We start from the raw sequence: 112,278 nt of genomic DNA, 5'->3' as shown, positions 1-112,278 counted from the left end.
TGCCTTTGTCGTTGGCACGGGAGGCGTTGACCAGGGTGGTGCAGGCTTCGCGGGCTCGGCGTGGCCAGTCGCCGCTGGCGGCATCGGCGACTGAGAGCAGGGGCTCCCACACGTCCGCCGGCCGGTCAGAGATGCCGTCAGGCATCTCCGGGAAGGTGCCGGTGACGCTGTCTTGTACGGTCTCGGCCCACTTGGCGAGGCGGTCGCGGAGTTGGTTGCCTTCCCCCACGTGGATGCGGGTGCGGAAGGCTTCGACCTTTTCGTTGCGGGCCCGGCGGCGCATGCGGATGATGACGGACCGGGTCATGATCGTGTCGGGGAGGTTGCCGAGTCCGGCGACTGCGACCGCGCAGTACGAGGGGAAGCCCTGTACCTGCTGGTTGGAGCCGTCGCCGACGCACCGGTAGACGGGGCGTCCGCGTGCGTGGCCGGCGTTGATGAATCCGCGGAGCTGTTCGTTCTCTCCTGCCTTGGGGCCGAAGATCGTGTCGATCTCGTCGAAGAGGATCGTGGGCCGGCCGCCGTCCAGTCCGGAGACGGACCGGAAGAGGGCGGAGGCGGAGGCGTCCGCCGCGGCCATGGAGCGCGGTACGAGGGTTTCGACCACGTCCAGTGCCCGGGACTTGCCCGACCCGGGTTCGGGGGAGAGGAAGGCGAGGCGGGGGGTGGAGTCGAAGCAGTCGAGCAGGTGGGCGTGCGCGTCCCACAGGGCCACGGCCACGTAGGCGGCTTCGTCGGGGAAGACGTTGAAGCGGCGGTGGAAGTCCTCCACCTCGTCCAGCAGTGCGGCCCCGTCGATGGTGTCGGTCATGCGGCGGCCCTCCCTTCCGGTGAGAGGTCAGAGAGAAGAGCAGTGCGGACGCCTTCGGCGACGACTTTCGGCGCGCTCCGGCCGGTCGGGGGATCGGCCGGTTCGGCGGGGCCGGACCGGGTGGGGGTGGTGGGGGTGCTTTTCAAGCGGAGGGCGGGGTGGCCGGTCATGCGGCTGTCCTTGGGCGGCAGGTGCGGATGGACCAGTCCAGTGCGCTGCGGATCGTGGTCCGGCACTCGGCTGCGGTGAGTCCGGCAGCCTCGCCCTCTCCTTGAAATGCGTCTTCGACCACGTGGCGGGGGATGTCGCCCCATGCGACGAAGCGGCCCATGGCGCGTGCGCTCTCCAGCAGCCGGACGTTGCGGGTGCCCTGCGGTGCCTGCCGAATGTTCCTGCGTCCCCAGGTGAGGGCCGCTTCGGCTGCCTTCCCCGTGCGTGCGGCCGTCTGCATGGGCGGGGGTGGGGACTTGGTGGACGGGTGCGGTGGGATGAGCAGGGCCAGCAGCCCCGGGGGAAGAGGGCTGAGCAGTGCGGGGCCCTCAACCTCGTATGTGCGGCCGTTGATGGTGCTGCCGGCTGCGACGACGTAGCCGCCCCATGCTCGGGTGTCGACCAGCGGGGCGAGGGTCCCGGCGGTGTTGTGGAGGCGTACGGCGGCGGGGGCGGTGAAGTACAGGTGGTGTCCGCCGCTCGCGGTCCGGATCGTGCGGGTGCGGGGTCGGGTCTGCCCGGTGCGCTCGCAGAGCGCCGCGAAGGTCGTCGCTCCGTCAGGCGCGTCCGTGTTGCTGTTGTGGTTGTCCTGGTTCTTGGGCTTGTCCAGGTCGATGACCAGTAGCCCGGAGGGGCCGGTGGCGATACCGACGTTGAACGGTGCGCGGGACCAGGCCGCGCGGATGCGGTCGGGGTCGGTCGTGGCGCGTGCTTCCCACTTGCGGTGACCGCTCTGGCACGGGCCTGTATGGGCGCATGCCTGCTCGCTGTGCAGGGCGGGCCGCTTCGTGCCGGGGCGCAGCGGGAAGACGTACCAGCCGCGTTCGGCGGCGCCGAGGGCGGCTCGGACCAGGTGCTCGCTCATGCTGCCGCCTCCCATGCCGTTAGGGCGGGTGAGGTGGCGCCCAGCAGCAGGCCGTAGGCGTGGTGGGCCTGGCGGGGCACCACGCCGTTGCCGAGGATGCGGAGTTGTTCCTTGCGGGGAATGTCGGGTACGGCGGTGACCCAGCCGGTCGGCAGACCCATCATCCATTCCACGAAGAGGGGTGAGAGGCGGCGGTTGCCGCGGGTGCCGGGTTCGGTCGGGCAGGGCGCGGTGCGCCCGGTGGTGCGTTCCCAGCGTCGGATGGCGGGTCCGTAGTCGGTGCCGTCGCTGGCGACCCAGCGTTCGTCGAGCCGTACGGCCTGGCCGGGGAGGTAGTAGCGGCCGGTGGTGTCGCGCTGGTTGGGCCCGCCGTGCGGTCCGTCCGACGCCTTCGGGGTGGGCAGCAGGTTCACTACGAACTCGTTGAGCGGGCGCGCGTTGCGGCCCAGTAGGTTCGAGGCGCCCGACTTCCAGTCCCGGGCCGCCGGGGTGGGCAGCAGGCTGGTTACGGCTCCGGTGAGGGTGGGGTTGCCGCGGGAGTAGGCGAGGCTGCCGCGTCCGCCGTCGGCGGCGATGGGGGTGGGGAACAGGCTCAGTGCTCCGGGGGCGGTGCGGGCAGCCGGGTCACGGCGGTGCGCAGGTTCAACCCGCCCTGTCGTTTCGGGCTGGTGCCGGGGCCGCCAGTGCCGTCCGAGGTGGTGGGGGTCGGCATCAGCGGGATGGGCGACTGCGAACCAGCGGTCCCGCGGGTGCGGGGCGCCGATTTCGGGGTCACCAGCGCGTAGACATGTCCACCGGACGTCATACCCGATCGCGGCCAGGTCTTGGGCGACGACGTCCAGCCCCCGCGAGCGGAGCGCCGCCACGTTTTCCAGGAAGACGTGGCGCGGTCGAAGGACGCCCACAGCCTGAGCGACGTTTTTCCAGACCCGAGACCACTGGCCATTGATTCCATCCCTTCGTCCGGCGTTGGAGATGTTGCGGCAGGGGAAACCGGCACCGACCACGTCCGGCGCGTACAAGTCGCGGACCTGGTCCCAGTCCACGGTGGTGATGTCTCCGAGGTTGGGCACCTCAGGGTGGCGGGCGGCGAACACGGCGGCGGCGTAGGGGTCGTTCTCGGCGAACGCGATCGGCACGGCGCCGATCCCCGTGCGCAGGGCCGTTTCGAGTCCGCCGTAGCCGGCGCACAGCGCCAGCACGGTCGGAGGCGAGCCCGGGGCTCGCCGGATGGTGGTGGGTTGGGTCATTCTGGATGTCTCCAGTTCCCTTGGTGGACGCTGGTTGGCAAGGGCGGCCCCGGTTCTTTGGCGAGATGCGGGGGCCGCCCTTGGCGTAGCTAGGTGCGCTTGGAGCCGAAGAGCTTGAGGCTGATTCCGCCGACCCCGATGGGTCCGGCGGCGCCGGCGATGCTCACGGCGGTGTGGGTGGCGAAGTCGATCAGGGCGAGGAACGCCGCGATCAGTCCGAAGATGCCGCCGACTGCGGCGCCAGCGATGACGATCGGGTACAGGTATGCGCTGAGCGGCCGGCTGGTGGGCGTGGTGGTCTGGACGACGATCACGACCGGTTGTCCGGTGGCTTCGGCGCGGCGGTAGAGGTCGGCGGGGATGTGCGGGGCGATGATCCCCGGCGGTTCGTGGCGGGGCATCGGGGGTCTCCTTTCGGGTAGCGCGACGGGCCCGCGCCGGTGGTGTGACGCGGGCCCGCGGGGTGGGCTGTGACGGTGGTGTGCGGGGGTGTGACGGGCCGCTGTGACAGCGGGTCACACCCGCTTCCGCCTAGGGGTTTGGGTGTGACGGTGCCGTCACGCGTGACGGGTGTCAGGCCGCGGTGAGGGCGGGGACGATCCGCCACCGGCCGGTGGTGTTCGTCGCCTCCAGCCGGCCGTCTTCGGCGGCTTCCTTGAGCCGCTTGGACACCCACGAGCGGGAGAGGCCGTGGCGGTCGCACCAGTCCATGAAGTCGACCGGGCCGACGATCATCTGCCCGGCGTCCTCGAAGTCCTCCAGCGCGCGGGCGAACAGCTCCCGCGCTTCCTCCGGGGTGGGCTTGTGCCCGCTCTCCTGTCCGAAGATCGGGGTGTCGTCGCCTTCCTCGGCTTCGGGGAGTTCCTGCTCCGGGTCGATGTCGGCGTCCTCGGGGTCGATGAGGGGCCCGGTGTGGTCCATGTCGTCCTCCTCGTCGCGGACCACTCGCAGTCCCGCCGGCTGAGTGCTGCCTGAGTTCGGGGTGCGGCCGGTGTAGGCGTTGCCGGCGACCGATGCGGCGGCGCCCGCGGTCATGGGGTCGGCGGTCGCGCCGTTGGCTTGTGCCCATGCGGCGAGGCGTTCCATGACCGGCACGGCGCGGATCGTGAAGCGCTGTGTGCGGCCGGGTGAGGGGTAGCGGGCTTCGTCGATGCCGGGGCTGACGACGTAGCAGTAGCCGGGGCGCCGGTTGCCCCACGCTCCGGGGTGCGCGCCGGCGTCGATGACCGACTCGGGGAGCGCGAACCCTTCATCTCGCGCGTCGCAGCCGAGCGCGATCACGGACGGGAGGGAGGCGCGGGTGGAGGTGGACATCTGGTCGTAGGAGGGGCGCTGAAGCGACACGATCAGCGAGATCCCCGCCGACCGGGCTTCCTGAGCGATCCCGGTGAACGCGTCATCACCCATGTTCCTGAGGGTGTTGGCGGCTTCCTCGAACCAGGCGACCAGGAACGGCATCCCCGCGCACCCGCACGCACGCCCCGGCTGGCAGGAGTGGTTCGGGTCGGTCTGCGTCTGGGCGGCGGCGGGGACCCACTGGCGGTAGCCGTGTGCGCCCAGCCAGCGTGTCCGGGCGGGGATCGCTGCCTCCACCGCGGCCACGAGGACTTCGGTCTGTGAGCCGCCTTCCGCGGCCCAGTCCAGACCGGCCCGGATCGGGGCGTAGTCCTGGAAGGCTTTGGGGTCGGAGAACCACACGATGACGTCCCGGCGGGAGAGGATCTCTGTCAGCAGGTTGAGTGCTGCGTCGCCTTTGCCGGAGCCGGACTGTCCGGCGATCAGGCCGTGGGTGGAGTTACGCCCCGCCTCCGGATCTCCCGGAAGCCACATCACCAGCAGGGAGCCGTCGTCGTAGCGTCCGAGGACCAGCGGGTCGGCGATCGAGCCACCGAGGTTGGAGGGGCCCTCCCACTCGATCACCTCGGACAGCATGTCTTCGGGCACGATGACCAGGTTGCCGCGGCGTTCGGAGTCGGGGTCGGGGCTGTAGCGCACCGCCGACTTCGGCAGGTCCAGCGCGGACGCGATCCGGGCCAGTGCCTTGGCCACGTCGTCGTTGGTCTGCTCGCCGCCGGCCAGCGCGAGCGGGGCGGTGACCCGGTTGGGCTCCACCTTCGCCGCACCGATCTGCGCCCGCGCCAACCCCACCTTCGCCAGCAGACCCCCGTCCGAACTGGCCGGTGTCCCTTCGGTGTTGGTGCGCAGCACGGCGCGGACGTTCCACGACAGGGCCAGCGCGGGGCCGCCCATGAGGAACAGGTCGTCGACCGGGCCCGCGGTCGGTCCGGCGAGGCAGGCGGCGGTCACCCACGCCGAACCGGCGGCCACCGTGATGGCTGAGTGGATGCGGCGCTGCGTGCTGGTGGACTTGCCGGCCAGCCAGGTGCCGCCGGCCAGTGCGACCGAGGTGAGGGTGAGGCCGACGCCGGCCGCGGCGCTGTCGGGCCAGCGCCAGTGTCCCAGCGTCCCGGCGACCCCGGTGGCGCCCCACACCAGCCACGGGGGCAGGTGCGGCTTGGCCCGGTGCAGCAGGTATGCGCGCACGGTGCCGTTCTCCGGGCCGCCGTGCGGGTCCACGACCATGCCCTGTGTGCCGTCGGGGTAGTAGGCGGCCATCTGATTCTGCGAACGGGCCATGACCCGACCTCCTTACTGCTGGTCCCAGTTCATGACCGGCGCTTGCGGGCGGCGGGCACGGTGACGCACCCGGTTGATCTCTTCCTCGAACTCCTGCTGGAACGTCGCGTAGCAGGCCGCGGCGTTCTTCGCCGCGGAGCGCAGGTCGTCGGCGGACTTGCGCAGCTTCCGGGCGACTTTGCGGGCCCGGATACGCGAGCCGAACGCGCGCCCCTCCGGGTCGGGCACCGCGGCCAGGACGCCTTCGAGGATCTCGGCACCCATGGCCACCTCGATGGACAGCGTCACGCCGGCGGCGCGCAGGGTGTTGCAGTAGTTCCGCACCAGCGCGGGCGCGTGGAACTCCGGAGGCGGGAGCAGCCCCTGGGAGCGGGAGCCGGCGCCCGCGCTGCCGCGGTTGTTGTTGCGGGTGTTGTTGACGGTGACGTTGATCGGAGGCACGAACGAGCCGCCGACCGCGCCGACGAAGCCGCCCACGGCGGCGCCAGCGTTGGCGAACTTGGCTCCCTTGTTCCGCGGGCTCGCGCCGTCGCGGCGAGGCGGGCCGGTGAACGGCCGGTTGGCCTGCTGCCTGGCGAAGTCGTCCACCCGGCGCGCGTTGGTGCTGCGGTTGCCAGCCATCAGGTTGTCTCCTTCACGTTCAGTGGGTGCGGCGGACGATCAGCCATGCGGTCTGAGCAGCGAGCAGGGTCAGCAGCCAGACCAGTTCCAGAGCGCCGGCCAGAGGGCCGAAGCCGGCCGCGAACGCGAGCCAGACCAGCGCGAGCGTGACCAGCAGGGCGACCCCGATACGCCAGAACAGGACGCTCCCGGCGGCGGGGCGGCGGCGCTGCATGACCAGCAGCCAGGCGAGTGGGCCGGCCGCGACCGGGGCGAGCAGCAGCCCGGACCACCAGGCGATGGCGTGCAGGAGACCGGCCGCGATCAGGGCGAGCACGGCGAGGCCGGTCGGGGCGAGCGCACGGCGGGAGCGCCAGATCAGGCCCCCGAGCGCGCTGGCGGCCTCGCGGGTGAGGGAGGGGTGTTCGGGGACGACGACCACGAACGGCTGCGCGCCGCGGCGGCCCTTCTGGCGGGGGATGCGGACGGTGTGGACGCCGGCGGCGCCGCGGGTACGGCTGGACACAGCGAAACTCCCGGAAGGGTTGAAGGAAGAGGTTCAGGCGGCGCGCTGTTCGTCGTCGGGGTAGGCGCAGGAAATGCACACTCCGAGCGAGGCGGGGATGACGTAGCCGGCGTCCGTGCCGCACTGCGGGCAGGTGCGCCGCGCGGTGTTCGCCTTGGCCAGCGCGGCGCGCTTGGCCGGCGTCATGGGCCGGACGGGCTTGGCCAGGTCGAGGCGGTAGAGGTAGGCGACCAGGGGGCCGCGCCGGTAGCGCGGGCGCAGCACCTGAGCGGCGACCGGCTGACCACCAGGGCGCAGCCCGCGAGCGCGGAGCTGGCGGTAGGTGGCGTAGCCGTCCGGGGCGGTCCGCCACGGGAACGTGGGTATCCCGTGACGGGCGCCGGTGGGGTCAAAGCACTTGCCCCACGCGGCCATCAGACCAGCGCCCCGTCAGACTTGATCACGCCGCGGCCGGCGTCGTCGCGGAGTTCCTGGTAGCGGGTGGAGACCCAGCCGACCGACCAGCCGCACAACTCAGCCGCGGCCCGCACCGGCAGACCCGCACCGAACGCAGCCTTCACCAACTGGCGGGCCCGCTCCTCGGAGTGCTTCTCCACCGCCGGACCCAGAGCCAGTAGGGCGGCGCGTTCACGCTCAGCCTGCGTCTCGCGCTCCGAGTGTTCACGGGCGAGGCGTTCGGCCTCCTCGCGCTCACGGCGTTCACGCTCAAGCCGCTGCTGTTCACGCGTCCGCTCGCCGCGTTCACGAGCCTCCCGTTCGGCCCTCTCGCGGGCCGCGGCCTGCTCGCGCTCCTCACGGCGGGCCCGCTCTTCCCGCTCGGCCTGTTCACGGACCAGCCGGGCCTCATGCTCACGCTGTTCACGGGCCAGCAGCGCTGCGTGCTCACGCTCCTCGCGAGCCTGACGGGCGGCGGCTTCCCGCCGCTCAACAACCGCCCGCTCGCGGGCTTCGCGCTGCGCCTGCTGCCGCGCTTCCAGCTCGTTCACGGCCGTCGTGATGGCGCGGCGGTAGGCGAGTCCGGTTTCCGCGGTGACGATCAGCAGCAGCGGCGCGACCGCATGCACAGCCACACCGACCAGGTCGTTGTGCAGGGCGGAATCGGCGACGTTCAGAGCCAGGGTCATGCAGCCGGTCATCCAGCGCAGCACCACCGGCCACCTGCCACCGTGCCCACCCAGACGGGCCAGCACCGCATCGAGCCGGACCACGATGACCACCGCGGCATCGACCACCAGCGGCAGGATCGGCGCCGTCCAGTCCCACTTGTCCGGGGTGTGGGCGGCGGCGAGCGGGGTGACGGTGAGGATCGAATACAGCATCGCCCCCGCCACGATCAGCCACGTCCCCACCGACAGAGCACGCTCCGCTGAACGGATCTGAACGCCGTTCACGCGCCCACCCCCGTCCGCGTGCGCACCCGCGTCGACGCGATCAGGACGACCGTGGCGGACGGGTCGCCGTGAACGGCGGTGTCCTCGGTCCACTCCCACACCGCGCCCTCAACGGGCTCGAACCCGAGCCGGCTGAGCGCCGCGGCGCGCTGCGTGAACGTCGGCACCCGACCCGTCCGCCCGAACCGGTGCTCCGGCCACGGGTCGGTGGTGTTCATCAGCGCCACGTACAGGCGCCACCGGCCCCGGGACATGGACAGCAGCGCGGTGAACGTCTGCTCCATCAGGCACCGACCCCGGCGACCGTGGCCGTGTGCCGGGTCAGCTCCACCCGCGCGGCCAGCGCCCGACGCCGGGCCCGGCGGATCCGCCGCTGGTCCAGCTCGGTCGGGGTCCGGTCGAGGGTGGTGATGTAGGCGTCGAGCAGGTCGACGTCCGCCTCAATGACGGGCATCTCCCGCTCGATCGCCGCCAACTCCGAAGCCGTCGGCTCCACAAAGTCGGCAAACGCGGTAACAGCATCCTGAACAGTCACGATGACGTTCATTGGGTCGTAGTCCTCTCCAGAAGGTGAACGGCCCGAACAGCGGCTCCCGGGGTGCCACCCGGGAGCCGCGCGCCGTTGAGCGATGAACAGCCGCGCAGAGCGCGCGGCACGGCCGAACTGAGCGGCCGGAGTGCCCCGGGCGAGATTCGATCTCGCACCCTTCACGGCTGGTTGCCGGGGCGGCGTACATGTCTCCTTCGGGGGTGCCGCGCCCGTATCAGGTAGCGCGGCATGACCCCGTTGTAGGCGTATGGAGACGTGACCTTGCGGTCTAAGCCCTCCCGAATGACCAGGGTCGGGGGCGCCCTCGGCCCGCTCTGTCCCGGGCCCCTTGACCTCGAACGAGCCCTGAATCAGGGCGCATTGAGGTCCGGCACCCGCCGCCCGGTCGAACTGACCGGCGGGCACGTCCCTAAGGTTCCCTAGGGTTCCCTGCGGTGTCAAGCGGTAAGGTAGGGAACCTCAGGGAAGTGACTACAGGGAAGCAGGCGAAATGGCAGGCCAGGCCGACAACCGGGCGCCGTACGCGAAGATTGCCGCCCACTACACGGAGCTGATTACGTCTGGTCAGCTAGAGCCGGGCGCTCTTCTGCCGAGCATCAAGAACCTCGCCGAAGAGTGGAAAGTCAGCACCGCGACTGCCGAGAAAGCCCTCCGCAAGCTGCGCAACGAGGGGCTTGTCCGAGGGATTCACGGGATCGGGACCGAGGTTCTGGACCAGCCGGCTCCGATGTCTTCGGGTTCTCAACGCCAGGACCGTGGCCGCCGCACCGGTTCCAGTTGGGGAGCCGGCGAAAGGTCCGACTCTCATTCGGCGGCCGTGGTACCGGCACCCGCCGAAGTCGCTCAAGCGTTGGACCTCCAGCCCGGGTCCGACGTGATTCGACGGAGCCGCGTGTACCGAGACCGACACGGCATCGTGGCGCACAGTACGTCGTGGATTCCGGCCCGCTACGGGAGGCTGATCCCCCAACTGGCGGACAGTGAGCGTCTGACCGGAGGAACCTCTCTCCAGCTCATCGCCCAAGTGACCGGCCACCCGATCAGTCACCGCATCGACACCGCATCCGCGAGCCTGCTCACGCCGGAGTACGCGCGGCTTCTCGAACTGGATCCCGAGAAGCCGCCGGCGGAACCCGTCGTCGTCATGACGGCAAAGTTCGTCGACAGTGAGGGCAACATCGTGGAGTTCGGCGTAGACCTCGGGGGTCCCGGCCGTACGTGGCGCACCGAATCGGAGGTCTCACCGTGAAGGTGGCAGACGACACGCTCACGAGCGTGCTCGAAAACCGCCTAGGGTCGCTACTCGCGACCCGCAGGGCTGGCAGAATCACGCGCGAAGCCGAAGCGGAGATGGCCTCCATCTCCATGACCACGACGAGACCGATGTCCTCACGTCCACCGTTCTGCGTCCTCATGGCCGGACTGCCCGGCTCCGGCAAGACCACCCTCTCCCGCGCACTGACCGCCCGCGGGTTCGTACGGCTGTGTCCGGACGAAGAGATGTACCGCCGCCACGGCGTGTACGGGGTCGATTTCCCCCGGGGTATCTTCCCGACCCTTGAACGGCCAGTGCTGGAAGACGTAGCGGTCGAACTCGCCGATGAGCTCAAGGCAGGGCACGACGTCGTCGTTGACCACGGCTTTTGGACCCCGGAGGACCGGGCCCACTGGAGAGGCATCGCCACCGACGCCGGCGCCACGCCGGTCGTTGTCTACCTCTCGGCCAGCCACGACGAACTGTGGGCGAGGATCACCAAGCGCAACGAGTTCCACGCGAACGATCCCAACTCGATCTACTTCTCTGAGAGCGACCTACAGCGGTACCGGACTCGATTCTTCCCGCCCGGGAAGGACGAACCCCACCTCTTGTACGAGGGTGATCCTGCGGTTGTGGTCGCGGCACTAGAGGACCCCCGGACCTGAACCTGACAGGTCAGACGCGCGAGCTGTTCGAAGCAGACGCTGAGCGGTGGCGGCAGAGTCGCAGCAGCGGAGAAGACGAGGAGTAGGCCGGTTACGGACGCGCCACGGCTTGAGTGATTACGAGTCGCGTTGTCCCGTCGGGCGGCTCTTGTCCTACCGCCCGACGGGGTCGCGGCCGTTAAAGATCAGAAGATCGTTGATGTTGTGTCGTCGGGGCTGGGATTCGCGAGATGGCCAACATTCTCCCCTTCGAACGTGAGAGATCTGTCTGCTGCATCCAAGAGATCTGCCCAGGTCAGAACCTCGATGCGGTTGATCGATCCGTTGTAGGTCCGGATGGTCTGGTCAATCATCTGTCGCGTTACGGCTTCGAACTTGCGCTTTTTATCCTCGGGAATATTTACGAACGCGGGATTACCGATCACGACCGTCGCCCGCGCACGGCAGAGGTCGTACTCGAACCCGTTCCTTTTATAGTAGCTCTCCATCGCGGATCCTACTTCGTCAAGATCGCGCAAGTAATTGAGCGCCTGGCCCACTGCCTGATGTACTTGTGTGCCAGGAATCAAGTGAGATCTGTAACGCTCGACGAGCGAAGGTATGTGGGACCCTTTGAGTTCGACGATGTGAATCGAGCCATCGGCGCAGAACAGGGGTACATCGTACTCATCCATTGGAATGAGGCCATTTCGCTCGGACACGCCGGTGTACTTGCCTCCAAAAATCCAATAGTTTCCGTGGATTTTCCGATGAAGGTCTCGTTCCGTCACTGACTTGTCCGCGATCATTTCTTTGAGCTCGGCAACGATCTCACGTCGCCGAGCGACAATTGCTGCTTCTGCGGCCGAAAGCCCCATAGAGCTTTTCGTGGCAGTGTCCAGCAGGCTTCTTAGATCATGCCAACCGGAAAGTGCGGACCCCATCGCGGATCCGCTAATTCCCAGGCTCTCAAGGTATTTTACTGCATTCACGGCGGTGAACTCTTGGCTTGCGTCAATCGTCACATGGGCTGGGCCGCCAAAGGTTTTGGTGAGGTTGCTCAGGAGCGCTTGGCCGCGGGAATCAACTGAGAGTGCGTAGCCTCCAATCGGAAACCATTTTTTGCTCTCTTCTGCCTCTCTTTGCAAGAGGAATACGGGTTTACCTGTGCGCTCAACAAAGGTGCGCGCTGCCCTGTGAGTTTTTGAGTCCTCGGTGCGGCGTTGGATCAACGCTACAACCGCATCGGAATTCAGTGCGCCTGTCGATTGTGAGGCGCGAACGCTGAAATTACTCACCCTGCTGATATAGGTGAAGTAGTAAATCTGCGGTGAGGTGTCGCCGACGAGGCTGCCAATCGTCCTCTCGGCCACGTCGTACTTGTGGGAGCTCGTCGACGTGTGCTGGGTGTCAATCAACTGCCAAAGCGCCGTCAGATTCTCGTCGTGAGACATAGCTGGATCTTAGGCAGTTGCTCACCCATCCGGAGCACATTTTCCGTACTGTCCTGGGGGTAAGCGCCACATGACCCCAGGACAGCAGGACAGACGTGCTACGAGACGGGAACGGGCTCAGACATGTGCTTGGTGTGCAGCCCCAGCGCCTCGGAGAACTCTTCCTTGTAACGAAGCCGGCTCTTGAGGAGCCGTCCGTGGAAGCCAGCCGTCGCTCGGAGGCTCAAAGGCGCGGCCTCGCTGGCATCGACGACCTCAAGCAGGTGTCGGTAGGGGTTTCGTACCGGCCATAGGCCCACGGGAGCCTCCCAGCGCTCTTCGGCGTTCCCCCAGGCCGCTGTTGGCCATCGCATTCCCTTGAGCAAGAAGGCCTGGCCTGCTTCGTCGTACATGCCTGGTCGGAGGAGGCGGTTTCCGAGCCATTCGGATACGCCCACGGTGACAGCGTTGCCGACCAGCTTCCACCGGACTCCTGGCTTGGCCTTCTTGAGAGCGGCTTCCGTCCAGCCTCGCGGAAACCCCTGGAGCGCTTCGGCGTCCTCGATACGGGGCGTGACGATCGCTTCACCGGACGGGGCTCCGGGGATCCATATGGCTGGCGAGGAGGGGATGCCGAGCCCGGAGCCTCCCTTGAGTGTGGGGAGGGCATCCTTAGCCCACCCAAGGCCCGTATTACCTTCCGTCCAGTAGAAGCCAAACGCGTCTTCCTTGTACTCGCTCTCAGGGAGCTCCCCAGCGTTGTCGGCGAAGAGTACTGCGCGGGGGTCGTCGGTTCGGGAGGCAACGAAGATCACTCTGTGTCGCCGCTGAGGTACTCCGGTGAAGCGAGAGTCCACCAGGCGGTAGGCCCATGTATAGCCGAGACGTTCAAACTCGCCGACCAGATACTCCATGGCCGTGCCGCGGTCCAGCGACAACATGTTGCGAACGTTCTCGATGACCACCCATCGAGGTGAGGCGTCGGCCAGCAGCTTGAAGAGATGCTTGACCATGCCTGACGCTTCCCCATGGATACCAGCCGTTCGGCCTGCTTGAGACAGGTCGGTGCACGGGAAGCCAGCGGTCACTACGTCGACTTCGGGCAAGTGGGACAGCGTCTGGATGTCATCGTGCAGGGGAGTGGCAGGAAAACGATGCTCAAGCACTGCCTGCGCTGGCTCCCACCATTCGCAGAGCAGCTTGGTCTGCATGCCAGCTGCCTGGAGTCCACACTCGACGCCACCGATGCCGGCGAAGAGCCCGGCAACAGTCAGCGGGTGAGGGGCAGCTTTGGGACTCGGCATGATGACGATGATCCCACGTCCTTTCTGGCTCGGCGCACAGTCTCTCGTGCGCCATGTAGATGCGGGGTGTCGTAGCGATTTCGTTCGTCCTGCGCTTGAGTTGCCCAGCGCGAGTGTCAGCAGAAGAAGTGAGTGTGAGAGCTGCTGTGCCTGCCCAGGCGTTCCGAGGCTCGCGTGGGCGGCACGGCGCACCCTTGAGGTATGGCGAGTGCTTCGGTAGCTGTGCATCCACAGCTGGGTACCGGCGGTCGACGGGTTACGGCGCGCAGTCAGATGCTGGTCTAGCCCACTCAAACCATGACGTCGTTGAGTTCCTCCGGCGCGCTGGACTGGAGGACTCCGAGGGTCTTCTCGACGATCCGCTTTGGGTAGCGTGGCGGCCGGGCGCATCGATGCGAGGCGGCCTGACCTGGCGATTCCCCCGGGTGTCCCCCGAGCGACGTGCTGCCGTCCGTCTGCCCAGGTCAGTTGGGTCGGGACCGGCCCGCTGTAAATCTGCCGGCTCAGCCTTCCCAGGTTCGAATCCTGGCGCCGCCACATCGGGGAAGACCCTCTCAGTATTACGGAAACGTAGTACTGAGAGGGTCTCTTCGTATGTCCGGTGAGGGCTCGCCGTTACTCTCCGTAGTGGGCGCCCCGGGGGCGGCGTGGTGACGAGCCTCACGGTGGCCCGCCGTCCGCGCCGCAGGCAGCCCCTCCCGGCCCGACCACCCCACTGACCCCGTACAACCCACCCTCACCCGGGGCACACTGACCCCATGTCCAGCCGTCGCAGAACCTGTCCCGAATGTCGTCGAGAGATCGCCGTGGTCGCCGGGCGGTTCGCTCGGCACGATCCGCCCGGGGCCCGGGAGTCCGGCGATCTGACGTCGTGTCCGGGGTCGCGCAGGCACGCGCAACTGGGGGCCGCCCAGCCCTCGTTGGACGGGTACGTCGTGCCGGACATCCCGGGGCAGATGCCGCTGTTCTAGCGGCAGCAGGCCCGCGGACACGCCCTAGTTGCCGGCGACCGACTTCACCGCCACGGACACCGGGGCCGAGCCCTCGACCAGTTCCAGCGTCAGCCCGGCCGTCGCCGGGGTCTCCAGCAACTCGGCGACCACGGCGGCCACATCGTCGCGGGTGACCATGCCGCGGCCCGTGTCCGCCTCCAGGCGCACGAGGCCGGTGCCCACGTCGTTCGTCAGCGAACCGGGGCGCAGGATCGTCCAGTCCAGGGCGTCCAGGCCGCGGACATGGTCGTCGGCCGCGCCCTTGGCCCGCAGATAGATGTCGAACACGTCATCGCCCTCATGCCCGGCGTCCGCGCCCATCGAGGACACGACGACATGCCGCCGCACGCCGGCCCGTACCGCCGCGTCCGCGAACAGCACCGCCGCGCCCTTGTCCACCGTGTCCTTGCGCTCCGAGCCGCTGCCCGGTCCCGCGCCCGCCGCGAACACCGCCGCGTCCGCGCCCTGGAGATGGGCCGCCACCTCCTCGACCGACGCCGACTCCAGGTCCAGCAGGACCGGTTCGGCACCGGCGTTCCGCAGATCGTCGCTCTGCTCGGCCTTGCGGACGATCCCCGCGACCTCGTTACCGCGCGCGGCGAGAAGTCGCTCCAGCCGCAACGCGATCTGACCATGACCACCAGCGATGACAATGCGCATGTCTTCGACCGTACGCCCGCGCGCACGCATCCGCCGCACGACCCGGCACCCTCGCGCGCAAGCCCCCTCGCGCTCCCTCGCGCCCTCTACGACACCTCGCCGCGCCCCTGCCGGGGCAGCCCCAACTCCACGGCGGCGGCGGAGTCGCAGAACTCCCGCACCGCGCTCGTCCGCGCCACCACGCGCCCCCGGTGCACCACGATCCGGCTGTACGCGAGCGACAGCGCGCCCGCCAGCCGGTCCCCGCGCACCGCCAGCAGTTCGGCCGGGAACCCCGCCTCCACCCGCACCTCCGGCAGCCCCAGCACGGCCCGCGCGGACGCGCTCACCGCGTCGTAGGCGTCCTCGGGGCGCAGGCCGTACCGGGAGGCGAGCAGGAAGGCCGCCTCCAGGGGGTCGCCGCGCCCCACCGGGTTGGACACGTCCCGCAGGGCGCCGCTCCCGGCGGCCACGCGTACGCCCGCGGCGCGCAGCAGTCGTACGGGCGCTGTCCCGCGCCGCTCCGCGCTCCCGCAGCCGCCCTGGGGCAGGCAGACGACCGTCACGCCCGCGGCGGCGAGCTGGTCGGCGGCGCGGGAGGCGGCGTCCGCGGGGAGCCGGTCGAGGCCGCCGCACGGGCCGAGGGCCACGCCGGGACGCAGGCCGCCCGCCATGGCCGCGATACGGGCGAGACGGGCCGGGTCGCTCGCGTCCGTGTGGAGGTCGACGGGGCAGCCGTGCTCCGAGGCGACCTCCAGGACGGCCTGCACGTAGCCGGTCGGGTCGGGGTCGAGATCCGGGCAGCCGCCGACCACGGAGGCGCCCATCTTCACCGCGTCCCGCAGCACCGCGAGTCCCTCCGCGCCGGCCACGCCGGTCAGCACCCGCGGCATCGCCACCGTCGTCAGCTCCGTGAGCCCGCGCAGCGAGCGCCGGGCCTGGAGCACGGCGGCCAGCGCGCCCAGGCCCTGGACGTCGCCCACGCGCACGTGCGCGCGCAACGCGGTCGCGCCGTGGCCGAGTTGGAGCAGTGCGGCCTCGGTGGCCCGGCGCTGGACGTCCTGGGGGTCGTACGAGACGGGGCCGTCGGTGTCGTCGGACAGGGCGGTGTCGCCGTGGGCGTGCGGCTCGACGGGGGCGGGCAGGAGCAGATAGCCGCCGAGGTCCACGCGTGTGCCGCATGCGCGCGTGCCGCTCGCCGCGAGGCTGCCCGCCGTACCGACCGCCTCGATGCGCCCGCCGCCCAGCCGTACGTCCACGGTCCTGCCGTCGGTCAGGCGCGCCCCGCACAGCAGCAGCGCCGCCTGGTCGGAACCGCCCGGGGACGACGAGGACGAGGACGACGACGAGGGGGGCTGCTGAGGCTGGCTGTCGGGCATCGCGCTCCAGGGGCTCGGGACTCGTGGCGCATGGCTCGCGACCGCGCACCAGGGCGCTGGATCACGCAGACGCAAGATCACGCAGAGTGAGTCGAGCCTAGGGTGGCCGCCCGCTCAGGACGGGGAGGAGCGCAATAGTCGTACCGGTGTGGTCCCTCGTGCCGAAGAGGCTCCTGAGGCGGCCGTGAAGGGCTCGGGAGAACGCCGGGAGTGCCCGTCGGCCGGGCCGGGAAACGGATTTGGGTGAACGGCTGCCGAGCGTGTAATGTCGTCATCGCTCGCCCCAATAGCTCAGTCGGTAGAGCGTCTCCATGGTAAGGAGAAGGTCTACGGTTCGATTCCGTATTGGGGCTCTGGTGTGAGAGGTTCCCGTCGCAAGGCGGGAACGGATCACATCAAAGCGGTGTAGCTCAGTCGGTAGAGCAAGCGGCTCATAATCGCTGTGTCACCGGTTCAAGTCCGGTCACCGCTACTGACAGTAGCCGATTGTGGGGTCGGTCCTTCGATCGGCTACTCTTTCTTGCGTTAAATCATCCCATCCGTTCGTCAAGGAGCACTCACGTGGCTGCCACCGACGTCCGCCCGAAGATCACGCTGGCCTGCGTGGAGTGCAAGGAGCGGAACTACATCACCAAGAAGAACCGGCGTAACAACCCGGACCGACTGGAGATGAAGAAGCACTGCCCGCGTTGCAACGCGCACACCGCGCACCGCGAAACGCGATAAATCAGGCTCGTACACGAGGCCGTCCCCGAGTGATCGGGGGCGGCCTCGTGTCGTTAAGCGATCACTACCGGTCAGTACAGGAGGTGCCGGGCCCATGGCGCTCGACCAGTCCTTCGTGGGGCGGAGCTACCCGCCCACCGACCCCTACGAGGTGGGCCGGGAGAAGATCCGCGAGTTCGCGGAGGCCGTGGGGGACGCCAACCCGGCGTACACCGACCCGGAGGCGGCCAAGGCGCTCGGCCACCCCGATGTGATCGCCCCGCCGACCTTCGTCTTCGCGATCACCTTCAAGGCCGCCGGAGTGGTCGTCCAGGACCCGCAACTCGGCCTGGACTACAGCAGGGTGGTCCATGGGGACCAGAAGTTCTCCTACGTCCGCCCCGTGCGCGCCGGTGACCGGCTCACCGTCACCTCCACCATCGAGGCGATCAAGTCCCTCGCGGGCAACGACATCCTGGACATCCGCGGCGAGGTCCACGACGAGGCCGGCGAGCACGTCGTGACGGCCTGGACGAAGCTGGTCGCCCGCGCGGCCGAGGAGGTGTGAGCGACATCATGACGGCGAAGATCGCATACGACGACGTCGAGGTCGGCACCGAACTGCCCGCCCAGAGCTTCCCCGTGACCCGCGCCACGCTCGTCCAGTACGCGGGCGCCTCCGGTGACTTCAACCCGATCCACTGGAACGAGAAGTTCGCCAAGGAGGTCGGCCTCCCGGACGTCATCGCCCACGGCATGTTCACCATGGCCGAGGCGGTCCGGGTCGTCACCGACTGGCTCGGCGACCCGGGCGCGGTCGTCGACTACGGCGTCCGCTTCACCAAGCCCGTCGTCGTCCCCAATGACGACCAGGGCGCGCTCATCGAGGTCAGCGGCAAGGTCGCCGCCAAGCTCGACGACAACACGGTCCGCGTGGACCTCACGGCGACCAGCGCCGGCCAGAAGGTGCTCGGCATGTCCCGGGCGGTCGTACGGCTGGCCTGACGCGCGACGCGAGCAGGGAAGTAAGGGGCGCTCTCCATTGCGAGGCGCCCCTTACGCGTACCCGCCCTACCCTCCGTATCCGCCGTACCCGCCGGTCATGGACCGCCCTCTCGCGGGGCTCCTTCGCGCGGGCCTCCTTCGTGCGGGCCGTCCCCTTGACGGAGTTAGTTATTGAGTACTAACTTACGAACATGGTCAGGATGAGCGCAGAAGAGAGGCGCGAGAGCGTCATCCGTGCGGCGACCGCGGAGTTTGCCCGCGGCGGTTACTTCGGTACGTCCACCGAGGCGATCGCCAAGCGGGTCGGCGTCTCGCAGCCGTATCTCTTCCGGCTCTTCCCGAGCAAGAAGGCGATCTTCCTCGCGGCGGCCCAGCGGTGTGTGGACGACACCGTCCGCACCTTCCAGGAGGCCGCCGAAGGGCTGGAGGGCGAAGAGGCCCTGCGGGCCATGGCGAACGCGTACACCAGGGTCATCGCGGAACGCCCCGAACGGCTGCTGATGCAGATGCAGATGTATGTCGCGGTCGCCGCCGCCGAGCAGGCCGGTGAGGCCGAGTTCGGCGAGGAGGTGCGGGCGGGCTGGATGCGGCTGTGGGACGCGGTGCATCTGCCGCTCGGTGCGGACGTCGACGGCACGACGACGTTCATGGCGTACGGAATGCTCATCAACGCGCTGATGGCCATGGGGTTTCCGCCCGAACACCGGGTCTGGGCCGGCCTGTATCCGGAAGCGGTGGTCAAGGGCCGGCTGGAGAAGTAGCGGCGGCCGTGGTGCGGGGGAAGGGCTGCGGGACCGGCCTTTTCCTGTCCGTAAAAGTTAGTAAGCAATAACTATCCTGCTGGGGGAGCGATGTCAGAACAGACCGCACGTCGCGGGGGAACCGCGTGGGCCCTCGTCATCACCAGCGTCGCCGGATTCATGGCGGCCCTCGACAACCTCGTCGTCACCACCGCCCTGCCCTCCATCCGCGAGGACCTCGGCGGCGGGCTCGGCGACCTGGAATGGACGGTGAGCGCGTACACGCTCACCTTCGCCGTCCTGCTGATGTTCGGCGCGGCCCTCGGTGACCGCTTCGGACGCCGCCGGCTCTTCCTCGTCGGCATCACGGTCTTCACCGTGGCCTCCGGCGCCGCGGCCATGGCCACCGGCATCGACTCCCTGATCGCCGCCCGCGCGGTCCAGGGCGTCGGCGCGGCGATCATGATGCCCCTGACGCTCACCCTGCTCACGGCAGCCGTGCCCGCCGAACGCCGCGGGATGGCGTACGGCATCTGGGGCGCCGTCAACGGGCTCGCCGTCGCCTCCGGGCCGCTCATCGGCGGCAGCCTCACCGAGCACATCTCCTGGCACTGGATCTTCTGGCTGAACGTCCCGCTCGGCATCGCCCTGCTCCCGCTGGCCCGGCTGCGCCTCGCCGAGTCCCACGGCACCGGTGCGCCGCTCGACCTGCCCGGCACGCTGCTCGCCAGCGGCGGCCTCTTCGGGATCGTCTACGGCCTGGTCCGCGGGCCTTCCGACGGCTGGACCAGCCCCTTGGTGCTCGCCGGGCTCTTCGCCGGTGCCGCCCTGGTCGCCGGGTTCGTCCTCTACAGCCTGCGCGCCAAGAACCCCATGCTGCCGATGCGGCTGTTCCGCTCGCGCGCCTTCTCCGGGATCAACGCCGCGTCCCTGCTGATGTTCCTCGGCATGTTCGGCTCGATCTTCCTGCTCAGCCAGTTCCTGCAAGGCGTCCTCGGCTACTCGCCCACCGAGGCGGGCCTTCGGATGCTGCCCTGGACCGGTATGCCGATGCTCGTCGCGCCGATCGCCGGCATCCTGTCCGACCGGATCGGCGGGCGCCCCGTCGTCGCCGCCGGGCTCTTCCTCCAGGCCGTCGGCCTCGGCTGGATGGCCGCCGTGGTCGCACCCGGCGTCTCCTACGCCACCCAGCTGCCCGGCCTGATCGTCAGCGGCGTCGGCATGGCCCTGTTCTTCGCTCCGGCCGCCAACCTGGTCATGTCCAGCGTCCTGCCCAAGGAACAGGGCATCGCCTCCGGCGCCAACAACGCGCTGCGCGAGGTCGGCGGCGCGCTCGGCATCGCGGTCATGTCGTCGATCTTCGCCGCCCAGGGCGGCTACGAGTCCGCCCAGACCTTCGTCGACGGCCTCCGGCCCGCCCTCGTGACCGGCGCCGCGGTCGTGGCACTCGCCGGGGTTTCCGCCCTCCTCATCCCGTCCGCGCGCCGCGGCACGCAACTCGTCATGGAGAGCGAGCAGCCGGCGCCGCCGGTGACGGCCACGGCCTCCCACTGAGCGCGCGGCCGGTCGGGCTCCGTCGGCGAGGGTCTTGGGGCCCGCCGCCGTCACGCCGGAGCGGACCAGGTGACGTCATGCCTGAGCGGACCCATGACGTCACGCCGAAGCGGACCGCCCGTCCTCGCGACGTGGCGGTCCGCCGGGCTGTTCGGCAGCTCACTTGCCGGGACGGCGGCCTGTCCGGCGTACCGGCCGACTGCCCACGTGGCCGCTCGCCCGCTCGCCCGCTCGCCCGCTCGCCCGCCCGGCCGCCCGGCTTCACGGTCCGCCGTCCGTGAAGCCGCCCCGGGAGTTCAGCGGCTCGACGGCTCGACGGCTCGACGGCTCGGCGGCTCGACCGCTCGGTAGCTGGACGGCCTGATAGGCGGGCCGCCCGCACCCCCGTTAGTCCGCTGCTCGGCTGCCCAGCCGTCTGCCTGCTCGCCCGGCTCGCTGTCCGTGAGGCCGCTCGGCAGCCGGGTCGCCTGACAGTCAGCCTGCCTGCTCGGCGCCTTCGTAGCCTGGCCGCCCACCGCCCGACGGCCAGCAGTCCGCTGCTCGGCCGCCCACCCATCTGCCTGCTCGCCCGCCCGCCGTCCATGAGGCCGCTCGACAGCCAGGCCGTCTGACAGCTCACCCCCTTGCTCGGCGCCCTCGCAGCCCAGCCACCCGGCAGCCCATCCGCCAGCCCACCCATCCGCCAGCCCGTCCACCGCACCGCCCAGCGCAGCGCCCGTCACGGCAGCCCTTTTCCCGGGCCGGGGCGAATCGGCTTCCCGGGCCGGGGCGAATCGGGCGCACGTGCGGTTGTGGGGGTCATGCCTTCGTGCTCCGGAGCACGAGCGCGCGGCGCACGCTCTGTATGAGGGGCGCTCAAGCCCTCTGCGCGCTCTGACGTGCGCATCCCCCGCTCCGGCGGCCCCACCCCGTACCTGCGCGGCGCCCGGTGCGTCTCCGGGAGAGCCCGGTCGGGTGGGCGGGAGGCGTCCGGGCGGGAGGCGTCCGGGGCTGATCTCATGAACCGGCCCGGAAGGCGCGTGGCGCCGGGGCTGTCGGTGGCGTCTCGTAGTCTTGGGCCCGTGCAGGAACGACACGATGCCCCCCTCGCCCCGCTGACCACCTTCCGGCTCGGCGGCCCGGCCGCCCGTCTGGTCACCGCGACGACCGACTCCGAGGTGATCGAGGCCGTCCGCGAGGCCGACGACACCGGTACGCCGCTCCTGCTCATCGGCGGCGGCTCCAACCTCGTCATCGGCGACAAGGGCTTCGAGGGCACCGCGCTCGTCATCGCCACCCAGGGCTTCGCCCTCGACGGCACCCGCCTGGAGCTGGCCGCGGGCGAGGTCTGGACCGACGCCGTCGCCCGTACGGTGGCGGCCGGGCTCGCCGGGATCGAGTGCCTCGCCGGCATCCCCGGCTCCGCCGGGGCGACCCCGATCCAGAACGTCGGCGCGTACGGCCAGGAGGTCTCCTCGACGATCACGCATGTCACGGCGTACGACCGTGTCGCGCGTGAGACGGTCACCCTCACCAACGCCGACTGCGCCTTCTCCTACCGTCACAGCCGCTTCAAGGCCGAGCCCGAGCGCTATGTCGTCCTGCGTGTGCGCTTCGAGCTGGAGGACGCGGGCGGACTGTCGGCGCCGGTCAAGTACGCCGAGACGGCCCGCGTCCTCGGGGTCGGCCCCGGCGACCGGGTGCCCCTGGCGGACGCCCGCGCGACCGTGCTGAAGCTGCGCGCGGGCAAGGGCATGGTGCTCGACCCCGAGGACCACGACACCTGGTCGGCGGGCTCCTTCTTCACCAACCCGATCCTCACCGACGAGGAGTTCGCCGCGTTCCACGCGCGCGTGCGCGACCGCCTCGGCGCAGCCGCCGAACCCCCGGCCTACCCGGCGGGGGAGGGGCACACCAAGACCTCCGCGGCCTGGCTGATCGACAAGGCCGGCTTCACCAAGGGGTACGGCACCGGGCCCGCCCGTATCTCCACCAAGCACACCCTCGCCCTCACCAACCGGGGCGAGGCCACCACCGAGGACCTGCTCGCCCTGGCCCGCGAGGTCGTCGCCGGGGTCCGGGACGCCTTCGGGGTGACCCTGGTCAACGAGCCGGTGACGGTGGGCGTCAGCCTGTAGCCGCCGCGCACCCGGCAGGCGGCCTAGTACGCCACCCCGACCCCCTGCTTCGACATCCCGGGGTCGTCCACCGCGGCCAGCATCGCGTGGGCCACGTCCGCCCGCCCGATCAGCCGTCCCTTGGTCGGGAAACCGCCGACGACCGACCGGTACGCGCGCGTGGCGGGCTGGTTGGTCAGGCGGGGCGGGCGTACCGACGTCCAGTCCGTGGAGCTGCGCACCAGTTCGGCCTCCATCGCGCGCAGGTCGTCGAAGACGTCCTTGAGGACCTTCGACGCGATGCCGCGCGCGAACCGGTCCAGCGGCCCGTCCTTGGGCTCAGGCCCCACCGGACCCGCGCTGACCACGACCAGCCGCCTTACCCCCTCCGCCTCCATGGCGCCGAGCACCGTGCGGGTGGTCCGGGCCGCCACCCCGGCGTCCGCGCGGCCGTGCGGGCCGAGGCCCGACAGCACCGCGTCCCGGCCCGCCACGGCGGGGCGCAGCGGCTCGGGGTCGGTCAGGTCGGCGCGGAAGACCTCCAGACGGTCGTCGGCCATCGGCAGCTTCGCGGGATCCCGTACCACCGCCGTGACCTCGTGTCCTGACTCCAGGGCCTGGCGGACGATCTCCTGGCCGATGCCGCCGGTGGCGCCGAAAACAGTGAGCTTCATGACTACTCCCATGGCCGTGCGGGTGACTCCGTGCGGGGTGGGTGAGTATTCACTCACCCCTGTCGTACCTCTAGAGTGAGTAAGCACTCACCCACTCGTCAAGCCGATCAAGGCCAAGGCAGCCGGAACGGCCGGAACAACCGGAACACCGGAACGGCCGGAACAGTCAGAACAGGACGACGCGACCGCCCATGGAAACCAAGCCCGCACGCGTGCGCATTCTCGACGCCGCCCACGAGCTGATGCTCACCGTCGGGCTGGCCCGCGCCACCACCAAGGAGATCGCCAGGACGGCGGGCTGCTCCGAGGCAGCGCTCTACAAGTACTTCGCCGGCAAGGAGGAGCTGTTCATCCAGGTCCTCGCCGAGCGCCTGCCCCGGCTGACCCCGCTGCTCGACAGCCTGACCGCCGACCCCGGGCGGGCCACCGTGGAGGAGAACCTCACCGAGGTGGCGCGGCACGCGACCCGCTTCTACGAGCAGAGCTTCCCGATGGCGGCGTCGCTCTACGCCGAGACCCAGCTCAAGCGGCGCCATGACGACGCCATGCGCCGCCTGGACCGCGGCCCGCACAAGCCCATCGAGGGACTGGACGCCTATCTCCGCGCCGAACAGGCCGCGGGCCGCGTCCGTGCCGACGCCGACACCTTCGCGGCGGCGTCCCTGCTCCTCGGCGCCTGCGCCCAGTGGGCGTTCGCGTACGCGGCGACGCCCGACGGGACCCGGCCCCCGGCGGACGAGTTCGCCGCCCGTCTGGCCCGTACCCTGCTCGCCGGGCTCACCCCCTGACGCGCGGCCGGCCCGGGCCGTGGCCCACGTCTCTCAGGGCGCGGTCAGCCAGTCGTCCACCCCGGCCAGCAGCTTCGCCTTCATGTTCTCCGGTGCCGCCGAGGCCCGCACCGACTGCCGGGCCAGCTCCGCGAGCTCCTGGTCGGTGAAACCGTGGTGCCGCCGCGCGATCTCGTACTGCGCGGCCAGCCGCGAGCCGAACAGCAGCGGGTCGTCGGCGCCCAGCGCCAGCGGCACACCCGCCTCGAACAGGGTCCGCAGCGGCACGTCCTCCGGCTTCTCGTAGACGCCGAGGGCCACGTTCGACGCCGGGCACACCTCGCAGGTGATGCCCCGGTCGGCCAGCCGCTTCAGCAGCCAGGGGTCCTCCGCCGCCCGCACCCCGTGCCCGATCCGGTTGGCGTGCAGATCGTCCAGGCAGTCCCGCACCGAGGAGGGCCCGGTCAGCTCCCCGCCGTGCGGCGCCGACAGCAGACCGCCCTCGCGCGCGATGTGGAACGCCCGGTCGAAGTCACGGGCCATGCCCCGCCGTTCGTCGTTCGACAGCCCGAAGCCGACGACCCCCCGCTCCGCGTACCGCACCGCGAGCCGCGCCAGCGTCCGCGCGTCCAGCGGATGCTTCATCCGGTTCGCCGCCACCAGCACCCGCATCCCGAGCCCGGTCTCCCGCGAGGTGGTCTCCACCGCGTCCAGGATGATCTCCAGCGCCGGGATCAGCCCGCCCAGCCGAGGCGCGTACGACGTCGGGTCGACCTGGATCTCCAGCCACCCCGAGCCGTCCCTGACGTCCTCCTCCGCGGCCTCGCGCACCAGCCGCCGGATGTCGTCCGGCTCCCGCAGGCACGACCGGGCGGCGTCGTACAGGCGCTGGAAGCGGAACCAGCCCCGTTCGTCGGTGGCCCGCAGTCTCGGTGGCTCCCCGCTGGTCAGCGCGTCGGTCAGCGCCTCGGGCAGTCGCACGCCGTACTTGTCGGCCAGTTCCAGGACCGTCCCCGGCCGCATCGACCCGGTGAAGTGCAGGTGCAGATGGGCTTTCGGCAGCTCAGAGACATCACGTACACGCTCCATCCCAGGATCCTGCCGTACGCCGCGCCCGTCCCGGTACCACTTTCCCCGAACGTGGTCTTGCTCGCACAGACGAAGGGATGGCCACCTCCGAAAATTCGGAGGTGGCCATCCCCTGGTCGGAAAACCGAACGTCAGTCCTGGGCCTCGGCCAGCAGCTTCTGGATCCGCGAGACGCCCTCGACGAGGTCCTCGTCACCGAGCGCGTACGACAGCCGCAGATAGCCCGGCGTACCGAAGGCCTCGCCCGGTACGACCGCGACCTCGGCCTCGTCCAGGATCAGCGCGGCCAGCTCGACCGAGTTCTGCGGGCGCTTGCCGCGGATCTCCTTGCCGAGCAGACCCTTGACCGACGGGTACGCGTAGAACGCGCCCTCGGGCTCGGGGCAGAACACGCCCTCGATCTCGTTCAGCATCCGCACGATCGTCTTGCGGCGCCGGTCGAAGGCCTCGCGCATCGTCGCGACCGCGTCCAGGTTCCCGGAGACGGCGGCCAGCGCGGCGACCTGCGCCACGTTGGAGACGTTCGACGTGGCGTGCGACTGAAGGTTGGTCGCGGCCTTGACGACGTCCTTGGGGCCCACGATCCAGCCCACGCGCCAGCCCGTCATGGCGTACGTCTTGGCCACACCGTTGACGACGACGCACTTGTCGCGCAGCTCGGGCACGATCGCGGGGAGCGAGGTGAACTTCGCGTCGCCGTAGACCAGGTGCTCGTAGATCTCGTCGGTCAGCACCCACAGGCCGTGCTCGACGGCCCAGCGGCCGATCGCCTCGGTGTCGGCCTCGCTGTAGACCGCGCCGGTCGGATTGGAGGGGGAGACGAACAGGACGACCTTGGTCCGCTCGGTCCGCGCCGCCTCCAGCTGCTCGACCGAGACCCGGTAGCCGGTCGTCTCGTCGGCCACGACCTCGACCGGGACACCGCCGGCGAGGCGGATCGACTCCGGGTACGTCGTCCAGTACGGCGCCGGGACGATGACCTCGTCACCCGGGTCGAGGATCGCGGCGAACGCCTCGTAGATCGCCTGCTTGCCGCCGTTGGTCACCAGGACCTGGGAGGCGTCGACCTCGTAGCCGGAGTCGCGCAGCGTCTTCTCGGCGATCGCGGCCTTCAGCTCGGGCAGTCCGCCGGCCGGCGTGTAGCGGTGGTACTTCGGGTTCTTGCAGGCCTCGATCGCGGCCTCGACGATGTAGTCGGGGGTCGGGAAGTCGGGCTCGCCGGCGCCGAAGCCGATCACCGGTCGTCCGGCGGCCTTGAGGGCCTTGGCCTTGGCGTCGACGGCGAGGGTGGCGGACTCGGAGATCGAGCCGACTCGGGCCGAGACCCGACGCTCGGTGGGAGAGGTTGCAGCGCTCATGGGCCCATCGTTTCAGACACGAAACGCCCCCGGCACGCGGGTTTCACAGACTGAACAGGCGTTGAACAACCGTCCGGATTCACGCGGCGATCCGCCCGGTGGCCTGGCTGATCTTCATCGGTCCTCCCGGAGATCTTCAGGCCCCAAGGCCCCCACGGGCGCTTTCTGTTCGACGGAGGGCTCCGGAACACGTACACTCTCACCTCGTTGGCCTCACAGCGGCCGCGCTCATCCGGTGCACACCGAGCACCCGGGCGGATGCGGTACGTTTGGGGGGAACCACAAAGGGTCGTAGCTCAATTGGTAGAGCACCGGTCTCCAAAACCGGCGGTTGGGGGTTCAAGTCCCTCCGGCCCTGCTACACACACCGTCCAGGATGTGTGCGCAGGTACGCACTTCAGCAACGCACCGCCGTGCGGCTCCAGACCGGGCGCGGCACGGAAACGACCCGGGAACAGGTGAGGACGAATGGCGGACGCCGTGGGCTCCATCGACACGCCTGATGCCCAGGACGAGGCGCCAGAGTCGAAGAAGAAGGCCCGCAAGGGCGGCAAGCGTGCCAAGAAGGGCCCGCTCAAGCGCCTGGCCACCTTCTACCGCCAGGTCGTCGCGGAGCTCCGCAAGGTCGTATGGCCGACGCGCAGCCAGCTCACCACCTATACCACCGTGGTGATCGTCTTCGTCATCATCATGATCGGTCTGGTCACCGTGATCGACTACGGGCTGAACCACGCCGCCAAGTACGTATTCGGCTGAGCCGAAAGCGAAGGGCGCCCTGGCCGGCGCCCCTTTTCGCGTGTTCCACCCCTTGTATCCAGGAAGAAGCAGCCACCGTGTCTGACCAGAACCTGAACGACGCCATCGAGCCCGACGAGACCGTCGAAGACGAGCTCGACATCGTCGAGGGCGCTGACGAGGACCTGGACGAGGTCGAGGCTGCCGACGAGGAGGCGGGCGAGCCCGCCGAGGAAGCCGCGCTCCACGTCGAGGAAGAGGACGGGGACAGCGAGGCCGACGAGGACGCCGAAGCCGTCGAGGAAGAGGCCGAGGAGGAGCCGGCCGAGCCGGTCGACCCCATCGCCGCCCTCCGCGAGGAGCTCCGCACCCTCCCCGGCGAGTGGTACGTCATCCACACCTACGCCGGTTACGAGAACCGCGTGAAGACCAACCTCGAACAGCGTGCCGTCTCGCTGAACGTGGAGGACTACATCTTCCAGGCCGAGGTGCCGCAGGAAGAGGTCGTCCAGATCAAGAACGGCGACCGCAAGACCATCCGCCAGAACAAGCTCCCCGGCTACGTCCTGGTGCGCATGGACCTCACCAACGAGTCGTGGGGCGTCGTCCGCAACACCCCGGGTGTCACCGGCTTCGTCGGCAACGCCTACGACCCGTACCCGCTGACCCTGGACGAGATCGTCAAGATGCTCGCCCCGGAGGCCGAGGAGAAGGCCGCCCGCGAGGCCGCCGAGGCCGAGGGCAAGCCCGCCCCGCAGCGCAAGGTCGAGGTCCAGGTCCTGGACTTCGAGGTCGGCGACTCGGTCACCGTCACCGACGGCCCCTTCGCCACCCTCCAGGCCACGATCAACGAGATCAACGCCGACTCCAAGAAGGTCAAGGGCCTGGTGGAGATCTTCGGCCGCGAGACCCCGGTCGAGCTGTCGTTCGACCAGATCCAGAAGAACTGAGTTTCTTCCGGTAGAGCTTCCGACCAGGTCAGGCAGGCTTTCACGGCCCGCCTGACCTGCTCGGTTTTCAGCCGCGCATCTATACCCGTTATCGTTGTGCGGTATGCCTGCGTTCGGGTTGTCCTCCGGGGCTGTTTCCGCGCGTGGGCAGGACCCGAATCGAAAGGACCCGGAGAGTAATGCCTCCCAAGAAGAAGAAGGTCACGGGGCTCATCAAGCTCCAGATCAACGCCGGTGCGGCGAACCCCGCCCCGCCGGTCGGCCCCGCGCTCGGTCAGCACGGCGTCAACATCATGGAGTTCTGCAAGGCCTACAACGCCGCGACCGAGTCGCAGCGTGGCTGGGTCATCCCGGTGGAGATCACGGTCTACGAGGACCGTTCCTTCACCTTCGTGACCAAGACGCCGCCGGCCGCCAAGATGATCCTCAAGGCCGCGGGCGTGGAGAAGGGCTCCGGCGAGCCGCACAAGACCAAGGTCGCCAAGATCACCGAGGCGCAGGTCCGCGAGATCGCCACCACCAAGATGCCCGACCTCAACGCGAACGACCTGGACGCCGCGTCGAAGATCATCGCCGGCACCGCTCGTTCCATGGGCATCACGGTCGAGGGCTGAGCCCCACCACCCCCGTACATCAGTAGTAGTGGCAGGGCCTGCTCGGTCCACACCACGACTCCTCAGTAATCATCAGGAGAAGCAGTGAGCAAGCGCAGCAAGGCTCTCAAGGCTGCGGACGCCAAGGTCGACCGGGAGAAGCTCTACGCCCCGCTCGAGGCCGTCCGTCTCGCCAAGGAGACCTCCGTCTCGAAGTTCGACGGCACCGTCGAGGTCGCCTTCCGCCTGGGTGTCGACCCGCGCAAGGCCGACCAGATGGTCCGTGGCACCGTGAACCTGCCGCACGGCACCGGCAAGACTGCCCGGGTCCTGGTCTTCGCGACCGGTGACCGTGCTGCGGCCGCGGAGGCCGCGGGCGCCGACATCGTCGGCTCCGACGAACTGATCGACGAGGTCGCGAAGGGCCGTCTGGACTTCGACGCCGTCGTCGCCACCCCGGACCTCATGGGCAAGGTCGGCCGCCTCGGCCGCGTCCTCGGCCCGCGTGGTCTGATGCCGAACCCGAAGACCGGCACCGTCACCCCCGACGTGGCCAAGGCCGTCACGGAGATCAAGGGCGGCAAGATCGAGTTCCGCGTCGACAAGCACTCGAACCTGCACTTCATCATCGGCAAGGCGTCCTTCGACGACACCAAGCTGGTGGAGAACTACGGCGCCGCGCTGGAGGAGATCCTCCGTCTGAAGCCGTCCGCCGCCAAGGGTCGCTACATCAAGAAGGCCGCCATCAGCACCACGATGGGCCCCGGCATTCAGCTCGACCCGAACCGCACCCGCAACCTCCTCGTCGAGGAGGACCCGGCCGCGGTCTGAGGACAACGGTAGGTTCCACGGGCCCCGCACCTTTCGAGGTGCGGGGCCCGTTCCCGTGTGAGGGCCGCGCGTTGTGGGTTAGCGTGCGAACAGGTTCATCACGCTGGGGGGACGTATGAAGGGCACCGCCATGGCCGCCGCGCTGACGGCCGTACTGCTGGGGGCGAGCGCCTGTACCTCCGCGTCCCAGGACAGGCCCGAGGGCGGCTCCCGCACCACGCCCGCGGCGGCCTCCGCCGCCTCCCTCGACGCTCTGCGCGCCGCCGAGAAGGCCACCGAGCGCGCCGGATCGGCCAAGATGAGGTCCCTGACCGTCATGGGCACCCAGATGTCCCTCAAGGCCGACGGCGCCCTCGACTGGAAGGGCGACCTCACCGGCGCCATGACCATCACCTACACCGGGGGCACGGTCGCCAGGACCATGCGGCAGATGGGCGTCACCACGATGAGGGCCCGCTATCTCGCCGACGCCTACTACGCGCACATGGGCGACACGTTCGCCGCGCGGATCGGCGGCCGGCACTGGCTGCGCTACGCCTACGAGGACCTCAAGAACGTCGGCGCGGGCGCGGACCTCGCCGACCAGATGCGCAGGACCACCCCCGACGAGTCCGTGAAGCTCCTGCTGGACTCCAAGGACGTACACGAGACCGGGACCGAGACGGTCGACGGGCGGACCGCCACCCACTACTCGGGCACCGTCCTCGTCGCCGACGTCTCCGACGGGGAACTGCGCGAGCAGCTGCGCCAGGCCGGGGTCACCAGCGAGACCGTCGACGTCTGGATCGACGAGGAGGACCTGCTGGTCAAGAAGGTCGAGAAGAGCCGGACCGCCTCCGGGAACCTCACCCAGACCGCCCGCTACAGCGACTACGGCGTCCGCGTGTCGGTCCGCAAGCCCCCCGCGAGCGACACCGAGGACTTCAAGAAACTCCTCGGCACCCAGAACGGCTCCTGAGCCTTCAACGCCCCCTGGGCCGCATGGAATTCATGAGACCGCTTACTGCCCCATCCGTTAGGCTCCCCGAACAACTGTGTATCGGCCATGTGTCCCGTGGGGGGAAGCAATGGGGATTTCTGACAGCCGCACCGCCGTACGACGCTCCGCGCGCCGCCGGGCGACGGGCGCCGCGTTCGCCGTGGTGGCCCTGGCCGCCGGTGCGGTGAGCTGCGGCGGCAAGAGCTCGGGGAGCGCGGGGGAGGAGACGCCGGAGATGACTCCGGCCGCGGCCGTCGCCAAGGCCGCGAAGAACTCCGACGACATCACGTCCCTGTCGTACCGGATGAAGGGCGACTACCCGGAGCAGGGGCGGATCGAGGCCGAGGCCTCCATGCGCCTGAAGCCGACGGTGGCCATGAGCATGAAGATGAAGGCGCTCGACCAGGGCGCCGACGGCTCGGCCGAGATCCGGCTCGTCGACAAGGTCATGTACATCGGCGGCAACGCCGAGATGGCCAAGGAGATGGACGGCAAGACCTGGATGAAGTTCGACCTGTCCGCCCTGGGCGAGGACGCGCTCGGCGGGCAGGCCGCCGGCGTCGGCCAGGCCGAGCAGAACCCGGCGGCCGAGTCGACGTTCATGACCGGCGCCAAGGACGTGAAGAAGGTCGGCACCGAGACGGTCGACGGGGTGAGGACGACCCACTACACCGGCACCGTCACCCTCGACACGCTCAAGGACGGCTTCGCGTCCGAGGACAAGGCGACGCGCGAGCAGCACGAGAAGAGCCTCAAGCAGTACGAGGACCTCGGCATCGACAAGATGACGATGGACATGTGGATCGACGGCGACGACCACGCCAAGCAGTTCCGCATGAAGGGCGACGCCGACAAGGGCCCGCTCGACATGACCTTCACCTTCCTCGACATCAACAAGCCCGTCACCGTCGAGGCTCCGCCGGCCGAGGACGTCATGGATCTCGCCGAGATGATGAAGGAACTGCAGAGCAGCTGAGCCTCGTACGACCGGATTTGCCTGGCGGCGATCCGGTCACGTACTCTCCTACAGAAGCCAAAGACCGCTGGTCGTTGCCGCGCGCTCGTCACGAGGGTGCGGTGGCCGAAGGATCCGCTGAACTGCGGACGACCCGCGCAGGTGACTGTGGAAGTTGCTCCCGGACGGTTCTCCCCGATGGTCGAGCTACGCCCCGTGCGCCTGCGCCGGGGCGTTTCGTTTTCCCCAGTCCTCCTTCGGGTCCGCGCGGTCCGAATCACCCGGAAGGAGGCCGAGACTCATGGCGAGGCCCGACAAGGCTGCCGCGGTTGCCGAGCTGACGGACAAGTTCCGCAGCTCCAACGCCGCTGTGCTGACCGAGTACCGCGGTCTCACCGTGGCGCAGCTCAAGACGCTGCGCCGTTCGCTCGGTGAGAACGCCCAGTACGCCGTGGTGAAGAACACGCTGACCAAGATTGCGGCCAACGAGGCCGGGATCACGCTGGACGACCAGCTCTTCGCTGGTCCGACTGCCGTCGCCTTCGTCACCGGTGACCCGGTGGAGTCGGCGAAGGGTCTTCGTGACTTCGCCAAGGACAACCCGAACCTCATCATCAAGGGCGGTGTCCTTGACGGTAAGGCGCTGTCCGCCGATGAGATCAAGAAGCTTGCGGACCTCGAGTCCCGCGAGGTTCTGCTCGCCAAGCTGGCGGGCGCCCTGAAGGGCAAGCAGACGCAGACTGCGCAGCTCTTCCAGGCGCTTCCCTCGAAGCTCGTCCGCACCGTGGACGCTCTTCGTGCCAAGCAGGCCGAGCAGGGCGGTGCCGAGTAATTCGGCTCGCATCATGATCGCCGCCTGAGTCCCCAGGGCCCAGGCAGCGGTCGTAGCGGGCCAACGTACGCCCGCCATTCATGTACATCCGGCACCAGCCGAATTAGTGGAAGGAAAGCCATCATGGCTCTCACCCAGGAAGAACTGCTCGCCGAGTTCGAGAACCTGACCCTCATCCAGCTCTCCGAGTTCGTGAAGGCGTTCGAGGAGAAGTTCGACGTCACCGCCGCCGCGGCCGTCGCCGTCGCGGGCCCCGCCGCCCCCGGCGCCCCGGTCGAGGCCGCTGAGGAGCAGGACGAGTTCGACGTCGTCCTCACCGGCGCCGGCGAGAAGAAGATCCAGGTCATCAAGGTCGTGCGTGAGCTCACCTCCCTGGGCCTCAAGGAGGCCAAGGACCTCGTGGACGGCGCCCCGAAGCCCGTTCTCGAGAAGGTCGCCAAGGAGGCCGCGGAGAAGGCCGCCGAGGCCCTCAAGGGTGCCGGCGCCTCCGTCGAGGTCAAGTAACACCTCTGCGGTCCGCACGGACTCGCATGCGTGAAGCGGCCCTCCCAGGAGGGCTGTAACACCACAGCAGCGAAGAGCGATCATCCATCCGGGTGGTCGCTCTTCGGCGTTCCAGGACGCCGGGCTGTGGCTGCCTTGCCGCCCGGGAGGTGGGGAGTATGGTGATCTTCGTCGTGCCTCCGAGCATCCCTGGTGGCAAGCGGTTCGGGCCATGGAGGCCTTGACGAACCGCACGCAGCGCGCAATTCTCAGGACGCGTCGCCAGAACGATCCGAATCCGAGGCATGGATCGGCGACGAAGAGGGCAGTATCAACGTGCGTTGAGGGCAGGTGTGCCGAAGGCGTTGAGGACAACGAGGGACATTGAAAATCGGGGCTGGACATCAGTGCGCCAAGTGGCTACACTGACCCTTTGCGCTGCCTGTTAGCTGTCCCCTGCCCGTCACCAGGGGTCTGCCCTCGCCTCAGCATTGACGATCAGAAGTCCCTGACCTGGCCCAACGGCTGAATCCGGGAATCTGTCTCTGTGCGACCCCGGAGAGGGACCGGCACGCGCGTAGTGAGTCCGAGCCCTCGGAAGGACCCCCTCTTGGCCGCCTCGCGCAACGCCTCGACCGCGAATACGAACAACGCCGCCAGCACCGCCCCGCTGCGCATCTCTTTTGCAAAGATCAGGGAGCCCCTCGAGGTTCCGAACCTGCTCGCGCTGCAGACCGAGAGCTTTGACTGGCTGCTCGGCAACACCGCCTGGCAGAGTCGGGTCGAGGAGGCTCTTGAGTCGGGTCAGGACGTCCCCACGAAGTCCGGTCTGGAGGAGATCTTCGAGGAGATCTCCCCGATCGAGGACTTCTCCGGGTCGATGTCGCTGACGTTCCGCGACCACCGTTTCGAGCCGCCGAAGAACAGCATCGACGAGTGCAAGGACCGCGACTTCACGTACGCGGCCCCGCTCTTCGTGACGGCCGAGTTCACCAACAACGAGACCGGCGAGATCAAGTCCCAGACGGTCTTCATGGGCGACTTCCCGCTCATGACCCACAAGGGCACCTTCGTGATCAACGGCACCGAGCGTGTCGTCGTCTCGCAGCTCGTCCGTTCTCCCGGTGTCTACTTCGACTCCTCCATCGACAAGACGTCCGACAAGGACATCTTCTCGGCCAAGGTCATCCCCTCCCGGGGTGCCTGGCTGGAGCTGGAGATCGACAAGCGCGACATGGTCGGTGTCCGCATCGACCGCAAGCGCAAGCAGTCCGTGACCGTCCTCCTCAAGGCCCTCGGTTGGACCACCGAGCAGATCCTGGAGGAGTTCGGCGAGTACGAGTCCATGCGCGCCACCCTGGAGAAGGACCACACCCAGGGCCAGGACGACGCGCTGCTCGACATCTACCGCAAGCTGCGTCCGGGCGAGCCCCCCACGCGTGAGGCCGCGCAGACGCTTCTGGAGAACCTGTACTTCAACCCGAAGCGCTACGACCTCGCCAAGGTCGGCCGCTACAAGGTCAACAAGAAGCTGGGTGCGGAGGCTCCGCTCGACGCGGGCGTCCTGACCGTCGAGGACGTCATCTCGACGATCAAGTACCTGGTCAAGCTGCACGCGGGCGAGACCGAGACGGTCGGCGACAGCGGGACGACCATCGTGGTCGAGACCGACGACATCGACCACTTCGGCAACCGCCGTCTGCGCAGCGTCGGCGAGCTCATCCAGAACCAGGTCCGTACGGGTCTGGCGCGTATGGAGCGTGTCGTCCGCGAGCGCATGACGACCCAGGACGTCGAGGCGATCACGCCGCAGACCCTGATCAACATCCGGCCGGTCGTCGCCTCCATCAAGGAGTTCTTCGGCACCAGCCAGCTGTCGCAGTTCATGGACCAGAACAACCCGCTGTCGGGTCTCACCCACAAGCGCCGTCTGTCGGCTCTTGGCCCGGGTGGTCTCTCCCGTGAGCGGGCCGGCTTCGAGGTCCGTGACGTGCACCCGTCCCACTACGGACGCATGTGCCCGATCGAGACGCCCGAAGGCCCCAACATCGGTCTGATCGGTTCGCTCGCCTCCTATGGCCGCGTCAACGCGTTCGGTTTCGTGGAGACGCCGTACCGCAAGGTCGTCGACGGCCAGGTCACCGACGACGTGGACTACCTGACGGCCGACGAGGAGGACCGCTTCGTCATCGCGCAGGCCAACGCCACGCTCTCGGACGACATGCGCTTCGCCGAGAACCGTGTCCTGGTCCGCCGCCGTGGCGGCGAGGTCGACTACGTCGCCGGTGACGACGTGGACTACATGGACGTCTCGCCGCGCCAGATGGTGTCGGTCGCGACCGCCATGATCCCCTTCCTGGAGCACGACGACGCCAACCGTGCCCTCATGGGCGCGAACATGATGCGTCAGGCCGTGCCGCTCATCAAGAGCGAGTCCCCGCTCGTCGGCACCGGCATGGAGTACCGCTCCGCCGTCGACGCCGGCGACGTGGTCAAGGCCGAGAAGGCGGGTGTGGTCCAGGAGGTCTCCGCGGACTACATCACCACCACCAACGACGACGGCACGTACATCACGTACCGCCTGGCCAAGTTCGCCCGCTCCAACCAGGGCACCTCGGTCAACCAGAAGGTCATCGTCAACGAGGGCGACCGGATCATCGAGGGCCAGGTCCTGGCCGACGGTCCGGCCACCGAGAACGGCGAGATGGCCCTGGGCAAGAACCTGCTCGTGGCGTTCATGCCGTGGGAGGGTCACAACTACGAGGACGCGATCATCCTGTCGCAGCGCCTCGTGCAGGACGACGTCCTCTCCTCGATCCACATCGAGGAGCACGAGGTCGACGCCCGTGACACCAAGCTCGGCCCCGAGGAGATCACCCGGGACATCCCGAACGTCTCCGAGGAGGTCCTCGCCGACCTCGACGAGCGCGGCATCATCCGGATCGGTGCCGAGGTCGTCGCCGGCGACATCCTCGTCGGCAAGGTCACGCCCAAGGGCGAGACCGAGCTGACGCCGGAGGAGCGTCTGCTGCGCGCCATCTTCGGTGAGAAGGCCCGTGAGGTCCGTGACACCTCGCTCAAGGTCCCGCACGGCGAGATCGGCAAGGTCATCGGCGTCCGCGTCTTCGACCGTGAAGAGGGCGACGAGCTGCCCCCGGGCGTGAACCAGCTGGTTCGTGTCTACGTGGCGCAGAAGCGCAAGATCACGGACGGTGACAAGCTCGCCGGCCGTCACGGCAACAAGGGTGTCATCTCGAAGATCCTGCCGATCGAGGACATGCCGTTCCTGGAGGACGGCACCCCGGTCGACATCATCCTCAACCCGCTCGGTGTCCCGTCCCGAATGAACCCGGGACAGGTCCTGGAGATCCACCTCGGCTGGCTCGCCAGCCGCGGCTGGGACGTCTCCGGGCTCGGCGAGGACTGGGCGCAGCGTCTGCAGGCCATCGGCGCCGACCAGGTCGCCGCCGGTACCAACGTCGCCACCCCGGTGTTCGACGGTGCGCGCGAGGACGAGCTCGCGGGTCTGCTGAACCACACCATCCCGAACCGCGACGGCGACCGCATGGTGCAGCCGACCGGTAAGGCGAGGCTGTTCGACGGCCGCTCCGGTGAGCCGTTCCCGGACCCGATCTCCATCGGGTACATGTACATCCTCAAGCTCCACCACCTGGTCGACGACAAGCTGCACGCCCGGTCGACCGGCCCGTACTCGATGATCACCCAGCAGCCGCTGGGTGGTAAGGCCCAGTTCGGTGGCCAGCGATTCGGCGAGATGGAGGTGTGGGCGCTGGAGGCTTACGGCGCCGCGTACGCCCTCCAGGAGCTGCTGACCATCAAGTCCGACGACGTCACCGGCCGCGTGAAGGTCTACGAGGCGATCGTCAAGGGCGAGAACATCCCCGAGCCCGGCATCCCCGAGTCCTTCAAGGTGCTCATCAAGGAGATGCAGTCTCTCTGCCTGAACGTGGAGGTGCTGTCCAGCGACGGTATGTCCATCGAGATGCGTGACACCGACGAGGACGTCTTCCGCGCTGCGGAGGAGCTCGGCATCGACCTGTCCCGGCGCGAGCCGAGCAGCGTCGAAGAGGTCTGACGGGAGTCCGGCGGGCCCTGAGCGATCAGGGCTCCGCCGACCCCCAGGCCCCCGTTTCAGACCACAGACTTACAACCCTGAGAGGGATTGACGCATAGTGCTCGACGTCAACTTCTTCGACGAGCTCCGGATCGGTCTGGCCACCGCTGACGACATCCGTCAGTGGAGCCACGGCGAGGTCAAGAAGCCCGAGACGATCAACTACCGCACGCTCAAGCCGGAAAAGGACGGACTCTTCTGCGAGAAGATCTTCGGTCCGACCCGGGACTGGGAGTGCTACTGCGGCAAGTACAAGCGTGTCCGCTTCAAGGGCATCATCTGTGAGCGCTGTGGCGTCGAGGTCACTCGCGCCAAGGTGCGCCGTGAGCGGATGGGCCACATCGAGCTGGCCGCTCCCGTCACCCACATCTGGTACTTCAAGGGCGTTCCGTCGCGCCTCGGATACCTGCTCGACCTCGCTCCGAAGGACCTGGAGAAGGTCATCTACTTCGCGGCGTACATGATCACGTACGTCGACGAGGAGCGCCGCACCCGCGACCTGCCCTCCCTGGAGGCGCACGTCTCCGTGGAGCGCCAGCAGGTCGAGAACCGTCGCGACGCCGACCTGGAAGCCCGCGCCAAGAAGCTCGAGACCGACCTGGCCGAGCTGGAGGCCGAGGGCGCCAAGGCCGACGTGCGCCGCAAGGTGCGCGAGGGTGCCGAGCGTGAGATGAAGCAGCTGCGCGATCGTGCGCAGCGCGAGATCGACCGCCTGGACGAGGTCTGGACCCGCTTCAAGAACCTCAAGGTCCAGGACCTGGAGGGCGACGAGCTCCTCTACCGCGAGCTGCGTGACCGCTTCGGCACGTATTTCGACGGTTCGATGGGTGCCGCGGCGCTGCAGAAGCGCCTGGAGTCCTTCGACCTGGAGGAGGAGGCCGAGCGCCTCCGCGAGATCATCCGTACCGGCAAGGGCCAGAAGAAGACCCGTGCGCTCAAGCGCCTCAAGGTCGTCTCCGCGTTCCTGCAGACCAGCAACAGCCCCAAGGGCATGGTGCTCGACTGCGTGCCGGTCATCCCGCCGGACCTCCGTCCGATGGTGCAGCTGGACGGTGGCCGCTTCGCGACCTCCGACCTGAACGACCTGTACCGCCGTGTGATCAACCGCAACAACCGCCTGAAGCGCCTTCTCGACCTCGGTGCGCCCGAGATCATCGTGAACAACGAGAAGCGCATGCTCCAGGAGGCCGTGGACGCCCTCTTCGACAACGGTCGTCGTGGTCGCCCGGTGACCGGCCCCGGCAACCGCCCGCTGAAGTCCCTGAGCGACATGCTCAAGGGCAAGCAGGGTCGTTTCCGTCAGAACCTTCTCGGCAAGCGTGTGGACTACTCCGCGCGTTCCGTGATCGTCGTCGGTCCCCAGCTGAAGCTGCACCAGTGCGGTCTGCCCAAGGCCATGGCGCTGGAGCTCTTCAAGCCGTTCGTGATGAAGCGCCTGGTCGACCTGAACCACGCGCAGAACATCAAGAGCGCCAAGCGCATGGTCGAGCGCGGCCGTACGGTCGTGTACGACGTCCTGGAAGAGGTCATCGCCGAGCACCCGGTTCTGCTGAACCGTGCGCCGACGCTGCACCGCCTCGGCATCCAGGCCTTCGAGCCGCAGCTGGTCGAGGGCAAGGCCATCCAGATCCACCCGCTCGTCTGCACCGCGTTCAACGCGGACTTCGACGGTGACCAGATGGCCGTCCACCTGCCGCTCTCCGCGGAGGCGCAGGCCGAGGCCCGCATCCTGATGCTGTCCTCGAACAACATCCTCAAGCCCGCCGACGGCCGTCCGGTGACGATGCCGACCCAGGACATGGTCCTCGGTCTGTTCTTCCTCACCACCGACGGTGAACTGCGTGACACCAAGGGCGAGGGCCGGTCCTTCGGCTCCACGGCCGAGGCGATCATGGCGTTCGACGCCGGTGAGCTGGCGCTCCAGTCGAGCGTGGACATCCGCTTCCCGGTGGGCACCATCCCGCCGCGCGGCTGGACCCCGCCGGCGCAGGAGGAGGGCGACCCCGAGTGGCAGCTCGGTGACACCTTCCGTCTGAACACCACGCTGGGCCGCGCGCTCTTCAACGAGCTGCTGCCCGAGGACTACCCGTTCGTCGACTACTCGGTGGGCAAGAAGCAGCTCTCCGAGATCGTCAACGACCTGGCCGAGCGCTACCCCAAGGTCATCGTGGCGGCGACGCTCGACAACCTGAAGGCGTCCGGCTTCTTCTGGGCGACCCGTTCCGGTGTCACCGTGGCCATCTCCGACGTCGTCGTTCCCGAGGCGAAGAAGGAGATCGTCAAGGGCTACGAGGCGCAGGACGAGAAGGTCCAGAAGCAGTACGAGCGCGGTCTGATCACCAAGGAAGAGCGCACGCAGGAGCTCATCGCGATCTGGACCAAGGCGACCAACGAGGTCGCCGAGGCGATGAACGCGAACTTCCCCAAGACGAACCCCATCTTCATGATGGTTGACTCGGGTGCCCGAGGAAACATGATGCAGATGCGGCAGATCGCCGGTATGCGTGGTCTGGTGTCGAACGCGAAGAACGAGACCATCCCGCGTCCGATCAAGGCCTCGTTCCGTGAGGGCCTGTCCGTCCTCGAGTACTTCATCTCCACGCACGGTGCCCGTAAGGGTCTCGCCGACACCGCCCTGCGTACCGCCGACTCGGGTTACCTGACCCGTCGTCTGGTGGACGTCTCGCAGGACGTGATCATCCGCGAGGAGGACTGCGGCACCGACCGCGGCCTCAAGCTGGCGATCGCCGAGGTCGGCGCGGACGGTGTGCTGCGCAAGACGGAGAACGTCGAGACGTCGGTCTACGCCCGTGCGCTGGCCGAGGACATCGTCGTCGACGGTGTGGTGCTGGCCCCGGCCAACACCGACCTCGGTGACGTCCTCATCGAGGACCTCGTGTCCCGCGGTGTCTCCGAGGTCAAGACCCGCTCGGTCCTGACCTGCGAGTCCGCCGTCGGCACCTGCGCCATGTGCTACGGCCGCTCGCTGGCCACCGGCAAGCTGGTCGACATCGGTGAGGCGGTCGGCATCATCGCCGCCCAGTCCATCGGTGAGCCCGGCACCCAGCTGACGATGCGTACCTTCCACACCGGTGGTGTGGCCGGTGACGACATCACGCAGGGTCTGCCGCGTGTCGTCGAGCTCTTCGAGGCCCGTACGCCGAAGGGTGTCGCCCCGATCTCCGAGGCGAGCGGTCGCGTTCGCATCGAGGAGACCGAGAAGACGAAGAAGATCGTCATCACGCCGGACGACGGCAGCGACGAGACGGCGTTCCCGATCTCGAAGCGCGCCCGTCTGCTGGTGAGCGAGGGCGAGCACGTCGAGGTGGGCCAGAAGCTCACCGTGGGTGCCACCAACCCGCACGACGTGCTGCGCATCCTGGGTCAGCGTGCCGTCCAGGTCCACCTGGTCGGCGAGGTCCAGAAGGTGTACAACTCGCAGGGCGTGTCGATCCACGACAAGCACATCGAGATCATCATCCGGCAGATGCTCCGCCGCGTGACGATCATCGAGTCCGGCGACGCCGAGCTGCTGCCCGGCGAGCTCGTCGAGCGCTCGAAGTTCGAGGTCGAGAACCGTCGTGTGGTCCAGGAGGGCGGTCACCCGGCCTCCGGTCGTCCGCAGCTCATGGGTATCACCAAGGCCTCGCTGGCCACGGAGTCCTGGCTGTCGGCGGCGTCCTTCCAGGAGACGACGCGAGTTCTCACGGACGCGGCGATCAACGCCAAGTCCGACTCGCTCATCGGCCTCAAGGAGAACGTCATCATCGGTAAGCTCATCCCGGCCGGTACGGGTCTGTCCCGTTACCGCAACATCCGGGTGGAGCCGACCGAGGAGGCCAAGGCCGCGATGTACTCGGCCGTCGGCTACGACGACATCGACTACTCGCCGTTCGGCACCGGCTCCGGCCAGGCCGTTCCGCTGGAGGACTACGACTACGGTCCGTACAACCAGTAAGCGAGCCGCTTGAGTCGAAGGGCGGCCACCCCGTTTCGTACGGGGTGGCCGCCCTTCGGCGTTTTCCGGTGCCTGACGCGATCTGTCCTGGAATGCGGGTTCGGCGCATCATGGAGGGAGCTCGGGGGGTGGGGAGGACAGCTCTCATGTCGAATCCGTCGTGGCAACCCTGGCAGGGTGCCCCTCAGCCCTGGCATCCCTGGCCGCCCCACGGAGCGCCCGCGTACGGTCCGCCGGCCATGCTCGCCTCCGACGCCGACCGGGAGCGGGCCGTGGACGTGCTCAGAGCGGGGTACGGGGAGGGGCGGCTGCAGAAGCCGGAGTTCGACCGGCGGGTCGAGCGCGTCTACGCGGCCCGGACCGTCGGGGAGCTGGCGCTGCTGGTCGGTGATCTGCCCCAGGGACCTCTGGCGCAGCCTCTCGCGGTGCCCCGGACGTTCCTGCCGCCTCCCCGGCCGCGGACCAACGGGAAGGCCGTCGGGGCCGTGATCTGCGGGGTGCTGTGTCTGCCGACCTTCGGCCTGGCCGGGATTCCCGCGGTCGTGCTCGGCCAGACCGCGCGCTCGGAGATCCAGCGCACGGGGGAGGGCGGCGACGGGCTGGCGCTGCTCGGGCTGGTCCTGGGATGGATGTCGATCACGTTCTGGACGCTGGTCCTGACGCTGATGTTCGCGGCGGCCGTCAGCTGAGGTGAGCGCGGTGGGCGCCGGCGGGCGGTCTCCGTCCGGGGAGGCCGCCCTTCACGGGCGCGGGCTCAGTACGGGCGCTGCGGCTGGAGGTAGGGCTGGAGGTGGTGCAGCCGGGTGTGGTGGTCCGGGTGCGAGGAGAGCAGGCGGCTCAGGGCGCTCTCCTCGACGGGGACGCCGCCGTTGCGGGCGGTGACCTCGGCCCGCGCGTGCTGTTCCTGCCGGTGCAGCTTGTCCAGGACGGCGGCCAGCATCGGGGCGAAGCCGAGGGCCGCGGCGTGCTCGTCCGCGCGGAGTTCGGAACGGCGGCCCACGGCGGCGAGGGCGTACGGCACCCCGAGGATCAGCAGCGGAAGCCCGTACAGCGTGCTGACCGTCGCGGCGGCCAGGCCGCCGACGAGCAGCACGACGAAGGCCACGCCGAGGCAGCCGAAGGCCTTCGAGACGTGGAAGGCGATGGTGGAGACCACCTTGAGCACCCGCCAGGCGACCCGGCCCGGTAGTGCGTACCAGTAGCCGAGGAGACCGGACCAGGCGTGGCCGCCGACGTGGTGGCCCAGCTCATGGGCCATGACGGCGGCCAGCTCGCCGTTGGGGAGCTGGTTCATGGCGAAGCGGGTGACGCCGACGATGTGCCCGGCCGCGGCGACCGCGTTGAGGCCGTCGCTGTCCTCGACCCACAGTTCGTAGGCGCGGCCCTCGACCCCGGCGCGGGCCGTCACCTCGCGCCAGACCGGTTCGAGTTTGGCTCGTTCTTGCGGCGTGGGGTGGCGCAACCGGAGCAGATGGCGCGCGAGAGCGCTTTCGGTGGGGCGGTGGAAGACGAGTGCGCCGCTGGCGATCCAGAGCAGGACCACCACGATGCCGAAGTCGCCGAAGAACGCGGCGAACAGGCCGACGACGAAGAGGCTGCACAGGAAGTTCGGCAGGTGGAGCAGGAGACTGCCGACGGCCGTGGCGTCCGTGCGGCGCTGCTGGTGGGAGAGGTGGATCCGGCGGGCGTCGGTGCTGATGTGGTGGGGATGGGCCGGGTCGGTGGGCGCGGGCGGGACCTCGGCCTGGCGGGGGGCGGGCACGGGCACGGGCGCGGCGGGCTGGGCGTACGGGGGAGAGGGCGCTATCGGGGCGGTGGGCTGGGGGTACGGGGGAGCGGGCTGGTGGGGGTACGAGGGAGCGGGTTGGTGGGGGTACTGGGGTGGCGCTGCCTGTTGCTGTCCCGGGTACTGCGGAGGGAACTGCTGCTGGGGATACGGCGGCGACGGCTCCGGGTAGGCGGGCGGCTGCTGCGGGGGGTGCTGGGACGGTTGGCCGGGGTAGGGCGGCGGCTGGGTCATGTCGGGTCCTTCACGGGAGCGGAGGCCGGTCGGCGGGTGTCAGCCGAGCAGCAGTGAGGCGGGGAGCAGGACCGTGCCGGCGCAGAAGGCGATCAGGCCGGTCCGGATCCACTGGTGTTTGCGTACGGCGATCCGGCTCATCTCGGTGAGCGCGGAGGTCAGTGCGGTGACGGGCGCCCGCCGGGTCTCCGTCAGCGCCGCCTCCAACTGCCCGTGGCGGACGGCCTCCTGGATGTCTCCGAAGTAGGAGAGCGGACGGCCGGGGGTCCAGTGCGGGGAGCGGAAACGGGGCAGCACCGCGAGCAGCAGGGCGAACAGCGACAGGACGAGCGTCGCCGCCCCGGTCCACCACAGCGCGGCGCCCAGGGCGGACAGGGCGGACGGCGTCCAGCCCCGGCCGGCCAGCAGCCCGCTGAGGACACCGGCGGTCGTCCCGAGCGCGGCGACCAGCACGGACGCCTTGGCGTCGGCCCGGGCGACCTCGGTACGGAGGTCGGCCAGGAGGCGTTCGCAGAGCGGGACGAGGGCGTCGGGGGCCGTGAGCGCGGAGGGCGGGTCGAGCGTCGTCATGGGCCACTCGCCTCCGAGCCGGCCTCGGGGTCGGTGGCGCTGTCCGCCACGTCCGTGCCGGGCAGGGTCGGGGTACGCCCGTAGCCGGGCGGGGGCTGCCAGGGCGAGGCGCCCGGCGTCGGCGCCTGGGGACCCGGGGCGGCCGGTGTCGGCGGCCGGGAGTCCTGGTAGGGCGCGGGCACGCCGGGATACGGGGCCTGTGCGCCCGGCGGCGGTGCGTGCGGCGTGGGGGGCTGCCAGAGGGGGGTCTCCTGGGCCTGGGTGCCGTAGGGGCCGTAGGAGGGGCCGGGGCCTCCGGCGGGATAGGGCTGGCCGGGGCCGGGGCCGGGGCCGGGGGTGGGGGTGGAGTACGGCTGGGCCGGTGCTCCGTCGCCGGGGGTGGGGTACGGCCGGCCTGTCGGGTCGAGGGGACCGGTGTGGGGCTGGGCCGGCGCCCCGGCGGTTCCGGTGTGCGGCCCGCCCGGCACTCCGCTGGACGTGGTGAACGGTTGGCCCGGCGGGTTGGCCGTCCTGGCGTAGGGCTGTGCCGCCGCCCCGCCGACTCCGGTGTGCGGCTGGGTCGCTGCTCTGTCGGGCTCGGCGTGTGGCTGGGCCGGTGCTCTGCCGCTGGGGGCGGCATACGGCTGGCCGGGGCCGGGGCCGGGGGTGGAGTACGGCTGGGCCGGTGCTCCGTCGCCGGGGGTGGGGTACGGCCGGCCTGTCGGGTCGAAGGGACCGGTGTGGGGCTGGGCCGCCGCTCCGCCCACTCCGGGGTGAGGCTGGGCCGGTGTTCCGACGGGGGCGGTGGGAGTCTGGCCCGGCGTTCCGGTCGGTCCTGGGTGGGGATGGCCTGGCGTTCCGGTCGGTCCGGGGTACGGCTGGGCAGGCATCCCGTTCGGGGTGGGGTAGGGGCGGCTCGGGGTTCCGAACGGCGCGGGGTGGGGCTGGGCCGGCATCCCGTAGGGGTTCGGTATGTCGGTGGGGGTGGGGTGCGGGGTGCCCGGGGTGTGGGTCGGCTCGGGGGGCCGGGATCCGGGGAGCACCTGGCCCTGGACGGTCGGGGGTGCCGGCCGGTCGGGGGACTGGTCCGGGAGCGGGGTGCCGTCCGCTTCCGGGAGGGACTGCTGGGGCACTCCGGGCATGCGCTGGTTGAGGATGTCGTGGACCGTGCGCAGGGCCAGTTGCTTGGGACCCTCCAGCTCCCAGTTCTCCGCCGCCTCGCCGCCCAGGAGCTCTTTCACCAGGCCCATCTGGGACTGGATCATGCGGAGCTGGTCGTCCCGCATGCTCTGCATGACCATGCGGGAGTCCTCGGGGTGCTGGGCGAGGTGGAGCGCCCAGCCGTGGACGCCGCCCTGCTGGAGGTGCCACTGGTAGAAGGCGATCTTCTCGGCCTCGATCTGCTGGAGCTCCAGCATCTGGCGGCCCTGGAGCATCGCCTGCTCGTGCTGCCAGCGCTGCTGCTGGAGGAGGAGGGCCTGCTGCTGGGCGCCGTAGGCCATGGCCCGGTCCAGCTGGAGCGCGTCCTGTCCGCGCCCGCGGAGGTCCGCCTCGGCGTCGACGTCCATGCCGCGCCGCGCCACCCGGATCTGCTCCTCGGCGGAGTGGTCGATGGCCTGGAGCCTGCGCTGGTGGTCGATGTTCTCCTGGTCGCGGCGCAGCCGTACGGTCCAGGTGACCTGGAGGCCCGCCGGGGCGCCGAGCGGACCCAGCAGGTTCATCGCCTCCAGCATCTCCCGCTCGGCGGCGGCGCTGTCGCCGATCGCGAACCGCCGGGTCACCGGACGGGCCGCCTGCTGGAGCTCGCCGAGGAGCAGCGCGGGGACGTCCCGGTGGCCGGAGGCCACGAACCGGGCCGGGTCCACCACCTGCCAGGACAGGTCCACCTGCGCCGTGAACTCGAACGCGTCGTTGTCGCTGGGCAGCGGCAGCTCGCAGGTGTGCGGGTGCACGCCCATGTCCACCTCGTACACGGCCGTGTACCGGTTGGTGGCGATGTCGCCGCGGGTCGGCCGGCGCGGCGGCAGATAGGGCTCGTAGCCGCCCTTCGCCGTGGCGAAGACCAGGGCGTGGTCGATACGGACGTACGACCTGAGGTTGAACTCGAAGCGCGACAGCTGACGCACGGTGAGGACCGGGTCGATCAGCTCGGTGTGCCGGTCGGCGTTCTGCTGCCACTCGGGCTGGCGGAAGGTGGGCATGCGGCGTGTCTCCTCGGTGGGACCCGGTGGTACGGACCCGGTGCGGGTCAGCGGTCGGGCAGCGTGGTCAGCAGGCGGGCCGCGACCGGCGGCGGCGGGGCCCCGTCCTCGCCGGGCATGGTCCGCAGCAGATGGCTCAGCCGCTGCTGGTCGGTGGACGTGGTGACGAGGGCGGGCAGGAGGGCGGCCAGCGCCCACTCCACGGCGGTGGACCGGCCGGCGGCCAGCACCCAGCCGTGGAGCACGTCGAGCGCGTCCCGGGTGGTGCGCGGGTCGGCGAGCGCGGTCCGCCACAGGAACGGCACCCCCTGGGCCGCCGGGCCGCCCTCGGTCGCGGCCCGGGCGTACCAGCCGAGGACGAGCGGGGCGCCGTGGGGCTCGTCGTCCTCCGTGCGGGCGCAGGCGGAGACGAAGCCCCCGAGGGTGAGGTCGCGGACCGCCCGGTCGTCGTCGACGTGGTCGCGCAGTCCGGTGAGGACCTGGTCGCTCGCCGAGGACAGCAGCAGCAGGCCGACGGACTGGGCGAGTTCGACGACCAGTTCCTCGTCCGTGCTGTCGGGCGCGTCGGCGTAGAGCCGTCGTACGGCGCCGCGCAGCGCGGCCAGGGCCTGCGCCGGGCGTTCCGGACCGAGCAGGCCGTACGCCCGCACCGCCACCCAGCGCAGCCGTGGGTCGTCGCCCGAGCACCAGTCGTCGAGGATGCGCGGGATGTTGGGGGTGGCGATGAAGTGGGCCAGGGTGAGCGCGTTGACGGCCACGAGCCGGTGCCTGAACCGCTTGGACATGCCCCAGGGCTGGATGACCAGCGCCATCGCCGACGGCAGGTCGGTACGGGCCAGCACGGCCGCGGTGGACGCGGCGCGGGTGCGCACCAGGGGGCGGCCGTCGTCGGCGAGGCGGCGCAGCCAGCGGATCAGGGCGGGGCGCGCGGAGGGGTGGCCCGTCCAGACCTCGCGCAGCAGCACCGCGGAGGCGCGCTCGTCGAGGAACTCGGCCTTCTTCTGGGTCACCGGCCCCCACTCCGTGTGCTCCTCCGCCAGATAGGCCTTCGCCCGGGCGACCTGGAGGCGCTTGCGGACATGGGTGCCGAAGACGGGAACCTCGGGGACACGGGCCGGGTTCTCGGTCTCCTGGAGGAACCGGTAGAGCAGGTCGCTCAGTTCGGCGGTCAGGGGATAGGGGCCGCCGTCGAACGCGGCGAGGGCGACGAGGAAGGCCTTGTCGCGCAGGTGCAGGGAGGTCTCGTCCTCCGCGAACCACTCCTGGACCTGGTGCTCCAGCGCCACGCCCGAGAAGTCGGTCACCGCCTGCTCGTCCGTCTCGCCCCGCGCGTACCGGGCGAGCAGCTCGGCGAAGCGGACGGCCTCGCGGGGCTGGTGGCTGCGGCCGAGGAAGTCCCCGACCTGCGGGCGGGCGAGCAGCGCGCCGGCGGTCGCGGGGTCGGTGAGGGTGCGCAGCCGGGCGGTGAGGACGTCGGCCGCCGCCGGGGGCGGCCACTCCTCGGGGGTGACGTCCTCGACGGGCGTGGTGGGCCCCACGGTGACGACGAGATAGGCGTCCCGCGCGGCGAGCCGGTCGCGGACGGCCAGCAGATGGTGCTCGCGCAGCGGGTTGTCGCGGCGGGCGGTGAGGTCGTACAGGACGTATCCGCAGGCGCGGGGCGGGTCCTCGGCCCGGTCGCCGGTGTCGTCCGCCGTCGTCCCCGCGGTGTCGGCCGGCAACCCGTCGGCCAGTTCCCCCGGGCGCGTGTCGCGGTCCAGGACGCGGACGGGGGAGGCGCCGAGCCGGTGCAGCAGCATCAGGGCCGCCGTGCGCCTGCCGGTGAAACGGCCGCCGGAGAGCACCAGCACCCGTTCCCGCCGCAGCCGCTCCACGAGGCGGGCCATCAGGTGCTCGTCGGCGGCGAAGTGCGCGGCGAGTTCCTCCAGGGTGGCGCCCGGGATCTCCCCGGAGGCCCCGGCCGCGGGGGAGGCCGACGCCGGGAAGTTGAGGTGGAAGACCTCCGTCCGGCTGCCCAGGAAGACGTCACCGGTGAAGTTCCCGCCGCTGATGCCGCCGGACTGGGTGCCCCCGTGCAGCCCGCCGTTGAAGGCGGCCCGGGCGCCCACGTTCATGATCCGCGGGCTGTGGTCGACCAGGTCGCGCCGGGCCGACCAGGCGCTCTGCGGCTGGTCGAGCTCCTCCGGCCGCTCCTCCGCCGCGGGCCGCGCGCCGTCACCGGCCTCCGCGTCCCCGCCGGGCTGCGGCGGTACGGCGTTCGCGGCGGCCGGGCGTTCGGGGGCGGGTGCCTCCGGTGTGCTCACGCGCCCTCACCCCGCTCGGGGCCGCCCAGGGTGACGTTGCCGTGGAAGTTCCCGCCGCTGATGCCGCCGGACTGGGAGCCGCCGAACACCCCGCCGTTGACGGTGCCCCCGTGCACGTCGACGGCGGAGCCGGGCGCCGCGGCTCCCCTGTGTCCGTCCGGCGCCCGGCCGCCCTCGCGGGAGCCGCCCTGTTCGGGCACCCGCGGCGCCGGGCGGTCCCCCGATCCGCCCGGCGCCTCCCCCGTTCCACGGTGGTCCTGGCCGGTCGCCGCCGCGGGCACCGGTCCGTGCAGCCACGCCGTCAGCGGGCCGTTCTTGCTGTCCACGGTGATCGCGTGGAACCCGGCGGCGGGGATCCCCGGGTGGTCGTGCCGTACGACCCCGGCGTACAGCGGGTCCGAGACGCACAGCGCGAAGTCGTCGGCGCGCTCGCGCAGGGCGGCGCGCAGGATGTCGGCGTCCAGCAGACGGCAGGCGTGGTTCAGGTCCGAGCCGACCCAGCCGTCGTGCTCGTCCACGGCGACGTAACCGGTGGCGACGACCGCCCGCAGCCGGATCTGCGCCGACCGGGAGGCCATCCGGTTGACCGCCCCGAGCTGGACCGGCACCTCGCGGAGCAGGGCCCGCAGCAGAGCGGTGACCGGCTGGTTCGCGTCGATCAGCTCCATGACCGAGTCGCCGCGGTCGGCCCGCAGCCGGAGCGTCTCGTCGATGCCGGCGCTGCGCAGCGTGCGGTCGGTGATGTCGTAGAGCATGCGCCGCAGGTAGGCCTGTTCCACGTCGTCCCGGTCGCTGTACCTCTCGATGTCCACCAGCAGGATCGTCCGGGTCACGGGGTCGCTCATGGTCGCCTCTCGAGGGGGGTGGGGCGTGCAGACGAGAAGCGTGCTGGAGGGAGGCGTGTGGCGTGGAGGGCGGATGACGCAGTCGGAATGTGACGGGGTGCACAGTTCGCGAGGTTCGGGGCCCGGGGCCCGAGGCGCGGGGTCAGTCGTCGTGCGGCTGCTGCGGGGACGGGATGCCCGCCGCCGGGCCCGCCGCGGCGATCCGGCGCAGCACGTCCGGCCGCATGATCAGCATCGCGCGCCGGCCCGTGGCGACCGCGCCCTTGTCCCGCAGCTCCTTCAGGAGGCGCTGCACCATCTCGCGCGAGGCGCCCACCGAGCCCGCCAGCTCCTGCTTGCTCAGCGGGACGGCGAGTTCGATGCCCTGCGGGGTCAGCCGGCCGTGGGTGCGGGCCAGGTCCAGGAGCAGGACGGCGAACCGTTCGCGCACGCTCATCGACGCGAACTCCAGCCGGCGCCGGTCGGCCGCGCGGGTGCGGTCCACGGTGAGGCCGAGCAGGGCGAAGGACGCCGCGGGGGAGCCGTGCAGAAAGCCCCGGAACCGCTCGCGGTCGACGGCCACCGCGCTGACCTGTTCCAACGCCGTCACCGTCGCTCCGCGTGGCCGGCCCGTGAGCGCCGCCGACTCGCCGACGACGTCGCCGGGGCCGCGCAGGGCGAGCAGTGCCTCGTAGCCGCTGGCGGCGGCCGCGGTGACCTTGGTCCAGCCGCGGATCAGGAAGAGGACGTGCGCGGACGGCTCCTCCTGGCGGAGCAGGACCGTGCGCGGCGGGAAGTCCAGGCCGCGGCCGAGCGCCAGGAGCGTCGAGCGGTCCTCGCTCTCCAGCCGTGCCAGGAACGGCACCCGGTCGTCCAGCCCACCGTCGTCCGGCGAGTACGCCGGCGTCCACGTCGTCATGCCCGATCCCCCCGAATCCCGCGGATCCCGTTCACGGAACCCGCGCTGAAGACGGGTCAACGTACTGAACGCCCAAGATCGCGTGGGGCGGAAGAGCGCGAATCGGCCAATGGCGGAGGAACGGGTCCTCTTGACAGCCGAGCGTCCGGCGTGTCGGGGTGCGCTCCATTTGTTTTGACCGAAGTCCGTGAGGTAGGTACGCTCAGACCTTGTGCCTGGGGTGTGCCCTGGCTCGCGTGCGTGTCCTCAACCGCACCGGGAGCCGTGAGCGGCCACCGCGATCCGTGCTCCTCTCGCCTTCGTGGCGGAAGTGCGCCGGGTCCGACACACCCGACCGCGTGGGTCGGCGAATGTTCCAGGTTAGCTTCACCATTCGGCACACAGAAACCGGAGAAGTAGTGCCTACGATCCAGCAGCTGGTCCGTAAGGGCCGGCAGGACAAGGTCGAGAAGAACAAGACGCCCGCACTCGAGGGTTCCCCTCAGCGCCGTGGCGTCTGCACGCGTGTGTTCACGACCACCCCGAAGAAGCCGAACTCGGCCCTGCGTAAGGTCGCGCGTGTGCGTCTGACCAGCGGGATCGAGGTCACCGCTTACATTCCGGGTGAGGGACACAACCTGCAGGAGCACTCCATCGTGCTCGTGCGCGGCGGCCGTGTGAAGGACCTGCCCGGTGTTCGCTACAAGATCATCCGCGGTTCGCTTGACACCCAGGGTGTCAAGAACCGCAAGCAGGCCCGCAGCCGCTACGGCGCCAAGAAGGAGAAGTAGAAATGCCTCGTAAGGGCCCCGCCCCGAAGCGCCCGGTCATCATCGACCCGGTCTACGGTTCTCCTCTGGTGACCTCCCTCATCAACAAGGTGCTGCTGAACGGCAAGCGCTCCACCGCCGAGCGCATCGTCTACGGCGCCATGGAGGGTCTGCGCGAGAAGACCAGCAACGACCCGGTCATCACGCTGAAGCGCGCGCTGGAGAACATCAAGCCGACCCTCGAGGTCAAGTCCCGCCGAGTCGGCGGTGCGACGTACCAGGTTCCGATCGAGGTCAAGCCCGGTCGCGCCAACACGCTCGCGCTGCGCTGGCTGGTCGGTTACTCCCGCGCCCGTCGCGAGAAGACCATGACCGAGCGGCTGCTCAACGAGCTTCTCGACGCCTCCAACGGCCTGGGTGCCGCTGTGAAGAAGCGCGAGGACACGCACAAGATGGCCGAGTCCAACAAGGCCTTCGCGCACTACCGCTGGTAGTCGCTACCCCCATCGAGACCGAGAGAAGACCGAAGCCTTATGGCTACCACTTCACTTGACCTGGCCAAGGTCCGCAACATCGGGATCATGGCCCACATCGACGCGGGCAAGACGACCACCACCGAGCGGATCCTCTTCTACACCGGCGTCAGCTACAAGATCGGTGAGGTCCACGACGGCGCCGCCACCATGGACTGGATGGAGCAGGAGCAGGAGCGTGGCATCACGATCACCTCTGCTGCCACCACCTGTCACTGGCCCCTCGAGGACAACGACTACACGATCAACATCATCGACACCCCGGGTCACGTGGACTTCACGGTCGAGGTGGAGCGTTCGCTCCGCGTCCTCGACGGTGCCGTCACCGTGTTCGACGGTGTCGCCGGTGTGGAGCCGCAGTCCGAGACGGTGTGGCGTCAGGCCGACCGCTACGGCGTGCCGCGCATCTGCTTCGTGAACAAGCTCGACCGCACCGGCGCCGAGTTCCACCGCTGCGTGGACATGATCAAGGACCGGCTCGGTGCCGTTCCGATCATCATGCAGCTGCCGATCGGTGCCGAGCTGGACTTCAAGGGCGTTGTGGACCTGGTCCGCATGAAGGCGCTCGTGTGGTCCGCCGAGGCCGCCAAGGGCGAGATGTACGACGTCGTCGACATCCCGGCCACGCACGTCGAGGCTGCCGAGGAGTACCGCGGCAAGCTGGTCGAGACCGTCGCCGAGAACGACGACGAGATCATGGAGCTGTTCCTGGAGGGCCAGGAGCCCACCGAGGAGCAGCTGTACGCCGCGATCCGTCGCATCACCATCGCGTCCGGCAAGTCCGACGGCGTCACGGTCACCCCCGTGTTCTGCGGCACCGCGTTCAAGAACAAGGGCGTCCAGCCCCTGCTCGACGCGGTCGTGCGCTACCTGCCGACCCCCCTGGACGTCGAGGCCATCGAGGGCCACGACGTCAAGGACCCCGAGGTCGTCGTCAAGCGCAAGCCGTCCGACGAGGAGCCCCTCTCGGCGCTGGCGTTCAAGATCATGAGCGACCCGCACCTCGGCAAGCTCACCTTCGTCCGGATCTACTCCGGTCGCCTGGAGTCCGGCACCGCGGTGCTGAACTCCGTCAAGGGCAAGAAGGAGCGCATCGGCAAGATCTACCGCATGCACGCGAACAAGCGTGAGGAGATCGAGTCGGTGGGCGCCGGTGACATCGTCGCCGTCATGGGCCTGAAGCAGACCACCACCGGTGAGACGCTGTCCGACGACAAGCAGCCGGTGATCCTGGAGTCCATGGACTTCCCGGCGCCGGTCATCCAGGTCGCCATCGAGCCCAAGTCGAAGGGCGACCAGGAGAAGCTGGGCGTCGCGATCCAGCGCCTCGCCGAGGAGGACCCGTCGTTCCAGGTCCACTCGGACGAGGAGACGGGCCAGACCATCATCGGCGGTATGGGCGAGCTGCACCTCGAGGTGCTGGTCGACCGTATGCGCCGTGAGTTCAAGGTCGAGGCCAACGTCGGCAAGCCGCAGGTCGCCTACCGTGAGACGATCCGCAAGGGCGTCGAGCGTCTCGACTACACGCACAAGAAGCAGACCGGTGGTACCGGTCAGTTCGCCAAGGTGCAGATCGCGATCGAGCCGATCGAGGGCGGCGACGCCTCGTACGAGTTCGTGAACAAGGTCACCGGTGGTCGTATCCCGAAGGAGTACATCCCTTCGGTCGACGCCGGTGCGCAGGAGGCCATGCAGTTCGGCATCCTGGCCGGCTACGAGATGACGGGCGTCCGCGTCATTCTTCTCGACGGTGGCTACCACGAGGTCGACTCCTCCGAGCTCGCGTTCAAGATCGCCGGTTCGCAGGCCTTCAAGGAGGCCGCGCGCAAGGCGTCCCCCGTGCTCCTCGAACCGATGATGGCCGTCGAGGTCACCACGCCCGAGGACTACATGGGTGAGGTCATCGGCGACATCAACTCCCGCCGTGGTCAGATCCAGGCCATGGAGGAGCGGGCGGGTGCCCGCGTCGTGAAGGGCCTCGTGCCCCTCTCGGAGATGTTCGGCTACGTCGGCGACCTGCGCAGCAAGACGTCCGGCCGTGCCAGCTACTCCATGCAGTTCGACTCCTACGCCGAGGTTCCCCGGAACGTCGCCGAGGAGATCATCGCGAAGGCCAAGGGCGAGTAACACACACCGTTTACACGCTTTAGGCTTGACACCGACCGCCGGGGATCGCCCGGCACGGGAGAACCCCGGCGGGCGGCATCCCAGCAAAGATCACCTGGCGCCGATGAGTAAGGCGTACCAGAACCACTCCACAGGAGGACCCAGTGGCGAAGGCGAAGTTCGAGCGGACTAAGCCCCACGTCAACATCGGCACCATCGGTCACATCGACCACGGTAAGACGACCCTCACGGCCGCCATTACCAAGGTGCTGCACGACGCGTACCCGGACCTGAACGAGGCCTCGGCCTTCGACCAGATCGACAAGGCTCCCGAGGAGCGCCAGCGCGGTATCACGATCTCGATCGCGCACGTCGAGTACCAGACCGAGACGCGTCACTACGCCCACGTCGACTGCCCCGGTCACGCGGACTACATCAAGAACATGATCACGGGTGCCGCGCAGATGGACGGCGCGATCCTCGTGGTGGCCGCCACCGACGGCCCGATGCCGCAGACCAAGGAGCACGTGCTCCTGGCCCGCCAGGTCGGCGTTCCCTACATCGTCGTCGCCCTGAACAAGGCCGACATGGTGGACGACGAGGAGATCCTGGAGCTCGTCGAGCTTGAGGTCCGTGAGCTCCTCTCCGAGTACGAGTTCCCGGGCGACGACCTGCCGGTCGTCAAGGTCTCGGCGCTCAAGGCGCTCGAGGGCGACAAGGAGTGGGGCCAGACGGTCCTCGACCTCATGTCCGCCGTCGACGAGTCCATCCCGACCCCCGAGCGTGACGTCGACAAGCCGTTCCTCATGCCCGTCGAGGACGTCTTCACGATCACCGGTCGCGGTACGGTCGTCACCGGCCGTATCGAGCGTGGTGTCCTGAAGGTCAACGAGACCGTTGACATCATCGGCATCAAGCAGGAGAAGACCACCACCACGGTCACCGGCATCGAGATGTTCCGCAAGCTGCTCGACGAGGGCCAGGCCGGTGAGAACGTCGGTCTGCTCCTCCGTGGCATCAAGCGCGAGGACGTCGAGCGCGGCCAGGTCATCATCAAGCCCGGTTCGGTCACGCCGCACACCGAGTTCGAGGCCCAGGCCTACATCCTGTCCAAGGACGAGGGTGGCCGCCACACGCCGTTCTTCAACAACTACCGTCCGCAGTTCTACTTCCGTACGACGGACGTGACCGGCGTCGTGACCCTCCCCGAGGGCACCGAGATGGTCATGCCGGGTGACAACACCGAGATGAAGGTGGAGCTCATCCAGCCCGTCGCCATGGAAGAGGGCCTGAAGTTCGCCATCCGTGAGGGTGGTCGTACGGTGGGCGCCGGCCAGGTCACCAAGATCAACAAGTGATCTTCGCCCGCAAGGGCTGACCGGTAGGTCTCTGAAGAGGCCCGCACGACTTCGGTCGTGCGGGCCTCTTCGCGTGTCCGTGGGTCTCTTCGCGTTCCCGTGGCCGCTTCGGCTGCCCCGACTGCCGTGCAAGATCGCGGAGTTGAGTAGGCTGCTGCCCTTTCCTGCACCGCGTCACCGCGTCACCGCGTCACCGCGGCACGCGGCACGCGGCACCACTTCATCCATGAGGTACGTATGAGATCTGGCAGACCGACGGCTGTCGTGGCCGGACTGGCGGGAGTGCTCGCGCTCACCGTGGTCAACGCCCCGGCGGCCCAGGCCAAGGACACCGGGATCACGGTGTCGAACATCGTCGTCAACGGCGGTGAGCCGATCGTGGTCGGCACGACCAAGGAGGTCGAGCCGCCCTTCAGCTTCAGCTTCACGCTGCCCTCCGGCTACAGCACGAGCGATCCGTCCCGGTACGACGCCTACCCCTTCCTCTACCGGGGCGACATCGGCACGGCGACCGACACCGGGGAGAACTTCATCAGCCCGGGCTCGTACACCTGCTACGAGCAGAGCTCCAAGAAGGCCGACTGCGAGGGGAATCTGTACATCGATCCCCACCCGAGCCAGGAGCACGTCGACTCCAACGCCGACGCCACCACCTGGAAGATCGGCGTCGCGCTGCGTCTGTTCAAGGCCAGCGGCGGTCTCGTGGCCGAGGAGTACGAGAAGCGCTCCGCGACCGTCCAGCTCAAGCGGGCGTCCAAGCTCACGGCGAACGCGTCCCCCGAGCCGGTCACCAAGGGCAAGAAGATCACCGTCACGGGCAAGCTGACCCGGGCGAACTGGAGCACCAAGAAGTACGACGGCTACGGCGGCCGTACCGTCCGGCTCCAGTTCCGCGAGAAGGGCACCTCGACGTACAAGACCGTCAAGACGGTCACGTCGAGCAGCACCGGCGCGGTCAAGTCGACGGTCACCGTGTCCGTCGACGGCTACTGGCGCTGGCTGTACAACGGCAACACGACGACCGGGGCCACCAAGAGCGCGGTGGACTACGTCGACGTGAGCTGAGACGAGCTGAGCTGACGAGGAGGGGCCGGCTCCGGGGGAGGGGCCGGCCCCTTTCTGATTGACCTTTCCCCCGAACGCCTGTCCAGGTAAGTTCGCGCGTGCATACGGGTGTTGGCGTTGCGTGCGTGACGGGGGTTGCGGGTATGGCGGGGCATCGGCCGACGGACTGGTACGTCCTGGATCTGGAGAAGGATCCGACGCCGGGTGATCCGGACCGGGTGAAGCGGCTGGCCAAGACGCTGCACGACTTCGCCGACGACGTCTCGGACGCTTTGCGTCTGGTCAAGGGGATGGCGGGCGAGGACACCCTGCTGGAGTGGGCGGGGAAGTCTGCTGAGGTCTTCAAGGACGAGTTCGGGGATGTTCCGAAGAACCTCAAGAAGCTCAAGAAATCGTACGAGTTGTGCGGGGATGCTCTTGCGGACTTCTGGCCGAAGCTGGAGCGTGCGCAGGCGCTGGCGGATCGTGCTCTGGTGAAGGGGCGGGAAGCGCAGAGCGACCTGTCCTCTGCCAACTCCCGCCTCTCCTCAGCCGATTCATGGGTCACCCGTGCCAACAAGGAAGCGGACAAGTACAAGGACGATCCGACGGGCAGTAAGTCGGGTGGTGACAAGCCGGACGAGGGGAAGGTCCGTGCGGCGACCCGGGATGCCCAGCACGCGAAGTCGGCGCAGACCACGGCCCAGTCGGATGTCGACAACGCGCAGGACGCGTTGGACGCGGCGAAGAAGATGGCTGCGGATGCGCGGAAGATGCGTGAGGACGCGGCGCGGGACGCGAAGTCGAAGATCGACGAGGCGTCGGATGCGGGGATTCAGAACCGGGCGTGGTGGGAGGAGGTCGGTGACTGGTTCACCGACAACTGGGACACCATTGTGGCGGTCTGCAAGATAGTGGTGGCGGTCGTCGGGATCGTCGCGATGATCATCGGCGGTCCGATCCTGGGCGCGATCGTGCTGATCGCGGCGCTGATCGTCCTCGCCGACACGCTCTACAAATATTCGAAAGGGCAAGCCTCCCTGTGGGATGTGGGGTTGGCGGCCCTGGACTGTATTCCCGGGATGAAGGGCCTGACGACCCTGGGCGGGCTCGCGAAGGGCCTCAAGGGCGGTCTGGCCGCGATGAAGGGGATGCGGGGCGGTCTCAAGGGCATGAGCCTGGCTCTGCGCGGGCTCGGCAAGAACGCCCGTACCGCCCTCGCGGACGGCGCCAAGGGCGCCTACAACCGGCTCAAGAGCAAGGTCAAGGGCTGTGGCGACCCGGTGGACGTCGCCACCGGGCAGATGTTCCTCACGGAGACCGACATCTCGCTGCCGGGAACCCTGCCGCTGGCCTTCACACGCCGTGTCGCCTCCGGCTACCGCACCGGCTGGTGGTTCGGGCCCACCTGGTCCTCCACCCTCGACCAGCGGCTCGAAATCGGCGCTGACGACGACATCGTCCTCGTCACCGAGGACGGCATGCTCCTCCTCTACCGGTCGCCGAGCCCGGACGGGGCGCCGTCGCTGCCGGAGAGCGGACCCCGGATGCCGCTCTTCCGCCACCCGGACGGCACCTACCGGATCGACGATCCGAGCACCGGCCTCACCCGGCGGTTCGCCCCCTGCCCGGACGGCACGGCGCACCTCAGGGCCATCACCGACCGCAACGGCAACTCCGTAACCTTCGACTACGACCCGGCGGGCACCCCGCTCGCCATCCGCCACTCGGGCGGCTACCACCTCAGGATCACCACCGACGACGGCCGTGTCACCGCACTGAGCCTGGCCGGGGCGGACGAGGACGGCTCGGATCTCGTCGTCAAGCGCTACGGCTACACCGACGGCAACCTCACCGAGGTGGTCAACTCCTCCGGCCTGGCCCTGTCCCTCACCTACGACGAGCGGCTGCGCGTCACCTCGTGGACCGACCGGAACCGGGTCAGGTACGCCTACACCTACGACGACCAGGACCGCTGTGTGTCCCAGGGCGGCGACGCCGGACACGTCACCGGAACGTTCACGTACGACGGGACCTCCGACGACTGGCCCGGCTGCGCGGTCACCACCCACACCAGGGCGGACGGTGCCGTCACCCGGTTCGTCGTCAACGAGAACACCCAGGTCGTCGCCGAGACCGACGCCGTCGGCACCACCACCCGCGCCCACTACGACGCGCACCATCACCTCCTGTCCCGCACGGACGGCCTGGGCGCCACCACCGCCTACGAGAACGACGGCATCGGCAGGCCCACCCGCGTCGAGCTGCCCGACGGCGGCGTGGTCACCGTGGCGTACGACGACCCGTCGGGGCAGCCGACACGGGTCACCCTGCCGAACGGGACCTCCTGGGAACACCGCTACGACGAGCGCGGCAACCGGCTCTCCTCCACCGCGCCGGACGGCGCCCTGACCCGGTTCGCGTACGACGACCACGGCGGGCTCGCCGCGGTCACCGACCCGCTGGGCGCCACGACGCTCGTGCGCTGCACCCCGGCCGGACTGCGGACGGAGACCGTCAGCGCCCTGGGCGACCGGTCGAACCGGACCTACGACCCCTTCGGCCGGCTCCACAGCGTCACCGACGCGCTGGGCCACACCACCAGACTGTGGTGGACGGTCGAAGGCCGGATGTCCCGGGTCCTCGGCCCGGAGAACGCGCAGGAGACCTGGACCTACGACGGCGAGGGCAACTGCGCCTCCCACACGGGCCCGGGAGGCGCCGTCACGGCCTTCGAGTACGGCCCCTTCGACCTGCTGACGGCGCAGACGGCCCCGGACGGCGGCCGGCACGAGTTCGCGTACGACGCCTCCCTGCGCCTCACCCGGGTGACCAACCCGCTCGGCCTGGACTGGCGGTACACGTACGACGCGGCCGGCGCCCTCGTCGCCGAGACCGACTTCGACGGACGCCGCACGGTCTACGAACGCGACGCGAACAGGCGCCCGGTGCGGAAGGTGAACCCCGCCGGCCAGATCGTCGACTTCTCCTACGACGCCCTGGGACGACCCGCCTCCAAGACGGTCGACGGCGTGCTCACCACGTACACCCACGACGCCATGGGCCGCCTGGTGCACGCCGCCGGCCCGGACGGCGAACTCCGCCTGGAGCGCGACCCGATGGGGCGCGTCGTCGCGGAGCGGTCCGGCGGCCGGACCCTCACCTCCGCCTACGACGCCGCGGGCCGACGCGTCGAGCGGACCACCCCGTCCGGGGCGCGGGCCCGGTACACCTACGACGAGGTCGGGCGGACGACCCGCCTGGACACCTCGGGCCACAGCATCGACTTCACGCATGACGCGGTGGGCCAGGAGACCGGGCGGCTCGTCGACGGCTCCCTACGCCACGACCAGGTCTGGGACGGCGGCGGGCGCCCCGTGGAGCAGCGCTGGGAGGGCACGGGCGGCCAGATCCTGAGCCGGGCGTACACCTATCGCGCCGATCACCATCTGGTGCGGCTCGCCGACGCCGTCGACGGCCTGACGCATCTCGACGTCGACGCCATGGGCCGGGTCCTCGGTGTCGACGGCGGCGGGGGAACGGAGTCGTACACCTATGACGCGGCCGGGCAGATCACGTCCGCCGCGTGGTCCGACCGCCGTGGCGCACAGGACGCGGTGGGGGAGCGGAGCCGTACCGGAACCCGTCTGGACCGGGCCGGCGCCGTGCACTACTCCCACGACGCGGCCGGACGCGTCACCGAACGGCGCAGGACCCGGCTGTCCCGCAAGCCCGATGTGTGGCGCTACGCCTGGGACGCCGAGGACCGGCTGACGTCCCTGGTCACACCGGACGGCGCGGTGTGGCGGTACCTCTACGACCCGCTGGGGCGACGGCTCGCCAAGGAGCGGCTGGGCGAGGACGGGGTCACGGTCGCCGAACGGACCGACTTCGTCTGGGACGGGCCGGTCCTGGCCGAGCAGACCGCCGTCGCCACCGGACTGCCGCACCCGGTCACGCTCACCTGGGACCACGACGGAACGCGGCCCGTCGCCCAGACGGAGCGGCTGACGGACGGTGCGACCCGGCAGGAGATCGACTCCCGGTTCTTCGCGATCGTCAGCGACCTGGTGGGAACGCCCACCGAACTCCTCGATCCCCAGGGCACCGTGGCCTGGCGGGCACGGCGGACGACCTGGGGCGCCACGGCCTGGCCCAGACGGAGCCAGGCCTACACGCCGCTGCGGTTCCCGGGCCAGTACCAGGACCCCGAGTCCGGGCTGCACTACAACTACCACCGCCACTACGACCCCGAGACCGCGCGCTACACCTCCCTCGACCCGCTCGGCCTCGCGCCCGCCCCTGACCCCTACGGATACGTCACCAATCCGTTCCGGCAGATCGACCCGCTCGGGCTCATGGCCTGCGACGAGGACACCGTGGTCCTCTACCACGGCTCCCAGAACTGGACCGGTGACGCCTTCTCCCTCGGGCACTCCGACGATCTGCAACGGGCCTACACGCCCGACACCGGGGTCTACCTGACGGACGACTTCAGCCGCGCGGCGACCCAGTACGCGACCCCGGGGGGAACTGTCGTCCGCGTCGAGGTACCGAAGTCCTTCGCGGACTCGGTGTACCGGGAGCACAGCGGCCCGGCCGGCAACGCCCCGGAGTACCTGGTCAACACCCAGGAGGGCATCGACATACTGAACGCCGGGTCCCCGAAGGTGCTGCCGCAACGGGACGCGATCATTGCGCACATGATGGGCCAGTTCTAGGGGCCCGTCCCCCTCTCCCCTTCCGTCACCAGGTCGAACCGATGAGGCTGAGCGAGATGCCCGAGCAGATCACCCCCGTTCCGCAGGACACGCTGGCGCGTGCCGTCTTCGGCCCGCTGGGGGGAGTGGTGGAGGTCGGAGCCGTGAACGCGACCGGGACCTGGGATCTCACCGAGGTCTCCATGGGCGCGTTCCTGACCCGAAGGCAGGACAGCCTGCGGCAGCTCTTCGAGGGCATCCGCTCGGTCTGCGGCTTCGGCGAGCCCGCCATGGCCGTCGCCGACGAACTGGGCCGGTTCCGCGATCACGAGGTGCCCGCGGCGTTCCTGCTGCTCTGGTCCGCGGGTGTCACGGGGGTGCCGCAGCCCCTGGAGCGGCTGGAGGAGCCGCCGACGGTACGGCGTATGTGCCGTATGGCGGCCGACCTCCAGCTGACGAACTTCCTGCACGCGACGGTCACGGCCGCCCTCGTCGCGGGCACGGACGCCCACCGCGGCGCACCCCTGGTCGCCGAGGTCCTCCGCCTGGCCTCGGACCTCGCCGACCCCGCGGGCGGGAGTGCGCCGCGGGACGTCTTCCGCATTTGGCGCGTCTCCCACCTGCCCGCCCTGCTCCGCCCGGAATCGAGCGCCCCGGAGAGCGGCAAGGCGGGCTTCCGCGCGTACGACGAGGCACTGGAGAGGGCGCTCGTCGAGGACTGACCTTTTGCCCGAACGCCTGTCCAGGTAAGTTCGCGCGTGCATACGGGTGTTGGTGTTGCGTGCGTGACGGGGGTTGCGGGTATGGCGGGGCATCGGCCGACGGACTGGTACGTCCTGGATCTGGAGAAGGATCCGACGCCGGGTGATCCGGACCGGGTGAAGCGGCTGGCGAAGACGCTGCACGACTTCGCGGACGATGTCTCTGATGCTTTGCGTCTGGTGAAGGGGATGGCGGGCGAGGACACCCTGCTGGAGTGGGCGGGGAAGTCTGCTGAGGTGTTCAAGGAGGAGTTCGGGGGTGTCCCGAAGAACCTCAAGAAGCTGAAGAAGTCGTACGAGTTGTGCGGGGACGCGCTCGCTGATTTCTGGCCGAAGCTGGAGCGTGCGCAGGCGCTGGCGGATCGTGCTCTGGTGAAGGGGCGGGAAGCGCAGAGCGACCTGTCCTCTGCCAACTCCCGCCTCTCCTCGGCTGATTCGTGGGTCACCCGCGCCAACAAGGAAGCGGACAAGTACAAGGACGATCCGACGGGCAGCAAGTCGGGTGGTGACAAGCCGGACGAGGGGAAGGTCCGTGCGGCGACCCGGGATGCCCAGCATGCCAAGTCGGCGCAGACGACGGCCCAGTCGGACGTGGACAGTGCGCAGGACGCTCTGGACGCGGCGAAGAAGATGGCTGCGGATGCGCGGAAGATGCGTGAGGACGCGGCGCGGGACGCGAAGTCGAAGATCGACGAGGCGTCGGATGCGGGTATTCAGAACCGGGCGTGGTGGGAGGAGGTCGGTGACTGGTTCACCGACAACTGGGACACCATTGTGGCGGTCTGCAAGATCGTCGTGGCCGTGGTCGGGATTGTCGCGATGATCATCGGTGGTCCGATCCTGGGTGCGATCGTGCTGATCGCGGCGCTGATCGTGCTCGCCGACACCCTCTACAAATATTCGAAGGGCCAGGCCTCCCTGTGGGATGTGGGGTTGGCGGCCCTGGACTGCATACCGGGCATGAAGGGGCTCACCACCCTGGGCGGGCTGGCCAAAGGGCTCAAGACCTTCGGCAAGGTGGGGCTCAAGGGCATGGCCATGGGGGTCAAGGGGCTGGGAAGGTCGCTCCGAGGCGGTGGCAACCTGGTCAACCGGGCCAAGGCGCTCGCGGGGCGTTGCCCGGGTGGTGACCCCATCGACATGGTCAGCGGCGAGATGCTGATGTACGACACGGATGTCGAGCTGCCAGGAGTCCTGACCCTGGCGCTGAAGCGCACTCACCTCTCCACCTACCGCGAAGGTCGGTGGTTCGGGCGCTCCTGGGCGTCCACCTTGGACGAGAGGGTCGAACTCGACGACCAGGGTGTGCTGTTCGCCGCCGAGGACAGCATGGTGCTCGCCTATCCCGTGCCACGGCCCGGCGAGACGACGATGCCGCTCGAAGGCCCCCGCTGGCCATTGGAGTGGGACGGGCCCGAGCACGGCACTCTGCGCATCCATGACCCGGCGCTCGGCGTCACCCGGCACTTCGCCGTCGTCCCGGAGCCGCTGCCGGACATGCCGTACACGCTGGCGCTGTCCGCGCTGACGGACCGCAACGACAACCGCGTCGACTTCGACCGTGCCGCCGACGGTGCCCCGACCGCGGTCCGGCACTCCGGTGGCTATCACGTCGAGGTCGAGACGGCGGACAGCCGAGTGATCAGCCTCTGCCTGCGAGACGGTGCTGCCGAGAACGGGACGACGACCGTCGCGCGTTACGGGTACTCCGCCGACATCGACCGGAACCTCACCGAGATCCACAACTCGTCCGGACTTCCCTTGCGGCTCGCGTACGACGACCGGGCACGCGTCGTCTCCTGGACGGACCGCAACGACAGCTGGTACCGGTTCGCCTACGACGACGAAGACCGGTGCGTGACGGGGCGGGGCGCGGACGGATTCCTGGACTGCGTCATCGCCTACGAGCCCGATCGGCGCCGCACGACGTACACCAACTCGTTGGGGCACCCCACTCGGTACGAGTACAACGAGCTCCTGCAACTCGTCCGGGTGACCGATGCCCTGCAACGGCAGGAGGCCCTGGAATGGGACCGCTATGGCCGCCTGCTCAAGCAGACCGATCCGGTGGGGCGGGAGACGGCGTACACGTATGACGCGTCGGGCAACGTCACCTCGATCATCGGGCCCGATGGTCGCCGTGCCACCGCCGAGTACAACCAGTGGCATCTGCCCGTCGTGACCGTCGGCGGTGACGGCGCCGTGCGGACCTACACCTACGACGGGCGGGGAAACCGTACGTCCGTGGTGGAGCCACAGGGTGCCGAGACCCGTTTCGGCTACGGCCACGGAGGGGCTCTCACCTCCATCACGGACCCGCTGGGCGCGACCACGTCCATCGTGCCCGACCCCGCCGGCCTGCCCCTGAGAGTCACGAACACCGCCGGTGCGTCCGTCACTTATACCCGCGACGCGTTCGGCCGTACCGACACCGTGACCGATCCGCTCGGCGGCGTCACCCGGATCGCCTGGACGCCGGAGGGCAGGAGACGGGAACGGGTGGCGGCCGACGGCAGCGTGGAGTCCTGGCGCTGGGACGGTGAGGGGAACCTCCTCGCGTACACCGACGCCGCAGGAGGGACGACCACCTCGACGTACACCCACTTCGACCGTCTGACGAGCCGGACCGGCCCCGCGGGCGCGACGCTCCGCTTCGCCCACGACACCGAGCTCCGGCTCACCGTCGTCACCGGCGCCCATGGGCTCACCTGGGACTACGCCTATGACGCGGCGGGCCAGCTGGTCGCGGAAGAGGACTTCGACGGGCGCTCGCTCACCTATGTCCACGACGAGGTCGGCCGGCTGGTCAGGCAGACCAACGGTGCCGGTGAGGTGATCGAGTACCTGCGTGACGTGGTGGGCAACGTCGTCGAGAAGCGTGCCGGGGACTCGACCACGGTGTTCCAGTACGACACCGCCGGGCTTCTGCGGGAGGCGTTGTCGCCCGGTGTCCGTCTCACCCTCGAACACGACGAGTACGGCCGGATCACTGAGGAGACGGTCAACGGGCGCACCAGTAGCTTCCGTTACGACCTCGCCGGGCGGCGCACGACGCGTGTCACACCGTCCGGAGCCCTCAGCGACTGGTCCTACACCCCGGACGGGCTGCCGCGTGAACTGGTGGCCTTCGACCACGCCCTGCACTTCGGGTACGACGCCGCCGGCCGGGAGACGGAGATCCGGCTGGGTGAGGGCCTGTCGGTGCACCAGACGTGGGACGCGATGCACCGTATGCGCCGACAGACGGTGGTCGGCGCGGCGGTCACCGGCTCGGGGGCGACGCCCGTCGACCGCCGGTACCAGCACGGTTCGGCCGGTCCCGTGGCGGTGTCCGACGCCGAGGGCGGCAGCACGCGTTACACGCTCGACGCGGCGGGCCGGGCCACCGGGGTCAGGGCCGAGGGATGGACCGAGGGGTACGCCTACGACGCCGGAGGACGGCTGACCGCTTCTCACGGGGAGTCCGCGGACGGGACGGAGGAGCGTTACAAGTACACGGGCGCACGGCTGACGAGGGCCGGACGGACCCGCTACGAGTACGACGCCCAGGGCCGGGTGATCCGGCGGACGAGGCGGACGCTCTCGGGCCGGCGAAGCACCTGGACGTACACCTGGAACGCCGAGGACAGGCTGACGGCTCTCGTCACGCCGGACGGGACGGACTGGCGCTACACGTACGACCCCCTGGGACGCAGGGTGTCCAAGGGACGCCTGGATCCTGACGGAGAAGTCGTCGAAGCCGTGTTCTTCGTCTGGGACGGCAGCCGGCTGGCGGAGGAAATCCACGACCGCGGACCCGGCGACCGGTCCAGCGTCACCTGGGAGTACTCGCCCGACAGCCATCGACCGGTGGCGCAGAGCGCGCGTGAGTGGCTCCGTGACGCTCCGCAGGACGAGGTGGATCGGAGATTCCGGCTCATCGTGAGCGATCTCGTGGGAACCCCACGCGAGCTGCTCTCCCCGGAGGGGGAGCCGACCTGGCGCAACCGGTCGAACCTGTGGGGCGAACCCTGGGAAGGCGAGACCGCCGGCGTATCGGCGGAGAATTGTGGTCTCCGTTTCCCGGGGCAGTATTTCGATGCGGAGAGCGAACTCCACTACAATTACTTCCGCTATTACGACCCTTATACCTCCCGGTATATCTCACCTGACCCGCTGGGGCTCGCTGCCGGACCTGACCACTATGCCTATGTGGTCAATCCGTTGGTGTGGTCCGACCCTCTGGGTCTCCAGACCTGTGCCACCTTCAAGGGGCTCGCCTGGATGACCGACAAAATGTTGAAGCGCCCCTCGTTCCGGTACCAGCGTGTTGTGTCGGGAACGGACTACGAGCAGATCTGGAAGCTCTCCGACGGTCGGGCCGTGCACGTGGACGGCGGCCCCACGATCGGCTGGATCATGGAGGCGAAGTTCACCGGGGGGCGGGAGAGCGAGTGGGCCAAGTCCGCGTACAACCCGGAGAGCTCTCTCTACAACGAGCAGAAGATCACCGATCAGGCTGCCAAACTCCTGAAACTGAACGAAGAAATCGGCGGCAAGGGCGTTCGCTATGCCATTTCCAATGAAGCGGGCGCGGCTCATTTCCGGGATGTGCTGAGCACTCATTTCCCGGAGGCGATGGAAAATGGTACGCTGTCGGTCTTTCACGTGCCCGGCAATGGTATGAGTGGAATGAGTAAATGGTTGACGTAAGCGCGGAACTGGGTCGGCTTGCCGAACTCGACGAACTCGCCGGGCCCGCGGCGGCGGAGATCCTCGAGGCCGCAGGATGGTCGGGTGAGCGTCGCAATCCGGCGAAGGAATGGGCGACGACGTGGCGTCGCGACGACGCTCACGCCTGGATCCAGGGCGACGGGCCCCCGGTACAGGTCGAGTTCACGCTCTGGTACCGCGAGGTCGAGGACGAGTGGCCCGACCCGGACACCTACATCGACGATCTCCACGCCGAGGCATCCGCCGAACTCCCCGCTCTCGTAGCCCAGTTGGAGTCCGGAAGCCTTGCCGCCCGACTGGAGCCCGCCGCCGACGAGGACCTGACCGACGGAGCGGACTACATCGACCACACCGCCTGGCGGCTGTCGGGCAAGGTGCTCCTGGCCGGGGTGAAGCATGACGACACCGAGGCGCCGGTGCAACTGGTCGTCGTGGTGCGCGAGGACGGTACGGGCGCGGACGACGACGAGGGGGAGTGGCTCTGACGGGAACGGATCCCGCGACCGGCGACCTGTGCGCCGCCACCCTGGCGGACGACCTCAAGGCGGCCGGTCGGCAGCTCCGTCATTCGGCTGAAAAGACGTGTTGGGAGCGCTACCCTGTGTGACGCGTGAAGCCGGCGGGGGGCCACATGGGGCTGTTCGGAGAACGCCAGGCGTTTCTGGAGAAGCTGGGCCGGGCCGATCGTCAGTCCTTGATGGACCTGGGCCTGCGGCGCGAGTACCAGCCACAGCAGGAACTTCTGGGTGAGGGCGCGGTCAGCACCTTCGTGCTCGTCATCCTCAGCGGCTGGTGCACGGTGTGGCGGGCCACCGAGCGTGGGCGGCACATCCTCGCCCTGCGTCAGGCCGGTGAACTGGTCGGCGAGATGGCGGCTCTGGACGGACGTCCGCGCAGTGCCTCGGTGAGCGCGCTCGACACGGTTCAGGCGCTCGCCGTGCCCGGCGACCGCTTCCGGCACTTCATGGCGGCTCGCCCTTTCGTGACCGGTCTGGTGATGGCGCAGCTCACCGAACGGCTGCGCAGCGCGGACGACCAGCGCAGCTCCCTGGCCTCGGCCACCGTCCTCGAACGGCTCGCCGCCTGCCTGGTGGAGCTCGCGGACCGCACGGGCCGTGAGGAGAGCGGGGCGGTCGTGATCCGACTGCCCTTGTCCCAGCACGAGATCGCGGCCGCGATCGGCGCGACCCGCGAGGCGGTCGCCAAAGCGCTGCGGCCGCTCCGTGAGCAGGGCCTGGTGCACACCGGACCGAAAGTCATCGCCATCGCCGACCTGGAGCCCCTGAGGCTGCTCGGCGGAACCGGTGCCGCGCACGGTGCGGCGGACCCGGCTTCGCCCGACGGCAGGAAGCGGCGACCAGCGGGCTGAACCGCGGGCGCTGCGTGTGTAAACGGCTACAGCGCGGCCCGCGGTGCGACGGGAGAGTGAGCGCAGGGCGCTCGGTACCGGAGGGGAACCGGGCCGGGCCGGAGACAGGGGAGCACAGCGATGCACGGCGGGACACAGTACGGATTCATCATCAACCTGGACACGCAGGATTCGGGCACGGTCCCCGACCCGGACCGTCCGGAGCTGCGCGAGCGCCTCTACCAGATGGTCGAGGACGCCTTCGGCGAAGCGGGCATCACCGCCGCCCGGCTCGCCCAGGAGGACCGCGGTGACGGCATCCTCGCCGTGGTGGAGCCGCGCAGCCCCGCGACGATCGTGGGCGAGTGGACCGAGTACCTCCATCAGAACCTGCGCCGGCTCAACCGAGGGCTGAGCCGGCCGCTACGGCTGCGGGCCGGGCTGGACGTGGGGCCGTTCACCCCTGACATCCATGGCTTCTCCGGCGCCGCGGTCGATCTGGCATGCCGGATCGGCAACTGCGGCGAGGCCAAGTCCGTCCTCGCCGCCGTACCGGACGCGCCGCTGCTGGTCGCCGTCACCGATCGGCTCTACCAGGACGTCGTCCGGCACGGCGGGCGATGGATCGAGCCGGCGCACTACCAGGAGTACCGGGTCCGGCTCAAGGAGGGCGAGCGGCAGGCATGGTTCACGATCCCGGGCCTCGGCGCGCCGCCCCCCGCCCCGGGAGAGGACGGCGCTGTCCCGCCCCGGAAGGATCCCGCCGCCCCGACACCCCGACGGCGGGACGAGCAGGGTGGCTTCCACTTCGGGAGCGTCACCGCCCGGGACTCCGCACAGGTGTTGCAGGGCCAGTTCGGGGACATCACCATCGACCACCGCCGCGGCGGTGCCGGCTCCGGGGGGCGGTCATGAGCAGCACCGACACGGACGACCGACAGGAGCAGGCGGACCAAGGGCAAGGACACGCACAACAAGGGCACGCACAGCAAGGGGGCGCGGAGAACGGGCAGAGGCGGTCCGGCAGCCCGCAGAGGCAGCGCGACGACGGAGACCGGGACGCGGCCGGCGCGGGGGAGGAAGAGATCCTGGGCGACCCCGACTCGGATCCCTCGGACAAGGAGGGCGGACGGGCAGCCGCGGGACCGGGCGCCGCCCACTTCGCCAGGGAGACCCGGTCGGTCTTCCTCAGGGATGCCAGCACCTACGTCGGTGGCACCATCAACTCGGTCAACTTCCGGTTCGGCGACACCGGCCGAGCGTCCCTGCTCGCGGGACCGCTGCCCGACGACGAACTGTCCCGCTTACGGCGGCGGTTCACCGCTCCGCCGAACTACGAGGACTGCAAACGACAACTGAGCGAGGACCACCTGCTGGTGCTTCGCGGGCAGCCCGGCAGCGGACGCATGTACACCGCCCTGTCGTTGCTCGACGACCTGGGCCGGGGCGAGGTGTCCCGGCTGGACCCGGGCTCCGACCTCACCACTTTGGACTCCGACGAAGAGGACGGCCGTATCGTCCGGGGCCACGGCTACGCGCTGGAACCGGCCGACGGCCAACTGCTCGCCGAGCTCCACCTGGACAGGCTCTCCCGTCTGCTGGCCGACCGCGGTGCCTACGTGGTCCTGCTGTCCGTACCCGAGCCGGGCGCCCGCGGAGTGACGCAGGCCCGCTACTACCGCTCACACACGCCAGCCGCAGAGGACGCCGTGCTCCAGAGCCATCTGGCCGTGGAACTCGACGGCGGTCCGTCCGGCTCCAGGGAGGCGGCCCGGCGGCTGGCGGGCGGCGGCCGGGTGCGCGAGGCGCTGGGTCTGGAGGTGCTGCTGCCCGCCGAGGCCGCCCGGCTCGCGGGCCTCGTCGCACAGTGCGTCACCGGGGAGCTGACCGAGGAGGAACTGCTGGCGGAGTGCCGTGGTTTCGCCGCGGAACAGGTGCGCGAGTGGTTCGGTGGAGGTCCCGCGGCGGAGACGTTGCCCCTGCTGCGGAACGCGGCGTTCCGGATTTCGCTGGCGGTGTTCGGCGGCAGTTCGCTCAACGTCGCCGCCGAAGCCGCGGAACTGCTGGCCTGGGAGCTGGCGGTGACGGTCGCACCCGAGCAGGTGCCCGGGCGTCCTGTGCTCAGCGACGGCCTGGAGGCCCGGCTCGCCCTGTCCCGCGCCACGACCGTGATGCGCAGGCAGCCGGTGGTGGCGGGTGCCGCCATCCCGGTGCGTACCGTTCGTCTTCTCGGCTCCGCCCTGGCGTCGGCTGTCCTGGTGCACCTGTGGGAGTACCACCACAACATGCGGGGGCCTGTGCTGCGCTGGCTGGACTCGCTCTGTCATGACCGGCGCGAGGACGTGTGGACCAGGGCCGCGGTGGCGGCCGGCGAACTGTGCCGGCTGGACTGTGCCCACACCCTGGGGGAACTGCTCGTCCCGATGGCCGAGGCCAATCAAGCCCGCCGAGGCCTGTTCGTCGCCACCGCCCTCCAGGGCGTGATGGAGGATCCCGAGGTCGGCGACGCCCTCCGTTCGCTGGTCAAGAAGTGGAGCACCAGCGAGCAGGGCAATCTCCGATGGACGGCCGCCGCCGTGCTCAGCCGGGGAACCGCGACCCGGACCGTGGGCGAGGCGCTGAACAGGCTCGGCCGGATCGGAACCTGGAAGGACGGCCGGCTGCGCACCGTGGCCGCCGAGAGCGTCGCTCACCTCGCGGGATTCAGCACCGACCGTGAGCCGTTGGCCAGGATCAGGGCCTGGCTGGGTGACAGCAGGCGCCAGCATCAGAACCTCGGCCTGGCCAGCACCCTGCTCCTGGCCGAACTGGTCGTGGAGGACGTCTGGAACCCCGCGGAGGAACTGGGCGGGCGCGAGCAGTGGCCGCTGGCCCTGGCGATCTGCGCGACCCGTCCGCACCTTGCCGCCGAGGTCGCCGGACTGTTGTGGACCGCGCTCAACACCAGCCGCTCCTACCAGGTCGCGCTCGACATCCTGGCGAAGTGGCTGCGCACGTGCCGGGGCAAGGCGTGGGAGGCCGATCTCGGTCGCTTCCTGCCGCTGCTGGTGATGACCGAGGACGACCGGCAGCGGATGTTCTCCCTGATCCGTGAACTGTCCAAGGACCCCGACGAACCGTTGGAACAGGAGCACGCTCACCGCCTGCTGCAGGCGGTCCAGGCAGGAGGAGCCCGATGAGCCAGAACACCCACCGGGGGCCAGGCAACGAGCCCGGGGCGTCCGACATGGAACTTCCGGACGACCTGCGCGGCCCGTTCCTGTTCGAGTACGTCCCGGAAGGCTCGTACCAGCACGTGGGCCTTCAGCGCGCGGCCGTGGTGCACTACCGCAACGGCGGCCACAGCATCATCACCGCGCAGCGCGCGCAGCACACGGACCGGCCGCGGTTCAGCAGGCAGCCCGCCTCGGTCTGTCTCATCGCCCGCGGACGGCACCAGGCGTCCTTCGAGATGCAGCTGCCCTGCCGCGGCGACCAGGGCAGCTTCACCTGCGCGGTGGATGTCCACTGGGAGGTCCAGGACTTCTTCCTGGCGGCGGAGAAGCGCGTGGTGGACGTCGAGAAGATGCTGCGGGCGCCGCTGCTGGCACGGTTGCGGGTGCTGACCCGGCGCTACGGACTCGACGCCGCCCAGCAGGCCGACGAGGCGATCCAGGCGGAGCTGGCGGGCGGGAGCTGGGCGTCCCTCGGCGCCGACCTCGGACTGAGCACCGTGGTCTACGTCCGTGTCGACCTGGGCCGGGCCGCGGCGGACCACCGCACGGCCCTCCTGGACGTCCAGCACACCGCGATCGTGCAGTCGGCGAAGGACCAGGCGGACGCGGCCCGCGTACAGGCCAACCTGTCCACAGCACGCGAGCTCATCGCCGCGGGGGAGGCCGGCCAGTACGCGCATCTGCTCGCGCAGGACCCGACACGGGCGGCGGAGATCCTGCGGGAGCTTCAGAGCCAGGCGAGGGAGCAGCGGCAGGGTGCGCTGGAATACCTGTCGCGACTGATCGAACAGGGAGTGGTGCAGCGCCATCAGGTCGAGGGACAGGTGCAGCGGCTCATCGACTACGCCAGATCGACCGGCGGAGCACTGTTCGACAGTGGTCTGCCCCAGCCGCCCACGACGCTTGAGATCCAGCCCGGCGCCGGCGATCACGCCCCCGATCCGCAGACCACCACGACCTGGTACCCGACGGCGTCGGATCTGCCACCGCAGCCCCCCGCGCCGCCGTACCAGGCACCGGAGACGCCGCCCGCACCTCCCGAGACTCCACCCGCGCCCCCCGTCCCGCCCGCGGCACCGGAGCCGCGGACACCGGACGCCCCGCAGCCCGCGGTCGTCGACGGAAAGATCAACTACGTCCGGCAGGGACGCCGTCGGCCGAGGCCCGGATCCGACGACGGCAGACACTGAGCGGCACCGCGTGTACCCCTTGGTGACGTGGGGTACAGTCATCCGCTCCGATTGGCCAGTCACCTGCCCCATATGGCAGACTAGCGGGGTTGCTCGGTCGAGTGTTGATGCTGCGCGCCTCCCGCCGGGAGGACCGGAAGCGAGTCCCACAGTACTCGTCGCCCTAACTGCCTCACGGCAGCGCTGGGGCGGACGTACGGGAATCTTCCGGGAAGTGTCAGTGCGGCACAGACCAGGCACCCGGTGGGCCTCTCGCCCTCGGCCTGCGGTTCCGGAAGGGCCGCGTTCCCAGACAAGGGATGCTCGGACAAGGGGCATCTGTGTCAGTGAGAGCGCGACACACCCGACCGCGTGGGTCGGGGAGCGGACCACGGGAACACCGGGTTCCAGAGCGTTAAACGAGACAAAGGACTACTGAGTAGCCATGGCGGGACAGAAGATCCGCATCCGGCTCAAGGCCTACGACCACGAGGTCATCGACTCCTCGGCGAAGAAGATCGTCGAGACGGTGACCCGCACTGGTGCGTCGGTCGCGGGCCCGGTGCCGCTGCCCACTGAGAAGAACGTGTACTGCGTCATCAAGTCGCCGCACAAGTACAAGGACTCGCGCGAGCACTTCGAGATGCGCACGCACAAGCGCCTGATCGACATTCTCGACCCGACGCCCAAGACCGTTGACTCTCTGATGCGACTCGACCTTCCGGCCGGTGTCGACATCGAGATCAAGCTCTAGGGATCGGTGATCTGAGAATGGCTAAGCAGATCAAGGGCATCCTGGGCGAGAAGCTCGGCATGACGCAGGTGTGGGACGAGAACAACCGCGTTGTTCCGGTCACCGTCGTCAAGGCCGGCCCCAATGTCGTCACCCAGGTCCGCACGAACGACGTCGACGGCTACGAGTCCGTCCAGATCGCGTTCGGCGAGATCGACCCGCGCAAGGTGAACAAGCCCCTCAAGGGCCACTTCGCCAAGGCCGACGTCACCCCCCGTCGCCACCTCGTCGAGATCCGTACGGCTGACGCCTCCGAGTACACGCTCGGCCAGGAAGTCACCGCCGAGGTCTTCGAGGCGGGCGTCAAGGTCGACGTGACCGGCAAGAGCAAGGGCAAGGGCTTCGCCGGTGTCATGAAGCGTCACAACTTCAAGGGCCTCGGCGCCGGTCACGGCACCCAGCGCAAGCACCGCTCGCCGGGCTCGATCGGTGGCTGCGCCACCCCGGGTCGCGTGTTCAAGGGCCTCCGCATGGCGGGTCGCATGGGCAACGAGCGCGTCACCACCCAGAACCTGACCGTCCACGCCGTTGACGCGGAGAAGGGTCTGCTGCTCATCAAGGGCGCCGTCCCCGGTCCGAACGGCGGCCTCGTCCTGGTCCGCACCGCGGCCAAGGGGGCCTGAGGTACCGATGAGCACTGTTGACATCCTTTCGCCTGCCGGCGAGAAGACCGGAAGCGTCGAACTCCCCGCGGAGATCTTCGGCGTGGAGAAGGTCAGCATCCCGCTGATCCACCAGGTCGTCGTCGCGCAGAACGCGGCTGCCCGTCAGGGCACGCACAAGACCAAGACCCGTGGCGAAGTCCGTGGTGGTGGCAAGAAGCCTTACCGCCAGAAGGGCACCGGCCGCGCCCGTCAGGGCTCGACCCGCGCGCCGCAGTTCGCCGGCGGTGGCGTCGTCCACGGCCCGCAGCCGCGCGACTACTCGCAGCGCACCCCGAAGAAGATGAAGGCCGCGGCCCTGCGCCACGCCCTCACCGACCGGGCGCGCGCGAACCGCATCCACGTCGTCACCGGCGTGATCGAGGGCGAGGCTCCTTCCACGAAGGCCGCCAAGACGCTGTTCGGCAAGATCTCGGAGCGCAAGAACCTGCTCCTGGTCGTCGAGCGTGCCGACGAGGCCGCGTGGCTGTCCGCCCGCAACCTGCCCCAGGTCCACATCCTGGAGCCGGGCCAGCTGAACACGTACGACGTGATCGTCTCGGACGACGTGGTCTTCACCCAGGCCGCTCTCGAGTCCTTCGTCGCCGGCCCGAAGGCCAACGACACCGAAGGGACTGAGGTCTGATGGCCATCCGTCACCCCGCCATTGCCTCCAAGGCTGCGAAGAAGGCGAAGGCCGCGCGCGTCGCCAAGGCCCGCCGTCACGCCGCCGAGGGCAAGAACACCGTCGTCACCGCGCCCAGCAAGGCGTACACGGACCACCGTGACGTCCTGCTGAAGCCGGTCGTGTCGGAGAAGAGCTACGCGCTCCTGGACGAGAACAAGTACACGTTCATCGTCGACCCGAACGCCAACAAGACCCAGATCAAGCAGGCCGTCCAGGCGGTCTTCTCGGTCAAGGTCACCGGGGTCAACACGCTCAACCGCCAGGGCAAGCGCAAGCGCACCAAGACCGGTTTCGGTCAGCGCGCGGGCTCCAAGCGCGCGATCGTGACCCTCGCCGAGGGCGACCGTATCGACATCTTCGGCGGTCCGACCGCGTAAGCGGGTCGGATCGTCCGATATCGGACGAGGACTGAGAAATGGGAATCCGCAAGTACAAGCCGACTACGCCGGGCCGTCGTGGTTCCAGCGTCGCCGACTTCGTCGAGGTCACGCGGTCCACGCCGGAGAAGTCGTTGGTCCGCCCCCTGCACAGCAAGGGTGGCCGTAACAACTCCGGTCGTGTGACCGTCCGCCACCAGGGTGGTGGCCACAAGCGCGCCTACCGCGTGATCGACTTCCGTCGTCACGACAAGGACGGCGTGCCGGCGAAGGTCGCGCACATCGAGTACGACCCCAACCGCACCGCGCGCATCGCGCTGCTGCACTACGCGGACGGCGAGAAGCGCTACATCCTCGCCCCGCGCAACCTGCAGCAGGGTGACCGCGTCGAGAACGGTCCCGGGGCCGACATCAAGCCGGGCAACAACCTGGCGCTCCGCAACATCCCGGTCGGTACCACGATCCACGCGATCGAGCTCCGTCCCGGTGGCGGTGCCAAGTTCGCCCGCTCCGCCGGTACCTCCGTGCAGCTGCTCGCGAAGGAGGGCTCGATGGCCCACCTCCGCATGCCGTCCGGAGAGATCCGCCTGGTCGACGTGCGCTGCCGCGCCACCGTCGGCGAGGTCGGCAACGCCGAGCAGTCGAACATCAACTGGGGCAAGGCCGGCCGTAAGCGGTGGCTGGGCGTTCGCCCGACCGTCCGTGGTGTCGTCATGAACCCGGTCGACCACCCGCACGGTGGTGGTGAGGGCCGGACGTCCGGTGGTCGTCACCCCGTGTCCCCGTGGGGCAAGAAGGAAGGCCGTACTCGTTCGCCCAAGAAGGCGTCGAACAAGTACATCGTCCGCCGCCGCAAGACGAACAAGAAGCGCTAGGAGCGGGTTTAGATGCCGCGCAGTCTCAAGAAGGGGCCCTTCGTCGACGACCACCTGATCAAGAAGGTGGACGCCCAGAACGAAGCCGGCACCAAGAACGTCATCAAGACCTGGTCCCGTCGCTCCATGATCGTGCCGGCCATGCTCGGCCACACGCTCGCGGTGCACAACGGCAAGACCCACATCCCGGTGTTCGTCACCGAGTCGATGGTCGGTCACAAGCTCGGCGAGTTCTCGCCGACTCGTACCTTCCGGGGTCACGTCAAGGACGACCGGAAGTCGAAGCGCCGCTAGTAGCGGATCGCATTCAGACACGTAAGTAACTGAGAGGGACAACCATGGAAGCCAGGGCCCAGGCGCGGTACATCCGCGTTACGCCCATGAAGGCCCGCCGCGTGGTGGACCTTATCCGTGGCATGGATGCCACGGAGGCTCAGGCTGTTCTGCGATTCGCTCCGCAGGCAGCCTCCGTGCCGGTCGGCAAGGTGCTCGACAGCGCCATCGCCAACGCCGCGCACAACTACGACCACACCGACGCCGACAGCCTCTTCATCTCCGAGGCGTACGTCGACGAGGGTCCGACCCTGAAGCGGTTCCGCCCGCGCGCCCAGGGCCGTGCCTACCGGATCCGCAAGCGGACCAGCCACATCACCGTGGTCGTCAGCAGCAAGGAAGGAACCCGGTAATGGGCCAGAAGGTTAACCCGCATGGGTTCCGGCTCGGTGTCACCACGGACTTCAAGTCCCGGTGGTACGCCGACAAGCTGTACAAGGACTACGTCAAGGAAGACGTCGCCATCCGTCGGATGATGACGTCCGGCATGGAGCGCGCCGGCATCTCCAAGGTCGAGATCGAGCGCACCCGTGACCGTGTCCGCGTGGACATCCACACCGCGCGTCCGGGCATCGTCATCGGCCGCCGTGGCGCCGAGGCCGACCGCATCCGCGGTGACCTCGAGAAGCTCACGGGCAAGCAGGTCCAGCTGAACATCCTCGAGGTCAAGAACCCCGAGACGGACGCTCAGCTGGTTGCCCAGGCCGTCGCCGAGCAGCTCTCCTCCCGCGTCTCCTTCCGTCGCGCCATGCGTAAGAGCATGCAGTCGGCGATGAAGGCCGGCGCCAAGGGCATCAAGATCCAGTGCGGTGGCCGCCTCGGTGGCGCCGAGATGTCCCGCTCGGAGTTCTACCGCGAGGGCCGCGTGCCCCTGCACACGCTCCGCGCGAACGTGGACTACGGCTTCTTCGAGGCCAAGACGACCTTCGGCCGCATCGGCGTGAAGGTCTGGATCTACAAGGGCGACGTCAAGAACATCGCCGAGGTCCGCGCCGAGAACGCTGCCGCCCGTGCGGGCAACCGCCCGGCTCGTGGTGGCGGCAACGACCGCCCGGCCCGTGGTGGCCGTGGTGGCGAGCGGCGCGGTCGCAAGCCGCAGCAGGCTGCCGGCGCCGAGGCCCCCAAGGCCGAGGCCCCCGCCGCCGCTCCGGCTGAGAGCACCGGAACGGAGGCCTGACCGACATGCTGATCCCCCGTAGGGTCAAGCACCGCAAGCAGCACCACCCGAAGCGCCGCGGTCAGGCCAAGGGCGGTACGACGGTCGCGTTCGGCGAGTACGGCATTCAGGCCCTCACGCCGGCGTACGTGACCAACCGCCAGATCGAGGCGGCCCGTATCGCGATGACCCGCCACATCAAGCGTGGCGGCAAGGTCTGGATCAACATCTACCCGGACCGTCCGCTGACGAAGAAGCCTGCCGAGACCCGCATGGGTTCCGGTAAGGGTTCTCCGGAGTGGTGGATCGCGAACGTGCACCCGGGACGGGTCATGTTCGAGCTGTCCTACCCCAACGAGAAGATTGCGCGTGAGGCTCTGACTCGTGCGGCTCACAAGCTGCCGATGAAGTGCCGCATCGTCAAGCGCGAGGCAGGTGAAGCGTGATGTCGGTCGGTACCAAGGCGTCCGAGCTGCGCGAGCTGGGCAACGAGGAGCTGCTGAACAAGCTCCGCGAGGCCAAGGAAGAGCTGTTCAACCTCCGTTTCCAGGCGGCGACCGGTCAGCTCGAGAACCACGGCCGTCTCAAGGCGGTCCGCAAGGACATCGCGCGGATCTACACCCTGATGCGCGAGCGTGAGCTGGGCATCGAAACGGTGGAGAACGCCTGATGAGCGAGAACAACGTGACTGAAACGACTGAGGCGCGCGGCTTCCGCAAGACCCGTGAGGGTCTCGTCGTCAGCGACAAGATGGACAAGACCGTCGTCGTCGCCGTCGAGGACCGCGTCAAGCACGCGCTGTACGGCAAGGTCATCCGCCGTACGAACAAGCTCAAGGCGCACGACGAGCAGAACGCCGCCGGCGTCGGCGACCGTGTCCTCCTCGCGGAGACCCGGCCGCTGTCCGCCACCAAGCGGTGGCGCGTCGTCGAGATCCTCGAGAAGGCCAAGTAGGTAATTCGCGCAAGCGAATTCCAAAAGATCCGCCTGCGGGGCACTTCCGCAGGTCAGTTCCGCCAGGCTCGGCAGGGGTCCGACTCCCGTGAGGGATGAGGCCCCTGCCGGGAACCGGCAGACAATCAGGAGATAGACGTGATCCAGCAGGAGTCGCGACTGCGTGTCGCCGACAACACTGGTGCGAAGGAAATCCTTTGCATCCGTGTGCTCGGTGGCTCCGGTCGCCGCTACGCGGGCATCGGTGACGTCATCGTCGCCACCGTCAAGGACGCGATCCCCGGCGGCAACGTGAAGAAGGGTGACGTCATCAAGGCGGTCATCGTTCGCACCGTCAAGGAGCGCCGCCGTCCGGACGGCTCGTACATCCGCTTCGACGAGAACGCCGCTGTCATTCTCAAGAACGACGGCGACCCTCGTGGCACCCGTATCTTCGGCCCGGTGGGCCGGGAGCTGCGCGAGAAGAAGTTCATGAAGATCATCTCGCTCGCGCCGGAGGTGCTGTAAGCATGAAGATCAAGAAGGGCGACCTGGTCCAGGTCATCACCGGTAAGGACAAGGGCAAGCAGGGCAAGGTCATCGCGGCCTACCCCCGCGAGGACCGCGTCCTGGTCGAGGGTGTCAACCGGGTCAAGAAGCACACCAAGGCCGGCCCGACCGCCAAGGGTTCGCAGGCCGGTGGCATCGTCACCACCGAGGCGCCCGTCCACGTCTCCAACGTCCAGCTGGTCGTGGAGAAGGACGGCAACAAGGTCGTCACGCGTGTCGGTTACCGCTTCGACGACGAGGGCAACAAGATCCGCGTTGCCAAGCGGACGGGTGAGGACATCTGATGGCTACCACCACCACTCCGCGTCTCAAGACGAAGTACCGCGAGGAGATCGCGGGCAAGCTGCGTGAGGAGTTCTCCTACGAGAACGTCATGCAGATCCCCGGCCTCGTCAAGATCGTGGTCAACATGGGTGTGGGCGACGCCGCCCGCGACTCCAAGCTGATCGAGGGCGCCATCCGCGACCTCTCCACGATCACCGGCCAGAAGCCGCAGGTCACCAAGGCCCGCAAGTCCATCGCGCAGTTCAAGCTGCGTGAGGGTCAGCCGATCGGTGCCCACGTCACCCTCCGTGGCGACCGCATGTGGGAGTTCCTGGACCGCACCCTGTCGCTCGCGCTGCCGCGCATCCGCGACTTCCGCGGCCTGTCCCCCAAGCAGTTCGACGGCCGGGGCAACTACACCTTCGGTCTCACGGAGCAGGTCATGTTCCACGAGATCGACCAGGACAAGATCGACCGTACCCGGGGTATGGACATCACCGTGGTGACCACGGCGACCAACGACGCTGAGGGCCGCGCCCTCCTTCGTCACCTCGGCTTCCCCTTCAAGGAGGCGTGAGCGAGATGGCGAAGAAGGCTCTGATCGCGAAGGCTGCTCGCAAGCCCAAGTTCGGCGTGCGTGGCTACACGCGCTGCCAGCGCTGCGGCCGTCCCCACTCCGTGTACCGCAAGTTCGGCCTGTGCCGTGTGTGCCTTCGTGAGATGGCTCACCGTGGCGAGCTGCCGGGCGTGACCAAGAGCTCCTGGTAGTCCCCGCTTTTAGGGACTCCAAGGGCTCTCGGTAAGCACTGGGCGTGTCAGGCGCCCTCCCCTCCATGGCTTAGGCTTGGAGGGTTGGGCGCCTGACGTCGCCCGATACGACTTACTACGCCGTAGGTCCACCGCACCGCACCCGCCTCGTCTCGGATCGAGGAGAGGGATGGGCACCAGGAAACCCCGGCGAGAGAGGCCGAAGGCCAATTCATGACCATGACTGATCCGATCGCAGACATGCTTACGCGTCTGCGGAACGCGAACTCGGCGTACCACGACTCCGTGACGATGCCGACGTCCAAGATCAAGTCTCACATCGCGGAGATCCTCCAGCAGGAGGGCTTCATCACGGGCTGGAAGATCGAGGACGCCGAGGTCGGCAAGAACCTCGTTCTCGAGCTGAAGTTCGGCCCGAACCGTGAGCGCTCCATCGCGGGCATCAAGCGGATCTCCAAGCCCGGTCTCCGGGTGTACGCGAAGTCCACCAACCTGCCCAAGGTGCTGGGCGGCCTCGGCGTGGCGATCATCTCCACGTCGCACGGGCTCCTCACCGACAAGCAGGCCGGCAAGAAGGGCGTAGGCGGAGAAGTCCTCGCCTACGTCTGGTAGCGGAAGGGAACGGAGGAAACAGCTATGTCGCGTATTGGCAAGCTCCCCATCACGGTTCCCGCCGGCGTGGACGTCACCATCGACGGCCGTACGGTCTCGGTCAAGGGCCCCAAGGGCACCCTGACCCACACCGTCGCTTCGCCGATCGACATCGCCAAGGGTGAGGACGGCGTTCTGAACGTCACCCGCCCCAACGACGAGCGTCAGAACAAGGCCCTGCACGGCCTGTCCCGCACGCTGGTGGCGAACATGATCACCGGCGTGACCGAGGGTTACGTGAAGAAGCTCGAGATCAGCGGTGTCGGTTACCGCGTCGCGGCCAAGGGTTCGAACCTCGAGTTCGCGCTCGGCTACAGCCACTCGATCACGGTCGAGGCGCCCGAGGGCATCTCGTTCAAGGTCGAGAACCCGACGCACTTCTCGGTCGAGGGAATCGACAAGCAGAAGGTCGGCGAGGTTGCGGCCAACATCCGCAAGCTGCGCAAGCCCGACCCGTACAAGGCCAAGGGCGTCAAGTACGAAGGCGAAGTCATCCGCCGCAAGGTCGGAAAGGCGGGTAAGTAAGCCATGGCATACGGACAGAAGATCCTTAAGGGCGACGCTTACAAGCGCGCCGCGATCAAGCGCCGTCACATCCGTATCCGCAAGCACATCTCGGGTACGGCTGAGCGTCCGCGTCTGGTCGTGACGCGCTCGAACCGCCACATCGTGGCCCAGGTCATCGACGACATCAAGGGTCACACCCTGGCGTCGGCGTCGACCCTGGACACCTCGATCCGCGGTGGCGAGGGCGACAAGTCCGCGCAGGCCAAGTCGGTCGGCGCCCTGGTCGCCGAGCGCGCCAAGGCCGCCGGCGTCGAGGCTGTCGTATTCGACCGTGGTGGCAACCAGTACGCCGGGCGCATCGCCGCCCTGGCGGACGCCGCCCGCGAAGCCGGGCTCAAGTTCTGAGCCGCTCGTAGCTAGCGGAAAGAGAGAGGTAATCCAATGGCTGGACCCCAGCGCCGCGGTGGCGGTGCCGGTGGCGGCGAGCGGCGGGACCGTAAGGGTCGTGACGGTGGCTCTGCCGCCGCCGAGAAGACCGCTTACGTTGAGCGTGTCGTCGCGATCAACCGTGTCGCCAAGGTTGTGAAGGGTGGTCGTCGCTTCAGCTTCACTGCGCTCGTCGTAGTGGGCGACGGTGACGGCACCGTGGGTGTCGGTTACGGCAAGGCCAAGGAGGTGCCGGCCGCCATCGCCAAGGGTGTTGAGGAGGCCAAGAAGCACTTCTTCAAGGTCCCCCGTATCCAGGGCACCATCCCGCACCCGATCACGGGCGAGAAGGCCGCGGGCGTCGTCCTGCTCAAGCCTGCTTCCCCCGGTACCGGCGTCATCGCCGGTGGCCCGGTGCGTGCCGTGCTCGAGTGCGCCGGCGTGCACGACATCCTGTCGAAGTCGCTCGGCTCGTCGAACGCGATCAACATCGTGCACGCGACCGTGGAGGCCCTGAAGGGTCTGCAGCGTCCCGAGGAGATCGCGGCCCGCCGTGGTCTGCCCCTCGAGGACGTCGCTCCCGCGGCTCTGCTGCGTGCGCGTGCCGGGGCCGGTGCTGCGTAATGGCACAGCTCAAGATCACGCAGACGAAGTCGTACATCGGCAGCAAGCAGAACCACCGTGACACCCTGCGTTCCCTTGGTCTCAAGGGCATCAACACGCAGGTCGTCAAGGAGGACCGCCCCGAGTTCCGCGGCATGGTGCACACCGTCCGCCACCTCGTGACGGTCGAGGAGGTCGACTGATCATGGCGGAGAACAACCCGCTCAAGATCCACAACCTTCGTCCCGCCCCCGGTGCCAAGACCGCGAAGACCCGTGTCGGTCGTGGTGAGGCGTCGAAGGGTAAGACGGCCGGTCGTGGTACCAAGGGCACGAAGGCCCGTTACCAGGTTCCGGAGCGCTTCGAGGGTGGCCAGATGCCCCTCCACATGCGTCTCCCGAAGCTGAAGGGCTTCAAGAACCCCTTCAAGGTCGAGTTCCAGGTCGTGAACCTCGACAAGCTGGCCGCGCTGTACCCCGAGGGTGGCGAGGTCACCGTCGAGGGTCTGGTGGCCAAGGGTGCCGTTCGCAAGAACAGCCTCGTCAAGGTCCTCGGCCAGGGCGAGATCACCGTGGCGCTGCAGGTGACGGTCGACGCCGTCTCCGGCTCCGCCAAGGAGAAGATCACCGCCGCCGGCGGTACCGTCACCGAGCTCGTCTGAACACCACAGGCGTCTCGATGACTTGAGCGATCCCGACCGGGGATACCCCACAAATGGGGTATCCCCGGTTGGTCGTTCCAAGGGGGGCAGTCTCGCGGGTAAGGTGACCTGCGCTGCCCACTTTTTGCTGAGTGCTTCACCAGACGCGGCACTCAGAGCGGCAGTTGGCCGTTACGTAAGTCGTTGTCTTATCCGGAATCTCAAGACCGTCACCCTTGACGCAGTCGCGCGGGGGTCGCAGGAGGCACCGTGCTCACCGCGTTCGCCCGGGCGTTCAGGACGCCCGACCTGCGCAAGAAGCTGCTCTTCACGCTGGGCATCATCGTGGTGTACCGGGTCGGTACCCACGTCCCGATCCCGGGCGTCGACTACAAGAGTGTCCAGACCTGTGTCGACGAGGCGTCCGCAAACCAGGGGCTCTTCGGTCTCGTCAACATGTTCAGCGGCGGCGCGCTGCTGCAGATCACGATCTTCGCGCTCGGCATCATGCCGTACATCACCGCGAGCATCATCCTGCAGCTGCTGACCGTGGTCATCCCGCGCCTGGAAGCCCTCAAGAAGGAGGGTCAGGCGGGTACGGCGAAGATCACGCAGTACACGCGTTACCTGACCGTGGCGCTCGCCATCCTCCAGGGCACCGGCCTCGTCGCCACCGCCCGCAGCGGTGCCCTGTTCTCCGGCTGCTCGGCCGCGTCGACCATCGTCCCGGACCGCTCGATCTTCAGCACGATCGTCATGGTCATCACGATGACCGCCGGTACGGCCGTCGTCATGTGGCTCGGTGAGCTCATCACCGACCGCGGCATCGGCAACGGCATGTCGATCCTGATGTTCATCTCGATCGCCGCCACCTTCCCGTCCGCGCTGTGGGCCATCAAGAAGCAGGGCACCCTGGCCGACGGCTGGATCGAGTTCGGCACCGTCATCCTCGTCGGCCTGGTCATGGTCGGCCTGGTGGTCTTCGTCGAGCAGGCCCAGCGCCGCATCCCCGTGCAGTACGCGAAGCGGATGATCGGTCGCCGGTCCTACGGCGGTACGTCGACGTACATCCCGCTGAAGGTGAACCAGGCGGGTGTGATTCCCGTCATCTTCGCGTCGTCGCTGCTCTACATCCCCGCGCTGGTCGCCCAGTTCTCCGGTGGCAACTCCGGCTGGAAGACCTGGATCGAGGCCCACTTCGTCAAGGGTGACCACCCGTACTACATCGCGTCCTACTTCCTGTTGATCGTGTTCTTCGCCTTCTTCTACGTGGCGATCTCGTTCAACCCCGAGGAAGTCGCGGACAACATGAAGAAGTATGGTGGCTTCATCCCGGGCATCCGGGCTGGCCGACCGACCGCTGAGTACCTTTCCTACGTACTCAACCGGATCACCTGGCCGGGTTCGCTGTACTTGGGCCTGATCGCTCTCGTCCCGACGATGGCGTTGGTTGGTTTCGGGGCAAACCAGAACTTCCCCTTCGGCGGTACCAGCATCCTGATCATCGTGGGTGTCGGTCTCGAGACGGTGAAGCAGATCGAGAGCCAGCTCCAGCAGCGCAATTACGAAGGGTTCCTCCGCTGATGCGAATCGTCCTCGTCGGGCCGCCTGGCGCCGGAAAGGGTACGCAGGCCACCCGCCTCGCCGAGAAGCTGCGTGTCCCGCACATCTCCACGGGCGACCTGTTCCGCGCCAACATCAGCCGACAGACGGACCTTGGCAAACTCGCGAAGTCCTACATGGACGCCGGCAACCTCGTCCCCGACGAGGTCACCATCGCGATGGCGAAGGACCGCATGGAGCAGCCGGACGCCGAGAACGGCTTCCTGCTGGACGGCTTCCCGCGGAACGTCTCGCAGGCCGAGGCGTTGGACGAGCTCCTCACCACCGAGGGCATCAAGCTGGACGCGGTACTGGACCTGGAGGCCCCCGAGGAGGAGGTCGTCAAGCGGATCGCCGGCCGGCGCATCTGCCGCAACGACTCCTCGCACGTCTTCCACGTGTCGTACAAGAAGCCCGTCAAGGAAGGCGTCTGCGACGTCTGCGGCGGTGAGCTGTACCAGCGTGACGACGACTCCGAGGCCACCGTGCGCACGCGCCTGGAGGTCTACCACACGCAGACCGAGCCGATCATCGACTACTACAAGGCCCAGGGCCTGGTCGTCACGATCGACTCCATGGGTCCGGTGGACGAGGTGACCGGTCGAGCGCTGGCCGGGCTGAAGCGTGAGGGTGACGGCGAGTAGTCGCCGGTCCCCAGCGGCCGTGACGTCCTGCCGGGCGTCACGGCCGTACTGTTGTGGTACGTAAGTAGCCGGTTGACGTGAGTGACGGAGAGCGCAGGCTTCCCATGGTGCAGATCAAGAGCCCCGAGCAGATCGCCAAGATGCGTGAGGCGGGACTGGTCGTCGCCGCGATCCACGCGGCCACGCGTGAGGCGGCGGTGCCGGGGGCGTCCACGAAGGATCTGGACGAGGTCGCGCGCAAGGTGATCGCCGAGCACGGGGCGAAGTCGAACTTCCTGGGGTACGGCGGGTTCCCGGCGACGATCTGCACGTCGGTGAACGAGGTCGTGGTCCACGGCATCCCGTCGGACGAGGTCGTCCTCAAGGACGGCGACATCATCTCCGTCGACGCCGGCGCGATCGTCGACGGCTGGCACGGGGACGCGGCGTACACCGCCTTCGTGGGCTCCGGGCACGCTCCGGAGCTGCTGGAGCTCTCCCGGGTGACCGAGGAGTCGATGTGGGCCGGGATCGCGGCCATGAAGCTCGGCAACCGGCTGATGGACGTGTCCAAGGCCATCGAGACGTACATCCGGCGCCAGCCCAAGGCCGGCGGCGGCAAGTACGGGATCATCGAGGACTACGGCGGCCACGGCATCGGCACCGAGATGCACATGGACCCGCATCTGCTGAACTACGTCGACCGGCGCCGGGGCAAGGGCCCCAAGCTGGTGCCGGGCATCTGCCTCGCGATCGAGCCGATGGTCTCCCTGGGCACGCCGAAGACGGCGGTCCTGGAGGACGAGTGGACCGTCATCACGACGGACGGCACCTGGTCCTCGCACTGGGAGCACTCGGTGGCGCTGACCCCGGCGGGCCCTCTGGTCCTGACGTCCCCGGACGGCGGCCGCGCGAAGCTGGCCGAGTACGGAGTGACGGCGGCCCCGGACCCGCTGGCCTGAGCCGCGTGTCGGCAGTGCACCGGGCCCGGTGTGCTTAAAGATCTCCGCAGCCGGGCATTCTTCCTCGATTCGTCTTTCCGGGTGCGCTGACGTAGACTGACTCGTCGGCTCTCGTGCACCCGCATGTCTGCATGCGCTCGCACAGAGTCGATCAAGGTAGTCGATTCGAAGGGCGAAGCGTGGCCAAGAAGCAAGGTGCCATCGAGATCGAGGGCACTGTCGTCGAGTCTCTTCCGAACGCCATGTTCAAGGTCGAGCTCCAGAACGGCCACCAGGTCCTGGCACACATCAGCGGCAAGATGCGTATGCACTACATCCGCATCCTCCCTGACGACCGGGTCGTGGTGGAGCTCTCTCCGTACGACCTGACCCGTGGCCGGATCGTCTACCGCTACAAGTAGATCCCTCTGACTCGGAGAACCTCAATCTCATGAAGGTCAAGCCGAGCGTCAAGAAGATCTGCGACAAGTGCAGGGTGATCCGCCGTCACGGTCGGGTCATGGTCATCTGCGAGAACCCGCGCCACAAGCAGCGCCAGGGCTGACGCACGATCGACCGAACCCTCTGCATCTGAACCGCAGAGATTCGCGCGACGCGAGCTGAATTTGTTCATACGCAGGACCCAGGACGAGCGATCGTGCCTGACACCCCCGGTTCGGAGGCCGGGGACCCAGTTCGTACCTGGTACGGCGGCTGGGAACCGGTTCTGTGGAAGACCTCCGAAGATCACCAGGAGCCATTGAATGGCACGCGTTTCCGGTGTTGACATCCCGCGCGAAAAGCGCGTGGAGGTCGCCCTGACCTACGTGTTCGGTATCGGCCGGACCCTCTCCCAGCTCACGCTGGCCGAGACCGGTGTCGACCCGAACACCCGCGTTCGCGACCTCTCCGAGGAGCAGCTCGTCGCGATTCGTGAGTACGTCGACAACAACATCAAGACCGAGGGTGACCTCCGTCGCGAGATCCAGGCCGACATCCGCCGCAAGGTCGAGATCGGCTGCTACCAGGGTCTCCGTCACCGTCGTGGTCTGCCCGTCCGCGGTCAGCGTACGAGCACGAACGCCCGCACCCGCAAGGGCCCGCGTCGCGCCATCGCCGGCAAGAAGAAGCCCGGCAAGAAGTAGTCCTCAGCGGACAACGCTTCATCAGCGGTCTTCGCTGTAGGACCGACCACCTCCCCGTAGGAGTAACTAGATGCCCCCCAAGGGTCGTCAGGGCGCTGCCAAGAAGGTGCGCCGCAAGGAAAAGAAGAACGTCGCGCACGGCCACGCGCACATCAAGTCGACGTTCAACAACACCATCGTCTCGATCACGGACCCGTCCGGCAACGTGATCTCGTGGGCCTCCGCCGGCCACGTCGGCTTCAAGGGCTCCCGCAAGTCCACGCCGTTCGCCGCGCAGATGGCCGCCGAGTCGGCTGCCCGTCGCGCGCAGGAGCACGGCATGCGCAAGGTCGACGTGTTCGTCAAGGGCCCGGGCTCCGGTCGTGAGACCGCCATCCGTTCGCTTCAGGCGACCGGTCTTGAGGTCGGCTCCATCCAGGACGTCACGCCCACCCCGCACAACGGCTGCCGTCCGCCGAAGCGTCGTCGCGTCTGACCTCGCTTCACCAGGGCTTTGCGGGCGGTACGGCCTCTTCGGGTCGTATCGCCCGTACCCTTGTGGTAACACCGTCAGGCTCCGCCTGGCGGCCTCAGGGCATCAAATAGTGGGTGCCCCTGAACTGAAGGAATCACATGCTGATCGCTCAGCGTCCCTCGTTGACCGAAGAGGTCGTCGACGAGTTCCGCTCCCGGTTCGTGATCGAGCCGCTGGAGCCGGGCTTCGGCTACACCCTCGGCAACTCCCTGCGCCGTACGCTCCTGTCGTCGATCCCGGGTGCGGCGGTCACGTCCATCCGTATCGACGGTGTCCTGCACGAGTTCACCACCGTGCCGGGCGTCAAGGAGGACGTCACCGACCTGATCCTCAACATCAAGCAGCTGGTCGTCTCCTCGGAGCACGACGAGCCGGTCGTGATGTACCTGCGCAAGCAGGGCCCGGGTCTGGTCACCGCCGCCGACATCGCGCCCCCGGCCGGTGTCGAGGTGCACAACCCCGACCTGGTCCTCGCCACGCTCAACGGCAAGGGCAAGCTGGAGATGGAGCTGACCGTCGAGCGCGGTCGCGGCTACGTCTCCGCCGTGCAGAACAAGCAGGTGGGCCAGGAGATCGGCCGTATCCCGGTCGACTCCATCTACTCGCCGGTTCTGAAGGTCACGTACAAGGTCGAGGCCACGCGTGTCGAGCAGCGGACCGACTTCGACAAGCTGATCGTCGACGTCGAGACGAAGCAGGCCATGCGTCCCCGTGACGCCATGGCGTCGGCCGGCAAGACCCTGGTGGAGCTGTTCGGTCTCGCCCGCGAGCTGAACATCGACGCCGAGGGCATCGACATGGGCCCGTCCCCCACGGACGCCGCCCTGGCCGCCGATCTCGCCCTGCCGATCGAGGAGCTGGAGCTCACCGTTCGGTCGTACAACTGCCTCAAGCGCGAGGGCATCCACTCCGTGGGTGAGCTCGTCGCCCGCTCCGAGGCCGACCTGCTCGACATCCGCAACTTCGGTGCGAAGTCGATCGACGAGGTCAAGGCGAAGCTGGCCGGCATGGGCCTGGCCCTGAAGGACAGCCCGCCCGGATTCGACCCGACCGCCGCCGCCGACGCCTTCGGCGCCGACGACGACGCGGACGCGGGCTTCGTGGAGACCGAGCAGTACTGAGAGCTCGGGCCTCCTGGTCCGTACTCGGGTGCGGGTGCGCTGCGGCTTGTCGCGCAGTTCCCCGCGCCCCTTCCGGGCGACGGCCCCTTCGGGGCCCGTCACCCGGATCTTCGACGGGCATCCGCCCGCTCGGATACTGACCCCGGTACCTAGTACGGCCGGGGCAGACATCTAGGAGAAACACCATGCCGAAGCCCACCAAGGGTGCCCGTCTGGGCGGCAGCGCCGCGCACGAGAAGCTCCTCCTCGCGAACCTCGCGAAGGCGCTCTTCGAGCACGGCCGCATCACCACCACCGAGGCGAAGGCCCGCCGTCTGCGGCCCTACGCCGAGCGTCTGGTCACCAAGGCGAAGAAGGGCGACCTTCACAACCGCCGTCAGGTGCTCCAGGTGATCACGGACAAGAGCATCGTGCACACGCTCTTCACCGAGATCGGCCCGCGCTACGAGAACCGTCCCGGTGGCTACACCCGCATCACCAAGATCGGTAACCGTCGTGGCGACAACGCGCCCATGGCTGTCATCGAGCTGGTCGAGGCGCTGACGGTCGCGCAGCAGGCGACGGGCGAGGCCGAGGCCGCCACCAAGCGTGCGGTCAAGGAGGACGCCCTCAAGAAGGACGAGGTCGTCGAGGACGCCGCGCCGGCCGAAGAGGCCGCCGAGGAGTCCAAGGACGCCTGAGGCTCCGCCTTGCAGTGAACGGGCTCGCCCCCTTCGGGGCGGGCCCGTTCCGCGTCGCTGAGAGGATCTCTGTGTGAGTGACGAAGTACAGCCCGGGTACGTGCGCGTGCGGCTCGACCTGTCCTACGACGGTTCCGACTTCTCCGGGTGGGCCAAGCAGGCCGGGGGACGGCGGACCGTGCAGGGGGAGATCGAGGACGCGCTGCGGACCGTCACCCGGTCCGGGGACGTGACGTACGAGCTGACCGTGGCGGGGCGCACCGACGCGGGCGTGCACGCGCGGGGCCAGGTGGCGCATGTCGACCTGCCCGCACAGGTGTGGGACGAGCACCGCGAGAAGCTGCTGAAGCGGCTCGCCGGGCGGCTCCCCAAGGACGTACGGGTGTGGCGGCTGACCGAGGCGCCGGAGGGTTTCAACGCGCGGTTCGCGGCCCTGTGGCGGCGGTACGTGTACCGGGTCGGGGACCGGCCGGGCGGGGTCGACCCGCTGCTGCGGGGCCATGTGCTCTGGCACGACTGGGAGCTGGACGTCGACGTGATGGACGCCGCCGCCGGGTCCCTGGTCGGGGAGCACGACTTCGCGGCCTACGCCAAGAAGCGCGAAGGGGCGTCCACGGTCCGGGAGATCCTCGACTTCGGCGTACGGCGCACGGACGGCGGGGTCGTCGAGATCGAGGTCCGTGCCGACGCCTTCTGCCACAACCAGGTCCGCTCCATGGTGGGCGCGCTGCTCTTCGTCGGCGACGGCCACCGCGGGGTGGAGTGGCCCCGGAAGGTGCTGGACGCGGGCGTCCGGGACAGCGCCGTGCACGTCGTGCGGCCGCACGGTCTGACGCTGGAGGAGGTCGCCTATCCGGCGGACGGGCTCCTGGCGGAGCGCCAGCGGGCGGCGCGGCGGGTGCGGGGGCAGGTGCACTGAGGGAAGGGCCCCCGGGGCCCTTCCCCTGCCGCCTCAGCGGCCCGTGCCGGTCAGCCGGTGGCCGCCGACGCCTGGGCCTCGCCGCGGCGGCGGATCTGGCGGAAGGTGAACTCGGCCAGGTCGTTGCCGGTGGAGAAGACCTCGGTGCTCTTCTCGGTGACGTTCTTGCCGTTGGTGAAGCCGGCCACCGTGAAGTAGGCGTAGCGGCCGTAGGAGTTGGTGGTCGTACGGCAGACCGCCGAGTCGCAGAACGCCTTGACGCCGTCGCCGGAGAGCGAGGCGACCACGCTCTTCTTGTCGGCCTGGCCCTTGGCCTTCAGCGCCTGGGCCTCGGTGTCGAAGACCGCGACACCGACCGTCACCGCGACGCCGTCCTTGATGTAGGAGACCCGCAGCAGCCGGGTGCAGTCGTTGTCCTTGAGGATCTTGGGCAGGGTGCCCTTGGTCACCGAGGCGCAGTTCGTGGTGTCGGCGGTGCGGCCCTTCTTGTAGACCGTCTCGCCCATGGTGAGCTGCGTGCCCGGGAAGAGGCTCTCCGCGCTGAGCGGTGCCGTGTCCTTGGTCTTGCTGCCGACGAAGTCCTTCGGGTCCAGCGGCGGCGGCGCGCTGGTCGGCGCGAAGGAGGGCGCCGTGGCGGACTGGCTCGGTATGTCGGCGCTGGCCGGCAGCGAGGACGTGGTGCTGGCCTCGTTGCTGCCGCCGCCGGCGGACACCACGGCCATCGCCACGGCGGTGCCTATCGCCGCGGTGGCCAGGGCGCCGCCCACGACGAACAGCAGCTTCCGCCGTTTGTTGCGGGTCTCCGACGCCTCGGCGAGCGCGGCCCAGTCCGGGGTCCGGCCGTCCTGGCCGCCGTCCCACGGCTGCTGGGAATTCGGTTTCCAGGGATCCCACTGGGACGGGGGTCCCCCCTGCTGCCCATAGCTCATGGGGCGCATCTTAGACGTGGGGCGCGCCGGGCCGGAGCGGCTCCGTCCCGGCACCGGGGGACCTTTCCGGCAGGGCCGTACATACCCGGGTCCGGTGCCCCGTGAGTTGTCCGGCGGCCGACCTGGTAGAGGGCTCGTTTTGACCCTTCCGGGTCAGCCCGAGTACGCTTGCGGTTTGTTATGCGTATCGGCTCGGTCGCTCTCGCGCGACGGAGCCCTTTACGCGGGTTCCCTGGAGCAGTTACCAGTGGGCGGCATACGGGCCTCGTTCCCGGCACTGTCGTCCCCAGCTGCACGATCGCTTCAGTGATGCCATGTGTCAGCACCCATCCACTGAAGAAGAAGGCTGCGAAGTGCGTACGTACAGCCCCAAGCCCGGCGATGTGACTCGCCAGTGGCATGTCATTGACGCTCAGGACATCGTCCTGGGCCGTCTGGCTACCACTGCTGCGAACCTCCTCCGCGGCAAGCACAAGCCGACCTATGCCCCGCACATGGACATGGGCGACTTCGTCATCATCATCAACGCCGACAAGGTTCACCTGTCCGGCAACAAGAAGACCCAGAAGCTGGCGTACCGCCACTCCGGTTACCCGGGTGGTCTGCGCTCCGTCCGTTACGACGAGCTGCTGGCGAAGAACCCCGAGAAGGCCGTCGAGAAGGCCATCCGGGGCATGATCCCCAAGAACTCCCTGGGCCGTCAGATGATCTCCAAGCTGAAGGTCTACTCGGGCGACCAGCACCCGCACGCTGCCCAGCAGCCGGTGCCGTTCGAGATCACCCAGGTCGCGCAGTAGTTCCGGCCACACCCCTAAACAGAGAAAAGATCTGAGGAGCATCGTGGCCGAGACCACCGCTGAGCAGCCGGTCGAAGAGACCGAGACCGAGCTTGTCGACATCGACAGCTACACCACCGAGTCGGACGTGCCCGTCGAGGGCGAGTACACCTCCGAGTCGCTGGCGTCCCGCTTCGGCGACCCGCAGCCGGCCGCCGGCCTGGGCCGTCGCAAGAACGCCATCGCCCGCGTCCGGATCGTCCCGGGCACCGGCAAGTGGAAGATCAACGGTCGCACCCTTGAGGACTACTTCCCCAACAAGGTGCACCAGCAGGAAGTCAACGAGCCCTTCAAGGTGCTCGAGCTCGAAGGCCGCTACGACATCATCGCCCGCATCGCGGGTGGCGGTGTCTCCGGTCAGGCCGGTGCGCTCCGTCTCGGTGTCGCCCGCGCGCTGAACGAGGCCGACGTCGACAACAACCGTGGCGCCCTCAAGAAGGCCGGATTCCTCCGCCGCGACGACCGTGCGGTCGAGCGCAAGAAGGCCGGTCTCAAGAAGGCCCGCAAGGCTCCGCAGTACAGCAAGCGTTAAGCTTCGCTGCCTGCAAGCCCGCGTACTCGCACCACCGCAGTACGTCCGAACGCCCCGGCGGCACGCCACAGTGCCGCCGGGGCGTTCGTTTATCACAGCCTTGGGCGTATAACGGCACAAGGCGCTCAAAGGCTCATGTGATCGGCTGATCGCCGTATTCTCATGCTGGCCATGCATGCTTCCTCAGGAGGACAAGTGGGACGACTCTTCGGCACGGACGGCGTGCGCGGCGTCGCCAACGCGGATCTGACGGCCGAGATGGCGCTCGGTCTGTCCGTCGCGGCGGCTCACGTACTCGCCGAGGCGGGCTCCTTCGAAGGCCACCGGGCGACCGCCGTGGTCGGCCGGGATCCGCGCGCGTCCGGGGAGTTCCTGGAGGCCGCGGTCGTCGCGGGCCTCGCCAGCGCCGGCGTCGACGTCCTCCAGGTCGGCGTGCTGCCGACCCCCGCGGTGGCCTATCTCACGGGTGTGCTCGGCGCCGACCTCGGCGTGATGCTCTCCGCCAGCCACAACGCCATGCCCGACAACGGCATCAAGTTCCTCGCCCGCGGCGGCCACAAGCTCGACGACGAGCTGGAGGACCGCATCGAGACGGTGTACGAGTCCCACCGTCACGGTGAGCCCTGGGACCGTCCGACCGGCGCCGGTGTCGGCCGGGTGCGCGCCTACCAGGAGGGCTTCGACCAGTACGTCGCCCACCTCGTCGCCGTGCTCCCGAACCGGCTCGACGGGCTGAAGATCGTCCTGGACGAGGCGCACGGTGCCGCCGCGCGCGTGTCCCCCGAGGCGTTCTCCCGGGCCGGGGCCGAGATCATCACGATCGGTGCCGAGCCGGACGGCCTCAACATCAACGACGGCTGCGGCTCCACCCACCTCGGGCTGCTGAAGGCCGCGGTCGTCGAGCACGGCGCCCACTTCGGCATCGCGCACGACGGGGACGCCGACCGGTGCCTCGCCGTCGACCACACCGGTGAGGAGGTCGACGGCGACCAGATCATGGCCGTCCTCGCGCTCGCCATGCGGGAGCGCTCCGCGCTGCGGGAGGACACCGTCGTCGCGACCGTGATGTCCAACCTGGGCTTCAAGCTCGCCATGGAGCGGGAGGGGCTCACCCTCGTCCAGACGGCCGTCGGCGACCGGTACGTCCTGGAGGCGATGAAGGAGCACGGCTACGCCCTCGGCGGCGAGCAGTCCGGGCACGTCATCATCCTCGACCACGCCACCACCGGCGACGGCACGCTGACCGGGCTCATGCTCGCGGCGCGGGTCGCCCAGACCGGGAAGTCCCTGCGGGAGCTGGCCGGGGTGATGGAGCGGCTGCCCCAGGTCCTCATCAACGTGCCGGACGTGGACCGCACCCGGGTCGGGACCTCCGCGGACCTGGCCTCCGCGGTCGCCGAGGCCGAGCGTGAACTCGGCTCCACCGGGCGGGTGCTGCTGCGCCCCTCCGGGACCGAGCCGCTGGTCCGGGTGATGGTCGAGGCCGCCGACATCGACCAGGCCCGCTCGGTCGCGAGCCGCCTGGCCGACGCGGTGAAGTCCGCCCTGGGATAAGCCCCCTGGGCCGGGGCGGGCCCCGCCCCCCCCCCCGGGCGCCCCCCCCCCGGGGGGGGGGGGGGGGCCGGGGGGGGGGGGCGGGGGGCGGGCGGGGGCCGCCCGGGGGGGGGGGCCGCCGCCACCCCCCCGCCCGGCGGGGGCGCCCGCCCCCGGCCCCCCGGGTTTACCCCCGCCCGGTGAAACGCCCCCGGGGCGGGCGGCCCCGCCGCCCCCCCGCGGCCCCCCCCCCGCCTGTGCGGCTCGTGCCTGCCGGTGCGGCGTGGCCGTGCGGCGGACGGGGCCGGACGTCGGGCGGGGCCCGCGTCATCACGGCCTGGCCGGTGGATCAGCCCGCTCGGAGTGGCGGTGCGTGGTCGTTCAGCTGCCGCTGCCGCTGCCGCTGCCGCTGCCGCTGCCGCGACGGGCGACGGGCGACGGCGTGGGGTGAGGGCGGGCCGGTCGGCCGGAAGCCGGATGCGTCCGCGGGTGACGGCAACGCGGGGCGGGTGTGCCCGCCGGGCCCTGTTCACCGGCGGCACGATGGTGCCGGGCAGGCTTCAAGTGCGCTTTCGCCAGAGCCATTTCTGGGTCAGGAGCGTGAGCGTTCCGGCCAGCACGATGCCCAGCAGGTTCAGCAGGAGCTGGTTCGTGGAGCCGACGGTCTGGGACGTGTCGCCGTAGGCGAGTGCCACCGCCGCGTTCGCCGCCGCCGGGACCGTCGTGACCGAGATGGCCACGCCCACCAGGGCCCCTGACTTCGCCGAGGTCAGGGAGAGGGTGCCCGCGATGCCCGCCAGGACCGCCACGACGAAGGAGAAGGCGTCCGGGGCGTACACGAAGGCGGTGTTGGGGCGGTCGGCGTCCAACTGGGCCTGGCTGAACAGGTTCACGGAGTCCATGAACAGGGCGAAGCCCACCGTCACCGCCATCGCCACCGCGAACCCCACGAGCAGCGCGGTCACCGAGCGCAGCGCCAGACGGGGGCGGCGCTGGACGAGGGCCGTGGAGAAGCCGGCCAGCGGGCCGAACTCCGGGCCCACGGCCATCGCGCCGACGATGAGGACCGCGTTGTCGAGGACGACACCGCAGGCCGCGATCATCGTGGCGATCGTCAGGAACGCCAGATAGGTGACGGAGAGCGTCGACTCCTCGTGGGTCGCGTCCGTCAGGTGCTCCCACAGGACCGCGTCGGCGCCCTCGCCGGGGGCCTCCGCCTCGGCCTCGTCCGCGCGCGTGGACAGGGACAGGTCGATGTTCTCCACGGCGATCGAGCCGTGGTCCTCGATGTCCAGCCCCTGGAGCCCGCTGAGGAGTTCGTCGCCCGCCTCACGCGCCACGTCGCACAGGACGACGTCCCCGGCGGGATTCCGGGCGGCGCCCGGCAGCACCACCAGGTGGGTGGTGCCGACGGTGTTCTCGATCAGGCGGAGCACGTCGTCCGTCCGGCCGGGCGGGGTGATCAGGCGCAGATGCAGCATGGCGCCCACCCCATCACGTTCAGAGCTTGCGCAGGCTCAGTCTGCGCACCTTGTGATCGGGGCCCTTGCGGATGACGAGGGTGGCGCGGCCCCGGGTGGGGGCGATGTTCTCGATCAGGTTCGGCTTGTTGATGGTGCGCCACTGGGTGCGGGCGTAGTCGAGCGCCTCCTCCTCGGAGACCTGGGTGTACTTGCGGAAGTACGAGTTCGGGTCCTGGAAGGCCGTCTGGCGCAGCTTCTTGAAGCGGTTGAGGTACCAGCGCTCGACGTCGTCGGCGTGGGCGTCGATGTACACGCTGAAGTCGAAGTAGTCCGCGAGACCGACGCGGGTGCGGCCGTCCTTGCCGGGCAGCGCCGGCTGGAGGACGTTGAGGCCCTCGACGATCAGGATGTCCGGGCGGCGCACCACGAGCTTCTCGCCGGGGACGATGTCGTAGATGAGGTGGGAGTAGACGGGCGCCGTCACCTCGTCCTTGCCGGCCTTGATGTCGGCGACGAACCGGGTCAGGGCGCGCCGGTCGTACGACTCGGGGAAGCCCTTCCTGGACATCAGGCCGCGGGCCTGGAGCTCCTTGGTGGGCAGCAGGAAGCCGTCCGTCGTGACGCGCTCCACGCGCGGGTGCTCGGGCCAGCGCGAGAGCAGTGCCTGGAGGAGCCGGGCGACGGTCGACTTGCCGCCGGCCACCGAGCCCGCGACCCCTATGACGAACGGGGTCCCGGACTGGGAGCCCTTCTCGCCGAGGAACGTGTTCAGCGCCCCTCTGAGGCCGTCCGTGGCGCCGATGTAGAGGTTGAGCAGGCGCGACAGCGGGAGGTAGATGTCCCGCACCTCGTCGAGGTCGATGACGTCGCCGAGGCCGCGCAGTCGCTCGACCTCCTCGGCGGTCAGCGGCAGCGGCGTCTTGTCGCGCAGCGCGCTCCACTCGGCACGGGTGAGGTCGACGTAGGGAGTCGCCTCCGGCTTGTGCCGGTGGGCGCTCCGGGGCATCGAGGAGACCGGAGAGATCACAGTCCATTGTTAACGGAGTTTGAACGGGATGGCGGGTGGGCTCCGTCACGCCTTGACCGATGTTCGTATGCCCGTGGGAATTTCCGATTTCGGGCACGGAGGAGACGTTTCGCCGGCCGGGCTGTGCGTAGGCTGCCGCGCATGTGCGGAATCGTGGGATACGTGGGGTCTCAGTCGGCGCTCGACGTCGTGATGGCCGGGCTGAAGCGACTGGAGTACCGGGGGTACGACTCGGCGGGCGTCGCCGTCCTCGCCGACGGCGGAATGGCCGCCGCGAAGAAGGCCGGGAAACTGGTCAACCTGGAGAAGGAACTCGTCGACCGGCCGCTGCCGGCGGGCGCGACGGGCATCGGGCACACCCGCTGGGCCACGCACGGCGGACCGACCGACGCCAACGCCCATCCCCATCTGGACAACGCGGGCCGGGTCGCGGTCGTCCACAACGGGATCATCGAGAACTTCGCGCTGCTGCGGGCCGAACTGGCCGAGCGCGGCCACGACCTGACGTCCGACACGGACACGGAGGTCGTCGCGCATCTGCTCGCCGAGGAGTTCTCCTCCGGCGGCGACCTCGCCGAGGCGATGCGGCTGGTGTGCCGGCGGCTGGAGGGCGCCTTCACGCTGGTCGCGGTGCACGCGGACGAGCCGGACGTGGTCGTGGGCGCCCGCCGCAACTCGCCGCTGGTCGTCGGCGTGGGGGAGGGCGAGGCGTTCCTCGCCTCCGACGTCGCCGCGTTCATCGCGCACACCCGCTCCGCGATCGAGCTGGGCCAGGACCAGGTCGTCGAGCTGCGCCGGGACGGCGTGACGGTGACCGGCTTCGACGGGCGTCCGGCCGACGTGCGCTCGTACCACGTCGACTGGGACGCCTCGGCGGCCGAGAAGGGCGGCTACGACTACTTCATGCTCAAGGAGATCGCCGAGCAGCCCAAGGCGGTCGCCGACACCCTGCTCGGCCGGATCGACGCCGCCGGCTCGCTCACCCTCGACGAGGTGCGGATCGCCGCCTCCGAGCTGCGCGAGGTCGACAAGGTCGTCATCGTCGCCTGCGGCACGGCCTTCCACGCCGGGCTGATCGCCAAGTACGCCATCGAGCACTGGACCCGCATCCCCTGCGAGGTGGAGCTGGCCAGCGAGTTCCGCTACCGGGACCCGATCCTGGACGGCCGCTCCCTGGTCATCGCGATCTCCCAGTCCGGCGAGACCATGGACACGCTGATGGCGCTGCGGCACGCCCGCGAGCAGGGCTCCAAGGTCCTCGCCATCTGCAACACCAACGGCTCGACCATCCCGCGCGAGTCCGACGCCGTGCTGTACACGCACGCCGGGCCCGAGGTGGCGGTCGCCTCCACCAAGGCGTTCCTGACCCAGCTCGTCGCCTGCTATCTGGTCGCCCTGTATCTGGGCCAGGTCCGCGGCACCAAGTGGGGCGACGAGATCCAGGCCGTCATCCGGGACCTGTCACGCATCTCCGACGAGGTCGAGCGGGTCCTGGAGACGATGGAGCCGGTACGGGCCCTCGCCCGGTCCCTCGCCGACAAGAAGACGGTTCTCTTCCTCGGCCGTCACGTCGGCTACCCGGTCGCCCTGGAGGGCGCCCTCAAGCTCAAGGAACTCGCCTACATGCACGCCGAGGGCTTCGCGGCGGGCGAGCTGAAGCACGGGCCGATCGCGCTGATCGAGGACGACCTGCCGGTCGTCGTGGTCGTGCCGTCGCCGCGCGGGCGGTCCGTGCTGCACGACAAGATCGTCTCCAACATCCAGGAGATCAGGGCGCGGGGCGCCCGCACCATCGTGATCGCCGAGGAGGGCGACGAGACGGTCGTGCCGTACGCCGACCACCTCATCCGTATCCCGGCCACCCCGACGCTGCTCCAGCCGCTGGTCGCTACGGTTCCCTTGCAGGTGTTCGCGTGCGAGCTGGCGACGGCCCGGGGCAACGAGGTGGACCAGCCCCGCAACCTCGCCAAGTCGGTGACTGTGGAGTGAGATGAGCATTGTCGGCGTCGGGATCGACGTGGCGGAGATCGAGCGGTTCCGGGCGGCCCTGGAGCGGACGCCCGGGATGGCGCAACGGCTCTTCCTGGACAGCGAGCTGCTGCTGCCCGGCGGGGAGCGCCGGGGCATTGCCTCGCTCGCCGCGCGGTTCGCCGCGAAGGAGGCCCTGGCCAAGGCGCTCGGCGCGCCCGCCGGGCTGCTGTGGACCGACGCCGAGGTGTACGTCGAGGAGAGCGGGCAGCCGCGGCTGAGGGTGAGCGGGACCGTGGCCGCCCGTGCCGCGCTGCTCGGGGTGACGTCGTGGCACGTGTCCCTGAGCCATGACGCGGGCGTCGCCTCGGCCGTGGTGGTGGCCGAGGGGTAGTCCGGCCAGACTCTGACCCATGCGAACTGCGTACAGCGTGGAGACGGTCAGGGCGGCCGAACGGGATCTGATGGCCCGGCTGCCGGAGGGCACGCTCATGCAGCGGGCGGCGGCCGGGCTCGCCGCGGCCTGCGCGGACCTGCTGGGCCGGGTGTACGGCGCCCGGGTCGTGCTGCTCGTCGGCAGCGGCGACAACGGCGGGGACGCCCTCCTCGCCGGGGCGCGGCTGCGGCGGCGCGGCGCCGGGGTGGCCGCGGTGCTGCTCGCGCCGGAGCGGGCCCATGCCGCCGGGCTCGCGGCCCTGCGTCGGGCGGGCGGGACGGTGCTGCGGCCCGCCGACGCGGCGACTTCGATCGAGCGGGCCGATCTCGTCGTCGACGGCATCGTCGGGATCGGTGGCAAGGGCGGGCTGCGACCGGACGCCGAGGACCTGGTCTCCCTGCTCGCCCGGTCCCGGGCCGCGGTCGTCGCCGTCGATCTGCCCAGCGGGGTCGACGCGGACACCGGTGAGGTGCGCGGGGCGGCCGTACGGGCCGATCTGACCGTCACCTTCGGTACGCACAAGCCGGCGCTGCTGGTCGATCCGGCGCGCGGGTACGCCGGGTCGGTGCGGCTGGTGGACATCGGGCTCGCGCTGCCCGCGCGGGCCGAGCTGGAGGCGTTGCAGCACGCGGAGGTGGCAGGGCTGCTGCCGGTGCCGGGCGCGGCGAGCGACAAGTACCGGCGCGGGGTCGTGGGGATCGCCGCCGGGTCCGCCCGCTATCCCGGGGCCGCGGTCCTCGCCGTCGCGGGCGCGCTGCGGGGCGGCGCGGGCGCCGTGCGCTATGTCGGGCCCGCCGGGGACGCGGTGCTCGCCCGGTTCCCCGAGACCCTCGTCTCCGCGGGCGGGCCGGGCCGGGCGGGGCGGGTGCAGGCATGGGTCGCCGGTCCCGGCGCCGGGGACGACGCGTCGGCGGTGGACGAGGTGCTGACGGCGGACGTGCCGGTGCTGATCGACGCGGACGGCCTGCGGCTCGCGGACCGGGACGCGGTACGGCGCCGTACCGCGCCGACCCTGATGACCCCGCACGCCGGTGAGGCGGCGGCCCTGCTGGGGGTGGCCCGGGAGGAGGTCGAGGCGGCCCGGCTGGCCGCGGTGCGGGAACTCGCGGGGCGGTACGGGGCGACCGTGCTGCTGAAGGGCTCCACGACGCTGGTCGCCGACCCGGACGGCGGGGCCGTGCGGGCCAACGCGACCGGGACGGCGTGGCTGGCCACCGCCGGGAGCGGGGACGTGCTGTCGGGACTGGCCGGGTCGCTGCTGGCGTCGGGGCTCTCCGCGCGGGACGCGGGCAGCGCGGCGGCCTATCTGCACGGGCTCGCGGGCCGCTTCGCGGCGGACGGGGCGCCGGTGGGCGCGCAGGACGTGGCGGAGGCGGTGCGGGAGGCCTGGCGGGATGTGCGGGGGTAGCGGCCGGCCGCTTTGAAACCGCCCACTGGGGGCGGTCGGGCGTCCTGGAAGCGGCCGGGGGCTGCGGTGGGCCGCCCCGGAACCGCACGGGACGCGGGTGGTCCGGCGGTGTATCCGCACGGCTTCGCTGGCCGTTTCGCGGCGGATGGGGTGCCGGTGGGGGTGCGGGAGGCTTGGCGGGATGTGCGGGGGTAGCGGTCGGCCGCTTTGAAACCGCCCGCTGGGGGGCGGTCGGGCGTCCTGGAAACGGTCGGGGTTGCGGTCGGCTGCTTCCGGAGCGCCGCCTGGGACGTGGGTGGTCCGGCGGCCTGCCTTCACGGCCTCGCGGGATGTGGCGGAGGGGTGTGGGGGCTTGGCGGGGTGTACGGGGGTGGTGGCCAGTTGCTTTGAAGCCGGCACTCGGTGGGAGTGGTCGGGTGGCCCGGAAGCGGCCGGGGTAACCGTCAGGCGTCCCGGAAGCGGCCGGGGGCTGCGTACGTCCGGGTGATCCGGTCGCGTCGGTCCGGCGGGGGCCGGTGGGGGCACGTTTTTCTGATCGCATGATCAGTGGACGTATTGCGCTGCGGGGCCTCGCCGTGCTGGTCGCGGCCGTGACCGTGCTGCCCGCCGGGGCCGCGTACGGGGCGCCCGTGCCGCCCGCGCCCGGCCCCGAGGCGGATCTCGTGCCCGGGGTGCACCTGCCGTGGGTGATCGACACCCCGGACCAGGTGCTGGCGCCGAAGGTGTACACGCCCAGCGCGCGGGAGGACGCCGTCGAGCCGCTGGACGCCGTGCCGGGGACGTACGACCTGGTGGAGTACGTGCCGCTCGGTGACGCCGTCGACCGGGTGTCCTGCACCAAGAAGGCCGGGCCCCACCAGCGGCAGGTGGAGAAGTGGCTGAAGCGGAAGGCGGACGGGAAGCAGTCCGCGGCCGACTGCCGGGCCATCCGCGCCTTCCAGGTCAAGCAGGGGATCAAGCCCGCGATCGGGTTCGCCGGGTCCGTCACCTGGGGGCGGATGCAGTACCTGTCCGCGCTGAAGAACCCCAACGCGGCGAAGAAGTGCCCGGTCAGGAAGGGCCGGGTCGCCTGTGTCGACCTCGGCCGGCAGATCACCTGGGTGCAGAAGGGCCGGAAGGTCGTCTTCGGCCCCGTGCCCATGCGCAGCGGACGCGCCGGCTACCGGACCAGGACCGGCACCTTCAAGGTCTACTGGCGGCACAAGAACCATGTGTCCACGCTCTACAACCAGCCCATGCCGTACGCGCAGTTCTTCAGCGGCGGCCAGGCCTTCCACGCCGTCTACGGCAGCATCTTCACCACCGTCGGTTCGATGGGGTGCGTGAACCTGCGGCTCGGCGACGCCCGCAAGCTGTGGGGCGTGCTGAAGAAGGGGGACCGTGTCCATGTCTGGGGACGGCGGCCCGGAGCCTAGACCCGTCCGGCCCGGGGAGCGTTCGGCCCCTCTGAGAGACTGGGTGCGCCATGACTGAGACAGCTGCCCAGCCGAGCACGCCCCCGCGGGCTCGCGCCGAGATCGACCTGGACGCCCTGCGGGCCAACGTGCGGACCCTGCGCGCGCTCGCGCCGGGCGCCGCCGTGATGACCGTCGTCAAGTCCGACGCGTACGGCCATGGAGCGGTGCCGTGCGCCCGCGCGGCCGTCGAGGCGGGCGCCACCTGGCTGGGGACGGCCACCCCTCAGGAGGCGTTCGCGCTGCGCGCGGCCGGCCTGACCGACGTACGGATCATGTGCTGGCTGTGGACGCCCGGCGGCCCCTGGCGGGAGGCGGTCGAGGCCGGTCTCGACGTGTCCGTCAGCGGGATGTGGGCCCTCGGCGAGGTCACCGAGGCGGCCCGGCTCGCGGGTGTCCCGGCCCGCGTCCAGCTCAAGGCCGACACCGGCCTCGGGCGCAACGGCTGCCAGCCCGGCGAGGACTGGGCCGAACTCGTCGCGCACGCCCTGCGCGCGGAGGCCGAGGGGTTGCTGAAGGTCACCGGGCTGTGGTCCCACTTCGCCTGCGCCGACGAACCCGGGCACCCCTCGATCGCCGCGCAGCTCACCACCTTCCGGGAGATGCTCGCCGTCGCCGAGGGCGCGGGCATCCGCCCCGAGGTGCGGCACATCGCCAACTCGCCCGCCACGCTGACCCTTCCCGAGTCCCACTTCGACCTCGTACGGACCGGGATCGCCACCTACGGCATCTCGCCGAGCCCCGAGGTCGGCACCTCCGCGGACCTCGGACTGCGCCCGGTGATGACGCTCGTGGCGTCCGTGGCCCTGGTCAAGCGGGTCCCGGGCGGACACGGCGTCAGTTACGGCCACCAGTACGTCACTCCGGGCGAGACGACCCTCGGGCTCGTCCCCGTCGGGTACGCCGACGGCATCCCGCGGCACGCCTCCGGCACCGGGCCCGTGCTGGTCGGCGGGAAGTGGCGGACCGTCGCCGGACGCGTCGCCATGGACCAGTTCGTCGTCGACCTCGGCGGTGACCTGCCCGAACCCGGCTCGGAGGCGATCCTGTTCGGCCCCGGCGACCGCGGCGAGCCCACCGCCGAGGACTGGGCGAAGGCGGCCGGGACGATCGCGTACGAGATCGTCACCCGGATCGGAAGCCGGGTCCCCCGCGTCCATGTGAACGAGGGACGAGCTGGGTAGGTGACCCGGCAGTAGGACCAGGACCAGAAGCAGGCGAGCGGCGGTTCGGACACCCGTCAGGAGGAGCGGTACGTGAGCGAGAGCAGTGCGGAGGCCGCCCTGGCCGTCGCCTCCGCCGCAGGGGGGTCGGGGAACTGGCGCCGGACGACCGGGATCGCGGGCGCCGCGATAGGGGTGGTCGCCGCGGGCGCCGCGGCCGGTGTCGCCATCGAGCGGCTGACCGTCGGCCGCGGGATGCGCAAGAAGGCCCGGCTCGCCCTCGACTCGGCGGGCCCCTACGGCTCGCTGCGCGGCACCCCCGGCAAGGCGTACGCCGACGACGGCACCGAGCTGTACTACGAGGTCGACGACGTCGAACCGGAGGGCGGGCCCGCCCCGCGCCGGCGCCGGCTGTTCGGGCGCAAGGCGCCGCTGCCCGTCACCGTCGTCTTCAGCCACGGCTACTGCCTCAACCAGGACTCCTGGCACTTCCAGCGGGCCGCGCTGCGCGGCGTCGTCCGGACCGTGCACTGGGACCAGCGCAGCCACGGCCGCTCGGGGCGGGGCGTGCGCCAGACCCGGGACGGCGTGCCCGTCGACATCGACCAGCTCGGGCGGGACCTGAAGGCCGTCGTCGACGCCGCCGTGCCCGAGGGGCCGATCGTGCTCGTGGGGCACTCCATGGGCGGGATGACCGTGATGGCGCTCGCCGACCAGTACCCCGAGCTGATCGCGGACCGGGTGGTCGCCGTCGCCCTCGTCGGCACCTCGTCCGGCGGGCTCGGCGAGGTCAACTTCGGGTTGCCGGTGGCCGGGGTGAACGCCGTGCGGCGGGTGCTGCCGGGGCTGCTCAAGGCGCTGGGGCAGCAGGCCGCACTGGTGGAGAAGGGGCGGCAGGCCACCGCGGACCTGTTCGCCGGGATCATCAAGCGGTACTCGTTCGCGACCCGGGACGTCGACCCGGCCGTCGCACGGTTCGCCGAACGGATGATCGAGGGCACGCCGATCGACGTGGTCGCCGAGTTCTACCCGGCCTTCACCGACCACGACAAGACGGCGGCGCTCGCCCGCTTCTCGGACCTGCCGGTCCTGGTGCTCGCGGGCGTCAAGGACCTCGTCACGCCCAGCGAGCACAGCGAGGCCATCGCCGATCGGCTGCCCGACGCCGAACTGGTGCTCGTGCCGGACGCCGGGCACCTGGTCATGCTGGAACACCCGGAAGTGGTCACCGACCGGCTGGCCGACCTGCTCACCCGCGCGGGTGCCGTCCCGGCAGGGGCTACGGTTGGCGGTTATGGAAGCAGCGCCGCACGACCCGGCTGAGACCGGGCTGACCGTCACCTCCCCCGAGCAGATGCGTGAACTGGGTCGGAAACTGGCCAAGCTGCTGCGCGCCGGTGATCTCGTGATGCTCAGCGGTGAGCTCGGCGCGGGCAAGACCACGCTGACCCGGGGGCTCGGCGAAGGGCTCGGGGTCAGGGGTGCCGTGACCTCGCCGACCTTCGTGATCGCCCGGGTGCACCCCTCCCTCGGCAACGGGCCGCCGCTCGTGCACGTCGACGCCTACCGGCTCGGCGGCGGGCTCGACGAGATGGAGGACCTGGACCTCGACGTCTCGCTGGGCGACTCGGTGATCGTCGTGGAGTGGGGCGAGGGCAAGGTCGAGGAGCTGACCGAGGACCGGTTGCAGGTGCAGATCCACCGCGCGGTCGGCGACACCACGGACGAGGTGCGCCAGGTGACGCTGACCGGACGGGGCGGGCGCTGGGCCGCGGCCGATCTGGGCGTGCTCTCCGCCTGAGGTCCCGTATTGGTCGGGGCCGCGCATTCCTGGATGAATATTCCGACAAGACGTCGGCATATCATTGCTTTAGCGGTCGTGCCCGTGGTCACATGGTATCCAGTCCGTAGTTAGGTCTACCTAACTACCCCCGCCCCCGGTGCTCAGGAGGCGACCATGCCGGCCACGGAACGAGACAAGGGGACCCCGCGCGCGGTCTCCGCGGTCCCCATGTGGGAGCTGCTGGCGGCCTGTGCCGCCGCGAACGTGATCTCCACACCGCCACGCGTGCCCGACCGGGAGACCGCCGGGGACGAAGGCCGTCCGAAAGCCGCCTAGCGGATCACGGTCCTCGCCGACCCGCGTCCTCAGCGGATCACGATGACCTTCCGGCCGATCGTCGCGAAGGCCCACATCGCGTCGCCGTCCGCCCGGGACTCCCGGATGCCGCCCGTCTTCGCACCGGGCGCGGGTTCCGGGGCCGCCCCGTCGACGGCCGCGCTGAACCCGACGGTCACCGTGTCGACGCTGGCGAAGCGGACGACGTGCTCGATGGGCGTGCCGTCCGTGCCGGTGACCGAGTTCGAGCGGGACGTCACCCAGTAGGAGCCCGGCGCCGGGTCCACCGTCCCCGGGTCCACCTTGAACGTCCGCGTGACCCTGCCGTTCTCGCCGACCAGCCAGACCCGGTCGTCGTCCACCGAGTAGACGACCCGTTCGCCCTTGCCGGACCCCGCGGGCAGCGCCGAAGGATGCTTCTTGTCCCGCGGCACCTTGGACGCGGCAGCCGCCGGAAGGCTGCTGCGGTGCTCCTTGGTGAGCGCCGCGGGCACCGTCGCCGACGCCTGGTAGCCCAGTACGCCGACCGTCAGCAGGGCCGCCGCGGTCAGCCCGGTCACGATCCCTGCGCTGGTGCTCGGCACGGTCGTCCACCTCGTCGTCGTACGGCAGGTCCCCGTGGCCGGGGCGGTCCCCGGCGACGGTAGCAGTCCGGACATGTCCGATCCGGGCGGCGATGGGCGCGGCGCGGGAGCCGTAGGCTGTTTGCGTGCTCTTGCTCGCTCTGGATACCGCCACCCCCGCCGTCACCGTCGCCCTGCACGACGGGACGGACGTCATCGCCTCGTCGAGCCAGGTGGACGCACGCCGGCACGGGGAGCTGCTGCTGCCGGCCGTCGACCGCGTGCTCGCCGACGCCGGGCTGGGACTCGACGCCGTCACCGGGATCGTCGTGGGAACCGGGCCCGGCCCCTACACCGGGCTGCGGGTCGGGCTGATGACCGCCGACACCTTCGGGCTCGCGCTCGACGTGCCCGTGCACGGCGTGTGCACGCTCGACGGGCTCGCCTACGCCGCCGACCTGGACCGCCCCTTCGTCGTGGCCACCGACGCCCGGCGCAAGGAGGTCTACTGGGCCCGCTACGACGACCGGCGCACCCGGGTCACCGAGCCCGCCGTCGACCGGCCCGCCGACATCGCCGAGCAGGTCGCCGGAGTGCCCGCCGTGGGCGCGGGCGCGCTGCTCTACCCCGACACCTTCCCCGCCGCGCACGCGCCCGAGCACGTGTCCGCCGCCGCGCTCGCGTCCCTCGCCGCCGAGCGGCTGGCCGCGGGCGGGGAACTGCCGGCGCCCCGGCCGCTGTACCTGCGCCGGCCCGACGCCCAGGTGCCGAAGAACTACAAGGTGGTCACCCCCAAGTGACCGCCTCGCTGCGTGAGATGCGCTGGTGGGACATCGATCCCGTGCTGGACCTGGAGAAGGACCTCTTCCCCGAGGACGCCTGGTCCCGGGGCATGTTCTGGTCCGAGCTGGCCCACGCGCGGGGCGCGGGCGCGACGCGGCGCTATGTCGTCGCCGAGGACGGGGAGCGGCTCGTCGGATACGCCGGGCTCGCCTCCTCCGGCGACCTGGCCGACGTCCAGACCATCGCCGTGGCCCGGGACCACTGGGGCACCGGGCTCGGTGCCGTGCTGCTGACCGAGCTGCTGCGCGCGGCCACCGCGTTCGAGTGCGCGGAGGTGATGCTGGAGTGCCGGGTCGACAACGTGCGCGCCCAGAAGCTGTACGAGCGCTTCGGCTTCGAGCCCATCGGCTTCCGGCGCGGCTACTACCAGCCGGGCAACGTCGACGCCCTGGTGATGCGACTGACCGCCCCCGAGAACTCCGTACAAGGAACTGAGATCAATGGCTGACGAACCGCTCGTCCTCGGTATCGAGACCTCCTGCGACGAGACCGGCGTCGGCATCGTCCGGGGCACCACCCTGCTCGCCGACGCCATCGCCTCCAGCGTCGACGAGCACGCCCGCTTCGGCGGTGTGGTGCCCGAGGTCGCCTCCCGCGCGCACCTGGAGGCGATGGTGCCGACCATCCGGCGCGCGCTGAAGGACGCCGGGGTCGCAGCGAAGGACCTGGACGGGATCGCCGTCACCGCGGGGCCCGGGCTCGCCGGCGCCCTGCTGGTCGGTGTCTCGGCGGCCAAGGCGTACGCGTACGCGCTCGGCAAGCCGCTGTACGGCGTCAACCACCTCGCCTCCCACATCTGCGTGGACCAGCTGGAGCACGGGGCGCTGCCCGAGCCGACGATGGCCCTGCTGGTGTCCGGCGGGCACTCCTCCCTGCTGCTGTCGACGGACATCACCCAGGACGTCCGGCCGCTCGGCGCGACCATCGACGACGCGGCCGGCGAGGCCTTCGACAAGATCGCCCGGGTGCTGAACCTCGGCTTCCCCGGCGGGCCGGTCATCGACCGGTACGCCAAGGAGGGCGACCCGGCCGCCATCGCCTTCCCGCGCGGCCTCACCGGGCCGCGCGACGCGGCGTACGACTTCTCCTTCTCGGGGCTGAAGACGGCCGTGGCCCGCTGGATCGAGGCCAAGCGGGCGGCGGGCGAGGACGTGCCGGTGCGGGACGTGTCGGCGTCCTTCCAGGAGGCCGTGGTGGACGTGCTGACCCGCAAGGCCGTGCGCGCCTGCAAGGACGAGGGCGTCGACCATCTGATGATCGGCGGCGGTGTCGCGGCCAACTCGCGGCTGCGGGCGCTGGCCCAGGAGCGGTGCGAGGCGGCCGGCATCCGGCTGCGGGTGCCGCGGCCCAAGCTGTGCACGGACAACGGCGCGATGGTGGCGGCCCTGGGCGCGGAGATGGTGGCCCGCAACCGGCCCGCGTCGAGCTGGGACCTGTCGGCGGACTCCTCGCTGCCGGTGACCGAGCCGCACGTGCCGGGCCATGTTCACGGTCACGGCCACGACCATGTGCACGAGGTCAGCAAGGAGAACCTGTACTCGTGACGGTCGCGCTGATGTGGGAGGCGCGGGCGGCCGAGGGCCGGGGCGCCGACCTGCTGGCCTGGGCCCGCGCCCAGCACCTGCCCGGCGAGCCGCTGCGCCGCGAGACCTTCCGCGCGCCGCAGGACCGCGTCCTCGTCATCACCTGGTGGGACGCGGCCTACGACGACGTCCTGCCCGAACTCCCGGAACCCGCGGCCGGGCTGGTGACCCGGGCGGTGCACCGCTGGCGCTTCGAGGCGGTGCCGGACTGAGGGCCCTGAGGCCCTGAGCTCAGGACACCTCCGTCTCGCAGCGCAGGACGCGGTCCGGGCCGAGGACACGGACCGGGCCGGTGAGGTCCAGCCGCACCGTGTGCCGCACCTCCGCGCTGGAGGCCGCCAGCCGCAGTTCCAGGGCGCCGGGTTCGACGATCCGGGTGCCGGTGCGGTCGGTGAAGGCGGACAGGTCGGGGTGGAAGCGGAAGGTGACCGTGCGCGCCGCGCCCGGGGCCAGCTCCACCCGCCGGTAGCCGATCAGCCGGACGTCCGGGCGGGTCACCGAGGCCACCGGGTCGTGCAGATAGAGCTGGACGACCTCTGCGCCGGCGCGCTCGCCCGTGTTGCGGACGGTCACCGGCAGGTCGTACGAGCCGTCCGTGCCGATCTCGGCGTCGCCCGCGCCGGACTCCCAGGCGAAGGACGTGTAGCCGCGGCCGTGGCCGAAGGGGTACAGCGGGGTCGGGTCGAGGTTGCTGACCTCGCCCGCCAGGCCCAGCGGGGGCTGGAGGTAGGTCCAGGGCTGGCCGCCGGGGACGTGCGGGACGCTGACCGGGAGGCGGCCGGACGGGTTGACGCGGCCCGACAGCACTCCCGCCACCGCCGGGCCGCCCTCCTCGCCCGGGAAGAAGGCCTGCACGGCGGCGGCCAGCCGGCCCTGCCAGCGGCCCAGCGCGTACGGGCGGCCGGTGAGGAGCACGAGGACGACCGGGACGCCCGTCGCCACCAGCGTGTCCAGCAGCTCCGCCTGTACGCCCGGCAGCCGCAGGTCCGTCGCGTCGCAGCCCTCGCCCGAGGTGCCCCGGCCGAACAGGCCCGCCCGGTCGCCGAGCACGGCCACGCAGACGTCGGCCTCCGCGACCCGGGCGACCGCCTCCTCGAAGCCGCCGGTGTCCGGGGTGTCCACGCCGCAGCCCTGCGCGAACGTCACCTTCGCGTCGGGCAGTTCGGAGCGCAGCGCCTCCAGCACGGTCGGGATCTCGACGCCCATCGGGACGTCCGGGTGATGGGCCAGGACGTGGGAGGGGAAGGAGTAGCAGCCGAGCATCGCCAGCGCGTCCGCCGCCCTCGGCCCCACCACCGCGACCCGGGTGTCGGGGGAGAGCGGCAGCACGCCGTCCGGGTTGTCCAGCAGGACCACCGACTCCTCGGCGAGACGGCGGGCCAGGGCCCGGTTCGCCGTCGAGTCGAGGTCGACCGGCCCCGCCGGGTCGGGGTCCCAGTCCTCGTCCAGCAGGCCCAGTTCGCACTTCTGGACCAGGACCCGGCGGGCCGCCCGGTCGATCAGCTCCTCGGGGACCTCGCCCGCCCGCACCGCCTCCAGAAGCGGTCTGCCGTAGCACTTCAGGGTCGGCAGCTCGACGTCGACGCCCGCCTCCAGCGCCTTGCGCGCCGCTTCCGCGGGGCTGCCCGCGACCCGGTGCAGGCTCTGGAGGAAGCCGATGCCGAAGTAGTCGGAGACGACCGTGCCGGTGAACCCCCACTCCTCGCGCAGCCGTTCGGTGAGCAGACCCGGGTCGGCCGAGGCCGGGACGCCGTCCGTGTCGTTGTACGCGGCCATCACCGAGCGCGCCCCGCCCTCGCGCAGCGCCAGCTCGAACGGGGGCAGCGTGACGTCGGCGAGTTCGCGCACGCCCGCCCGCACGGGTGCCTGGTTGCGGGCGCCCGCCGAGGCCGCGTACCCGGCGAAGTGCTTGAGGGTCGCGACGATCCCGGCCGACTCCAGGCCCCGCACGTAGGCGGCGCCGACGGTGCCGACGAGATACGGGTCCTCGCCGATCGTCTCCTCGACCCGTCCCCAGCGCGGGTCGCGGACGACGTCCAGGACGGGGGCCAGACCCTGGTGGACGCCGACCGCGCGCAGGTCGCGGCCGATGTGCCGGGCCATCTCCGCCACGAGGTCCGGGTCGAAGCTCGCGCCCCAGGCGAGCGGGACCGGGTACGCGGTCGCCTTCCAGGCGGTGAAACCGGCCAGGCACTCCTCGTGGGCGAGCGCGGGGATGCCGAAGCGGCCCGCCGCGGCGATGCGGCGCTGCGCGCGGGCGAGGGCCCGCGCGCCCAGCTCCGGGTCCACGGGGGCGGTGCCGAAGGGCCGGGTGAGCTGGCCGAGGCCGTGGGTGATCAGCTCGTCCCACGCGTAGTCCGAGGTCATCTCGTGCTGGAGCGGGGCGACGCCGTCCCCGTCGGTGTCGGCGCCCACCCACACGCCGTAGAGCTGGGCGGTCTTCTCCTCCAGGGTCATCCGGGAGAGGAGGTCGTCGACACGGGTGGCGGGGGGCAGGGCGGGGTCACGCCAGGGCGCGGTGGTCATGAAACTCCTGTCGGGTCGACGACCTCTCGCGAATGTCGCTCATGTCTCTCGGCCACGTCTCTCGCGAATGTTTCGAGATGCAATCCGAATGTTTTGGGAACCTAGGCGGGTGGGAGGGGTTCGTCAAGAGGTCGCGCAGGGATACGATCGCGGCCATGACGCCCCCAGAGCCCGTGGAAACCCGGGCGGCAGCCGCCACGAACCGCCGGTCGACGCAGACCGCGACGCTTGCCGAGATCGCCCGTGAGGCCGGTGTCTCGGCGCCGACTGTTTCGAAGGTCCTCAACGGACGGGCCGACGTGGCCCCGGCGACCCGCACCCGCGTCGAGGACCTCCTGCGCGCCCACGGCTACCGCAGGCGGCGGGCCGAGGCGAGCCGTTCCCCGCTCATCGACCTGGTCTTCCACGAGCTGGAGAGCGCCTGGGCGATGGAGGTCATCCGGGGCGTGGAGAACGTGGCGCGGGACGCCGGGCTCAGCGTCGTGCTGAGCGAGAGCGCCGGACGGCTGACCCCGGGGCGCACCTGGGCCGACCAGGTCGCCGCCCGGCGCCCGCACGGGGTGATCCTGGTGCTCTCCGGCCTGGACGAGTCGCAGCGCGCGCTGCTCACCAGCCGGTCGATCCCGTTCGTCGTGATGGACCCGGCCGGCGATCCCGGGGCCGACGTGCCGTCCATCGGGGCCACCAACTGGCAGGGGGGCCTCGCGGCCACCCGGCATCTGGTCGAGCTCGGCCACACCCGGATCGGCGCGATCAGCGGGCCCTCGCGCATGATGTGCAGCCGCGCCCGCGTCGACGGCTACCGGGCCGCCCTGGAGACCGCCGGGCTCCCCGTCGACCCGGCGCTGATCAGGAACGGCGACTTCCATCACGAGGCCGGCTACCGGCAGGGCCTCGAACTGCTGCGCCGCGAGGACCGTCCCACCGCCGTGTTCGCCGGGAACGACCTCCAGGCGCTCGGGCTCTACGAGGCCGCGCGCGAGCTGGGGCTGCGCATCCCGGAGGACCTGAGCGTCGTCGGCTTCGACGATCTGCCGGTCGCGCCCTGGGTCGGACCGCCGCTGACCACCGTGCGGCAGCCGCTGACCGAGATGGCCGAGGCCGCCGCCAAGCTGGTCCTCGACCTGGCCCGGGAGGAGGGGACTCCCGCGGCGACGCGGGTGGAGCTGGCGACGAGTCTGGTGGTGCGCAGCAGTACGGCCGCGCCGCCGGTGGCCGGAAGTTGACGTATTGACGGGTGTTCCGCGGAACTCCACACTGCCCCGAAGTCAATCGGTTGCACAACCGAAACTTTCGGAGGCACCCGCAATGAGAACCTCCAGAACCTTCACCACCCCGCGAACCGGCCCGGGAGCCGTGCCGCGCACCGCCCCGCGAACCCCCTTTCGGGTGCGGCTCTCCGCCGTGCTCGCCGCGGTGGCCACCGTCGGCGCCCTGGTGACCGCGGGCGCGAGCACCGCCCAGGCCGCCGACACCCCGCTGCGCGACCTCGCCGCCGCCAAGGGCAAGGTCATCGGCACGGCCGTCACCGGTTCCAAGCTGACCGGGACCTACGGCGACCTGGCCGGGGCGCAGTTCAGCGCGCTGACCCCGGGCAACGCCATGAAGTGGGGCTCGGTCGAGCCGACCCAGGGCACCTTCAACTGGACCGAGGCCGACCAGATCGTCGCCTTCGCCGAGGCGCACGGCCAGCAGGTGCGCGGTCACACCCTGGTCTGGCACAGCCAGAACCCGAGCTGGCTGACCAACGGCACCTGGACCCCGGCCCAGCTGAGCACCCTCCTCAACGACCACATCGCCACCGAGGCCGGGCGCTACAAGGGCCGGATCGCCGCCTGGGACGTGGTCAACGAACCCTTCAACGAGGACGGCACCTACCGCTCGACCCTCTGGTACAACGGCCTCGGCTCCGGCTACATCGCGCAGGCCCTGACCGCCGCCCGTGCCGCCGACCCGGCCGCCGAGCTGTACATCAACGACTACAACGTCGAGGGCGTCAACGCCAAGAGCACCGCCCTGTACAACCTGGTCAAGTCCCTCAAGGACAGCGGCGTCCCGATCGACGGGGTCGGCCTCCAGGCCCACCTCATCCTCGGCCAGGTGCCCTCGACGCTCCAGCAGAACATCCAGCGCTTCGCGGACCTCGGCGTCGACGTGGCGATCACCGAGCTCGACGTACGGATGGCGCTGCCGTCGGACAGCACGAAACTCGCCCAGCAGAAGGCCGACTTCAAGGCGGTGACCGCCGCGTGCGTCGCCGTCACGCGGTGCGCGGGCGTCACCGTCTGGGGCTTCACCGACTCCGACTCCTGGGTCGACAGCACCTTCCCCGGCTACGGGGCGGCGACGCCGTACGACGCCAACTACGCGCCGAAACCGGCGTACTACGGCATCGCGGAGGCGCTCGGCGGGACGCAGTCGACCGAGGGGTGCGCGGCGACGTACGCGATCACCAACCAGTGGAACAGCGGGTTCACCGGACAGGTGACGATCGCCTGCTCGGGGGCCGCGCTGTCGTCCTGGCACGCGAACTGGACGTTCGGCTCGGGACAGGTGATCACCAATGCCTGGAACGCGACCTGCACCCAGTCGGGGGCGGCGGTGAGCTGCGCCAACGCCTCCTACAACGGGACGGTGCCGGACGGGGGATCGGTGAGCTTCGGGTTCAACGCGTCCTGGAGCGGC

Annotated in this window: 111 protein-coding genes, 3 tRNA genes and 1 pseudogene (2 of these 115 only partly in view); 86 read left to right on the top strand and 29 right to left on the bottom strand. The window is 69.7% G+C overall.

The genetic code is table 11. The annotated features are described in order from the left end of the window. The 11 genes from ACIPSE_RS04370 to ACIPSE_RS04320 all read right to left on the bottom strand — a co-directional run. Positions 1-811 carry the 5' portion of a DUF3631 domain-containing protein gene (locus ACIPSE_RS04370; protein WP_401657222.1) on the bottom strand. The gene continues 353 nt to the left of window position 1, outside the view, so the window shows 811 of its 1,164 coding nt (coding positions 1-811); its start codon is at positions 809-811; the stop codon falls past the left edge of the window. 166 nt (positions 812-977) lie between these two features. Continuing rightward, positions 978-1,886, bottom strand: coding sequence for a bifunctional DNA primase/polymerase (locus tag ACIPSE_RS04365; protein ID WP_401657220.1), 909 nt, complete (start codon positions 1,884-1,886; stop codon positions 978-980). Further along, positions 1,883-3,136, bottom strand: a complete 1,254-nt coding sequence (locus ACIPSE_RS04360) for a DNA cytosine methyltransferase (protein WP_401657218.1) — start codon at positions 3,134-3,136, stop codon at positions 1,883-1,885. Before ACIPSE_RS04360 ends, ACIPSE_RS04365 begins: the two co-directional genes overlap by 4 nt. Positions 3,137-3,225: 89 nt before the next feature. Continuing rightward, complete coding sequence (locus ACIPSE_RS04355; RefSeq protein WP_401657216.1) at positions 3,226-3,537, bottom strand: hypothetical protein; 312 nt, start codon at positions 3,535-3,537, stop codon at positions 3,226-3,228. Between the two features lie 172 nt (positions 3,538-3,709). After that, the gene (gene traB, locus ACIPSE_RS04350) at positions 3,710-5,719 is read right to left on the bottom strand and encodes a plasmid transfer protein TraB (RefSeq protein ID WP_401657676.1); all 2,010 of its coding nucleotides are present in this window, start codon (positions 5,717-5,719) and stop codon (positions 3,710-3,712) included. Between the two features lie 66 nt (positions 5,720-5,785). Further along, entirely contained in the window at positions 5,786-6,394 is a 609-nt protein-coding gene (gene traA, locus ACIPSE_RS04345) for a plasmid transfer protein TraA (protein WP_401657214.1), read from the bottom strand. A 19-nt stretch (positions 6,395-6,413) separates the two neighbouring features. Further along, positions 6,414-6,899: a hypothetical protein gene (locus tag ACIPSE_RS04340; protein ID WP_401657212.1), complete on the bottom strand. Its 486-nt coding sequence runs from the start codon at positions 6,897-6,899 to the stop codon at positions 6,414-6,416. A 33-nt stretch (positions 6,900-6,932) separates the two neighbouring features. Then, on the bottom strand, positions 6,933-7,313 hold the full coding sequence (locus tag ACIPSE_RS04335; protein WP_401657210.1) for an RRQRL motif-containing zinc-binding protein: 381 nt from the start codon (positions 7,311-7,313) through the stop codon (positions 6,933-6,935). Then, positions 7,313-8,290: a DUF2637 domain-containing protein gene (locus ACIPSE_RS04330; RefSeq protein ID WP_401657208.1), complete on the bottom strand. Its 978-nt coding sequence runs from the start codon at positions 8,288-8,290 to the stop codon at positions 7,313-7,315. Before ACIPSE_RS04330 ends, ACIPSE_RS04335 begins: the two co-directional genes overlap by 1 nt. Beyond that, positions 8,287-8,574, bottom strand: coding sequence for a DUF6303 family protein (locus tag ACIPSE_RS04325; protein WP_401657207.1), 288 nt, complete (start codon positions 8,572-8,574; stop codon positions 8,287-8,289). The genes ACIPSE_RS04330 and ACIPSE_RS04325 overlap by 4 nt, the downstream gene beginning before the upstream one ends. Beyond that, entirely contained in the window at positions 8,574-8,837 is a 264-nt protein-coding gene (locus ACIPSE_RS04320; protein WP_401657205.1) for a DUF6284 family protein, read from the bottom strand. Before ACIPSE_RS04320 ends, ACIPSE_RS04325 begins: the two co-directional genes overlap by 1 nt. 493 nt (positions 8,838-9,330) lie before the next feature. Between ACIPSE_RS04320 and ACIPSE_RS04315 the strand changes: the two genes are divergently transcribed. Next, positions 9,331-10,089, top strand: coding sequence for a GntR family transcriptional regulator (locus ACIPSE_RS04315; RefSeq protein ID WP_401657203.1), 759 nt, complete (start codon positions 9,331-9,333; stop codon positions 10,087-10,089). Next, positions 10,086-10,763, top strand: a complete 678-nt coding sequence (locus tag ACIPSE_RS04310; protein WP_401657201.1) for an AAA family ATPase — start codon at positions 10,086-10,088, stop codon at positions 10,761-10,763. The genes ACIPSE_RS04315 and ACIPSE_RS04310 overlap by 4 nt, the downstream gene beginning before the upstream one ends. Positions 10,764-10,948: 185 nt before the next feature. Here the strand turns inward: ACIPSE_RS04310 and ACIPSE_RS04305 are convergent, their stop codons facing one another. Both ACIPSE_RS04305 and ACIPSE_RS04300 read right to left on the bottom strand, forming a co-directional pair. Then, complete coding sequence (locus tag ACIPSE_RS04305) at positions 10,949-12,196, bottom strand: Shedu anti-phage system protein SduA domain-containing protein (protein WP_401657199.1); 1,248 nt, start codon at positions 12,194-12,196, stop codon at positions 10,949-10,951. A gap of 98 nt (positions 12,197-12,294) precedes the next feature. After that, positions 12,295-13,479 carry a DNA cytosine methyltransferase gene (locus ACIPSE_RS04300; RefSeq protein WP_401657197.1) on the bottom strand — a complete coding sequence of 395 codons (1,185 nt, stop codon included), beginning with the start codon at positions 13,477-13,479 and terminating at the stop codon, positions 12,295-12,297. A gap of 201 nt (positions 13,480-13,680) precedes the next feature. Here ACIPSE_RS04300 and ACIPSE_RS04295 point away from each other — a divergent pair. Next, positions 13,681-13,865: pseudogene (locus ACIPSE_RS04295) on the top strand (hypothetical protein); the annotation flags it as partial. A 372-nt stretch (positions 13,866-14,237) separates the two neighbouring features. Then, positions 14,238-14,450, top strand: coding sequence for a hypothetical protein (locus tag ACIPSE_RS04290; protein WP_401657195.1), 213 nt, complete (start codon positions 14,238-14,240; stop codon positions 14,448-14,450). A 24-nt stretch (positions 14,451-14,474) separates the two neighbouring features. On the opposite strand, the gene ACIPSE_RS04285 is transcribed toward ACIPSE_RS04290, so the two are convergent. Together ACIPSE_RS04285 and ACIPSE_RS04280 are read right to left on the bottom strand one after the other, a co-directional pair. Next, positions 14,475-15,131, bottom strand: coding sequence for an SDR family oxidoreductase (locus tag ACIPSE_RS04285; protein WP_401657193.1), 657 nt, complete (start codon positions 15,129-15,131; stop codon positions 14,475-14,477). A gap of 86 nt (positions 15,132-15,217) precedes the next feature. Beyond that, complete coding sequence (locus ACIPSE_RS04280; protein ID WP_401657191.1) at positions 15,218-16,489, bottom strand: amidohydrolase family protein; 1,272 nt, start codon at positions 16,487-16,489, stop codon at positions 15,218-15,220. 280 nt (positions 16,490-16,769) lie between these two features. Between ACIPSE_RS04280 and ACIPSE_RS04275 the strand changes: the two genes are divergently transcribed. The 8 genes from ACIPSE_RS04275 to ACIPSE_RS04240 all read left to right on the top strand — a co-directional run bounded on the left by ACIPSE_RS04275 (position 16,770) and on the right by ACIPSE_RS04240 (position 22,610). Beyond that, positions 16,770-16,842: transfer RNA gene (locus ACIPSE_RS04275), tRNA-Thr, on the top strand. A gap of 46 nt (positions 16,843-16,888) precedes the next feature. Beyond that, positions 16,889-16,961: transfer RNA gene (locus tag ACIPSE_RS04270), tRNA-Met, on the top strand. A gap of 89 nt (positions 16,962-17,050) precedes the next feature. Further along, a complete protein-coding gene (rpmG, locus tag ACIPSE_RS04265; protein WP_003948671.1) occupies positions 17,051-17,215 on the top strand; it encodes a 50S ribosomal protein L33 in 165 nt (54 codons plus the stop codon). Between the two features lie 94 nt (positions 17,216-17,309). Next, positions 17,310-17,762 carry a MaoC family dehydratase N-terminal domain-containing protein gene (locus tag ACIPSE_RS04260; protein ID WP_401657189.1) on the top strand — a complete coding sequence of 151 codons (453 nt, stop codon included), beginning with the start codon at positions 17,310-17,312 and terminating at the stop codon, positions 17,760-17,762. Between the two features lie 8 nt (positions 17,763-17,770). After that, positions 17,771-18,199 (top strand): MaoC family dehydratase, encoded by a 429-nt coding sequence (locus tag ACIPSE_RS04255; protein WP_401657674.1) that lies wholly within the window; start codon positions 17,771-17,773, stop codon positions 18,197-18,199. Positions 18,200-18,390: 191 nt separating this feature from the next. After that, positions 18,391-18,960: a TetR/AcrR family transcriptional regulator gene (locus tag ACIPSE_RS04250; RefSeq protein ID WP_401657187.1), complete on the top strand. Its 570-nt coding sequence runs from the start codon at positions 18,391-18,393 to the stop codon at positions 18,958-18,960. Positions 18,961-19,050: 90 nt separating this feature from the next. Next, positions 19,051-20,493: a DHA2 family efflux MFS transporter permease subunit gene (locus ACIPSE_RS04245; protein ID WP_401657185.1), complete on the top strand. Its 1,443-nt coding sequence runs from the start codon at positions 19,051-19,053 to the stop codon at positions 20,491-20,493. 1,061 nt (positions 20,494-21,554) lie between these two features. Continuing rightward, positions 21,555-22,610, top strand: a complete 1,056-nt coding sequence (locus ACIPSE_RS04240) for a UDP-N-acetylmuramate dehydrogenase (protein ID WP_401657183.1) — start codon at positions 21,555-21,557, stop codon at positions 22,608-22,610. A 23-nt stretch (positions 22,611-22,633) separates the two neighbouring features. Here ACIPSE_RS04240 and ACIPSE_RS04235 read toward each other — a convergent pair whose 3' ends face one another. After that, the gene (locus ACIPSE_RS04235; RefSeq protein ID WP_401657181.1) at positions 22,634-23,263 is read right to left on the bottom strand and encodes an NAD(P)-dependent oxidoreductase; all 630 of its coding nucleotides are present in this window, start codon (positions 23,261-23,263) and stop codon (positions 22,634-22,636) included. A 191-nt stretch (positions 23,264-23,454) separates the two neighbouring features. On the opposite strand from ACIPSE_RS04235, the gene ACIPSE_RS04230 reads away from it, so the two are divergent. Next, positions 23,455-24,051: a TetR/AcrR family transcriptional regulator gene (locus tag ACIPSE_RS04230; RefSeq protein ID WP_401657179.1), complete on the top strand. Its 597-nt coding sequence runs from the start codon at positions 23,455-23,457 to the stop codon at positions 24,049-24,051. A 33-nt stretch (positions 24,052-24,084) separates the two neighbouring features. On the opposite strand, the gene ACIPSE_RS04225 is transcribed toward ACIPSE_RS04230, so the two are convergent. Then, positions 24,085-25,119: an adenosine deaminase gene (locus ACIPSE_RS04225; RefSeq protein ID WP_401657177.1), complete on the bottom strand. Its 1,035-nt coding sequence runs from the start codon at positions 25,117-25,119 to the stop codon at positions 24,085-24,087. 131 nt (positions 25,120-25,250) lie between these two features. Next, positions 25,251-26,477 carry a pyridoxal phosphate-dependent aminotransferase gene (locus tag ACIPSE_RS04220; protein WP_401657175.1) on the bottom strand — a complete coding sequence of 409 codons (1,227 nt, stop codon included), beginning with the start codon at positions 26,475-26,477 and terminating at the stop codon, positions 25,251-25,253. Positions 26,478-26,762: 285 nt separating this feature from the next. Between ACIPSE_RS04220 and ACIPSE_RS04215 the strand changes: the two genes are divergently transcribed. The 12 genes from ACIPSE_RS04215 to ACIPSE_RS04160 all read left to right on the top strand — a co-directional run bounded on the left by ACIPSE_RS04215 (position 26,763) and on the right by ACIPSE_RS04160 (position 41,617). Next, a tRNA-Trp gene (locus ACIPSE_RS04215) sits at positions 26,763-26,835 on the top strand. A 110-nt stretch (positions 26,836-26,945) separates the two neighbouring features. After that, positions 26,946-27,233: a preprotein translocase subunit SecE gene (secE, locus tag ACIPSE_RS04210; RefSeq protein WP_401657173.1), complete on the top strand. Its 288-nt coding sequence runs from the start codon at positions 26,946-26,948 to the stop codon at positions 27,231-27,233. Between the two features lie 77 nt (positions 27,234-27,310). Then, the gene (gene nusG / locus ACIPSE_RS04205) at positions 27,311-28,162 is read left to right on the top strand and encodes a transcription termination/antitermination protein NusG (RefSeq protein ID WP_401657171.1); all 852 of its coding nucleotides are present in this window, start codon (positions 27,311-27,313) and stop codon (positions 28,160-28,162) included. Between the two features lie 179 nt (positions 28,163-28,341). Beyond that, complete coding sequence (gene rplK, locus ACIPSE_RS04200) at positions 28,342-28,776, top strand: 50S ribosomal protein L11 (protein ID WP_018543896.1); 435 nt, start codon at positions 28,342-28,344, stop codon at positions 28,774-28,776. Between the two features lie 84 nt (positions 28,777-28,860). Beyond that, positions 28,861-29,586, top strand: coding sequence for a 50S ribosomal protein L1 (gene rplA / locus ACIPSE_RS04195; protein WP_401657169.1), 726 nt, complete (start codon positions 28,861-28,863; stop codon positions 29,584-29,586). Between the two features lie 115 nt (positions 29,587-29,701). Further along, positions 29,702-30,544, top strand: a complete 843-nt coding sequence (locus ACIPSE_RS04190; RefSeq protein WP_401657167.1) for a hypothetical protein — start codon at positions 29,702-29,704, stop codon at positions 30,542-30,544. A gap of 109 nt (positions 30,545-30,653) precedes the next feature. Then, entirely contained in the window at positions 30,654-31,541 is an 888-nt protein-coding gene (locus ACIPSE_RS04185; RefSeq protein ID WP_401657165.1) for a DUF1396 domain-containing protein, read from the top strand. Between the two features lie 280 nt (positions 31,542-31,821). Further along, positions 31,822-32,352: a 50S ribosomal protein L10 gene (gene rplJ / locus ACIPSE_RS04180; protein WP_401657163.1), complete on the top strand. Its 531-nt coding sequence runs from the start codon at positions 31,822-31,824 to the stop codon at positions 32,350-32,352. Between the two features lie 123 nt (positions 32,353-32,475). Continuing rightward, positions 32,476-32,856 carry a 50S ribosomal protein L7/L12 gene (gene rplL / locus ACIPSE_RS04175; protein WP_401657161.1) on the top strand — a complete coding sequence of 127 codons (381 nt, stop codon included), beginning with the start codon at positions 32,476-32,478 and terminating at the stop codon, positions 32,854-32,856. A 589-nt stretch (positions 32,857-33,445) separates the two neighbouring features. Beyond that, positions 33,446-36,931, top strand: a complete 3,486-nt coding sequence (rpoB, locus tag ACIPSE_RS04170) for a DNA-directed RNA polymerase subunit beta (protein WP_401657159.1) — start codon at positions 33,446-33,448, stop codon at positions 36,929-36,931. Positions 36,932-37,028: 97 nt separating this feature from the next. Next, a complete protein-coding gene (locus ACIPSE_RS04165) occupies positions 37,029-40,928 on the top strand; it encodes a DNA-directed RNA polymerase subunit beta' (protein ID WP_401657157.1) in 3,900 nt (1,299 codons plus the stop codon). A gap of 146 nt (positions 40,929-41,074) precedes the next feature. Continuing rightward, positions 41,075-41,617, top strand: a complete 543-nt coding sequence (locus ACIPSE_RS04160; RefSeq protein WP_401657155.1) for a DUF1707 and DUF4190 domain-containing protein — start codon at positions 41,075-41,077, stop codon at positions 41,615-41,617. Between the two features lie 65 nt (positions 41,618-41,682). Here the strand turns inward: ACIPSE_RS04160 and ACIPSE_RS04155 are convergent, their stop codons facing one another. From ACIPSE_RS04155 to ACIPSE_RS04130, 6 genes are all read right to left on the bottom strand, one after another. Beyond that, positions 41,683-42,948: a M48 family metalloprotease gene (locus tag ACIPSE_RS04155; RefSeq protein ID WP_401657153.1), complete on the bottom strand. Its 1,266-nt coding sequence runs from the start codon at positions 42,946-42,948 to the stop codon at positions 41,683-41,685. A gap of 39 nt (positions 42,949-42,987) precedes the next feature. Then, the gene (locus tag ACIPSE_RS04150) at positions 42,988-43,518 is read right to left on the bottom strand and encodes a Pycsar system effector family protein (protein ID WP_401657151.1); all 531 of its coding nucleotides are present in this window, start codon (positions 43,516-43,518) and stop codon (positions 42,988-42,990) included. Then, positions 43,515-45,698, bottom strand: a complete 2,184-nt coding sequence (locus ACIPSE_RS04145) for a hypothetical protein (RefSeq protein WP_401657150.1) — start codon at positions 45,696-45,698, stop codon at positions 43,515-43,517. Before ACIPSE_RS04145 ends, ACIPSE_RS04150 begins: the two co-directional genes overlap by 4 nt. A 47-nt stretch (positions 45,699-45,745) precedes the next feature. After that, the gene (locus tag ACIPSE_RS04140; RefSeq protein ID WP_401657148.1) at positions 45,746-48,001 is read right to left on the bottom strand and encodes a hypothetical protein; all 2,256 of its coding nucleotides are present in this window, start codon (positions 47,999-48,001) and stop codon (positions 45,746-45,748) included. Beyond that, positions 47,998-48,846, bottom strand: a complete 849-nt coding sequence (locus ACIPSE_RS04135; protein ID WP_401657146.1) for a hypothetical protein — start codon at positions 48,844-48,846, stop codon at positions 47,998-48,000. Before ACIPSE_RS04135 ends, ACIPSE_RS04140 begins: the two co-directional genes overlap by 4 nt. A 142-nt stretch (positions 48,847-48,988) precedes the next feature. Further along, a complete protein-coding gene (locus ACIPSE_RS04130) occupies positions 48,989-49,744 on the bottom strand; it encodes a Crp/Fnr family transcriptional regulator (protein ID WP_401657144.1) in 756 nt (251 codons plus the stop codon). A gap of 398 nt (positions 49,745-50,142) precedes the next feature. Here ACIPSE_RS04130 and rpsL point away from each other — a divergent pair, with 398 nt between their 5' ends. From rpsL to truA, 44 genes are all read left to right on the top strand, one after another. Further along, on the top strand, positions 50,143-50,514 hold the full coding sequence (gene rpsL / locus ACIPSE_RS04125; RefSeq protein WP_003948652.1) for a 30S ribosomal protein S12: 372 nt from the start codon (positions 50,143-50,145) through the stop codon (positions 50,512-50,514). Between the two features lie 2 nt (positions 50,515-50,516). Next, positions 50,517-50,987 carry a 30S ribosomal protein S7 gene (rpsG, locus tag ACIPSE_RS04120; protein ID WP_005481264.1) on the top strand — a complete coding sequence of 157 codons (471 nt, stop codon included), beginning with the start codon at positions 50,517-50,519 and terminating at the stop codon, positions 50,985-50,987. A 39-nt stretch (positions 50,988-51,026) separates the two neighbouring features. After that, positions 51,027-53,153, top strand: a complete 2,127-nt coding sequence (gene fusA, locus ACIPSE_RS04115) for an elongation factor G (protein WP_401657142.1) — start codon at positions 51,027-51,029, stop codon at positions 53,151-53,153. A 143-nt stretch (positions 53,154-53,296) separates the two neighbouring features. Next, entirely contained in the window at positions 53,297-54,490 is a 1,194-nt protein-coding gene (tuf, locus tag ACIPSE_RS04110; protein WP_353689747.1) for an elongation factor Tu, read from the top strand. Positions 54,491-54,727: 237 nt separating this feature from the next. Continuing rightward, positions 54,728-55,555, top strand: coding sequence for a hypothetical protein (locus ACIPSE_RS04105; protein ID WP_401657140.1), 828 nt, complete (start codon positions 54,728-54,730; stop codon positions 55,553-55,555). Between the two features lie 143 nt (positions 55,556-55,698). Beyond that, a complete protein-coding gene (locus tag ACIPSE_RS04100) occupies positions 55,699-60,255 on the top strand; it encodes a DUF6531 domain-containing protein (RefSeq protein WP_401657138.1) in 4,557 nt (1,518 codons plus the stop codon). A gap of 56 nt (positions 60,256-60,311) precedes the next feature. Beyond that, complete coding sequence (locus ACIPSE_RS04095; protein ID WP_401657136.1) at positions 60,312-60,956, top strand: hypothetical protein; 645 nt, start codon at positions 60,312-60,314, stop codon at positions 60,954-60,956. A gap of 81 nt (positions 60,957-61,037) precedes the next feature. Beyond that, positions 61,038-65,687: an RHS repeat-associated core domain-containing protein gene (locus ACIPSE_RS04090; protein ID WP_401657134.1), complete on the top strand. Its 4,650-nt coding sequence runs from the start codon at positions 61,038-61,040 to the stop codon at positions 65,685-65,687. Further along, positions 65,675-66,193 (top strand): hypothetical protein, encoded by a 519-nt coding sequence (locus tag ACIPSE_RS04085; protein ID WP_401657132.1) that lies wholly within the window; start codon positions 65,675-65,677, stop codon positions 66,191-66,193. Before ACIPSE_RS04090 ends, ACIPSE_RS04085 begins: the two co-directional genes overlap by 13 nt. Before the next feature lie 146 nt (positions 66,194-66,339). After that, on the top strand, positions 66,340-67,077 hold the full coding sequence (locus tag ACIPSE_RS04080; RefSeq protein WP_401657130.1) for a Crp/Fnr family transcriptional regulator: 738 nt from the start codon (positions 66,340-66,342) through the stop codon (positions 67,075-67,077). A gap of 120 nt (positions 67,078-67,197) precedes the next feature. Then, a complete protein-coding gene (locus tag ACIPSE_RS04075) occupies positions 67,198-67,971 on the top strand; it encodes a hypothetical protein (RefSeq protein ID WP_401657128.1) in 774 nt (257 codons plus the stop codon). After that, positions 67,968-70,235: a hypothetical protein gene (locus ACIPSE_RS04070; RefSeq protein ID WP_401657126.1), complete on the top strand. Its 2,268-nt coding sequence runs from the start codon at positions 67,968-67,970 to the stop codon at positions 70,233-70,235. The genes ACIPSE_RS04075 and ACIPSE_RS04070 overlap by 4 nt, the downstream gene beginning before the upstream one ends. Next, positions 70,232-71,461 carry a hypothetical protein gene (locus ACIPSE_RS04065; protein ID WP_401657124.1) on the top strand — a complete coding sequence of 410 codons (1,230 nt, stop codon included), beginning with the start codon at positions 70,232-70,234 and terminating at the stop codon, positions 71,459-71,461. The genes ACIPSE_RS04070 and ACIPSE_RS04065 overlap by 4 nt, the downstream gene beginning before the upstream one ends. 424 nt (positions 71,462-71,885) lie before the next feature. Continuing rightward, on the top strand, positions 71,886-72,194 hold the full coding sequence (gene rpsJ, locus ACIPSE_RS04060) for a 30S ribosomal protein S10 (protein ID WP_003948644.1): 309 nt from the start codon (positions 71,886-71,888) through the stop codon (positions 72,192-72,194). Between the two features lie 17 nt (positions 72,195-72,211). Further along, positions 72,212-72,856, top strand: coding sequence for a 50S ribosomal protein L3 (rplC, locus tag ACIPSE_RS04055; RefSeq protein WP_062706771.1), 645 nt, complete (start codon positions 72,212-72,214; stop codon positions 72,854-72,856). Between the two features lie 7 nt (positions 72,857-72,863). Beyond that, on the top strand, positions 72,864-73,520 hold the full coding sequence (rplD, locus tag ACIPSE_RS04050) for a 50S ribosomal protein L4 (RefSeq protein WP_401657122.1): 657 nt from the start codon (positions 72,864-72,866) through the stop codon (positions 73,518-73,520). After that, on the top strand, positions 73,520-73,939 hold the full coding sequence (gene rplW, locus ACIPSE_RS04045) for a 50S ribosomal protein L23 (protein WP_401657120.1): 420 nt from the start codon (positions 73,520-73,522) through the stop codon (positions 73,937-73,939). Before rplD ends, rplW begins: the two co-directional genes overlap by 1 nt. 38 nt (positions 73,940-73,977) lie before the next feature. Then, positions 73,978-74,814, top strand: a complete 837-nt coding sequence (gene rplB / locus ACIPSE_RS04040; RefSeq protein ID WP_401657118.1) for a 50S ribosomal protein L2 — start codon at positions 73,978-73,980, stop codon at positions 74,812-74,814. A gap of 12 nt (positions 74,815-74,826) precedes the next feature. Beyond that, positions 74,827-75,108, top strand: coding sequence for a 30S ribosomal protein S19 (gene rpsS / locus ACIPSE_RS04035; protein ID WP_003992359.1), 282 nt, complete (start codon positions 74,827-74,829; stop codon positions 75,106-75,108). A gap of 44 nt (positions 75,109-75,152) precedes the next feature. Beyond that, the gene (rplV, locus tag ACIPSE_RS04030; protein ID WP_003974262.1) at positions 75,153-75,500 is read left to right on the top strand and encodes a 50S ribosomal protein L22; all 348 of its coding nucleotides are present in this window, start codon (positions 75,153-75,155) and stop codon (positions 75,498-75,500) included. Next, positions 75,500-76,324, top strand: a complete 825-nt coding sequence (rpsC, locus tag ACIPSE_RS04025) for a 30S ribosomal protein S3 (protein WP_401657116.1) — start codon at positions 75,500-75,502, stop codon at positions 76,322-76,324. The genes rplV and rpsC overlap by 1 nt, the downstream gene beginning before the upstream one ends. A 5-nt stretch (positions 76,325-76,329) precedes the next feature. Then, on the top strand, positions 76,330-76,749 hold the full coding sequence (rplP, locus tag ACIPSE_RS04020) for a 50S ribosomal protein L16 (protein ID WP_004927269.1): 420 nt from the start codon (positions 76,330-76,332) through the stop codon (positions 76,747-76,749). Continuing rightward, on the top strand, positions 76,749-76,973 hold the full coding sequence (rpmC, locus tag ACIPSE_RS04015; RefSeq protein ID WP_073792872.1) for a 50S ribosomal protein L29: 225 nt from the start codon (positions 76,749-76,751) through the stop codon (positions 76,971-76,973). The genes rplP and rpmC overlap by 1 nt, the downstream gene beginning before the upstream one ends. Beyond that, positions 76,973-77,257 carry a 30S ribosomal protein S17 gene (gene rpsQ / locus ACIPSE_RS04010; RefSeq protein WP_401657114.1) on the top strand — a complete coding sequence of 95 codons (285 nt, stop codon included), beginning with the start codon at positions 76,973-76,975 and terminating at the stop codon, positions 77,255-77,257. Before rpmC ends, rpsQ begins: the two co-directional genes overlap by 1 nt. Positions 77,258-77,395: 138 nt before the next feature. Then, the gene (gene rplN, locus ACIPSE_RS04005) at positions 77,396-77,764 is read left to right on the top strand and encodes a 50S ribosomal protein L14 (protein ID WP_003992364.1); all 369 of its coding nucleotides are present in this window, start codon (positions 77,396-77,398) and stop codon (positions 77,762-77,764) included. A gap of 2 nt (positions 77,765-77,766) precedes the next feature. Continuing rightward, positions 77,767-78,090 (top strand): 50S ribosomal protein L24, encoded by a 324-nt coding sequence (rplX, locus tag ACIPSE_RS04000; RefSeq protein WP_107904101.1) that lies wholly within the window; start codon positions 77,767-77,769, stop codon positions 78,088-78,090. Further along, positions 78,090-78,647: a 50S ribosomal protein L5 gene (gene rplE, locus ACIPSE_RS03995; protein WP_399949438.1), complete on the top strand. Its 558-nt coding sequence runs from the start codon at positions 78,090-78,092 to the stop codon at positions 78,645-78,647. Before rplX ends, rplE begins: the two co-directional genes overlap by 1 nt. A gap of 5 nt (positions 78,648-78,652) precedes the next feature. Next, positions 78,653-78,838 carry a type Z 30S ribosomal protein S14 gene (locus ACIPSE_RS03990; protein ID WP_003948630.1) on the top strand — a complete coding sequence of 62 codons (186 nt, stop codon included), beginning with the start codon at positions 78,653-78,655 and terminating at the stop codon, positions 78,836-78,838. Positions 78,839-79,051: 213 nt separating this feature from the next. Continuing rightward, entirely contained in the window at positions 79,052-79,450 is a 399-nt protein-coding gene (gene rpsH / locus ACIPSE_RS03985) for a 30S ribosomal protein S8 (RefSeq protein WP_401657112.1), read from the top strand. Positions 79,451-79,474: 24 nt separating this feature from the next. Next, positions 79,475-80,014: a 50S ribosomal protein L6 gene (rplF, locus tag ACIPSE_RS03980; RefSeq protein WP_019072279.1), complete on the top strand. Its 540-nt coding sequence runs from the start codon at positions 79,475-79,477 to the stop codon at positions 80,012-80,014. A gap of 3 nt (positions 80,015-80,017) precedes the next feature. Then, complete coding sequence (rplR, locus tag ACIPSE_RS03975; protein WP_189925237.1) at positions 80,018-80,401, top strand: 50S ribosomal protein L18; 384 nt, start codon at positions 80,018-80,020, stop codon at positions 80,399-80,401. Positions 80,402-80,437: 36 nt separating this feature from the next. Beyond that, complete coding sequence (gene rpsE / locus ACIPSE_RS03970; protein ID WP_401657109.1) at positions 80,438-81,046, top strand: 30S ribosomal protein S5; 609 nt, start codon at positions 80,438-80,440, stop codon at positions 81,044-81,046. Next, positions 81,046-81,228, top strand: coding sequence for a 50S ribosomal protein L30 (gene rpmD / locus ACIPSE_RS03965; RefSeq protein ID WP_005481207.1), 183 nt, complete (start codon positions 81,046-81,048; stop codon positions 81,226-81,228). Before rpsE ends, rpmD begins: the two co-directional genes overlap by 1 nt. A 2-nt stretch (positions 81,229-81,230) precedes the next feature. Beyond that, a complete protein-coding gene (gene rplO / locus ACIPSE_RS03960; RefSeq protein WP_020941680.1) occupies positions 81,231-81,686 on the top strand; it encodes a 50S ribosomal protein L15 in 456 nt (151 codons plus the stop codon). Positions 81,687-81,935: 249 nt separating this feature from the next. After that, positions 81,936-83,249 (top strand): preprotein translocase subunit SecY, encoded by a 1,314-nt coding sequence (secY, locus tag ACIPSE_RS03955; RefSeq protein ID WP_401657106.1) that lies wholly within the window; start codon positions 81,936-81,938, stop codon positions 83,247-83,249. Further along, positions 83,249-83,911 carry an adenylate kinase gene (locus ACIPSE_RS03950; RefSeq protein WP_401657104.1) on the top strand — a complete coding sequence of 221 codons (663 nt, stop codon included), beginning with the start codon at positions 83,249-83,251 and terminating at the stop codon, positions 83,909-83,911. Before secY ends, ACIPSE_RS03950 begins: the two co-directional genes overlap by 1 nt. Positions 83,912-84,015: 104 nt before the next feature. Beyond that, positions 84,016-84,852, top strand: coding sequence for a type I methionyl aminopeptidase (gene map / locus ACIPSE_RS03945; protein ID WP_401657672.1), 837 nt, complete (start codon positions 84,016-84,018; stop codon positions 84,850-84,852). A gap of 179 nt (positions 84,853-85,031) precedes the next feature. Further along, positions 85,032-85,253, top strand: a complete 222-nt coding sequence (gene infA, locus ACIPSE_RS03940; protein WP_003948620.1) for a translation initiation factor IF-1 — start codon at positions 85,032-85,034, stop codon at positions 85,251-85,253. A gap of 29 nt (positions 85,254-85,282) precedes the next feature. Continuing rightward, positions 85,283-85,396: a 50S ribosomal protein L36 gene (gene rpmJ / locus ACIPSE_RS03935; RefSeq protein ID WP_003998809.1), complete on the top strand. Its 114-nt coding sequence runs from the start codon at positions 85,283-85,285 to the stop codon at positions 85,394-85,396. A 199-nt stretch (positions 85,397-85,595) separates the two neighbouring features. Further along, positions 85,596-85,976 (top strand): 30S ribosomal protein S13, encoded by a 381-nt coding sequence (rpsM, locus tag ACIPSE_RS03930; protein ID WP_171143562.1) that lies wholly within the window; start codon positions 85,596-85,598, stop codon positions 85,974-85,976. A gap of 70 nt (positions 85,977-86,046) precedes the next feature. Next, complete coding sequence (rpsK, locus tag ACIPSE_RS03925; RefSeq protein ID WP_003956432.1) at positions 86,047-86,451, top strand: 30S ribosomal protein S11; 405 nt, start codon at positions 86,047-86,049, stop codon at positions 86,449-86,451. A 137-nt stretch (positions 86,452-86,588) separates the two neighbouring features. Continuing rightward, on the top strand, positions 86,589-87,611 hold the full coding sequence (locus tag ACIPSE_RS03920) for a DNA-directed RNA polymerase subunit alpha (protein WP_003966937.1): 1,023 nt from the start codon (positions 86,589-86,591) through the stop codon (positions 87,609-87,611). Between the two features lie 185 nt (positions 87,612-87,796). Beyond that, positions 87,797-88,291, top strand: a complete 495-nt coding sequence (gene rplQ, locus ACIPSE_RS03915) for a 50S ribosomal protein L17 (protein ID WP_401657102.1) — start codon at positions 87,797-87,799, stop codon at positions 88,289-88,291. 73 nt (positions 88,292-88,364) lie between these two features. Then, entirely contained in the window at positions 88,365-89,210 is an 846-nt protein-coding gene (truA, locus tag ACIPSE_RS03910) for a tRNA pseudouridine(38-40) synthase TruA (RefSeq protein ID WP_401657100.1), read from the top strand. Positions 89,211-89,260: 50 nt separating this feature from the next. Here the strand turns inward: truA and ACIPSE_RS03905 are convergent, their stop codons facing one another. Continuing rightward, complete coding sequence (locus ACIPSE_RS03905) at positions 89,261-90,139, bottom strand: hypothetical protein (protein WP_401657098.1); 879 nt, start codon at positions 90,137-90,139, stop codon at positions 89,261-89,263. Positions 90,140-90,492: 353 nt separating this feature from the next. On the opposite strand from ACIPSE_RS03905, the gene rplM reads away from it, so the two are divergent. From rplM to glmM, 3 genes are all read left to right on the top strand, one after another. Then, a complete protein-coding gene (gene rplM / locus ACIPSE_RS03900) occupies positions 90,493-90,936 on the top strand; it encodes a 50S ribosomal protein L13 (RefSeq protein WP_401657096.1) in 444 nt (147 codons plus the stop codon). Between the two features lie 43 nt (positions 90,937-90,979). Next, positions 90,980-91,507 (top strand): 30S ribosomal protein S9, encoded by a 528-nt coding sequence (gene rpsI, locus ACIPSE_RS03895; RefSeq protein ID WP_401657094.1) that lies wholly within the window; start codon positions 90,980-90,982, stop codon positions 91,505-91,507. Positions 91,508-91,702: 195 nt separating this feature from the next. Further along, complete coding sequence (gene glmM / locus ACIPSE_RS03890; protein WP_401657092.1) at positions 91,703-93,061, top strand: phosphoglucosamine mutase; 1,359 nt, start codon at positions 91,703-91,705, stop codon at positions 93,059-93,061. A 539-nt stretch (positions 93,062-93,600) separates the two neighbouring features. On the opposite strand, the gene ACIPSE_RS03885 is transcribed toward glmM, so the two are convergent. Next, complete coding sequence (locus ACIPSE_RS03885; protein WP_401657090.1) at positions 93,601-94,521, bottom strand: DUF389 domain-containing protein; 921 nt, start codon at positions 94,519-94,521, stop codon at positions 93,601-93,603. Between the two features lie 19 nt (positions 94,522-94,540). Next, positions 94,541-95,509: a type I pantothenate kinase gene (coaA, locus tag ACIPSE_RS03880; RefSeq protein ID WP_401657088.1), complete on the bottom strand. Its 969-nt coding sequence runs from the start codon at positions 95,507-95,509 to the stop codon at positions 94,541-94,543. Positions 95,510-95,671: 162 nt separating this feature from the next. Here coaA and glmS point away from each other — a divergent pair, with 162 nt between their 5' ends. The 8 genes from glmS to ACIPSE_RS03840 all read left to right on the top strand — a co-directional run bounded on the left by glmS (position 95,672) and on the right by ACIPSE_RS03840 (position 104,078). Then, the gene (gene glmS, locus ACIPSE_RS03875) at positions 95,672-97,519 is read left to right on the top strand and encodes a glutamine--fructose-6-phosphate transaminase (isomerizing) (RefSeq protein WP_401657086.1); all 1,848 of its coding nucleotides are present in this window, start codon (positions 95,672-95,674) and stop codon (positions 97,517-97,519) included. Between the two features lies 1 nt (position 97,520). Continuing rightward, positions 97,521-97,892, top strand: a complete 372-nt coding sequence (locus tag ACIPSE_RS03870) for a holo-ACP synthase (RefSeq protein WP_401657084.1) — start codon at positions 97,521-97,523, stop codon at positions 97,890-97,892. A 19-nt stretch (positions 97,893-97,911) separates the two neighbouring features. Next, entirely contained in the window at positions 97,912-99,342 is a 1,431-nt protein-coding gene (locus ACIPSE_RS03865; RefSeq protein WP_401657082.1) for an NAD(P)H-hydrate dehydratase, read from the top strand. A gap of 539 nt (positions 99,343-99,881) precedes the next feature. After that, positions 99,882-100,757 (top strand): L,D-transpeptidase, encoded by an 876-nt coding sequence (locus ACIPSE_RS03860; protein WP_401657080.1) that lies wholly within the window; start codon positions 99,882-99,884, stop codon positions 100,755-100,757. Between the two features lie 50 nt (positions 100,758-100,807). Then, the gene (gene alr / locus ACIPSE_RS03855) at positions 100,808-101,980 is read left to right on the top strand and encodes an alanine racemase (RefSeq protein WP_401657078.1); all 1,173 of its coding nucleotides are present in this window, start codon (positions 100,808-100,810) and stop codon (positions 101,978-101,980) included. 72 nt (positions 101,981-102,052) lie between these two features. Then, on the top strand, positions 102,053-103,282 hold the full coding sequence (locus ACIPSE_RS03850; RefSeq protein WP_401657076.1) for an alpha/beta fold hydrolase: 1,230 nt from the start codon (positions 102,053-102,055) through the stop codon (positions 103,280-103,282). After that, entirely contained in the window at positions 103,254-103,760 is a 507-nt protein-coding gene (gene tsaE / locus ACIPSE_RS03845; RefSeq protein WP_401657074.1) for a tRNA (adenosine(37)-N6)-threonylcarbamoyltransferase complex ATPase subunit type 1 TsaE, read from the top strand. The genes ACIPSE_RS03850 and tsaE overlap by 29 nt, the downstream gene beginning before the upstream one ends. A 156-nt stretch (positions 103,761-103,916) precedes the next feature. Continuing rightward, positions 103,917-104,078, top strand: coding sequence for a hypothetical protein (locus tag ACIPSE_RS03840; protein ID WP_401657072.1), 162 nt, complete (start codon positions 103,917-103,919; stop codon positions 104,076-104,078). A 29-nt stretch (positions 104,079-104,107) separates the two neighbouring features. On the opposite strand, the gene ACIPSE_RS03835 is transcribed toward ACIPSE_RS03840, so the two are convergent. Then, positions 104,108-104,662: a hypothetical protein gene (locus tag ACIPSE_RS03835; RefSeq protein ID WP_401657070.1), complete on the bottom strand. Its 555-nt coding sequence runs from the start codon at positions 104,660-104,662 to the stop codon at positions 104,108-104,110. Positions 104,663-104,787: 125 nt separating this feature from the next. Here ACIPSE_RS03835 and tsaB point away from each other — a divergent pair, with 125 nt between their 5' ends. The 4 genes from tsaB to ACIPSE_RS03815 are packed head-to-tail and all read left to right on the top strand — an operon-like array spanning position 104,788 to position 107,279. Then, positions 104,788-105,441, top strand: coding sequence for a tRNA (adenosine(37)-N6)-threonylcarbamoyltransferase complex dimerization subunit type 1 TsaB (tsaB, locus tag ACIPSE_RS03830; RefSeq protein ID WP_401657068.1), 654 nt, complete (start codon positions 104,788-104,790; stop codon positions 105,439-105,441). A 17-nt stretch (positions 105,442-105,458) separates the two neighbouring features. Further along, a complete protein-coding gene (rimI, locus tag ACIPSE_RS03825; RefSeq protein WP_401657670.1) occupies positions 105,459-105,932 on the top strand; it encodes a ribosomal protein S18-alanine N-acetyltransferase in 474 nt (157 codons plus the stop codon). Further along, on the top strand, positions 105,925-107,028 hold the full coding sequence (gene tsaD / locus ACIPSE_RS03820) for a tRNA (adenosine(37)-N6)-threonylcarbamoyltransferase complex transferase subunit TsaD (RefSeq protein ID WP_401657066.1): 1,104 nt from the start codon (positions 105,925-105,927) through the stop codon (positions 107,026-107,028). The genes rimI and tsaD overlap by 8 nt, the downstream gene beginning before the upstream one ends. After that, the gene (locus tag ACIPSE_RS03815) at positions 107,025-107,279 is read left to right on the top strand and encodes a hypothetical protein (protein WP_401657064.1); all 255 of its coding nucleotides are present in this window, start codon (positions 107,025-107,027) and stop codon (positions 107,277-107,279) included. Before tsaD ends, ACIPSE_RS03815 begins: the two co-directional genes overlap by 4 nt. Before the next feature lie 19 nt (positions 107,280-107,298). On the opposite strand, the gene ACIPSE_RS03810 is transcribed toward ACIPSE_RS03815, so the two are convergent. Then, entirely contained in the window at positions 107,299-109,593 is a 2,295-nt protein-coding gene (locus tag ACIPSE_RS03810) for a glycoside hydrolase family 3 N-terminal domain-containing protein (RefSeq protein WP_401657062.1), read from the bottom strand. 155 nt (positions 109,594-109,748) lie between these two features. Between ACIPSE_RS03810 and ACIPSE_RS03805 the strand changes: the two genes are divergently transcribed. Both ACIPSE_RS03805 and ACIPSE_RS03800 read left to right on the top strand, forming a co-directional pair. Beyond that, entirely contained in the window at positions 109,749-110,819 is a 1,071-nt protein-coding gene (locus tag ACIPSE_RS03805; RefSeq protein ID WP_401657060.1) for a LacI family DNA-binding transcriptional regulator, read from the top strand. 82 nt (positions 110,820-110,901) lie between these two features. Continuing rightward, positions 110,902-112,278, top strand: partial view of an endo-1,4-beta-xylanase gene (locus ACIPSE_RS03800; RefSeq protein ID WP_401657058.1) — the 5' portion only. Its footprint extends 33 nt past the window's final position; the window shows 1,377 of its 1,410 coding nt (coding positions 1-1,377); the start codon lies at positions 110,902-110,904; its stop codon lies off the right edge, out of view.

This window comes from Streptomyces sp. NPDC090106 (assembly GCF_044747265.1).
GTDB lineage: Bacteria > Actinomycetota > Actinomycetes > Streptomycetales > Streptomycetaceae > Streptomyces.
The sequence above is the reverse complement of the archived record's forward strand: the minus strand, read 5'-3'. Positions and strand labels throughout refer to the sequence as shown.

Coding starts and splice junctions, on each gene's coding strand:
- ACIPSE_RS04365 (WP_401657220.1), bottom strand. CDS start 1,886: ATGAGCGAGCACCTGGTCCGAGCCGCCCTCGGCGCCGCCGAACGCGGC.
- ACIPSE_RS04360 (WP_401657218.1), bottom strand. CDS start 3,136: ATGACCCAACCCACCACCATCCGGCGAGCCCCGGGCTCGCCTCCGACC.
- ACIPSE_RS04355 (WP_401657216.1), bottom strand. CDS start 3,537: ATGCCCCGCCACGAACCGCCGGGGATCATCGCCCCGCACATCCCCGCC.
- traB (WP_401657676.1), bottom strand. CDS start 5,719: ATGGTCGTGGACCCGCACGGCGGCCCGGAGAACGGCACCGTGCGCGCA.
- traA (WP_401657214.1), bottom strand. CDS start 6,394: ATGGCTGGCAACCGCAGCACCAACGCGCGCCGGGTGGACGACTTCGCC.
- ACIPSE_RS04335 (WP_401657210.1), bottom strand. CDS start 7,313: ATGGCCGCGTGGGGCAAGTGCTTTGACCCCACCGGCGCCCGTCACGGG.
- ACIPSE_RS04325 (WP_401657207.1), bottom strand. CDS start 8,574: ATGGAGCAGACGTTCACCGCGCTGCTGTCCATGTCCCGGGGCCGGTGG.
- ACIPSE_RS04320 (WP_401657205.1), bottom strand. CDS start 8,837: ATGAACGTCATCGTGACTGTTCAGGATGCTGTTACCGCGTTTGCCGAC.
- ACIPSE_RS04315 (WP_401657203.1), top strand. CDS start 9,331: ATGGCAGGCCAGGCCGACAACCGGGCGCCGTACGCGAAGATTGCCGCC.
- ACIPSE_RS04305 (WP_401657199.1), bottom strand. CDS start 12,196: ATGTCTCACGACGAGAATCTGACGGCGCTTTGGCAGTTGATTGACACC.
- ACIPSE_RS04300 (WP_401657197.1), bottom strand. CDS start 13,479: ATGCCGAGTCCCAAAGCTGCCCCTCACCCGCTGACTGTTGCCGGGCTC.
- ACIPSE_RS04290 (WP_401657195.1), top strand. CDS start 14,238: ATGTCCAGCCGTCGCAGAACCTGTCCCGAATGTCGTCGAGAGATCGCC.
- ACIPSE_RS04285 (WP_401657193.1), bottom strand. CDS start 15,131: ATGCGCATTGTCATCGCTGGTGGTCATGGTCAGATCGCGTTGCGGCTG.
- ACIPSE_RS04280 (WP_401657191.1), bottom strand. CDS start 16,489: ATGCCCGACAGCCAGCCTCAGCAGCCCCCCTCGTCGTCGTCCTCGTCC.
- ACIPSE_RS04260 (WP_401657189.1), top strand. CDS start 17,310: ATGGCGCTCGACCAGTCCTTCGTGGGGCGGAGCTACCCGCCCACCGAC.
- ACIPSE_RS04255 (WP_401657674.1), top strand. CDS start 17,771: ATGACGGCGAAGATCGCATACGACGACGTCGAGGTCGGCACCGAACTG.
- ACIPSE_RS04250 (WP_401657187.1), top strand. CDS start 18,391: ATGGTCAGGATGAGCGCAGAAGAGAGGCGCGAGAGCGTCATCCGTGCG.
- ACIPSE_RS04245 (WP_401657185.1), top strand. CDS start 19,051: ATGTCAGAACAGACCGCACGTCGCGGGGGAACCGCGTGGGCCCTCGTC.
- ACIPSE_RS04235 (WP_401657181.1), bottom strand. CDS start 23,263: ATGAAGCTCACTGTTTTCGGCGCCACCGGCGGCATCGGCCAGGAGATC.
- ACIPSE_RS04230 (WP_401657179.1), top strand. CDS start 23,455: ATGGAAACCAAGCCCGCACGCGTGCGCATTCTCGACGCCGCCCACGAG.
- ACIPSE_RS04225 (WP_401657177.1), bottom strand. CDS start 25,119: ATGGAGCGTGTACGTGATGTCTCTGAGCTGCCGAAAGCCCATCTGCAC.
- ACIPSE_RS04220 (WP_401657175.1), bottom strand. CDS start 26,477: ATGAGCGCTGCAACCTCTCCCACCGAGCGTCGGGTCTCGGCCCGAGTC.
- secE (WP_401657173.1), top strand. CDS start 26,946: ATGGCGGACGCCGTGGGCTCCATCGACACGCCTGATGCCCAGGACGAG.
- rplK (WP_018543896.1), top strand. CDS start 28,342: ATGCCTCCCAAGAAGAAGAAGGTCACGGGGCTCATCAAGCTCCAGATC.
- ACIPSE_RS04190 (WP_401657167.1), top strand. CDS start 29,702: ATGAAGGGCACCGCCATGGCCGCCGCGCTGACGGCCGTACTGCTGGGG.
- ACIPSE_RS04185 (WP_401657165.1), top strand. CDS start 30,654: ATGGGGATTTCTGACAGCCGCACCGCCGTACGACGCTCCGCGCGCCGC.
- rplJ (WP_401657163.1), top strand. CDS start 31,822: ATGGCGAGGCCCGACAAGGCTGCCGCGGTTGCCGAGCTGACGGACAAG.
- rplL (WP_401657161.1), top strand. CDS start 32,476: ATGGCTCTCACCCAGGAAGAACTGCTCGCCGAGTTCGAGAACCTGACC.
- ACIPSE_RS04160 (WP_401657155.1), top strand. CDS start 41,075: ATGTCGAATCCGTCGTGGCAACCCTGGCAGGGTGCCCCTCAGCCCTGG.
- ACIPSE_RS04155 (WP_401657153.1), bottom strand. CDS start 42,948: ATGACCCAGCCGCCGCCCTACCCCGGCCAACCGTCCCAGCACCCCCCG.
- ACIPSE_RS04150 (WP_401657151.1), bottom strand. CDS start 43,518: ATGACGACGCTCGACCCGCCCTCCGCGCTCACGGCCCCCGACGCCCTC.
- ACIPSE_RS04145 (WP_401657150.1), bottom strand. CDS start 45,698: ATGCCCACCTTCCGCCAGCCCGAGTGGCAGCAGAACGCCGACCGGCAC.
- ACIPSE_RS04135 (WP_401657146.1), bottom strand. CDS start 48,846: ATGAGCGACCCCGTGACCCGGACGATCCTGCTGGTGGACATCGAGAGG.
- ACIPSE_RS04130 (WP_401657144.1), bottom strand. CDS start 49,744: ATGACGACGTGGACGCCGGCGTACTCGCCGGACGACGGTGGGCTGGAC.
- rpsG (WP_005481264.1), top strand. CDS start 50,517: ATGCCTCGTAAGGGCCCCGCCCCGAAGCGCCCGGTCATCATCGACCCG.
- fusA (WP_401657142.1), top strand. CDS start 51,027: ATGGCTACCACTTCACTTGACCTGGCCAAGGTCCGCAACATCGGGATC.
- ACIPSE_RS04105 (WP_401657140.1), top strand. CDS start 54,728: ATGAGATCTGGCAGACCGACGGCTGTCGTGGCCGGACTGGCGGGAGTG.
- ACIPSE_RS04100 (WP_401657138.1), top strand. CDS start 55,699: ATGGCGGGGCATCGGCCGACGGACTGGTACGTCCTGGATCTGGAGAAG.
- ACIPSE_RS04095 (WP_401657136.1), top strand. CDS start 60,312: ATGCCCGAGCAGATCACCCCCGTTCCGCAGGACACGCTGGCGCGTGCC.
- ACIPSE_RS04090 (WP_401657134.1), top strand. CDS start 61,038: ATGGCGGGGCATCGGCCGACGGACTGGTACGTCCTGGATCTGGAGAAG.
- ACIPSE_RS04085 (WP_401657132.1), top strand. CDS start 65,675: ATGGTTGACGTAAGCGCGGAACTGGGTCGGCTTGCCGAACTCGACGAA.
- ACIPSE_RS04080 (WP_401657130.1), top strand. CDS start 66,340: ATGGGGCTGTTCGGAGAACGCCAGGCGTTTCTGGAGAAGCTGGGCCGG.
- ACIPSE_RS04075 (WP_401657128.1), top strand. CDS start 67,198: ATGCACGGCGGGACACAGTACGGATTCATCATCAACCTGGACACGCAG.
- ACIPSE_RS04070 (WP_401657126.1), top strand. CDS start 67,968: ATGAGCAGCACCGACACGGACGACCGACAGGAGCAGGCGGACCAAGGG.
- ACIPSE_RS04065 (WP_401657124.1), top strand. CDS start 70,232: ATGAGCCAGAACACCCACCGGGGGCCAGGCAACGAGCCCGGGGCGTCC.
- rpsJ (WP_003948644.1), top strand. CDS start 71,886: ATGGCGGGACAGAAGATCCGCATCCGGCTCAAGGCCTACGACCACGAG.
- rplC (WP_062706771.1), top strand. CDS start 72,212: ATGGCTAAGCAGATCAAGGGCATCCTGGGCGAGAAGCTCGGCATGACG.
- rplD (WP_401657122.1), top strand. CDS start 72,864: ATGAGCACTGTTGACATCCTTTCGCCTGCCGGCGAGAAGACCGGAAGC.
- rplW (WP_401657120.1), top strand. CDS start 73,520: ATGGCCATCCGTCACCCCGCCATTGCCTCCAAGGCTGCGAAGAAGGCG.
- rplB (WP_401657118.1), top strand. CDS start 73,978: ATGGGAATCCGCAAGTACAAGCCGACTACGCCGGGCCGTCGTGGTTCC.
- rpsS (WP_003992359.1), top strand. CDS start 74,827: ATGCCGCGCAGTCTCAAGAAGGGGCCCTTCGTCGACGACCACCTGATC.
- rplV (WP_003974262.1), top strand. CDS start 75,153: ATGGAAGCCAGGGCCCAGGCGCGGTACATCCGCGTTACGCCCATGAAG.
- rpsC (WP_401657116.1), top strand. CDS start 75,500: ATGGGCCAGAAGGTTAACCCGCATGGGTTCCGGCTCGGTGTCACCACG.
- rplP (WP_004927269.1), top strand. CDS start 76,330: ATGCTGATCCCCCGTAGGGTCAAGCACCGCAAGCAGCACCACCCGAAG.
- rpmC (WP_073792872.1), top strand. CDS start 76,749: ATGTCGGTCGGTACCAAGGCGTCCGAGCTGCGCGAGCTGGGCAACGAG.
- rpsQ (WP_401657114.1), top strand. CDS start 76,973: ATGAGCGAGAACAACGTGACTGAAACGACTGAGGCGCGCGGCTTCCGC.
- rplX (WP_107904101.1), top strand. CDS start 77,767: ATGAAGATCAAGAAGGGCGACCTGGTCCAGGTCATCACCGGTAAGGAC.
- rplE (WP_399949438.1), top strand. CDS start 78,090: ATGGCTACCACCACCACTCCGCGTCTCAAGACGAAGTACCGCGAGGAG.
- ACIPSE_RS03990 (WP_003948630.1), top strand. CDS start 78,653: ATGGCGAAGAAGGCTCTGATCGCGAAGGCTGCTCGCAAGCCCAAGTTC.
- rpsH (WP_401657112.1), top strand. CDS start 79,052: ATGACCATGACTGATCCGATCGCAGACATGCTTACGCGTCTGCGGAAC.
- rplF (WP_019072279.1), top strand. CDS start 79,475: ATGTCGCGTATTGGCAAGCTCCCCATCACGGTTCCCGCCGGCGTGGAC.
- rplR (WP_189925237.1), top strand. CDS start 80,018: ATGGCATACGGACAGAAGATCCTTAAGGGCGACGCTTACAAGCGCGCC.
- rpsE (WP_401657109.1), top strand. CDS start 80,438: ATGGCTGGACCCCAGCGCCGCGGTGGCGGTGCCGGTGGCGGCGAGCGG.
- rpmD (WP_005481207.1), top strand. CDS start 81,046: ATGGCACAGCTCAAGATCACGCAGACGAAGTCGTACATCGGCAGCAAG.
- rplO (WP_020941680.1), top strand. CDS start 81,231: ATGGCGGAGAACAACCCGCTCAAGATCCACAACCTTCGTCCCGCCCCC.
- ACIPSE_RS03950 (WP_401657104.1), top strand. CDS start 83,249: ATGCGAATCGTCCTCGTCGGGCCGCCTGGCGCCGGAAAGGGTACGCAG.
- map (WP_401657672.1), top strand. CDS start 84,016: ATGGTGCAGATCAAGAGCCCCGAGCAGATCGCCAAGATGCGTGAGGCG.
- rpmJ (WP_003998809.1), top strand. CDS start 85,283: ATGAAGGTCAAGCCGAGCGTCAAGAAGATCTGCGACAAGTGCAGGGTG.
- rpsM (WP_171143562.1), top strand. CDS start 85,596: ATGGCACGCGTTTCCGGTGTTGACATCCCGCGCGAAAAGCGCGTGGAG.
- rpsK (WP_003956432.1), top strand. CDS start 86,047: ATGCCCCCCAAGGGTCGTCAGGGCGCTGCCAAGAAGGTGCGCCGCAAG.
- ACIPSE_RS03920 (WP_003966937.1), top strand. CDS start 86,589: ATGCTGATCGCTCAGCGTCCCTCGTTGACCGAAGAGGTCGTCGACGAG.
- rplQ (WP_401657102.1), top strand. CDS start 87,797: ATGCCGAAGCCCACCAAGGGTGCCCGTCTGGGCGGCAGCGCCGCGCAC.
- ACIPSE_RS03905 (WP_401657098.1), bottom strand. CDS start 90,139: ATGAGCTATGGGCAGCAGGGGGGACCCCCGTCCCAGTGGGATCCCTGG.
- ACIPSE_RS03885 (WP_401657090.1), bottom strand. CDS start 94,521: ATGCTGCATCTGCGCCTGATCACCCCGCCCGGCCGGACGGACGACGTG.
- coaA (WP_401657088.1), bottom strand. CDS start 95,509: ATGCCCCGGAGCGCCCACCGGCACAAGCCGGAGGCGACTCCCTACGTC.
- glmS (WP_401657086.1), top strand. CDS start 95,672: ATGTGCGGAATCGTGGGATACGTGGGGTCTCAGTCGGCGCTCGACGTC.
- ACIPSE_RS03870 (WP_401657084.1), top strand. CDS start 97,521: ATGAGCATTGTCGGCGTCGGGATCGACGTGGCGGAGATCGAGCGGTTC.
- ACIPSE_RS03865 (WP_401657082.1), top strand. CDS start 97,912: ATGCGAACTGCGTACAGCGTGGAGACGGTCAGGGCGGCCGAACGGGAT.
- ACIPSE_RS03860 (WP_401657080.1), top strand. CDS start 99,882: ATGATCAGTGGACGTATTGCGCTGCGGGGCCTCGCCGTGCTGGTCGCG.
- alr (WP_401657078.1), top strand. CDS start 100,808: ATGACTGAGACAGCTGCCCAGCCGAGCACGCCCCCGCGGGCTCGCGCC.
- tsaE (WP_401657074.1), top strand. CDS start 103,254: ATGGAAGCAGCGCCGCACGACCCGGCTGAGACCGGGCTGACCGTCACC.
- ACIPSE_RS03840 (WP_401657072.1), top strand. CDS start 103,917: ATGCCGGCCACGGAACGAGACAAGGGGACCCCGCGCGCGGTCTCCGCG.
- rimI (WP_401657670.1), top strand. CDS start 105,459: ATGCGCTGGTGGGACATCGATCCCGTGCTGGACCTGGAGAAGGACCTC.
- tsaD (WP_401657066.1), top strand. CDS start 105,925: ATGGCTGACGAACCGCTCGTCCTCGGTATCGAGACCTCCTGCGACGAG.
- ACIPSE_RS03810 (WP_401657062.1), bottom strand. CDS start 109,593: ATGACCACCGCGCCCTGGCGTGACCCCGCCCTGCCCCCCGCCACCCGT.
- ACIPSE_RS03805 (WP_401657060.1), top strand. CDS start 109,749: ATGACGCCCCCAGAGCCCGTGGAAACCCGGGCGGCAGCCGCCACGAAC.